This window comes from Pseudonocardia humida (assembly GCF_023898865.1).
Classification (GTDB): Bacteria; Actinomycetota; Actinomycetes; order Mycobacteriales; family Pseudonocardiaceae; genus Pseudonocardia; species Pseudonocardia humida.
This window is the reverse complement of the sequence record NZ_JAGSOV010000060.1, coordinates 1-111,935: the sequence shown is the minus strand read 5'-3', so window position 1 is coordinate 111,935 and position 111,935 is coordinate 1. Positions and strand designations below refer to the sequence as shown.

Here is a 111,935-nt window from a genome sequence, read left to right as displayed (position 1 = left end):
AGCTTGCCCAGCCGGACGAACTTGGCCACCTGCTCGGTGGCCTCCAGCACCCGCATGTCGCGGGGCAGGTCGACCAGCTCCTGGCTGAGCTCGGCGAGCTGCACGGTACTGCCGCGCACCAGCCGCCCGCCGTCCAGCGGGCGCTCCCCGGTGAGCGTGCGCAGCAGCGTGGTCTTGCCCGAGCCGTTCACGCCGACGACGCCGACCCGGTCGCCCGGGCCCAGCCGCCAGGTGACGTGGTCGAGCAGGGTGCGCCCGGCGATGGTGGCGGTGGCGTCCTCCAGCTCCAGCACGGTCTTGCCGAGCCGGTTGGTGGCGAAGCCGAGCAGCTCGACGGTGTTGCGCGGGGGCGGCACGTCGGCGATCAGCGCCTCGGCCGCCTCGATCCGGAACCGGGGCTTGGACGTGCGCGCCGGCGCGCCGCGGCGCAGCCAGGCCAGCTCCTTGCGGGCCAGGTTCTGCCGGCGGGCCTCGGCGGCGTCGGCCTGGCGGGAGCGCTCGGCGCGGGCGTAGACCCAGTCGGCGTAGCCGCCGACATAGCTCTCGACCCGCCCGTTCGCGACCTCCCAGGTGCGGGTGCAGACGGCGTCGAGGAACCACCGGTCGTGCGTGACGACCACGACCGCGCACCGCCGCGACAGCAGGTGCTCGGCGAGCCAGCCGATGCCCTCGACGTCGAGGTGGTTGGTCGGCTCGTCGAGCACGACCAGGTCGGGGTCGGCGACGAGCGCGGCGGCCAGCGAGATCCGGCGCTTCTCGCCGCCGGACAGGCCCGCGACGGGACGGTCGAGGTCTTCGATGCCCAGGCCGTCGAGCACCTCGCGGACCTTCGCGTCGGCGGCCCACTCGTGCTCGGCGGCGTCCTCGTACGCGGCCAGCACGACGTCGCGGACGCGGACGCCGGCGGGCAGGGCGTCGCCCTGGACGAGGTGGGTCATCCGCAGGTCGCCGACCCGGCTGACCCGGCCGCCGTCGGGTGCCCGGACCCCGGTCACGATGTCGAGCAGGGTGGTCTTGCCGCCGCCGTTGAGCCCGACCACGCCGATCCGCTCGCCGCGCTCGACCCCCAGCGAGACCGCGTCCAGCAGCACCCGGGAGGCGTCGCCGGGCACGTGCGCGGTGACGGACTCCAGGTTGACGAGGTTGCTCCCCCGCGGCGGCATCAGGCGTGCCCCAGCGGTCGCAGGGGCGGTGGTCCGGGTGGTGGGTCGGCCGGGTCGACGACGCGGGCGCCGGGCACGGGCCCGTGCGCCACCCGGACGGTGCGGCACACCCCGAGCCCGGCCAGCTCGGTCGCCACGTCGACGGCGCGGTCGCGGTCGGCGCAGAGGAACGCGCAGGTCGGCCCGGAGCCGGAGACGAGCCCGGCCAGCGCGCCCGCGTCGACCCCGGCGCGCAGGGTGCGGCGCAGCTCGGGGGCCATGCTGACGGCGGCGGGCTGCAGGTCGTTGCCGAGGCTGAGGGCCAGCTGGCGGGGGTCGCCGCCGGCGATGGCCTCCAGCACGGGCTCGACCGGCCGGGGCTCGGCGTCCGAGCCGGAGCGGAGCCGGTCGAGCTCGCCGAAGACCTCTGGCGTGGACAGCCCGCCGCGGTGCAGCGCGATCACCCAGTGCTGGGCGTGGCGGGCCAGCACCGGGACGATCCGCTCGCCGCGGCCGGTGCCCATGGCGGTGCCCCCGTAGAGCGCGAACGCCACGTCGCTGCCCAGCTCGGCGGCCAGCTCGGAGAGCTCGTCGCGGGTGAGCTCCAGCTTCCACAGCGAGGACAGCCCGACCAGTGCGGCGGCCGCGTCGGCGCTGCCGCCTGCCATCCCGCCCGCGACGGGGATGCCCTTGCGCAGCACCACCGAGACGTCCGGGTCGCGGTCGGCGTGCTCGGCGAGCAGCAGCACCGCGCGCAGGGCGAGGTTGGTCTCGTCGGTGGGGACCTCGGCGGCCCCCTCGCCGTGCACCTCGATGCTCGGGCCCTCGCCCTCGGCCACCGAGACCTCGTCGTAGAGGCTCACGGCGTGGAAGACGGTGACCAGCTCGTGGTACCCGTCGGGACGCACCGGGCCCACCGCGAGATGTAAGTTGATCTTGGCGGGCACGCGCACGGTGACCGGGGACGGGACGGCGGCGAGCACCCGACAACAGTACGTGCGTGCCGCGTCAGGCCGCCGAGCGCACGGCCTGCGGCGCCCGCTTCGCGGCGAGGTGGCGCGGTGTGGCGAAGGCCAGCGCGGCCACCAGCCCCACGAGCAGCACCACCGCAGGCAGGACCAGCGACTGCCCCATCGCGGTGCTGAAGCCCTCGTGCAGGGCCTCCGGCAGCTGCGAGACGCCGGTCTCCGCGCTGCCCGCCCCGCCGGGCGCGGCGGGCAGCGTCGCGGTCAGCCGGGCCTGGATGAGCACGGCGATCCCGGCGCTGCCCAGCACCGCCCCGACCTGGCGGGTGGTGTTGTAGATCCCGGCCCCCGCGCCGGCGTACTCCATCGGCAGGTTGCGGGTGGCGGTGGTGGACAGCGGCGCCCAGACGAACCCGTTGGCCACGCCCAGCAGCGCGATCGGCAGCAGCAGCTCCCAGATCGGCACGCCCGGGGCCATCACCGCGCCGAGCCAGAACAGCGAGACCGCGAAGCAGAGCAGCCCGAACCCGGCCACCCAGCGCGGGTGCGCCCGGTCGGCGAGCTTGCCGACGAACGGGGCCAGCCCGCCGGACACGACTGCCATCGGGACCAGCAGCAGCGCCGACCCGGTCGGGGTCAGGCCGAGCACCCCCTGCGCGAAGAAGATCAGCGGGAACGACATCGAGGTCACCCCGAAGCCGACGGTGGCGATGGCCAGCGCGGCCAGGCTGAAGTTGCGGTCGCGGAACAGCCGCAGCGGGACCAGCGGCTCGGCCTTGTTGCGGGCCTGCCAGAGCACGAACAACCCGAGCACGACCACCCCGGCGACGATCAGCGACCAGACCGAGATCGGACCGGCGATCGTGCCCCAGTCGTAGGTCTGACCCTCCTGGATCCCGAAGACCAGCAGGAACATCCCGACCGCGCTGAGCGCCACGCCGAGCCAGTCGAAGCGCCGCACACTGGTGGGCAGCTCGGGCACCAGCCGGGCGGCGAGCACCAGGCCGAGCACGCCGACCGGCACGTTGATGAAGAAGATCCACTCCCAGCCGAACCCGTCGACCAGCACGCCGCCCAGGATCGGCCCGACGAGCGTCGCGACGCCCGCGGTGGCCCCCCACAGGCTCATCGCCTGGCCGCGCGAGTTCGCCGGGAACGTCCGGGTGATCACGGCCATGGTCTGCGGGGTCATCAGCGCCGCGCCCAGTCCCTGCACCACACGAGCGGTGACCAGCCAACCGATGCCGTCGGTCAGCCCGCACCACAGCGAGGCCAGGGTGAAGACCGCCAGCCCGGTCAGGTAGACCTTGCGCGGGCCGAAGCGGTCGCCCAGCCTGCCGGTGATCAGCAGCGGCACGGCGTAGGCCAGCAGGTAGGCGCTGGTCACCCAGACGACGCCGTCGACGTCGGTGCCCAGGTCGGCCATGATCGCCGGCGTGGCCACCGACACGATCGTCGTGTCGACGAGGATCATGAAGAACCCCAGCACCAGCGCCCACAGCGCGGGCCACGGGCTGCGTTCGGGGGGCGCCTGCGCGGCGGTCGGGTTCACGGCCTGCTCGGCCATTCCAGCTCCTTGTTCTCGATGCGTGCGACCAGCTCGCGCAGCCACTCCAGCTCGGCGGCGGTCATGTCGACCACGAAGTGGTGGTCGAGGAGGTAGGCCTCCTCGACGCCCTCGGCCGCGGCGGCGTCCAGCGACGGACGTCTCTCGTCCACCCGGGCCTGCAGCGCGGCGATCCGCATCGTCAGCAGCTCCAGCACCTCGGCCCGTGGGAGGTTGTGCGCCTCGCCGAGGGCGACGGGGAAGCTCGGGTACTCGTTCACCGGCTGCGCCAGCAGTCCCCGCACCCGCTCCTGCATCAGCCGGACGCCCTTCGGCGTGATCCGGTAGGTGGTCCGCTCCGGGCGGCCGCCCTCCCGGTCGGTGCCCACGGCCTCGATCAGCTCGGCGTCGGCCATCCGGGCCATCGCGTGGTACAGCGTGCCCGGCTTGACCTTGACGACCTCGTGCTCGTACCGGTCGATCATCAGCCGGTACATCTCGTACGGGTGCATCGGCCGCTCGACGAGCATCGCCAGCGCGCTCATCGCCAGCGGGGTCAACGCCGAGGCGGGCACCCGATCACCTCCGCGTGGGTTGTTCCACGCGGAATAATAGGCCCGGACGAGCCCGGGCCGCCACGGGACGGCCGTCACGCCCGGACCGACCGACCCGTCGTCAGCTGGTGGCGCTGCCCACGCGCGCGGCCGCGAGCCGGGCGAAGTCGTCGATGCCCAGGGTCTCCGCGCGGGCCAGCGGGGAGATCCCCGCTGCGACGAGCGCCTCCTCGGCCGCCGCAGGCGAGCCCGCCCACCCGCCCAGCGCCGAGCGCAGCGCCTTGCGGCGCTGCGCGAACGCGGCGTCGACCAGGGCGAAGACGTCCTTGCGGTCGCCTGCGGGCGGCTCGTGGCGGTCGAACGCCAGCAGCCCGGAGTCGACGTTGGGCACCGGCCAGAACACGGTGCGGGGCACCGGCCCCGCCCGGCGCGCGGCGGCGAACCAGGCCAGCTTGGCGCTCGGCACCCCGTACGCCCGGCTCCCCGGGCCCGCCGCCAGCCGCTCGGCCACCTCGGCCTGCACCATGACCAGCCCTCGCCGGATCCCCGGCAGCTCGGTGAGCAGGTGCAGCACGACGGGCACCCCGACGTTGTAGGGCAGGTTGGCCACCAGCGCGGTCGGCGCGGGGCTGCCCAGGTCGGCCGCCCGGACGCGCAGGGCGTCGGCGGTGTGGACGGTGAGCCGCCCGGCCAGCTCGGGCGCCCGCTGGGCCGCGGTGGCGGGCAGCCGGGCGGCCAGCACGGGGTCGATCTCCACGGCGTGCACCGCCGCGACGGCGGGCAGCAGACCCAGCGTCAACGACCCGAGCCCGGGCCCCACCTCGACGACCACGTCGTCGGGCGCGAGCTCGGCGGCCCGCACGATCCGGCGCACGGTGTTGGGGTCGTGCACGAAGTTCTGCCCGAGCCGCTTGGTCGGCCGCACCCCCAGCTCCCCGGCGAGCGCCCGCACCTCGGCCGGCCCCAACAACCGCGCCTCGTGATCGGTCACCGGCCAAGCGTGCCCCCTCCGCCACCACCCCCGCCCACCGCCCCACCCCCGCCCCCAGACCCCGGCTTCCTGACGTCGATGGGGCGGGGCGGGGCGGCCGGCCGGGCGGGGCCGCGCGGCCCGCCGACGTTCAGGAAGGCCACGAGCGTCGACGGTACGCCCGCGCCCACACAATGAGAATCGTCTCCCGCATCATGAGACCCCTCGGTCCGCGCACACCTCTTGGTCACCGCGCACATGTCCTGACGTGTGCGCGGTGGCCACACGGTGCGCGCGGTGCCCGGGACCCCGGCCGGGCCCCGCCATCGCCATCTCCCCGGAGAAGTGCCCCCTGCGGGGCGGGACGACGAACCGGGGGCGGGCGCCGAGAGCGCTAGCGGGGTAGGCCGAGCTTGCGGGCGCAGGCGGGCCAGGAGCCGTATCCGCCGCGGTCGTCGACGACCTTGCCGGCCACCGCCATCTGTTCCTCCGGGCTGGCCTGGTGCGGCAGCGGGGCGTAGGCGTCGCCGCCGTAGGCCTTCCAGGTGCGCGCGTCGAACTGCAGCCCGCCGTAGTAGCCGTTGCCGGTGTTGATGGCCCAGTTGCCGGTGGCCTCGCACTGGACCAACCGCTCCCAGGTGGCCCGGTCGGACACGGCGGGGGCGTCGCCGTTCGCGGCGGCCTCCTCCTCGGCGGTCGGCTCCTTGGTGCCGACCCGGATCACCCGGGGCTCCGGCGCGGTCGTGCCGCCCGCGCGGATCTGCTCGCGGCGGACCTCCTGGCCGTTCTGCACGTGCACGCGCATCACGGCCGTCCGCTCGCCGGGCTTGCCCTCCTCGACGACCTCCTTCTCGCCGCGGGTCATCTCCGGGTCCTCGACGACCTGCTCGGGCGGCGGGATCTGCCTGGTCTCGACGACCTCGCCGATGCCGTTGCGGACCACCTGGACCGAGGTGCCCTCGACGAGCGGGGTGTCGCCCGACGGGACGGAGACGTCGTCGGGGCCGAGCTCGATGCCGTTCTCGGCGAGCAGGCCCCCGACGGTGCCCGCGGTGGTGGTGATCGGCAGCGGGGCGGCGGTGCCGTCGGCGAGGGTGACCGCGCGCGGGATGCGCAGCTCCAGCGACATGCCGGCGAGCGGGATGACCGAGCCCGGGTCGGCGGACATCTGGATCGGCTGGACCTCGACGCCCAGCCCGCGCAGTGCCTCGTCGACCGAGTCGGCGGTGGTCCACACCTGCCGCTCGGACGTGCCCTCGACCAGGGTGAGCGGTCGGCCGCGTTCGACGATGATCTCGTCGCCGTCGACCAGCTCGGTGGGCGGCGCGGGCGAGATGCGGTCCTGCGGGGTCGGCACCATGCCGGCCGAGGCGAGTGCGGTGCCGACGTCGGAGGCGAACGTGTGCAGGGTGCGCTCGCTGCCGTCGACGATCAGCGTGATCGTCTTGTCCATCGCCACGGCGGTGGCGCCGCCGCCGACCATGGCGACCAGGACGGTGAGCACGCAGGCGCGGGCCAGCGCGCCCGACGAGGGGCGCGCGGGCTCGGGGGCGCGGCGACGGCCGCCCGCGGCGGGGGCGGGGCGCTCGGCGAGGGCAGTGCCGGTGCGGGCGGAGGCGGGCTCGACGGCGGGGAACCGGTTGGTGTCGGCGTCGTCGAAGGCCGGGGCGCGGTGGGTGCCGGTGGCCGGGCCCACGAGGGAGTGCGTGCCGGTGGCGGACGCGCGGTAGGTGCCCGTGGGGTGGGCGCCGGGGCCGACGATCGTGACGGGGCCGGTCGGCGGCTCGAGCTCGGTCTCGGTGGCGGGCTCCGCGGGGCGGGTCCCGAAGCGACCGGTGGGACCGTCCAGCGCCGCGGACGACGTGGTGAAGGCGTCGGGGGCGGGTGCGTCGGTGGTCGCGGGCGCGGGGTCCGACCCGCCGAACCAGGCGTCCAGCTCGTCCGGGGTGGCGTCGCCGGCGGCCCGGGCCCGGGCCCGCTGCGCGATCTGGACGCGCGCGGCGTGACGTCGCGCGCGAGCAGAAACGTCGACCACTGGAATCCAGACGTCCGTCGGTCCGGGCAGGGGAGGAATCAGAGGTCACGGTGGCCCGAGGGCGATGGTTCAGGAGGGGAGCGCCCCGGGCCACCGTGACCGCTGTGCTGGGGAGCGTTTACCCCACCCCGGCTTTCGCGATCACGGAACCGTAACGGGGAGTGAGCGCCGCCGCCGAGGTGCAACGCGGTGTGAGCGCCGAACGGGCCCGCTGATACGCCGAACGAGCCCCTCAGGAGCCCGGCGTCACCGAAGATCGAGGTTGCGTCAGCTCGTCGAGCCGGAACACCCGCTCGGCGTTGCGCCTGGCGCTCGTCGCCAACCGCTCGTCGTCGACCCCGCGCAGGTCGGCCAGGCCGCGGACGGTCCAGGGGAGGCAGTACGGCTCGTTGGCCCGTCCGCGGTGCGGGTGCGGGGTGAGGAACGGCGCGTCGGTCTCGACCAGGATCTGGTCCTCGGGGACGAGCGCGGCGGCCTCCCGCAGCGACCGGGCGTTGCGGAACGTCACCGGCCCGGCGAACGACAGGACGTAGCCGGCGTCGGCGCACTCGCGGGCCATCGCGGCGTCCCCGGAGAAGCAGTGGAACACCACGGTCTCCGGCGGGCCCTCCTCGCGCAGGACGCGCAGGACGTCGTCGTGGGCGTCGCGGTCGTGGATCATCAACGGCTTGCCGAGGCGCTTGGCCAGGTCGATGTGCCAGCGGAAGGCGGGCTGCTGGCGCTCGGGCGGCGAGTAGTCCCAGTAGTAGTCCAGGCCGCTCTCCCCGACCGCGACCACCCGCGGGTCGGCGGCGAGCCGCTCGATCTCGGCGTAGTCGTCGTCGGTGAGGTCGGCGGTGCGGGTCGGGTGCAGGGCGACGGCGGCGCTCACCCGGGCGTCCCAGTGCGCCGCCTGGACGACCCACCGCGCCGACGGCAGGTCGTCGGCGACGGTCACGGCCCGCGCCACCCCCACCGCCTCGGCCCGGTCCATCGCCGCCACCACGTCAGCGGCCGTCTCGCACCCGCACGCGTCCAGGTGCGTGTGCGCGTCCACGGTGGCCGCGCCGAGCGGCTCCGGAGCCGGCGGCCGCTCCCCCCGCCCGCTCACCGCCGCCCACCCCGGGGTTCAGGAAAGCCACGATGCTGCCCGCAGGGTTCCGGAACGTGGCTTTCCCGAACTGCGGGACCGGGGTGCGCGGCGGGGGACGCGGGCACGGTCAGGGCTGGTCGGGGTGCTGGATGGGGGCCCACTCGGGGCCCGTCTCGCCGAGCTTCGGGTCGAGCTTGGTGAAGATCGGCGTGGGCTTGGCCAGCGGGCGGCCGATCTCCACCGGCGTGGACGCCCACGTCGCCTGCTCGCCGGCGTAATCGCCGGTGAGAACCGGGTAGGCGGGGCCGTCGCCGAGGTCGTCGACCTCGCGGACCTCCGGCTGGGCCGCCCACACCCCGCTGCCGCCCATCGCCTCGTGCACCTGCTGCGCCGCGTGCGGCAGGAACGGCGTGAGCAGCGTGTTCGCGTCCTGCACGACCTGCAGGGCGGTGTGCAGGATCGTGTCGCGGCGGTCGGGGTCGTCCTTGCGCTTCCAGGGCTCCTGGTCGGACAGGTAGCGGTTGGCCGCGGTGACCACCCGCATCGCCTCGCCCACCGCCTGCTTGAACTTGCTGCGCGCGAGCAGCCCGCCGACGGTGTCGAACGCGGCCCGGGACGTGGCCAGCAGTTCGGCGTCGGCCTGGGCGGGTGCCACCGGCTTCGGGATCGACCCGACGTTCTTGTGGGCCATCGAGATCGACCGGTTGACCAGGTTGCCCCACTCGTTGGCCAGCTCGAAGTTGGTGCGCCGGACGAACTCGTCCCAGGTGAAGTCGGTGTCCTGGTTCTCCGGGCCGGCGGTCGCGATGAAGTAGCGCAGCGCGTCGGGCCCGAACTCGCGCAGGAAGTCGGTGACGTAGATGACCGTGCCGCGGCTGGTGGAGAACTTCGAGCCGCTCATGGTCAGGAACTCCGAGGACACGATCTCGCTCGGCAGGTTGAGCTTCCCGAACGCGCCGGGCGTGCCGCCGTGGTCGCCCTCGCCGTTCTGGCCCAGCAGCAGCGCGGGCCAGATCACGGAGTGGAAGACGATGTTGTCCTTGCCCATGAAGTAGTAGCCGCGGGCGTCGGGGTCGGTCCAGAACTGCTTCCAGGCGTCCGGGTCGGGGCCGCGCCGGGCCCACTCCACCGACGCCGACAGGTAGCCGATCACCGCGTCGAACCACACGTAGAGCCGCTTCATCGGCTGGTCGCGCCAGCCGTCGAGGGGTACCGGGACGCCCCAGTCGAGGTCGCGGGTGATGGCCCGCGGCTTGAGGTCCTCGACGAGGTTGGTGGCGAAGCGCAGCACGTTGGGCCGCCAGTCGGTGCGCTTGGACAGCCACGACCCCAGCGACTCGGCGAACGCCGGCAGGTCGAGGAAGAAGTGCTCGGTCTCGACGAACTCCGGCTTCTCCCCGTTGATCTTGGATCGCGGGTTGAGCAGGTCGGCCGGGTCGAGCTGGTTGCCGCAGTTGTCGCACTGGTCGCCGCGGGCGGCCTCGTAGCCGCAGATCGGGCAGGTGCCCTCGACGTAGCGGTCGGGCAGGGTGCGCCCGGTCGACGGACTGATCGCGCCCATCTGGGTGCGCGGCACGACGTAGCCGTTCTTGTGCAGCGCCAGGAACAGCTGCTGGGTGACCTCGTAGTGGTTCGAGGTGGTGGTGCGGGTGAACAGGTCGTAGCCCAGCCCCAGGCCGTGCAGGTCCTCGACGATCACGCGGTTGTACTTGTCCGCGGTCTGCCGCGGGGTCAGCCCCTCGTTGTCGGCCTGCACCAGGATCGGGGTGCCGTGCTCGTCGGTGCCGCTGACCATGAGGACCCGGTCGCCCGCCATCCGCCGGTAGCGCGAGAAGACGTCGGAGGGCACACCGAAGCCGGAGACGTGGCCGATGTGCCGGGGGCCGTTGGCGTAGGGCCAGGCCACGGCGGTCAGGACGGACGAACTCATGCAATCAAGCGTAGGCCCGTCCGCTACCGGGTTCCCGGCGGCCACCACTGCCCGCCCCAGCGGGCCGCCCCCCGGCGAGGGTGGCCCCACCGGGACCACCCCGCGCCCGGTCTGGTTGCGGCCCCCGATCCGGTCGAGCGTGGGGGCGTGGACGACAACAGCAAGCTCGTGATCGTGATCGGCAGCGTGCGGGAGGGGCGGTTCGGACCGGCGGTCGCCTCCTGGTTCGCCGAGCAGGCCGCGGCGCACGGCGGCTTCGACGTCGAGGTCGTGGACCTCGCCGACGTCGAGCTCCCGCTGGCCCTGCCCGCGGCGCCGCCGAAGTACGCCGGCGACTCCTACCCCCGCCCGGCCGGCATGGCCGCGCTGACCGCGCAGCTCACCGCGGCCGACGCCTTCGTGCTGGTGACCCCCGAGTACAACCACAGCTACCCGGCCTCGCTCAAGGCCGCGATCGACTGGCACTTCGCGCAGTGGACCGCCAAGCCGGTGGCGTTCGTCAGCTACGGCGGCGCGGCCGGCGGCCGGCACGCGGTGCTGCACCTGGAGAACGTCCTGACCGAGCTGCACGCGGTGACCGTGCAGAGCGGCCTCGCGTTCCCGAACTACTTCCTCAACTGGGCGGACGGCCGCCCGAACGACGCGGAGGCCACGGGGAACGCCAAGGCGGTGCTCGACCAGCTGTCCTGGTGGGCCGGGGCGCTGCGGAAGGCGCGGGCCGAGGTGCCCTACCCGGCGTAGCCCGGTGGACGGGAGTGGTGCTACTCGGCGGCGCCGCGGAGCTCGTTGAGGGCGCGCTCCACGTCCGCCCGCGACGGGGCCTCCCCCGCGCTCACCGCGGCGTGGTAGTCGTCCAGCTCGCGGGCGGCGCCCGCGACGAGCTCGCGGCCCTCGACGGGGGCGTCGCGGCCGGCGAGGTCGAGGCGCAGCACCCAGCCGTCGACCTCGAGCCTGCCGGCGTGCGCGTAGACCACGTCGTCGACGCTGGCCTCGCCCGCGGCCGCCATCGCCATGTCGGCGAGGCCGCGGTCGAGGCCGGTCGTGTACGCCGCCCAGGTGCGCTCGTCGACCTCGTCGCAGAACTCGTGCACCCGCCGCAGCCGCTCGTTCAGCTCGGCGAGACCGGCCCGGACGTCGGCCGCCGCGTCCGGGCGGGCCTGCGAGATCTGCTCGGCGGCGCCGTCGAGGCGCCGGCGCAGCTCTTCCAGACGCAGCTCCTCCGGGCGCAGCTGCGCAGGTCCGTCCAGCCCATCGGTCACGGTGGGAGGCTAGGCGGTCGCCGGGCGGCCAACCAGCGTGGCCCCACCCACCGGCGTGTCCGGAACGCCCACCGGCTCGTCTACCGTGGCGGGCGTGAACGTGGAGGTCACCCCGCTACCCGGGATCGGGGTCAGGAAGGACTTCGCGCTGCGCGGCGGCCGCCGGATCGGCGTCGTCACCCACCGCGACGGGAGGATCGAACTGATCATCTCCAAACCCGACGACCCGGACGCCTGCCTGGCCGAACTGCCGCTGACCGTCGACGAGGCCGCGGCGCTGTCCAACCTGCTCGGCGCGCCGCAGCTGGTCGCCCAGCTCAACGCCGAGCACCAGGACCTGCCGGGCATCCACACCCGCCAGATCCCGGTCGGGCCGCCGTTCGAGGGCCGCACCCTGGGCGACACCGCCCTGCGCACCCGCACCGGGGTCTCCGTCGTCGCCGTGATGCGGGCCGGCCAGGTGCACCCCAGCCCCACCCCCGACTTCCACCTGACGGCGGGCGACCTGATGGTCACCGTGGGCACGACCGAGGGGCTCGACAACGCCGTCAAGATCCTCAAGCGGGGCTGACCCGGCGTGGACCACACCGCGCTGGAGCTCATCGAGCTGGGTGCCGTCTTCTTCGGGCTCGGCCTGCTGGGCAGGCTGGCCGGTCGGATCGGTCTCTCGCCCATCCCGCTCTACCTGATCGGTGGGGTCTTCTTCGGGACCGGCGGGGTCATCCCGCTCAGCGGCATCGAGGGCTTCACCGCACTGGCCGGTGAGGTGGGCGTCGTCCTGCTGCTGCTCCTGCTGGGCCTGGAGTACTCGGCGTCGGAGCTGGTGACCGGGCTCAAGCGGTCGTGGGCGGCGGGGCTGCTCGACATCGTGCTGAACGCGGCGCCGGGCGCGATCGTGGCGCTGGTGCTGGGCTGGGGGCCGGTCGGCGCGTTCGTGATGGCCGGGGTCACCTACATCTCCTCGTCCGGCATCGTGGCCAAGGTCCTGGGCGACCTGGGCCGGCTGGGCAACCGGGAGACCCCGGTGATCCTGTCGATCCTGGTGATCGAGGACCTGGTGATGGCCCTCTACCTGCCGATCCTGACCGCGGTGCTGGTCGGCGTCGGGCTGGTCGGCGGGCTCACCGCGGTCGCCGTGTCGCTGGCGGTGCTGGCCGTCGTGCTGGTGGTGGCGCTGCGCTACGGGCACTACGTCTCGAAGGTCGTCGACTCCCCCGACCGCGAGGTCTTCCTGCTCAAGGTGCTCGGGCTGGCGCTGCTGGTGGCCGGCTTCGCCTCGGCCATGCAGGTCTCGGCCGCGGTCGGGGCGTTCCTGCTGGGCATCGCGATCAGCGGGTCGACCGCGGAGAACGCGACGAAGCTGCTGGAGCCGCTGCGCGACCTGTTCGCCGCGGTGTTCTTCGTGGTGTTCGGGCTCAACACCGACCCGAGGGCGATCCCGCCGGTGCTGGGCTGGGCGGTGGTGCTGGCCGTGATCACCACCCTGACGAAGCTCGCCACCGGGTGGTGGGCGGCCCGCCGGGCCGGCATCGGCCCGCTCGGTCGGGCCCGGACCGGGGCGGCGCTGGTGGCCCGCGGCGAGTTCTCGATCGTCATCGCCGGGCTGGCCGTGACCTTCCCCGGCGTGCCCCCCGAGCTGGCCGCGCTGGCCACGGCGTACGTGCTGCTGATGGCGGTGCTGGGGCCGGTGGCGGCGCGGGTCGTCGAGCCCGTCGCCCACTGGGCCCGCGCCCGCCTCCCCTCCCGGCGCCAGGCCCCCGCCCCCAGCGCAGGCTCCTGACCCCCGTCGAGAACGAAGTTGTCGTCGTTCTGGGCCGGTCCAAACGACAACAGGTTCGTTCTCGACGGTCAGGGGCGGGCGAGGGCGGCGTTGTAGAGGTCGCGCTTCGGGACGCCCGCCGCCGCCGCGACGGTGCTGACGGCGTCCTTGAGGCGCTCGCCGTCGGCCACGCGCTCGTGCACGGCGGCGACCAGGCTCTCCACGCTCGGCGCGGCGCTCGGCGCGGCGCCGCCGAGCACGACGGTGATCTCGCCGCGCACCGGACCCTCCTCGGCCCAGGCCGCCAGCTCGGCCAGCGGGCCGCGCAGCACCTCCTCGTGGGTCTTGGTCAGCTCCCGGCACACCGCGGCGGGCCGGTCGGCGCCGAGCACGTCGACCGCGGTGGCCAGGGTGGCCGCGAGCCGGTGCGGCGACTCGAAGAACACGACCGCGCGCGCCTCGGTCCGCAACGGCTCCAGCCACCGCCGCCGGTCGCCGTCGCGGCGGGGGGCGAAGCCCTCGAAGCAGAACCGCTCGCTGGGCAGGCCGGACAGCACCAGCGCCGTCGTCACCGCGGACGGCCCGGGCAGGCAGGTCACCGGCAGCCCGGCGGCCGCCGCGGCGGCGACGATCCGGTAGCCGGGGTCGGACACCGCGGGCATCCCGGCGTCGGTGACGACGAGGACGGTGCGCCCGGCGCGGATGTCGTCGAGCAGGCCCGGCAGCCGCGCCGTCTCGACGGCGTCGTAGTGGCTCACGACGCGGCCGGTGACCGCCACCCCGAGCGCCGCGGCCAGCGAGCGCATCCGGCGGGTGTCCTCGGCCGCGATGACGTCGGCGGTGGCCAGGGCGTCGAGCAGCCGGGCGGAGGCGTCGCGGGCCTGGCCGAGCGGCGTCGCGGCCAGCACGAGCCTGCCGGGCCGACCGTCGACGCCGGCCCCGTTCGGGGAACCGGCACTGTCCGCTGACTCGGGGGGCACACGACGCAGCCTACGATCGGGCGCGTGGCCCTCCGCACCGTCGACCCCGCGGGGCCGCCTGCGCGTCCGGCGGCGGACGACCCGCCACGGGGCAGCGAGCCGCTGGGCGGCGGTCCGCCGCGGCGCCCGCGCCCCACCGATCCGCTGGCCAGGCTGGGCCCGCCACCCCCGGGCGACCGGCTGCGCGGCTGGCTGGTCACGGCCGCGCTGGCGGTGGTGGCGGCGCTGGTCCGGTTCCCCGGGCTCGGCCGGCCGACCGACCGCGGCACCCCGATCTTCGACGAGAAGCACTACGTGCCGCAGGCCTGGCAGATCCTGCGCAACGGCGGTGTCGAGGACAACGCCGGCTACGAGCTGGTGGTGCACCCGCCGCTGGGCAAGCAGCTCATCGCGCTGGGCGAGCTGGTGTTCGGCTACGACCCCGTGGGCTGGCGGGCGGCGGCCGCGCTGTTCGGGGTGGTCTCCGTCGTGCTGGTCGTGCGGGTTGCCCGCCGGCTCACCGGCTCCACCCTGCTCGGCGGGGTGGCCGGGGTGCTGCTGATCTGCGACGGGCTCTCGCACGTGCAGTCGCGGGTCGGCATGCTCGACGCGTTCGCCGCCACGTTCGTGCTGGCCGCGTTCGCCACCCTGCTCCGCGACCGGGCCGACGTCCGGGCGCGGCTCGCCGCGGCGGTGGCGGCCGGGCGCGTCGCCGACTCGCCCTACGGGCCGTGGATGGGCGTGCGCTGGTGGCGGCTGGCCACCGGGGTGCTGCTCGGGCTGGGCTGCGCGGTGAAGTGGTCGACGGCGTGGTGGGTCGCCGCGTTCGGCGTGCTGATGGTCTTCTGGGACGTGCGGGCGCGCCGGGCCGCCGGTGTGCCGCGGCCGTGGCGCGGTGGCCTGCTCCGCGACGCCGGGCCCGGTCTGTGGGCGCTCGCACTGGTGCCGGTGCTGACCTACGTGGCCTCGTACTGGGCGTGGTTCCGCAGCGAGACCGCGATCGACCGGTTCGTCGTCGGGACGAAGGTCGGGACCGACGGCCCGTGGTCGTTCCTGCCCGACGCCCTGCGCTCGCTGTGGTACTACCACGGCAAGGTCCTGGAGTTCCATTCCGCGCTGACCACCGCCAGCTCGTCCACCGGTCCGCACCCGTGGGAGTCCAAGCCGTGGAGCTGGCCGATGGGCCTGCGGCCGATGCTCTACCACTACGCGGGCGACCTCGGCGGCTGCGGCGATGGCCGGTCCGACTGCGTGAGCGCGGTGATGCTGGTCGGCACCCCGGCGCTGTGGTGGCCCGCGCTGGCGGTGCTGGCGCTGGCGCTGTGGCGGCTGTGCACCCGGTTCGACTGGCGCTACGGGGCCGTCCTGGTGGCCTACGGGGCCGGGATCGTGCCGTGGTTCATCGCCTACGAGCGCCAGATGTACTACTTCTACATGGCCCCGGTGGCCCCGTTCCTGGTGCTGGCCACGGTGCTGGTGATGGGTGAGGTGCTCGGTCGCGCCGGCGCCTCCGACGAGCGCCGCCAGACCGGGCTGCTGGTCGTCGGGCTGTGGGTGGGGGCGGTGGTGGCCAACTTCGTCTGGCTGTGGCCGATCCTCAACGGCACCCCGATCACCCCGGACATGTGGAACGCCCAGCTCTGGCTGCCCTCCTGGCGGGGCTGATCAGCCGGACGGTCCGGGGATGAGCTGCGCCTGGTGGGCCAGCACGGCGGCCTGCACCCGGTTGCGCACCCCGAGCCCACCCAGCACGGCGCTGACGTGGACCTTGACGGTGCCCTCGACGAGGTGCAGCCGGGCGGCGATCTCGGCGTTGGAGAGCCCGGCCCCGAGCAGCCCGAGCACCTCGCGCTCGCGGTCGGTGAGGGCGGCCACCCGTGCGCGGGCGGCCCCGTCGCGGCGGGTCGTGGGCACGCCGTCCAGGACCCGCCGGGTGATCAGCGGCGACAGGTAGGCGGCGCCGGCCGCGACGGCCCGCACCCCGGCGATGATCTCCTGCGGGTCGCCGGTCTTGAGCACGAACCCGGACGCCCCCTCGCCGAGGGCCCGGGTGACGTGGGCGTCCTCGCCGAACGTCGTCAGCACCAGCACCGCCGTGGGGCTGCCGGCCCGCCGCAGCTCGGCGGCCGCGTCCAGGCCGTCCAGCACGGGCATGCGGATGTCGAGCACCACGACGTCGGGCCGGTGGGCGAGGGCCAGGTCGACGGCCTCGCGCCCGTCCGCGGCCTCGGCGACCACCTCGACGTCGGCCGCCGCCGCCAGCACCGCCGCCACCCCGATGCGGACGACGGCCTCGTCGTCGGCGAGGACGACCCGGATCGGGCGGCGCAGCGGCCCGCTCATCGGCCGGGGTCGGTGTCGGCGGAGCGCACGAGGACATCCTTGCCGACCAGGATCCCGTCGACGAAGCAGAGGCGGAACAGGTCGGCGCGGCGGGCGTCGAACGGGTCGGCGTGGGTGCTGTAGTGCTCGCAGACCGCCCCGGCCGGGGCGGGGACCCCGGTCGTCGGGTCGTCGGTGCGGGTGCGCGCCGGGAGCACCGCCGCGACGGCCGACCGCGGCTGGCCCACCGCCAGCCGGGCGAAGTCGGCCGGGTCGAGCACCGAGGTCGCCGCGTCGACGACCATGTACCCGGCGACGAGGGCGGTGCCGGCCGCGCCGACGCCCGCCGCGACGAGCACCGCCCGCCACCCCGACCGCTGCACCGTCTCCCGCGCGCGCCGGTGGCGGAGCTCGGTGTCCGACACCGGCGCCGGGGGTCCCGGCGCCGCCGGCAGCTCGGCGGTCAGGGTCCACCCGCCGTCGGGGGCGGGCCCGGCGGCGAACCGGCCGCCGACCAGTCGCACCCGCTCCGCCAGCCCGGTCAGCCCGCTGCCCGAGCCCGGCGGGGACCCGGGCGTCGCCGGCGGGGCGCCGGTGCGCACGCTCAGCCGCAGACCGTCGACGTCGGCATCGACGCCGACGCGCACAGGGGCGCCGGGCGCGTGCTTCATGGCGTTGGTCAGCGCCTCGGACAGCACCCGGCGCACGGTCGCGGCGATGACCGGCTCCTGCGGTTCGGCCGGGTCACCGACGACCGCGACGTCCAGGCCCGCCTGCCGGGCCCGCTCGACGACCTCGGCGACCGGGCCGTCGTCGGCGAGGGCGGCGTCGGTGCGCAGCATCCGCACCACGTCGGCCAGCCGCTCGGCGGCGGCGGTGACGCCCTGGCGCGCTCGCCCGGCCGCGGCCCGGCGCCCGGCGTCCAGACCGGGGTCGACCTCCAGCGCGCCGACCCCGAGGGCCACCCGCGCGAGCTCGTGGCCGATCAGGTCGTGCATCTCCCCGGCCAGCCGGTCGCGCTCCCGCCCGCGGGCCACCTCGACCGCCCGTTCGGCCTCGCGCTCCCACAGCCGCGCCCGTTCCCAGCCGGCGCGGACCAGCTCGTCGTGGCGGGCCAGGTGCCGGCCGGCGGTCCACGGCACCACCGACAGCACCGACACGCCGACGGCCGCGGCGAGGGCGGTGTCGATGCCGCCGGTGGCGCCGAGCGCGGTCGCGGCCGCCGCGCACGGGCCCAGCACCAGCACCGCGGGGTCGCGCCGGCCGGCGAGCGGGTAGCGGCCCGCCAGCAGGGCCAGCACCGCCAGCCCGCCCGCGAACGCCGCGGCCCCCAGCAGGCTGTCGTCCTCGGCGCGCGGCACGAAGACCGCGATCCAGGCGGCCGCGGCGGCCGCGAGCACGGCGGTCGGTCGCCGCGCCGCCGCCGGCACCCCGACGACCAGCAGCGCCGGCAAGAGCACCGCCTCGACCGCGGCCAGCCGCCCCGGCCGCGCGGCCAGCGCCGCCCAGCACACCGGGACGGCCGCGAGGACGCCCAGCGCGGCGGCGCCCGGCCTCATCCGCGGCCGCTCCCGACCAGCGCTGCCCCGATCGACCGTGCGCGACACCCCGCCACCATGGGCCGGACCGCCCGCGCGATCAAGGGCGTGGCCGCGGCCGCCACGACCGCACCGACCAGCAGCCCGGCCAGGACGTCGTGCGGGAAGTGCAGGCCCACGACCACCCGCAGGGCCGCCGCACACAGGGCCGCGAGCGCGGCCACGGCGCCGGGCAGCCGCGCGCCCGACCAGCAGATGGCGACCGCCGCGGCGCCCGCGACCGCCGCGTGGTTGCTGGGGAACGACCAGTCCCCCGGCTCCGGGCAGGGCGCGACCGTCGCGACGTCGAGCAGCCGGCAGGGCCGGTCGACCCGTTTGACGTGCTTCGCCGCCTCGCTCACGAGGTAGCCGAGCACGGTCGCGACCGGCGCGGCCAGCGCGAGCGCCATCGCCGCCACCGGGCCGCGGCGGGCGCGCCACCAGAGCAGCAGCACCACGGCCGCGAACACCAGCAGCACGCCCTCCGCCGCGAACTCGGCCGCGGCGCGCAGCGCACCCGGCCAGCCCGCCACCACCGCGACGATCCGGAGGTACCAGTCGGCACTCAGGTCGGGGACGTCCGGCACCGCGGGCACCACGGGGATCGACATGGCCGCAGCCTGCGGCGCGGCGGACCACCGGCACCTCTGTCGAAGGGCAGGACCCCGCTCTGCCGGTCGGCGCGGTCCGCAGGCTCAGCGCAGGTGCGGGACCGGCACCGCGAACTCCCGCTCCGGGCTGTGGCGCGGTGTGCCGTCCGGCGCGTCACCCAGGTAGAACCGGGTCGCCATCGTGGTGCGCTCCAGGTCGAACACCGTGCGCCACAGCGTGCGCAAGGGGTAGGGGGTGTCCGTCGTCGAGTCGACCTGGACCGCGTCGAGCGCCTCGCGCATCCGCTCCCCCGACAGGTCGGTGCCCTGCGAACGCTCGGAGATGGTGCGGTAGCGCTGGTAGGTCAGGGCGGTCTCCGGGTTGTCGGCGGGCAGGTCCGCCGGGTCGCGGTGGCGGCGCAGCGGGTGGTTGGTCACGCAGAGCGCGCCGCCGTCGGACCGGACGACGTGCTCGTCCCCGCCGGGACCGCGCTCCCAGACGAAGGCGTCGCCGGAGCGGTCGGCCACGAGGTAGTGCAGCGGAGCGCCCAGGTCGTACTGCTTCGCGCCCAGCAGCGCGTCCACGGCCTGCGCGGCGCTCGCGCAGGTGTCCAGCAGGAAGCGCGGCAGCTGCGTGCTGGACAGCCCGACCTGCGGGCCCGCGACGTCCGGGGCGGAGGTCGACTCGACGTCGGCCAGCAGCAGCGCCACCGCGAGCCCGTGCTCGTTGATCCCCTCCATGCAGCCGTCCAGCTCGTTCATGGTGATCAGGGTCGTGGCCGGGCCGTCGTCCGGCGCGCAGGTGAGCACGTGCGGCCGCGAGGACATCGGCGGCTCGTCCCCGTCGGGCGCGGGCGAGCCGGACACCAGGGCGAACAGCGCGGTCGCGCTCGTGGTGAAGAAGTCGTAGTTGCGGCCGAGGAACGGGCGCCCGTCGAGCGTGGTGGCGGGCGGGTAGTAGCCCGCCGAACAAGCCGATCCGGTCGGGACGCCGGTGAGGCCGTCCAGGTGCACCTCGTCGGCCTCGATGTCCACGCCGAGCGCCCGCCCCGCACCGCGCATGCGCTCCAGGTGCTGGGGCCAGTGCCGGGCGAACCACGCGCGCCGGGCACGGGCCGTGGCCCGGTCCGCGGGTGCGGGGGTCCAGCCGTAGGCGAGCCGGGCCCGCAGGGCGAGCGCCCTGCCGATGTCGGCCTGGCTCCCGGACGCCGTGACGTGGTGCACGGTCATGAAGTCGGTGCCCCAGCCGGCGATCGTCTCGGTGGTGACGGACATGCTCGCTCCAGGTCTTCTCGGTCGGGGTCAGGGACGGGGCTCGCGCCACATGGGCCACAGCGGCGGGCCGTCGGGCAGGGTGATCGGGTCGCCGGCGTCCCGGAACCCGTGGCGCTCGTAGAGCTGCCGGCTGCGGGCCGAGCTCGCCTCGAGGTACGCCGGCACCCCTTCGGCGTCGGCGCGGGAGAGGCGCCGGCGCAGCAGCGCCCCACCCAGCCCGCGGCCCTGCGCGTCGGGCGCCACGCCGAGGAAGACGAGGTGGAGGTGCTCGCGGTCACGCGGGTGCCGCTGCCCGATGAGGGCCAGGAAGGTGCGCAACCTGGGCGGGAGCTCCGCCGGGAGCTCGCCGACGCCGTGGGCCGGTCCGGGAGCGCGCGGCAGCCAGACGGCGACCGCCGACCCGTCGGCGGAGGCGGCGAGCTCGTCGTGCGCGGCGGACTCCCGCACGACCGGGCGGAACACCGCCTCGGCCGCGGCGGCCGCACCGCCGGGCAGGAGCCAACGGGCCAGCGGGTCCTCGGCGAACGCCGCCGCCAGTACTCGGGCCGCGGCCTCGCTGTCGATCGTCGTCGATGCCATGCGTACACCGTATTCGGATCGGTGAGCAGTGGGCGAGCGACGAAGTGCACTTCCGGATGTGCACCAGGAATACACGTGGTCCGAGAGCGGGGGCGAGTGCTCCCGGCAGAACCGCACTAGTACAGTCCCAGGGTGTCGTCGAACGAGGAGGGCGAGCGGCCGTACCAGCGGGTCGCCGCGGCCATCCGCCACCGGATCACCACGGGCGCGCTCCGCCCCGGCGACCGCGTGCCGTCCACGCGGCAGCTCGTCCGCGACTTCGCCGTGGCGATGGCCACGGCCACCAGGGCTCTCGCGGTGCTGCGTGACGAGGGCCTGGTGGTGACACGACCGGGATCGGGCACGGTCGTGCGCGCACCGGACCCACCGGCACGACGCGCCGGGCGGACCCCGGACCGCGCGCTCACCACCGCGCGGATCGTGGACACCGCCTTGGCGATCGCCGATGCGGAGGGCCTGGACGCCGCGTCGATGCGCAGGCTCGCCGCAGAGCTCGGCGTCGGCCCGATGTCGCTGTACCGGCACCTGTCCGGGCGCGAGGAGCTGGAGCACCTGCTCGTGCGGGCCGTGTTCCGGGCGCATCCGCTGCCCGACCCGGGGCCGCCGGGCTGGCGCGCGCGACTGGAGCTGGTGTGCCGGCTGGAGTGGGCGGCGTTCCGCAGGCACCCGTGGTTGCCCGAACTGGTCTCGCTCACCAGACCGCTGCTCGTCCCCGAGGTGATGGCCCACACCGAGTGGATGCTGCAAGCGCTGGACGGGCTCGCGCTGACCTCCACCGAGAAGGCGCGCGAAGTCCTCGCCCTGCCCGCGCTCGTCCGCGGCATCGCCCTCAGCGCAGCCGCGGAGGTGCGCGCCGAGCGGGAGACCGGGGTCGCCAACGACGAGTGGTGGACCGTCCTCGACGACGAGGTGCAGGCCCGCATGTCCTCCGGCCGCTTCCCGCGGCTGGCCGCCCTGCCCATGGAGCCGGCGCAGGACTTCGACCGCCTGCTGGAGCACTCCCTGACCCGCCACCTGGACGGCCTGGCCGCGCGGCTCGGTCGCGGCCGGGCAGGGCCGTAGCCCGGCCGGCACGGCGCCGGCGCCGGTGCCGCTCGCCCTGCGGCACTATGGACGGCATGCAGTCGTCGCAGGACGTGGCCGCCGCCGTCGGCCGCAACGTCCGCGCACTGCGCCGCCAGTACCGGATGACGGTGGACTCGCTCGCCGCGGCCGCGGGGGTCAGCCGCGACACCGTCATCCAGATCGAGATGGCGCACGGGAACCCCAGCATCGCCACCCTGTGCGGGCTGGCCGCGGCCCTGCGGGTCGGGGTCGACTCGCTGGTCGACGGCGACGCGCAGCCGCAGGTGCTGCTGCGCCGCGACGGCGACGCGCCGCGGCTGTGGAGCACCCCGGCGGGCAGCAGCGCGATCTTCCGGATCGGCACCGACCCGCCCGACGCCGTCGAGCTGTGGGACTGGACGCTGCAACCCGGCGACTCCTTCGACGGGGAGGCCCACTCGATGGGCACCCGCGAGGTCCTGTCGGTGCTGTCCGGGCGGCTGGGGCTGCGCATCGGCCGCACCGCCCAGCAGCTCGGGGCGGGCGACTCGGTGGTGTTCCAGGCGCACGCCCCGCACCGCTGCACCGCGGAGGGCGACGTGCCGGTCCGGTTCGTGATGGCCGTGCTGCACTCCGGCGACGCGGCGCTCGCCGGGCCGGTCGGCATCGCCGAGGCGGAGGTCCCCCTCGACGACCCGGCGCCCTGACCCGTCAGCCCCGCGGGCGCGGCGCGGACCAGAAGAACTCCAGCTGGATGCCGTCGGGGTCGCGGAAGGTCAGCATGGCGTTGGCGGTGTAGGCGGCCCGCACCGCAAGACGCCGGCGAGGAGGACCGGGTGGCTCAGCAGGTGTCGAGCCGGAAGGGCCGGTGGACCGGCGAGACCGCGAGGGTGACCGCCTCGATGTCGGAGCGGTAGGTGCAGCCGGTCGGCGTGGTGACCTCGACGCTGTCCGGGTCGACGAACCGCGCCGCGGGCGCCGGGGCGCCCTCCAGGCCCTGGTAGACCAGGCTCTCCTGGGCGAACGGGCCGCTGCCGGAGCGCACCACCACCGCGTAGGCCGGGTCGATGATGACCCTGGCCTCCAGGACCACCAACCGGCGGTCGTCCGCGGCGGTCTCGGAGACCTCGGTGCTGTCGTTGACGAGCTGGGAGGCCAGCCAGACCAGCCCGACCCAGCCGACCACCGCCACGGCGCCCACGACCACCACCAGCCCCCGCAGGAGCCCGCGCCGGGCGACGACCGCGAACGCCACCGTGACCAGCACGATCGCCAGCAGGACGGCCCCGGAGGTGTACCAGCGGGCGTGGCGCAGGTGGAACGGGTCCATCACGGAGAGCCCACCCAGGCCCACCGCGACCAGGGCCAGCGCCATCAGGATCACGGCGCTGCGCAGTCTCGGCATGCCCCGAATCCTGCCGGTGCCCGCCGACGGGCGGGCACCGGGATCAGGCGGGCGTGGCGTAGACGATGTAGTTGTCGACGTAGCTGCGCTTGACCTCGTCGAACTCGCCACCGCAGGTGATCAGGACGAGCTTGCGCGCACCCTTGGTGTCGAACACGTCGTCGGGCAGCGCGGACTTGACGCTCTGCTTGGTCTCGCTGACTTCGAAGGTCCACTTCTCGCCCAGGCCGTCGACGACGGTGATCGGGTCGCCCTTCTCGAGCTCGGTGAGCTTCGCGAAGTAGCCGAGCCCGGCCGTGGCCGAGTCGACGTGCCCGGCGATGAGCGTGGTGCCCTCGTCGGCGCCCATCGGCTTGCTGCCGACCCACCAGCCGAGCGCGTCGATGTCCTTGGGGATGTTCAGCGACCCGTCATCGGCCACGTTGACCAGGCCGACCGGGGCCGGGCCGGCCCCGGCGATCTCCACCGAGGCCGGGGTGACGTTGGCCGGGCCCGAGTCGTCGTCGGAGTCCGGCTGAGCCGGCGCGGACGGGGCAGGCGCCGCCTGCCCCGCCGGCGCCGACCCAGCCGGGAGGGGAGCTCCGGCGGTCCCGCCCGGCGTCCCACACGCCGTCAGGAACAGCGCCAGGAGCAGCCCCGAAGCGGCCGCACGGCCGGCGACGCGCCCGCCCATCAGGCGTTGTCGGTGCCGGAACGGCGGCGGAAGGCGATGGCACCACCGGCGGCGGAGGCGATCAGCAGCGCGCCCGCGGCCACGGCGCCGGAGTTCGGCCCGGCCTGCGAGGCGGCGAACTGGCCACCGTCACCGGTGTCGATGATGTCGGGCTTCTCCTCCTTCTCCGCGGACTTCAGCTGGGCGCGGGCGACGCCCGACGGCGGCTGGAAGCTCTCGGAGTGGGTGTTGATGTACCAGTTCTCCGGGTTCTCGATGATCCGCTTGGCGAGGTCGGGCTCGAGCTCGACCTCGGCGGCCTTGCCCTCGTCCACGGCCTCGGCGTCGAGCTCGACGACCACGTCGCCGTTCTCGCCCTCCTTGCCCTTGTGGATGTGGGCCGCGCTGATCGTCTCCGAGTTGCCGCTGACGGTGATCGTGTAGGTCATGTCGCCGTCCTCGGTCAGCGAGATGCTGGCCGTCAGGTCGGTGCCTTCCTCGCCGCTGCCCTCGGGGACCTCCTCGTCGCCGCTGCCCGAGGCGCTGAGGGTGAACCACTCCTTCTTGCCACCGTCGTCCTCCTGAGCGGAGGCCAGGCCGGTGATGCCCAGCAGCGAGGCGGCGGTCAGCGCGCCAACCGCTGAAGCGGCACCGATCAGACGTCGCACAGTCATCGAGAACTCCTTCGGTGGAATGGGTGAGCCGGTGCTCCGCAGCCCCGACAACCGACGACACGGGGGGGCCACCGCCGGTAGTTCACACGAGTTCCCCCCGGACCGCGGGGAGGCGGCGAACGGCGGCCGGCGCACGGCCACCGGTCGAATCCGGCCACACGGGACAGATCCGACGTCCCGCCACCGAGGCCGAGGCACGCTCACCGCGCCGACGGCTCCGTCGGCCGGAATGCCACGATCGGCCCGACACGAGTCGATCTTCCGCGCGTGGGTTCCTGCTCAGTCCGCGCCGGACCCGCGGTGGGGTGTCGGGGACGGGGGACCCGAAGGCGGCGCACAGCGCCCGGACGTCGGCGACGTCCTCGGCGGCGGGCGGGTAGGAGGTCTTGAACCGACTCGGCGGCGCCGGGCAGCCGGCGGTAGCCGTCAGAGCGCCGCGCGGCGCGCGCGCTGGGCCAGCGTGCCGGCGCCCAGGCCGCCGACGGCGAGCCCGCCGATCACGAACGCGATGACCGCGGCACCCCCGCCGTCGCCGGTGGCGCGCTCGTTGGAGGTGGCGGGCTCACCGAGCCTGCTCTGGCAGGCGAAGCCGTCGTGGTTGGGGTCGAGGCGGTCGGCGTCGACGATGTGCGCGTCGAGGGCGGCCTGCGCGTCGGAGCGGGTGGCGAAGTCGGGGCACGACTGCGGCAGCGGCGACGCCGCGGCGGCGACGCCGGACGGCAGCAGCGTCGCCACGACCGCGATGCCCACGGCGGCCAGTGCGGTGCGGAGTCTCATGCGTGTCCCCCCGGGTCGGCGATGACCGCGCCGCGCAACGGCGCACGTCGAATTCTCGCACTCGACGGATTTTCGTTACCTGCCGTGCACCTTCCTCTCGGATGCATAACGACTGGTCAGAGCGCGCAACCGAAGCCGGGGTGAGACGTCGTGGCGATCAGTGGGACCGGGCTGGGCGCGGCTCGACCGGGGTGGCGACGACGAACGAGCTCGTGGTCTGGCCGAACAGCTGGAAGGCGTCGAGGATGTCCTCCAGGTCGGCCACGGCCGGGATGTGGACCTTGAGCAGGAAGCAGTCCTCCCCCGAGATCCGGTGGCACTCGCTCACCTGCGGCGTCCGCTGGGCCAGTTCGGCGATCCGGGGCAGTTGGCGCGGGCCGGGGCGGATGCGCACCCACGCCGTCACCGGGAGGCCGACGGCGGCCGGGTCGATGTCGAGCCGGTAGCCGCGGATGACGCCCGTGTCGTGCAGCCGGTTGACCCGCTCGCGGACCGCGGGGGCGGACATCCCGACCGCCTTGGCCAGCTCGGGCACGGAGGCGCGCGGGTCGTCGGTGAGCAGGTCGAGGAGGCGGCGGTTGACCTCGTCCAGGGCGGGCTTGCCGTTCGCGAGGTGAGCAGCCGCGGAAGACTTCGGTGTCGTCGTCATCTGCTCCGACTTCTTTCCGGATGCCTTGGGCGCACTTCTTCCAGTTTTGATGCTAGTGCGCCGCACCAACGGTTTCCGACGGTTCCGAGCGACGGCGAATCGATTCCGCCACGGGCGTACTCGGGGGTCAGCGCCCGCGTTCCAGCACCTCGGTCGGTCCCGCCGGGAGCGGCTACCAGTTCGCCGCCGCCGACTCGACCGCCGAGGCGACCGCGGCGACGGCGGCGGAGGGCCGGCGCCGGTGGTCGGTGAGCAGCGAGAGCGGGACGTCCGGGCGCGGCACACCGGCCACCCGGCGCAGCGACCCGTCGGCCAGCCCGGCCGCCACCGCCACGCGCGGCAGCACGGCCAGCCCGAGGCCGGCCGCCACGCACGAGCGCACCGCCTCGATGCTGCCGAACCGGGTGATCCGCGGGTGCGCGGGCGCCCCGGCGGCCAGCTCGCGCACGAACCGGTCGGTGTAGGAGCAGCCCTCCTCCAGCAGGAACCACGGCTGCTCGGCCAGCTGCGCCCACGACCGCGGGCCGTCGGTCGCGGGGTGCCCGGCCGCGCCGACCACCTCGATCGGCTCGCGCCCGATCCGGCGCGCGGGCAGGTCGCCGGGCAGGTCGTCGTCGAGGAGGAGGGCGATGTCGAGCCTGCCGTCCGGGCCGGTCAGCGCGCCGAGGGCCGCCGCGGTGCCGGCCGGGGTCAGGTGCACCCGCACCCCGGGCTGCCGGGCGGCCAGCGCGGCGATCACCGGGGGCAGCCGGTAGGCGCACACCGACTCGGTGGCCCCGATCGTCACCTCACCCGCCGGGGCGCCGCCCGCACCGGCCGCGTCGAGCAGCCGCTGCTGGTCGTCGAGCAGGTCGCGCGCGGGGCCCGCGACGCGGCGCCCGGCGTCGGTCAGCCGCGCCCCGCCGGGCAGCCGGTCGAACAGCCGCGTCCCGAGCCGCCGCTCCAGCGCCTGCACGTGCCCGGTGACCGTGGACTGGACGACGTGCAGCTCGGCCGCGGTGGCGGTGAAGCTGCCGGTGCGGGCCAGCACGAGGAACGTCCGCAGCAGGCGCGTGTCCACGCCGCATGGTATCGCGTTTCCCGATGAGGTCGACCGCGATTCATCGTTGGACTCGATGGGCACCGCCCGGCACGCTGGGGTCATGACCGAGGTCCTGCGCTACGCCGCCTTCACCACCGATCCCGCCGGCGGCAACCCGGCGGGCGTCGTGCTCGACGCCGACGCCCTCGACGACGCCGCGATGCAGCGGATCGCCGCCGAGGTCGGCTACTCCGAGACCGCCTTCCTCACCCCGATCGACGGCGAGCGCCGGTTCCGGGTCCGCTACTTCAGCCCGCTCGCCGAGGTCGCGTTCTGCGGGCACGCCACGATCGCGAGCGCCGTCGCGCTGGCCGAGCGCGACGGCGTCGGCGACCTGGTCTTCGAGACGGGCGCCGGCACCGTGCCGGTCGCGACCAGCAAGCCGGACGCCGTGCGCGCGAGCCTGGTCAGCGTGCCCACCCGGTCGCGCCCCGCGAGCGACGACGAGGTCGCGCGGGCGCTGGCCGCGCTGGGCTGGTCGGCCGACGACCTGCACCCGCAGTGGCCCGCGCACGTCGCCTTCGGCGGCGTCGAGCACCTGGTGCTCGCCGTCCGCACGCGCGAGCGCCTCGCCGACCTCGACTACGACTTCACCGCGCTGGGCGAGCTGATGCGCGAGTGCGGCTGGACGACCGTGCAGCTGTTCTGGCCGCGCGACGAGCGGACCGTGCACGCGCGCAACCCGTTCCCGCCCGGCGGGGTGGTCGAGGACCCGGCGACCGGCGCGGCCGCCGCGGCGCTCGGCGGCTACCTGCGCGCCGTCGGCCGGGTCGACCGGCCGTCGCGGATCACCGTGCACCAGGGCGAGGACATGGGGCGGCCCAGCGAGCTGATGGTCGACGTGCGCCCCGACGACCCGCGGGTGACCGTCACCGGCAGCGCCACGGCCATCCCGGCCTGAGCGGGGATCGGGGAAGTCCCGGAGGGCGGTCGGGGGCGCGACCGGATCCGGTGCGGCGCCGCGGCCCGGACCATCGCAGGTGCCCGGCCACCCCGAGAGGACTCCCATGACCGCTCCCACCCGCCCGAGCTGGCTGCTGCCGACCGGGCTGATCCTGCTCAGCGCCATCCCGGTGCTGGGGGGCGCCGTCCGGATGGGTGCGCTCACCGGCGGCGTGGCCGCGACCGCGGCCGACAGCCGGTTCACCGACTCCCCGGTGCCGATCGTCGTGCACGTCGTCGGCGCGACCGTGTACTGCCTGCTGGGCGCGTTCCAGTTCGTCCCCCGGTTCCGCCGCCGCCGACCCGGATGGCACCGGGCCGCCGGGCGGTACGTGCTGGTGCCGTGCGGGCTGGCCGCGGCGCTGTCCGGGATCTGGATGACCGTGGCGTACCCGGTGCCGCCGGGTGACGAGGGCCTGCTGTTCGCGCTGCGCCTGGTGTTCGGCGCCGCGATGGCCGCGGCGCTGGTCCTGGGCGTCCTCGCCGCCCGGCGCCGCGATGTCGCCGCCCACCGGGCCTGGATGACGCGCGGCTACGCCATCGGCGTCGGTGCCGGCACCCAGGCGCTGGTCCACCTGCCCTTCGCCCTGGTCGGCCCGACACCCATCGGGACCGACCGGGCCCTGCTGCTGGGCCTGGGCTGGTTGATCAACGTGGCGGTGGCGGAGTGGGTGATCCGCCGCCGCGCCGGCACCCTGCGCCCGGCCGCGGTGGCGGCGTGAGCGCGGATCGTCAGCGCAGCGCCCGGAAGAACCCCCGCACGTCGTCGACCCACAGCTCCGGCTGCTCCATCGCCAGGAAGTGCCCGCCGCGGTCGAGCTCGGTCCAGCGCACGACGTGGTGGTCGCGCTCGGCCCAGCGGCGGATGGTCACGTCGTGGGTGGAGACGAGCACCCCCGTCGGTACGGACGGGCCGGGCGCGTCCCACCCGCCCCCGTCGTCCCAGGACTTCGCGGAGATCTCCTCGTAGTAGACCTGGGCGGCCGAGCCCGCGGTGCCGGTGAACCAGTACAGCGCGACGTCGGTCAGGAACCGGTCGCGGGCGATGCTGTCCTCGGGCAGCCCGTCGGCCGGGTCGGTCAGCTCCTTGAACTTCTCCACGATCCAGGCGAGCTGGCCGACCGGCGAATCGTGCAGCCCGTAGGCGACCGTCTGCGGGCGCTTGGCGTTGCACTGCAGGTAGCCGTCGTTGAAGTCCTGCATCGCCTGCCAGCGCCGCTGCTCGACCTCGGTCAGCCCGTCCATCTCGCCCTCCGCCCCGATCGGGAACGTCAGCAGGGCGTTGACGTGCACGCCGACCACCCGGTCGGGGTGCTGACTGCCCAGCTCCGGGGCCACCCACGCCCCGGTGTCGTAGCCCTGCACCCCGAAGCGCTCGCAGCCCAGCCGGGTGAGCAGCGTGCCGATGGTCGAGGCCATGCGCGCCGCCCCCATCCCCGGCCCGGCCAGCGGGGTGGAGAAGCCGAAGCCCGGCAGCGAGGGCACGACGACGTCGAACGCGTCGGCCGGGTCGCCGCCGTGCGCCCGCGGGTCGGTCAGCGGCCCGACGACGTCGCGGAAGTCGGTGAACCCGCCCGGCCAGCCGTGCAGCAGCACCAGCGGCAGCGCCCCCGGCTCGGCCGAGCGCACGTGCGCGAAGTGCACGTTCTGCCCGTCCACGTCGGTGGTGAACTGCGGCAGCGCGTTGAGCTCCGCCTCGGTGGCCCGCCAGTCGAAGCAGGTGCGCCAGTGCTCGGCGAGCTCGCGCAGGTACCCGACGGGGACCCCGCGGCTCCAGCCGACGCCGGGCAGCTCGTCGGGCCAGCGCGTGGCGGCGAGCCGGGCGGCGAGGTCGTCGAGCCGGTCCTGCGGGACGTCGATGCGGAACGGGTGGATGTCGGGAGCGGTCGTCGTCATGGCGGCGACGCTAGGGAGCCGAGCGGCCACTTCCCGTCCGCAATGCCCCGGTCTTCGACGAGGAGCGACGGCGTCGACACCTGCTGGTGATGCTCGGGATCCCGTTCCTACGCTGACGAGCCCGCGCGCCGGCCCGCTGCGCCTACGTCCACGGCCGCAGCTTCTCCGGGTTGCGCACCGCCCAGATCCGCGTGATCCGGTCCCCGGCCACGTCGAACGCCATCACCGCGCCGACGGCGTCGCCGTCGCGGATCACCAGGCCGGGCTGGCCGTTCACCGCGCGTTCGAGCAGGGTGATGCCCGGCGCCCGGTCGGCCAGCTCGACGAAGAAGCGGGCGACCTCCTCGCCGCCCGTCACCGGGTGGAGCTCGGCGCTGACCAGCCCGCCGCCGTCGCCGATCGCCGTGACGCCGGGATCGAGCAGGCCGATGAGGGCGGGGATGTCCTTGGCCTCCCACGCCCGCTTGAAGTCCCGGACGATGCCGGCGCGCCGGTCCGGCGCGACGGGCGGGTTCTGCGACGCGCGCAGGCGGCGGCGGGCCGAGGACGCCAGCTGGCGGCAGGCGGCCGGGGTGCGGCCGACGATCCCGGCGACGTCGGTGAAGGGGTAGCCGAACACGTCGTGCAGGACGAACGCGACGCGCTCGGCCGCGGTCATCGACTCCAGGACGACGAGGAAGGCCATGGCGACCGACTCGTCGAGGGTGACCCGCTCCGCCGGATCGGCGGGTCCCGACCGACCGCCCACCCACTCCGCGCGATCGGGCAGCGGCTCCGGGAGCCACTCGCCCACGTAGCGCTCCCGCCGGGCCCGCGCCGAGCCGAGCAGGTCGAGGCAGATGCGCCCGGCCACCGTCGTCATCCAGGCGGCGGGCGAGGCGATGGCCTCCCGCTCCCGGGGCGACAGCGCCCACCAGCGGGCGTGGGTCTCCTGGACGACGTCCTCGGCGTCGGCCAGCGAACCGAGCAGCCGGTAGGACAGGTTGAGCAGCCGGCGCCGCTCCGCGGCGACCGGGTCCGCCGGGGTCGACATGGCCCGCCTCCTCGTCCGCAGCCGTCCTCACCGCTATGACGACGCAGCGCCCCCGACTGTGAGGGCGAGACCGTGAGAGAGCATCACAACCGGTCTGGGTGGCCGGGGCCGCGACGGTGCGCACCGGCCGAGGAAACGACAGCGGCGGCACCACCGGTCCGGTGGTGCCGCCGCTGTCGGCGTATCAGGTGATCCGCGTCAGATGGGGCGGACCCCGGTGGCCTGGGGGCCCTTGGCGCCCTGGCCGACCTCGAACTCCACGCGCTGACCCTCGTCGAGGCTCCGGAAGCCGGAGGCGTCGATCTCGGAGTAGTGCACGAAGACGTCAGCGCCGCCGCCGTCCTGAGCGATGAAGCCGAAGCCCTTCTCGCCGTTGAACCACTTCACAGTTCCCTGCGCCATGCGATGTGCTCCTAGCAGCCGTTGGAACGGACACCGTGCCCGTTCCGGCCGATCCGCGTGGCAGGAGCACCGCGACGAGCGCTATGCACCTGCCCAACGTGTTCCCGCGGGCGTGCATCACACGAGCACCGAAACCGAACGACCGACACCTAGTGAACCACGTTCCGGCACCGAGCGGTGATCCACCCCCCGGTCTTCGGCGCGTCCGCACCCCCGACGGACCCGTCCCGCCACCGCACCGGAGGCCGTTGGCCGCGGGCCGCGCAGCGGACTAAGCTCCTAGCTAAGGAGGACCCATGTCCAGCGACGCCGCCTCGCAGTTCAACATCCATGATGCCAAGACCAACCTCTCCCGCATCATCGACCGCGTCGAGCACGGTGAGGAGATCATCATCAGTCGGGCGGGCACTCCGGTGGCGAAGGTCGTCCCCCTGACCCGTCGCGTCACCCGGACCGGCCGGGGCTCGCTGGCCGGCACCCTGGTCGCGACCGAGGACTGGGACAGTGACGAGGTCAACGACCTGATCGCCGACGATTTCCATCCCGCGCTGTGAGCGTGCTGCTGGACACCCATGTCGTGCTCTGGTGGCTGACCGACGATCCGACCCTGTCGGACGACGTCAAGAGCCTGCTCGACCACGATCCCGACGTCTTCCTCAGCCCGGTCACGCTGTGGGAGGTCACCGTCAAGCAGGCGATCGGCAAGCTCCAGGAGCCGACCGATCTGCCCGAACGGGTCCGCGACAGCGGGTTCCGAGAACTGCCCGTCACCTTCGAGCACGCCATCGTCGCCGGTCGGCTCCCCCTCATCCACCGTGACCCGTTCGACCGCATGCTCATCGCGCAGGCGCGGTGCGAGAACCTCACCTTGGCCACGAGGGACACCGCCATCCAGAAGTACGACGTCGCGGTCCTCGTCGCCTGACGGGCCACGGCGGTCCGAACGACGACGGCGCCACCCGATGGGTGGCGCCGCCGATGCTCGTGGGGTGGAGCTGAGGGGAATCGAACCCCTGACCTACTCGATGCGAACGAGTCGCGCTACCAACTGCGCCACAGCCCCGGATCCCGCCGTCACCGGCGGTGTGGCAGAACCTTATCAGCCCCTCACTCACCGACCGCACGCCGGTAGTCGGGCCGGTGCGGGCACTCCTCGAGGTCGTGCAGCTCGGGGTCGTCCAGGTCGGTGTCGACCAGTGACGTGCCCGCGGGCAGCGGTGGGGTGGGGACCGGCTCCCGGCGCGGCAGCGCGGACTCGACCTCCATCATCTCCAGGCCGGGGCCCGGACCGCGCCAGAGCGGGGCGCCGGTGCCTGCGACGCGCTCCGGCTCCTCGCGGGCCAGCTCGTCGGGCTCGGAGTCGGTGTGCGCGTCGCCTTCCGGGGCGTCGGCCTCGTCGTCGTAGCGGTCGTCGTAGCGGTCGTCGTAGCGGTCGTCGTAATCGTCGGGATGGTCGTCGGTGTGGCGGTCGTCGCGCCCGTCGGCCGCCTCGGCACGGGCGGCGCGGCGGACGGCGTCGGCGACGGTCTCCCGGCCGTTGCGGGCCGGGCCCGAGGCCGCGCGGCCGCGCTCGGCCCACTCGTCGAGATCCGGGTCCTCGGCGGCCGACGTGCGACGGGTGCCTGCCATGCGGGCGGCGCGCCGGTGGCGGATGGACTCCTCCAGCCGCACCTGGCGACGCAGGTAGGCGAGGTAGGCCACGAGCGCGACGTCGACCGCGCCGTGCACCCACCACACCCACGCGACGGCGAGGCCGGCGACCAGGGCGGTGGCCACCACCAGGACCAGCATCACCAGCACCACCCGCTGGCGGAACGCGTAACGCGCGCGGGCGGCCAGCGCCGCGGCCTCGGGGTCGAACCCGCCCCGGCCGCGGCGGTACCTCGGCGGGGGGCGCTCCCACGCCCGGTCGTCCTCTGCAGGCGGTGGCCGCTCGTCGTCGGCCACGGCCACGGACCGCTGCTGCTCGTCGTGCTCGGTCACGTCCACCTCCTGTTCGCGTGCCCCGACCGGCGCGCGGGTGTCGCGACCACGGTCCCGGTCGCGCCCGCGACGGGGCCGGTCGAGCACCCGCCCGGAGAGCGCGGCCGTGCTCGGCCGTGCCACCTCCTGCCGGTGTCGCGCGACCGCGGGGACGAGGATGAGCAGCCAGACCACGACCAGCCCCAGAAAGATCATCGAGCTGGGCACGGCTGCCTCCTCCCCCCACGGCACAGCGGGCCACGACCCCGGCCCCCCCGGGCCAAGATCGCGTCCGGCCTTCAACGGTAGTGATCGGAGGGGGGCGGACCAGGCAGCGACGCGCCGTCACCGGCGATGTTCACCCGCGAGTCGTCCACCGGCCGGTGTGGCGGATGTGGCTCGTGTGACTCAGGTGAAGTGTTACTACGCCCATTCAGCCCTGCCGCTGGCGACCAGCCGGCCCACCACGCCGCTCGGGCCGGGCTCGTCGGCGGTGAGCGCGAAGACCAGGTGGTCGCGCCATCCGCCGTCGACGTCGAGGTAGCGCTGGAACAGGCCCTCCTCGCGGAACCCCAGCTTGGCCAGCACCCGCAGGCTGGCCCCGTTCTCCGGGCGGACCGTGGCCTCCAGGCGGTGCAGCCCGACCGGGCCGAAGCAGTGGTCGACGACCATGGCGACGGCCGCGGTGATCACCCCGCCGTTCGCGACGGCCGCGTCGACCCAGTAGCCCACGTAGGCCGACAGCAGCGGTTCGCGCACCACGTTGCCGACCATCACGTGCCCGACGAACCCGCCGTCGAGGGTGACCGCGAACGGCAGCGCCGCCCCGCGGCGGGCCGCCACGCGCAGCTGGTACCAGCGCGGTGGCCACTCGCCCGCCGCGTGGCGCTGCTCCCACGTGCCCGGCATGGTCGGCTCCCACGGGGCCAGGTGCCGCTCGTCGCGGATGCGCACCTGCGACCAGGCCGACCCGTCGCGCAGCCGCACGGGCCGCAGCTCGACCTCGCCCGCCCGCACGCGCAGCGGGCCGAGGCGCGCGGGCCAGCCCGGGTGCCGCCCTTCGACCTGGGGATGCGTGGAGACCACCGCTCAGGGCACCGGGTCAGGAGGGGGCGGGGAGGAAGACGACGTCCACGGGCTCGTCCACGGTGGCTTCGGTGACCGGTTCGGGAACCACGATGATGCCGTTCGCGTCGGTCAGCGTCGACAGCAGGTGGGTGCCCGAGGTGCCGATCGGCTGCACAAGGTACTCCCGGGTGACCTGGTCGCGCAGCAGCCTGCCGCGCAGGAAGCCGCGCCGCCCCGCCGCGGAGCTGACCGGCGAGGTGAGCCGGGCGGAGATCGTGCGCCGGTGCGGGTCGGAGCGCCCCAGCGCGGTGCGCAGCAGCGGGCGCACCAGCACCTCGAACAGCAGCAGCGCGGTGGCGGGCGAGGACGGGAACAGGAAGGTGGGCACCCCGTCCGGGCCCAGCCGGCCGAAGCCCTGGCTGGAACCGGGGTGCATGGCGACGCGGGTGGTGTCCAGCTCGCCGAGGCCGGCCAGCGCGGCCTGCACCTCGGCGCCCGCGTTGCCGCCCACCGCCCCGCAGACCACGATGACGTCGCTGAACGGCAGCCGGTCCTGCATCGCCGCGCCGACGTCGCGCGCGTCGCCGCGGACCAGGCTCGCCCGCGCCGTCTCCGCGCCCGCCTCCCGGGCGGCGGCGGTCAGCGCGTGCGAGCAGACGTCGGCGACCTGACCCGCGCCCGGCGTGCGGGCCAGGTCGACCAGCTCGTCGCCGACCGAGATCACCGACACCCGCGGTCGGGGGTGCACGAGCACCTTGTCGCGCCCGGCCGCGGCGAGCAGCGCCACGTGCGGCGCGCCGATCACCGCGTCGCGCCGGACGGCGACGTCGCCGGGCTGGACGTCCTCGCCGACCCGGCGGACGAACGACGCCGAGGGCACGCCCCTGCGGACCTGCAACCGCGCGGCCCCCGCGTCGGTGAACGCGACCGGCACGACGGCGTCGGCCAGGGTCGGCAGCGGGGCGCCCGCCGCCACCCGGACCGCCTGCCCGGGCTGCAGCCGCAGCGGCTGGCGCGAACCGGCCGGGATCTCCCCGACGACGGGCAGCATGACCGGGTGCGCCGGGCCGGCCCCGGCGAGGTCGACGCTGCGCACGGCGTAGCCGTCGATGGCGGCCTGGTCGAACCCGGGCAACGGGCGCGCCGTGACCACCTCCTCGGCGCAGCGCAGGCCGTGCGCCTCCGAGATCGCGACCCGCACCGGAGCGGGCCGGACCGCGGCGGCCAGCACCCGCCGCAGCTGCTCGTCAACCGACCGCACGGTCGGGTCAGCCGTTCAGCCGTGCGGCCAGCCATTCGCGCAGGTCGGGCCCGTACTGCGGGTCCTGCAGCGCGAAGTCGACGAAGGCGCGGACGTAGCCGCCCGGGTTGCCCAGGTCGTGGCGGCCGCCGCGGTGCACGACGACGTGGACGGGGTGGCCCTCCTCGATCAGCAGCGCGACGGCGTCGGTGAGCTGCAGCTCGCCGCCCGCACCGGGGGTGATCCGGTCGAGTGCGTCGAAGATCGCGACGTCGAGCAGGTAGCGGCCGGCGGCGGCGAACGTGGACGGCGCCTCGTCGGCGGCGGGCTTCTCCACCATGCCGTGCACGCGCTTGACGTCGTCGTCGTCGGTGTCGGTGACGTCGAAGACCCCGTAGGCGGAGATCTCCTCGCGGGGCACGTCGAAGGCGCACAGCACGCTGCCGCCCTTCTGCGCGCGGACCTCGGCCATCTTCGACAGCACCCCGGTGGGCAGGACGATGTCGTCGGGCAGCAGGACGGCGAACGCCCCGTCGGCCGGGTCGATGGCCTCGCGGGCGCAGCCGACGGCGTGCCCGAGGCCCTTGGCCTCGAACTGGGTGACGGTGCGCACGCTGATCAGCTCGTGGGCCCGGCGGACCTTCGCCACCAGCTTGCCCTTGCCGCGCTCCTGCAGCTCCTTCTCCAGCTCCGAGGAGTCGGCGAAGTGCGCGGCGACGGCGTCCTTGCCCGGTGAGGTGACGATCAGCAGCTGCTCGGCGCCTGCCTCGGCGGCCTCCGCGGCGACGATCTCGATCCCCGGTGTGTCGACGACCGGGAGGAGTTCCTTGGGCACGGTCTTGGTGGTGGGCAGGAAACGCGTACCCAGGCCGGCGGCCGGAACCACGGCGGAGCGGAACGGCGGTGCGGTGTTCATCGGACGACCTCCCCCGACGGTTCGATGGCGGGCTCGTACATGGTGGGCGAGCCTATCGGCGCCGGTAGCGTGCCTGCCTGACGGCACGCGCAGAGCGGGATCCCGATCAGGGACCGGTGCGGACGAGGACGTGCCGCGGGGCGCCCGACCGGCCGGTGACCGCGGCGCTGCTGCCCTTCGGCGGGTTGCGTCAGCTCGGGAACAACGGATGATCCCCCCGGGTTATGCTGGCACTCTCTGCGTTCGAGTGCCAGATTTCCGAGTGAGGGACTTGTGCCTACCTACCAGTACGCCTGCACCGCCTGTGACCACCGGTTCGAGGCCGTGCAGTCCTTCTCCGACCCCTCCTTGACGGAGTGCCCGAACTGCGCGGGCAAGCTGCGCAAGGTCTTCTCCTCGGTGGGGATCGTCTTCAAGGGCAGCGGCTTCTACCGCACCGACAGCCGCTCCGGGGCGGCCAGCGGCACGGCCCCGGCCAAGAGCGAGGCGGGCTCCGCCACGAAGAGCGAATCGAGCACGTCGTCGGATTCGGGGTCGAGCACGAGCTCGACGAACGGGTCGTCCGGCTCCAGCAGCAAGGACAGCGGGTCGAGCGCACCGGCCGCCGCCGCATCCTGACACGACCCCCCGACGGCGACCGGCCTCGACCGGTCGCCGTCGGGTGAGTCGTCCACAACCGGCGAGTTGTCCACAGCCGGGGAGGTTTCCCGGTCGTCGGGGGTCGCAGCGACCTAGCGTCGAGCCATGACCGACGCACCCGCCTCCTCCGCTCCCACCACCGCAGCCGCCCCGGGCGATCCGCGGCGGCGCCCGCCCGGGCGCCGGCCGGCGTGGCTGCGCCGCGGCGGGCCGCCGGGCCGGCTCGGCTGGCGGCGCGCCCTGCTGCTGCGCCGGGTGCTCGCGGCCGCGTTGGCCGCCACCGCGCTCGTGCTGGCCCTCTCCCCCGCCGAGCGCGTCGCGGTGGTGCCCGTGGTCGTGGCGGCCGCCGACGTCCCGGCGGGCGCCCGGCTCACCGCCGCAGACCTCGTCGTGCGCGAGTGGCCTGCTGAGCTGGCCCCGGCCGGGGTCGCGCACGAGGTCCCGGCCCTCGACGGCCGGTCGCTGGTCGCCGCCGCCCGCGCAGGCGAGCCCATCACCGACGCCCGGCTGGCCGGCGCCGCCCCGGCCACCGACCCGGGCACCGCGGTCGTCCCGGTCCGGCTGGCCGACCCCGCCGTGGCGGCCGTGCTCGCCCCGGGCAGCCGGGTCGACGTGGTGGCCGCGGGCGAGCGCCCCGACGAGCCCGTCGTGCTCACCTCCGGCGCCACGGTCCAGGCCGTGCTCGACCCCGCCGCGGCCGCCCGCGCCGGTCCGGGCTCCGGCGAGCTGCTGGTGCTGATCTCCATGCCGAGATCGGCCGCCGAACGGGTGGCCGCCATGTCGCTAAGCGGGGCGCTCGCCGTTACCCTCCGCTGACATGATCAAAGGGTTCAAGGACTTCCTGCTCCGCGGCAACGTCATCGACCTTGCCGTGGCGGTGGTCATCGGCACCGCGTTCACGGCGATCGTGACCGTGTTCACCGGCAGCATCGTCGAGCCCCTGATCAACGCGATCACGCCACCGGAGAGCCCGGGCCTGGGGTTCAGCATCATCTCCGGCAAGGACACCACCTACGTCGACTTCGCCGCGGTGATCACGGCCGCGATCAACTTCCTGATCGTGGCCGCGGTGGTCTACTTCGTGATCGTGCTGCCGATGAACCTGATCAAGGAGCGGCGCAAGCGCGGTGAGGAGGCCGGGCCGCCGGAGCCCACCGAGATCGAGCTGCTGGTGCAGATCCGCGACCTGCTGGCCCAAGGCGAGCCGACGGCCAAGCCGGAGCAGCACCGCTGACGCGGTCGTCGTCCCGCTCCACCTCGACCGGCGCCGGCCTCAGCGCTCGCGGTCGTGGTGGGGCGGACGGTCGGCCAGCAGGTCCTCGTCGGCCCTGCGCTCCGCGATCGGGTCGCGGTCGTCGCGCTCGTCGGCGGTGGTGGCCGGCAGGACGTCGCCGAACACCTCGGCGAGCCGCCTGCGCTGCTCCTCGGTCAACGGCGGGCGCGCGGTCGGCCCGGTCGACCCGGATGACTCGGCCGGCACCGGCTAGTCCAGCCCGGACAGCTCGCTGATCACGTGCGCGACGAGCGGGGTCAGGGTCGCCATGCCGTCGCGGATGGCCGCGCGGGAGGGGGCGAGGTTGACCACCAGCGTGCTACCGGAGACGCCGACCAGGCCGCGGGACAGGCCGGCGTCGACGGCGCCCGCGGCCAGCCCGGAGGCGCGGATCGCCTCGGCGATGCCGGGGATGGGGCGGTCGAGCACGCCCGCGGTGGCGTCGGCGGTGACGTCGCGCGGGGAGACCCCGGTGCCGCCGACCGTCACCACCAGGTCGACACCGCCGATCACCGCGGTGTTGAGGGCGTTGCGGATGGCCACCGGGTCCCCGGGCACGACGACGACCGCGTCCACGACGAGCCGGGCCTCCTCGAGCAGCTCGCGGACCAACGGGCCGATGGTGTCGACGTGCTCGCCATGGCTCACCCGGTCGTCCACGACCACCACGAGGGCACGACCGATCTGGGGTGGGGCCATCTCCATGCGTGCACCGTAGCGGGGACGCTGCGGGGTGATCCGCCCCGCCCGGGCGCGGGCGCCGCCGCCCCGGCGACCCGCCTCCCACCAGGGGGTTCAGTCGCCGGTGGGCGCGGCCAGCGGCAGGCGCACCTCGAAGCGGCAGCCGGGGCCGGTGTTGCGCACCCGGATCCGCCCGTCGTGGGCCTCCACCAGGCCGCGGGCGATGGCCAGCCCGAGCCCGCCGCGCGACGCGTCGTCCGGGGTGCGCGCGGTGGCGCCGCGGAAGGCCACGTCGAAGACGCGGTCGATGTCCTCGGCCGGGATGCCGCCGCAGCCGTCGTCGACCCACAGCCAGGCGTGGGCGTCGCCGCCCTCGTCGCGCCCGGTCCCGGCCGCGACGACGACCGAGCCGAGCGGGGGCGTGTGCCGGATCGCGTTGGAGAGGAGGTTGCGCACCACCCGGGTCAGCTCCGGGTCGCTGCCGCGCACCACCGGCCACTGCGCGCTCTCCGCCGCCCGCACGTGCACCTGCCGGCGGGCCGCCACCGCGTGCTCGGCGGCGACCGCGTCGCTGACCACCTCGTGCAGCGGCACGTCGGACAGCGTCAGCCGCAGCGCGCCGGAGGTGATGCGGGAGAGCTGGAACAGGTCCTCGACCATCGCGGTCATCCGCTCGGTCTCGGTCCGGATGCGCAGCGCGTACTCGGCCACCTCCGCCGGCCGGTCGACGACGCCGTCGGCCAGCGCCTCGCTCATCGCCCGGATGCCGGCCAGCGGCGTGCGCAGGTCGTGGCTCATCCAGGCGACCAGCTCGCGGCGCGACTGCTCGGCGGCCAGCTCGGCCTGCCGCGCCTCGTGCAGCCACATGACGTCGCGGGCGATCCCCCGGCCGAGCAGCAGCGCCGCAGGCACGGTCACCGCGGCGACCACCGTCCCCACCCCGACGACGGCCAGCAGCGCCGGGGTGAACATGAACCCGCTGGTGCCGACCACCCCGGCCAGCGTGGCCACCACGGGCACCAGGACCAGCACGGTGGTCGCGGCGGTGATCGAGCGCCGGCGCATCCGGTGCAGCAGCCACGCCCCGAGCAGCGCCACCGGCAGCGACGCGGCCAGCGCCACCGGGACGGCGGCCAGCAGCTGGTCCATCAGCGGGTCCGGGGCACGGGGCTCAGCCCGCCGCGGCGGGCGTCGCCCCGCAGGCGCCGTCGTAGCGGTAGCCCACGCCCCACACGGTCGCGATGCGCCGCGGCGCCGTCGGGTCCGGCTCGACCTTCTCGCGCAGCCGCCGGACGTGCACGGTGACCGTGGACCGGTCGCCGAAGTCCCAGCCCCACACCCGCTCCAGCAGCTCCGCCCGGCTGAACACCTGCCCCGGCCTGCGGACCAGGAAGGCCAGCAGGTCGAACTCGCGGGTGGTGAGCTGCAGGGCGCGGCCGTCCCGGTAGGCCCGGCGCCCGGGGACGTCGACGGTGAGGTCGCCGTCGACGACGGGCTCGTGGTCGACGTCGCGGGCCGGCAGCTCGCGCGAGCGGCGCAGCACCGAGGCCACCCGCAGGACCAGCTCGCGGGGGCTGAAGGGCTTGGTGACGTAGTCGTCGGCGCCGAGCTCGAGGCCCAGCACCCGGTCCTCCTCCTCGCCCAGCGCGGTCAGCACCACGATCGGCACGCGCTGTGCGTCGCGGCGCAGCCGCCGGCAGACCTCCAGGCCGCCGAGGCGGGGCAGCATGAGGTCGAGGACGACGACGTCGGGGGCCTTCTCGGCCACGCAGCGCAGCGCCTGCTCGCCGTCGCCGGCGACCAGCACCCGGTAGCCCGCCCGGTCGAGGTAGCGGTGCACGACGTCGCGGACGGTCACGTCGTCGTCCACGACCAGCGCCAGCGGGCGGTCGGTCATCGGGCATCCACGCGGTGAGGCTAGTGCCGCCTGGAGGGTGCGGCGGCGCGGTGGCGCGCCTCGTCACCGTTCGGTAAGACCTGCGGCTCCGGCGCCCGTGCTCACGCAACGCAACCGTTCGTGGCACGAACAAAGACAGGGCCGCGCCGACGTCGGGGAGGGGTCCTTCGTCGGCGCGGCCACCTTGTCTCCCGGCAGAGGGGCACCACGGCCGGGACAACACCACGACACCAGACGATTACCCACCGCGTCAACCTCGGCGGGCATCAACAACACGAATACCCCCGGCGCCGCGCGTCGACACGCCGCAGGTCCGCCCGCCTCGGACGTCCGCGCCGACCACGGCATCCTATCCAACCCGTCCAGGTCAGCCCAGGACACGACGGTGTGTCGCGCGATCGTGTGACGCTCCGGGACCGGACACAGCACTACACGGCGCCCGGAGCCGTCCCGACCAAGATCATTGGCGTGAGTCCTCGCATAGACCGTTCAGACTCACCAACACAGGGCTGTAAGGCCCTACCCACGGCCGACCGGATCGGGGTGGCGGTCGGCAGTGTCGCATGGCAGGCGGGCGCGGCCCGCCTCTCACCCTCAGTGACGGTCGTACTCCGCGGGTCGACGTCCCGGGAGGCGCATCACCAGCAGCGCGCCGCCCTCCGGCGCCCGGTCGGCCCAGACGGCCCCGCCGTGGCGCACCGCCACCTGCCGCACGATGGCCAGCCCCAGCCCCGACCCCGGCATGGTGCGGGACGTGTCGGCCCGGTAGAAGCGGTCGAACACGTGCGGCATGTCGGCCTCCGCGATGCCCGGGCCGGAGTCGGCCACTTCCAGCACCATCGACCAGTCGTCGAGCTGGCGCATCCGCACCCGCACGCGACCCTGCGGGGGGCTCCACTTGGCCGCGTTGTCGAGCAGGTTGAGCACCGCCCGTTCCAGGGCGGTCGAGTCGCCCATCAGGGCCCACGGCACGAGCTCGGGGACGAACTCGACGTCCCCGGCCCGGCGCCGGGCCCGCTCCAGCGCCCGCATGACCACGTCGGTGAGCTCGACGGGTTCGTGCACCCGCTGCGGGGCGTCCTCGCGGGCCAGCTCGACCAGGTCGCCCACCAGCGTGGACAGCTCGGCCACCTGGGCCTGCACGTCGTCGAGGATCTCGGCGCGGTCGGAGTCGGGCAGCGCGGGCGCCCCCGGCCTGCTCGCCGAGGCCAGCAGCTCCAGGTTGGTGCGCATCGAGGTCAGCGGCGTGCGCAGCTCGTGGCCCGCGTCGGCGACGAGGCGGCGCTGCTGGTCCTGGGACGCGGCCAGCGCGCCGAGCATCTCGTTGAAGCTGCGGGTCAGCCGGGCCAGCTCGTCGGAGCCGTCCACCGGGATGGGGCGCAGGTCGCCGGTGACCGCGACCCGCTCGGCGGCCGCGGTCAACCGGTCGACCGGGCGCAGCCCGGCGCGGGCGACGGCCGTGCCGGCCAGTGCGGCCAGCACCACGCCGATCGCGCCCACCACCGGCAGCGCCACGCCGAGGGTGGTCAGCAGCTGCTGGGTCGGCCCCAGCTTCTGGGCGATCACCAGCGCCTGACCGCGCCCGGCGCCCACGGCGACCACCCGGTACTGCACCCCGTCGAGCTCGGCGGTGCGCACCGAGGACGGCTCCAGCCCGACCGCCACCGCCAGCTCCTGCTGGTCCATCGGGGGTGCGGAGACCTGCCGCTCGGCCGAGCTGGCCCGGCCGTCGGCCAGCAGCAGGGCGAGCCGGATGTCGCCCGCGCCCAGCACCTCGGTCGGGATCCTCGCCAGCAGGGCGGGGTCGGCCAGCTCGCTCTGCGCGGCCGCCTGGGCCCGCTGCAGCAGGTTGGCGTCCAGGCTCTGGAAGATGTTCAGCCGCACCGTGATGAAGGCCGCCACCGACACCAGGACGACGACCAGCGCGGCCACCAGCGCGGCCAGGATCGCGATCCGCGAGCGCAGCGAGAAGTGGTCGAGCACCTCGATCCGGGCGACCGAACCGTCCGCACGGCGACGGGGCAGGGCGACCGGCTCGGTCGGCCGGTCCGCCGCCGCGGGGCCGGGCCTCACGGCGGGGTGTCGCGCAGCACGTAGCCGACGCCGCGGACGGTGTGGATCAGCCGCGGCTCGCCGTCGGCCTCGGTCTTGCGACGCAGGTACCCGATGTAGACCTCGAGCGCGTTGCCGGTGGTCGGGAAGTCGTACCCCCACACCTGCTCGAGGATCTGGGCGCGGGAGAGCACCCGGCGCGGGTTGGTCAGCAGCAGCTCGAGCAGGGAGAACTCGGTGCGGGTGAGGCTGATCCAGCGCTCGCCCCTGCGCACCTCGCGGGTGTCGGGGTCGAGGCTGAGGTCGCCGAACTCCAGCGTGCGGGGCTGCCCGGCCGCGGCGGCGATGTCGTCGGGGGTGCGCCTGCGCAGCAGCGCCCGCAGCCGGGCCAGCAGCTCCTCCAGGGCGAACGGCTTGGGCAGGTAGTCGTCGGCCCCGGCGTCCAGGCCGGCGACCCGGTCGGACACCGCGTCGCGCGCGGTGAGCACCAGGATGGGCAGGTCGTCGCCGCCGCCGCGCAGGCGCCGGCACACCTCCAGGCCGTCGAGCCGGGGCATCATCACGTCGAGGACCATGGCGTCCGGGCGCTGGGTGCCGATCGCGTCGAGCGCGGCGAACCCGTCGTTGGCGAGCTCGACCTGGTAGCCGTTGAAGGCCAGGGAGCGGCGCAACGAGTCGCGGACGGCCCGGTCGTCGTCGACCACGAGTATGCGCATGTGGCCAGTGTGAACCCGACGTCTGAGACAGTCCTGAGAGGCTGCTGTGCGGGGTCCGTCGATCATCGGCTCGCGGCACCGGGCGGCCCGGGAACACCGTGCCAGCCGCCGTGTCGCCGATGATGGCGGGCGTGTCCTCCCCCACCGACGGCATCGCGCGGACCTACCGGCGGTTCGCGGCCGCGGAGGCCGCCGGGCGCTCCCCCGTCTACGCCGAGCTGGCCCGGCGGATCAGCGGCGACGAGCGCTGCCTCGCCTTCCTGGCCGCGCTCCCCGCGGAGAAGCGCCAGCCCAACCTGCTGTTCGGCGCCGTGCGGCTGGTCGGCGGTCCGATCACCGGGTGGCGGGACTTCGCCGCGACGCTCGTCGGGCGGGCCGCGGAGATCGCCCGGGTGATGCTGTCGCGGCGCACCCAGACGAACATCCCGGCGCGCTGCGCGCCGCTGCTGCCGGCGCTGGCCGCCCTGCCGCCCCCGCTCGCGCTGGTCGAGGTGGGCGCCTCGGCCGGCTTGTGCCTCTACCCGGACCGCTACGGCTACGACTACGACGGCCACGTCGTGCCGCCCGTCGACGGGACCGGGCCGGTGTTCCGGTGCGCGGCGGGCCCGGGCGTCCCGCTGCCCGACCGGCCTGTGGAGGTCGCCTGGCGGGCCGGGCTGGACCTCGCCCCGCTCGACGTGACCGACCCGGACGACGTCGCCTGGCTGGACGCGCTGGTCTGGCCCGGCGAGGAGCACCTCGGCGCGCAACTGCACGCCGCGATCGAGGTCCTGCGGGCCGACCCGCCGCGGCTGGTGGCCGGTGACCTGCGTACCGGCCTGCCCGCCCTGCTGGCCGGGGTGCCCGCCGGCGCCACGCCGGTCGTCTTCCACACCGCGGTGCTGGCCTACCTGCCCGACCCGGCCGACCGGCAGCGCTTCGCCGAGACCGTGCTGGGCTCCGGCGCGACGTGGCTGGCCGCCGAGGCCCCCGGGCTGGTCCCCGGCCCGGCCGCCGCGGCGGCGGCCGGACGGGTCCGGCCCGGGGAGTTCCTGCTGTGCCGCGACGGCGATCCGGTCGCCGCGACCGACCCGCACGGCGCGGCCGTGCGCCTGCTGTGACCGGTCAGCGGCGGGAGCGCCGGACGTAGGCGCCGGTGGCGAAGGCGTAGCCGACCACGAGCAGCCCACCGCACCAGGCCAGCGCGATCCACCCGGCGTCGCCGATGGGCGTGCCGGTGAGCAGCCCCCGCACCGTCTCGATCACCGGCGTGATCGGCTGGTTCTCCCCGATGGCCCGCAGCACCGCCGGCATGCTGTGCGTGGGGACGAACGCGCTGCTCAGGTAGGGCAGGAACAGCATGAAGAAGCCGAACAGGCTGGCCGACTCCACGCTGCGCGCGAGCACGCCGATCCCGGCCGCCAGCCACGACATCCCGAGGATGTAGAGCAGCAGCAGCCCGCCGGCCGGCAGCCACTCGCCGAGCGAGGCGTTCGGCCGGAAACCCACGGCCACCGCGACCAGGATCACGATGGCCGTGGTCACGGCGTTGCGCGCGACGCTGGCCACCACGTGCCCGGTCAGCACGGCCGAGCTGCGGATCGGCAGCGAGCGCAACCGGTCGATCATGCCGCTGGTCATGTCGCCGGTCACCGCCATCGCGGTGTTCGATGCGCCGTAGCCGGTGCACAGCAGCACGATGCCGGGCACCACGTAGTTGACGTAGTCGATGCCGGTCTCGATGGCGCCGCCGAACACGAAGACGAACAGCAGCATGATCATCACCGGCAGCACGATGGAGACCAGCAGGGTGTCCAGGTTCCGCCGGCTCAGCCGGATGCTGCGGTCGATCATCGTCAGGGCGTCGGACAGGCCGGCGGCGATCCCGCCGTGCGCGGTCGGGGCGGTCAGCGCGGACGCGGGCGCTGCGGTCGAGGTGGTCATCGGAGGACTCCTGGGTCAGGCCGGCACGCCGGCGCGGGCGGACGGCGAGGCGGCGGTGACGGCGCGGAAGACGTCGTCGAGGGTCGGGCGGTGGCCGTCGGCGCGGGCCACGTCGACGCCGGCGTCGGCGAGGTCGTCGAGCACCCGGCGCAGGTGGGCGGCGCTGCCGTCGGAGGCGACGCCGAGGACCAGCCGCTCGACGTCGACGACCCCGGGGAGCAGCGCCGCGGCCCGGTCGAGCTCGGAGCGCCGGTCGAAGTGCAGGTCGAGCCGCGACCCGCCGACCTGGGCCTTGAGCGAGTCGGCCGTGCCCGACGCGGCGACGCGGCCGCCGTCGAGGAGCACGATCCGGTCGGCCAACCGGTCGGCCTCCTCCAGGTACTGGGTGGTCAGCAGGATGGTGGTGCCCCCGCGGACCAGCTCGGAGACGGCGTCCCACATCGTCTCGCGGCTGGTCGGGTCCAGGCCGGTGGTCGGCTCGTCGAGGAAGATCACCCGTGGGGTGGCGACGAGGCTCATGCCCAGGTCGAGCCGGCGGCGCATGCCGCCCGAGTAGGTCCGCACGCGTCGGTCGGCGGCGTCGGTCAGGTCGAAGCGCTCCAGCAGCTCGCCCGCCCGGCGCCGGGCCGCGGCCCGGCCCAGGTGCATCAGCCGCCCGACCATCACCAGGTTCTCCCGGCCGGTCTGCTCCTCGTCGACCGCGGCGTACTGGCCGGTCAGGCTGATCACCCCGCGCACCGCGGCGGGCTCGCGTCGCACGTCGTGGCCGGCGACGCGGATCTCGCCCGCGTCGGCGCGGATCAGCGTGCTGAGGATCCGCACCATGGTGGTCTTGCCGGCGCCGTTCGGGCCGAGCAGCGCGCACACCGTGCCTTCGCGCACCGCCAGGTCGACCCCGTCCAGGACCGTGGTCGCGCCGTAGGCCTTCTCGACGCCCGTCGCTTCGATGATCACAGCTACCCCCTTCACTGCGTATGTCGTACGCTAGTCAGCGTATCAGCTACGCAGTTTCGTGCGGAAGGGGCTCCTAGACTGTGCCCATGCCCGACTCCGTCCCCCTGCCCGACGAGGTCGCCCTGCTTTGGGGCCGTCGGGAGGCGCCCCGGCGCGGGCCCAAGGCCACCCTGACGATCGACGAGATCGTGCGGGCCGCCGTGGGCGTCGCCGACGCCGACGGGCTGGCCGCGGTGTCGATGGCCAAGGTCGCCGCCGAGCTGGGCAGGTCGACGATGGCGCTCTACCGGCACGTCCGCAGCAAGGACGAGCTGCTGATGCTGATGGGCGACGCCGCCGTCGCGACCCCGCCCGACCTGTCCGGCGCCGACTGGCGCACCGGCCTCACCACGTGGGCGCTCTCGATCGTGGAGACGCTGCGGGAGCACAGCTGGTTCACCCAGCTGCCGCTGAGCGGGCCACCGGTCGGCCCGAACAACCTGGCCTGGTTCGAGAGCGCCCTGCGCGCGCTGACCGACACCCCGCTCGCCGAGCTGGAGAAGGTCGGCGTCGTGCAGAACCTGATCACCTTGGTGCACGGCGAGGTGCGGCTGGGCCGCGAGCTGCAGCGCAGCTTCGACGAGGACCCCGCCAAGTTCGGACGCTACGGCGAGGTGCTGGCCGAGCTGATCGACCCGGTCCGCTTCCCGGCGCTGAGCCGGGTGGTGTCCAGCGGCGCGTTCAGCGAGCCGGAGATGATCAACCAGGACCTGGCCGAGGACTTCCGGTTCGGGCTCTCGCTGTTCCTCGACGGCGTCGAGGCCTACATGCAGCGGCGCGCGGGTTAGCGGTCGCGGTCGGAGGTTCGTCTGGGGTATCGGGGGATCCAGCTTCTCGCTGGCCGTGCCGGCGGGCAGCCCTCATACCCGGCGTACTCGGGTTGTCCGCCGGTGCGTCCAGCGTGGAGCCGGGCCGCCGAGACCCCGGGCGAACCCCCGACCGGGCCACTAGCTCAGCGCCCAGCTCACCAGCACGTCCTGGGCGTCGCCGACGACGCGGGCGTGGAAGGCCGGGTCGAGCTCGCCGTCGGGGTGCAGGTCGATGTTGACGCAGAGCGCGCCGGCCTGGCGCGCCGCGGGGGCCAGCCAGGCCGCCGGGGCCACCCGTCCCGAGGTGCCGATGGCCAGGAACAGGTCGCAGCTCGCGGCCAGCGCGTGCGCGGCCGTCAGGTTGCCGGTGTCGAGGTTCTCCCCGAACAGCACGACCGCCGGGCGGGCCGGGCCGCCGCACGACGGGCAGGCGGGCGGGTCGAGCTCGCGGGCCTGCGCGGCCGGGCCGCGCCAGCCGCAGAACGGGTCGAGGCAGCTCGCCCGGCCCGCCGAGCCGTGCAGCTCGACGACGCCCGGCGAGCCGGCCGCCTGGTGCAGCCCGTCGATGTTCTGGGTGATCACCGCGGCGCCCGCCGCGGCCAGCGCGCGGTGCGCGGGCGTGGGACCGGACCGCTCGGCCGTGTCGCGCATGCCACCCCACACCGCCCACAGGGCGTCGACGTTGCCGGGCAGCAGCTCGGCGTGCATCGCCCGCTCCACGTCGGGCGCGATCGTCCACAGCCCGTCGGGACCCCGGAACGTGCCCAACCCCGCCGCCACGCTGATCCCGGCCCCGGTCAACGCGCACACGCGGAGGTATCGCCCGCGCGGCGCGACCTCCGCCAACTCCGCCACGTCACCCATCACCCCCCGCCCCCCCCGCCCCCCCGCCTCCACGTCGGTGGGGGTCGGGGTGAGCGCTCACAATCGACGACAACCTCGTTCTCGACGGGACAGGCGCGCGGCCGTGAGCCGCAGGCCACGCGCGTCGACGGGAGCCGGCAGCAGGGACAGGGCGGCCGCGACGATCGCGTCGACGGCCGCCGTGGGTTCTGGCAGCACCACTACCCCGACCCGGGCGCCACGGGTGTCGGCCAGCTCCAGGCGCCGGCAGGCCAGCCCCTCGGCGGTCAGCCGCTCGGCCACCGTGGCGGCCAACCGCCGCAGTTCCGCCGCGTGCCGCGCGGGAGGCACCGGCACGCGCTGGGCGCTGACGCTGCGCCGCGGTCCCGGCACCCGCACGGTGGCGTCGTCGGTGCCGGTGACGACGGCGTGCAAGCGCCGCCCCATCGCCGTGCCGACCATGGCGCAGAGCTCGTCGGGCGAGTAGCGGGCCAGGTCGGCGACGGTCGTGACGTCGTGGGGCCGCAGGCGGTCGAGGGTGCGCGCCCCGACCCCCCACAGCCGATCGACCCGCAGCGCCGGGCGCAGCCGCGCCTCGGTGGCCGGATCGACGACGCGCAGCCCGTCGGGCTTGGCCGCCCGGCTCGCCAGCTTTGCGATCAGCTTCGTCCGGCCCACGCCCACGCTGACCGGCAGGCCGAGCTCGTCGCGCACGCGCGCCCGCAGCGCCGTCCCGAGGTCGGCGGCGTCGGACCAGGCCAGGCCGGGGACGTCGAGGAACGCCTCCTCCATCGAGCCCGGCTCCACCGTGGCCGCGACCTCGCCGAGCAGCGCGAACAGCTCGCGGCTCACCCGCTCGTAGACCTGCGGGCGGGGCCGGACGGTGACCAGCTGCGGGCAGTCCAGCAGCGCCATGCGGGTGGGCACTCCGGCGCGCACGCCGAGCAGGCGGGCCGGGTAGCTCGCGCACATCACCACGACGTCGGCCACGGCCATCGGCAGCCCGCGCAGGGACGGGTCGTCGCGCAGCTCGACGGAGGCGAAGAAGGCGTCGGCGTCGACGTGCAGCAGGGGTGGTCCGCCCGGGACGGTCACGGCCCGAGCCGCACACCGGCCCGCGCCGCCCCGGCCAGCACGGTCGCGACCCCCTGGGCGATCTGCGTGACCAGCGCCTCCGTCGACCCGGCCAGTGGCGTCGCGCGCCCGTCGAGCGGGCCGTCGACCCACAGCGACGCCAGCCCGTGCGCGAGCGCCCAGAGCGCGGTGACCAGCGCGCCGGGGTCGCCTGCGGGCACGTCACCGGCGAGCTGGCAGTCGGCGACGACGTCGCAGAGGACCTGGAAGGAGCGTTCCGCGGCCTGCTTCGCGGCGGCGTCCTTGTCCGGGCGGGCCAGCTCCGGGCGGAACATGAGGTGGAAGTAGGCGGGCTGCTCGTGGGCGAACCGCACGTAGGCCTCGGTCATGGCGGTCAGGGCCGCGGCCGGCGACGCCGCTGCGGCGCGGGCCCCGACCAGCCGCTCCTCCAGCATCCCGAAACCCTCCCCCGCGATGGCCGTCAGCAGGGCGGCGCGGTCCGGGAAGTGGTGGTAGGGCGCGCCCGGGCTGACGCCGGCCTCGCGGGCGACCCGCCGCAGGCTGACCGCCCCGATCCCCTCGGCGCGGATCAGCTCCAGGCTGGCCCGCACCAGGGTCTCCCGCAGGGACCCGTGGTGGTAGCTGGCGCGCGTGCGACTGTCGGACACCCCGCGAGCGTAGGTTCCGCCGGCTTGACCGGTCATCCCCGAACGTCTATACAATGATTAGATTCTGAGCACTGATCAGATGCTGGAGGGCCCGCCATGACCGACTCCCGACCCGAGCTCGTCCTGGTCACCGGGGCGACCGGCTTCATCGCCGGGCACTGCATCGCCGAGCTGATCGCGCACGGGTACGCCGTGCGCGGCACCGTCCGCAGCCTCAGCTCCGCGAAGGCCGAGCACCTGCACCGCCTCGGCGGCTCGCTGGAACTGGTCGAGGCCCGCCTCGACGCCGACGACGGCTGGGCCGCGGCCGCGGCCGGCTGCACGGCCGTGCTGCACGTCGCCTCCCCCTTCCCACCCGAAGCGCCGAAGGACGAGGACGAGCTGATCCGCCCCGCCGTCGACGGCACCCTGCGCGTGCTGCGCGCGGCCGCCGCCGGCGGCACGGTGCGCCGGGTGGTGCTGACCTCCTCGGTCGCCGCCGTGACCGCGGGCAACACCAGCGACCCCGCCCACCCCCTCACCGAGGCCGACTGGTCCACGCCGGAGGAGGCCACCCCCTACGCCAAGAGCAAGACCCTCGCCGAACGCGCGGCGTGGCGGTTCGCGGCGGAGGACGGCGGCGTCGAACTCGTCTCGATCAACCCCGGCATGGTGCTCGGCCCCCTGCAGCACCCCGGGCTGAACACGTCGCTGGAGGCGATCCAGCGCCTGCTGTCCGGCGGCATGCCCGCCGTCCCGATGCTCGGGTTCGCCCCCGTCGACGTCCGCGACCTCGCGACCGCCCACCGGCTGGCGCTGGAGAGCCCCAAGGCCCCCGGCAACCGCTACATCTGCGCCGGCCCCCACACCTGGCTGCTCGACATGGCCCGCACCCTCGCCGCCGACCTCACCCCGCACGGCCACCGCGTCCCCACCCGACGCCTGCCGAACTGGGCGTTCCGGCTCGCTGCCCGCTTCGACCCCACCCTCCGCCTCGCCCTCGCGTTCGTCGGCCGGGAGGAGCACCTGTCGTCGGCGAAAGCGGCCGACGAACTGGGATGGACGATGCGCCCGACCGCGGAGACCGTGGTGGACACGGGACGGAGCCTCGTCGAGCACGGGCTGGCCCGGGGGCGCCGGTAGCGGCGGCTACGATGCTGACGCGCCCTCGTAGCTCAGGGGATAGAGCATCGGTTTCCTAAACCGTGCGTCGCAGGTTCGAATCCTGCCGGGGGCACCAAGGTCAGAGCCTTGATCGGCTCGGCCGCTTCTTCTTCGTGGAGCCATCCGTGGAGTGAAACCGCTGGTAGCCTGCCTGCATGCCGCCTTCGGGCTCCACGCGGCGCCAGCGCCAGCGCGGCGAGATCGAGACGCTCCCCAGCGGTTCGCTGCGGGTGCGCGTGTACGCCGGCGTCGATCCGATCTCCGGCAAGCGCCACCACCTGACCGAGGTCATCCCGGCCGGCAAGGACGCGGCCAAGCTCGCCGAGAAGGCCCGGACCCGCATGCAGGCCGAGGTCGACGAGCGGCGCAACCCGCGGACGAGGGCCACCGTCGCGCAGCTGATGGAGCGCTACCTCGACGTCCTGCAGATCGAGGACACCACCCGCGCCGGCTACGAGCGCCTCGTCCGCCTGCACATCGGCCCGCTGCTCGGGCGCCTGGCCGTCGGCCGGATCGACGGCGAGACACTGGACTCCTTCTACCGCGAGCTGCGCCGCTGCCGGACGCACTGCGGCGGCCGCCCAGTCGACGAGCACCACACCGACGGCGAGCACACCTGTGACAAGCGCTGCGGGCCGCACCGCTGCCGCCCGCTCAGCACCTCCTCGGTCCGGCAGACGCACAATCTCCTCAACGGCGCGTTCACGCGGGCCGTGCGGTGGCGGTGGGTGGGCAGCAACCCCGTCCGGCAGGCCGAACCGCCGGCGCTCCCGAAGGCTGACCCGCAGCCCCCGACGCCGGCACAGGCCGCGCGGATCGTCACGACCGCGCTCACCGACCCAGACTGGGGCATGCTCGTCTGGCTGGCCATGACGACCGGCGCTCGCCGCGGCGAGCTGTGCGCGCTGCGCTGGCGCGACGTCGACTTCGCCCAGTGCGTCGTCCGGATCGGGTCGAGCCTCGGCCAGCTCGGCTCGCGGGTGTGGGAGAAGGACACCAAGACCCACCAGCGCCGGCGGATCGTGCTGGACGCCCAGACCCTCGCGCTCCTACGGTCCTACCTCCACCGCCGAGCTGAGCTGGCGACCGCGCTCGGCACCGAGCTGGCGGCTGACGGCTTCGTGTTCTCCAGCTCGCTCGACGGCTCAACCCCGGTCCGGCCCGACACCGTGACTCAGCGGTACCGGCGGATGTGCGCGCGGCTCGGCTGGGACATGCACATTCACCAGCTGCGCCACTTCTCTGCGACCGAGCTGATCGCGGCCGGGGTGGACGTACGGACTGTCGCCGGCCGCCTGGGGCACAGCGGCGGTGGAACCACCACCCTCCGGGTGTACGCAGCATGGGTCGCGGAGGCGGACCAACGGGCCGCCGAGACGCTCGCCGCGCGGCTACCCGACATCCTCCAGACGACCGAGCCGGCTGCCGCTCTCCCGGCCGGCAGTGGGTCAAGTTCGCACGATCCTCCGCCCCATGAGCTGATCGCCACTGACCTGCGCGGAGCGATCCGGTGCGGAGCGCTCACCTCCGGTGACCAGCTGCCGACGTGCAAGGAACTCGGCACCCGGTACGGGGTTGCCATCAGCACAGCACAGCGTGCCGTCGCGACGCTGCGCGACGAGGGCCGCGTCCGGGTCGCGCGGGGACGGCGCGCCACAGTCGCTTAGCGGATCTTCTGCTGATGGCCGGTGAAGTCGACGTTGGTGGTGATCGGGCGGCGCCGTCTGGGCATTGCGGTCGGTGCGCTTGGCGGCCAGCCGCTCGCGCGGTTGCCTGCGCACCGGCGCTTGGTCCACATAGCGGCGCCGAGCTCGTCCTTGGCGCGTTCGCGGGACGACGCAGGCGTTGACGGGGTTGACCAGCCACAGTTCGCGGGGCGGCCGACCGCGCAGCGGTCGATCGGATGTCGATCCGGGCGTCTTCGACGGTCGATGATCGCCTTGCACTGGCCCGGGAGCGACCGAGGTTCCTCGCGAGTCTGGACAATATCTGGAACTCACCGGTACTGTCTGGGGTATGACGGAAGTGTCAGGGCTGCTTGAGCAGATCACGACGGCGCAGGCCGCGGCCCAGACGGCGTTGGAGAGCGGCGACGTCGACGCCTGGATGGAGGTGACGCGACGGCTGCGGCGCCTTGAGCGGGAACGGGACCGTGCGTGGGAACGCGCGGCGGCGAAGACCGGAGCCGTGGCGCCGCTGCCGCCTCGGAGCAGCCGCGACCAGGCACGAGCGGTGCTGACCGAGCTTGGAGTACCGGCCTCCTTGAACCAGATCGGCGCCTGGCACTACGCGCAGTACGGGGAGGAGGTGCCGTACAAGGCGCTGTCGTCTCTGCGCCACGACGAGCGCTCGTCGTACCGACGCACGCCCGGAGGCCGGCCGTGGTACGTCGTACCGGCGCTCGCGGCTGACACGCTCGCGCCCGTGCGCGGACTGCTCGCGCTAAGCGACTGGCCCCCGACTGACCGCGTCGTCGGGCCCTTGACGCACCGCACAGCGCACCTGCGGATCACAATCGTGGCCGCCGATGCAGTGCTCGCCCACGGCCAGGAGGTGCCGGTCGCGCTCGATCGCCTCCTGTGGAGATTCGCGGCCTCGCTGCCAGGGGCCCACCGAGATCATCTCGACCCGCAGACGGCTCGCGACTCGGCGCAGGCCGAGCTCGAACAGATCGAGCCCACCGACCGCAAGGAGCGGGAGCAGGCGGCTGGGCGGCTGGATCAGCTTGTTGGCGAGCAGGCGTTGTTCGGCGCGCAGCTGAAGGTTATCGATGGCGGGAAGTCGCGGGCCGGGAGGCGAGGCTGAGATGACAGCCGTCGACGGCATCGACGCGCGGCTGGCCGCGCTGCGCGGGTCGCTGAAGACCAAGCGGCCGAACGCACGCAGCGTCGCCGCGAGCCTGGATTCCCCCGGCTGCCGCCGACGCGCCGTGCTTGACGCGGCCCAGGTCGACAAGGGCCAGCTTGCCCGGCTGCTGGGACACCCGTTCCGGGATGAGCAGAGTCCATTCGCACTCCGCCGCGGGAACCTGTTCGAGGACATCGTGACCCGTGACGGGTGCGCGCACCTGCTGGCGCAGCTGCGGGAGCGGCTCGGCCTTGAGGTTCCGCACGCCCGGTTCAAGGACCTGTCGATCAGCACGGCTGCAACCTCGGGCGAGAAGGAGATGCGCCTGCGGGCAGCGGAGACGCGGGCGGCGCTCCGACGGCTCGCGGACGGCGACGACAGTGCCTACAACGTGCTCCGACACGCCGTCACGACGTTGCGGATCGGCGACAGCACCGTGTTCCTCGAGCAGGATGCCCTCGCGTTCCTCGTTGGCGGGAAGCTGCACGTCGTCGAGATCAAGGGCTTCCCCGTGATCGCCGGCGTCCCGGTCGACCAGGCGCACCTAGAGCAGGCTGCCCGGCAGACGGCGGTGTACGTACTGAGCCTGGTAGAAACCCTCACGGACATCGGGCTGCCGGCGGAACTGGTGAGCACCGATGTGCTGCTGGTCTGCGCGAAGAACTACGGGCTCACTCCAACCAGCGCCATCCTCGACGTCAGGCGGGAGATCCGGTCGCTGGCGCGCCAGCTCTCCCGGCGTACGCGTATCAAGGATCTTCTCGACGAGCTCGACCCGACGCTCACGTTCCCGGCTGGCATGACCGCGGAGGACGCGGAGGAGTCGCTCGAGGCGCTGCCGAACGAGTATCTGCCGTCGTGCCTTAGCGGATGCGAACTCGCGTACTACTGCCGGTTGCGCGCAGTCGCGGCTGGCGCTGCTGGCGCGCTGGGCATCGGCACCCGCAACGCGCTTGGCGGCCTCGACGACGTCCCGGCCGCTGCCGCCGCGGCGGCTACAGGCATCCCACCGCGCCCGGAGGACGTAGACGTCGTGGCGGCACTTGCCGCCGGGCGCCGTGCCTTCCTCGCCGCGGGGGGTGCAGCGTGAGCGGCAACCTCGACACCTATCTGCACGTGACGGCGGCCGCAACCGGCAACGCGATGCCACGCGCGGCCCGCTGCCACCTGCGCCTGTTACGCCAGCCAATGGCCGTCGCGATCTACAAGCTCGCTGGCGATGCCGCCAGCCCGCTCGCCGTGATGTACGGCAATGACCCGGCTGCGCCGAAGCTGCTCGTGGCGCCGGAGCCGCGCAGCCGCGAGATCCGGTTCAAGCTGCTCAACGAGTTCATGCTGGACATGCTTACGTGGGCGCGCTCGGCGCCGGAGGGGGAAGCGCCGCAGTTGCTCGTCGCCAACCCGGCGACGGCGAAGTTCCTCGGCGTGCTTGGGCGCAGCTTGCGCCACCCGCCGACGGGCAGCGCTGTCCCGCCCGCAACCGTGCTCGGCGCGCGGCACCTCGCGTGGCTCACGGAACGTGCCGAGCATCCCGGCAGCGCCGTAGTCGTTCCCCTCACCGGTGCTCTTGCACAGCACTGGCGGACCGGACAGAGCGATATCGAGGACACCCAACTGCCGGCGACGCTCGCCTGGATCGACCCGCCTGCAGCTTGGTCCGGCCGGGACGCCGCCGTGGCCGCCGAGGCCGAGCGCCGCAGCACACCCGCCGGTCCGACCAGCGACCCGGGCTGGGACGAGGAGCTGGCGCGGCTGGTAGGCGACTTCAACGACGCCCGAGGACGCAGCGTCGACCCAGACGTCGTCGCCTCGCTTGCCGGCCCCATCGTCGACCTCTGCCAGGAGGCACTTGCACTGACGTGGCAGGACCTGTGGCACGGCAGGGCGCTGCTGCTGCGGCTGCCCACCGCAACGGGAGCCGCCGCTCGGTTCGCAGAGGACGCGGCGAAGTGGTCTGACTGGCGGACCTACGGGGAAGCTCCGGACGCGCGCATCGCGAACGTCGACAGCGCGCGCAGGGCGACGTGGATGCTCGATGAGCGCGAGCGCGCGCAGAGCGCGTTGGAGGCGCAGCAGGTGCTGGACGATCCGCTGCGATTTGCCGCGCTTGAGGCGGACGGGAAGGCGTTGCGAGGAACTGTCCGAGCCGCCGATTACGCGCGCCGGCTGGTGCCCCCCGGCGGCCAAAGGAATGTGATACGGCCGCTACTGACGATCGACCTTCCGGCGACACCGCCGGTGCGACCCGGCAGCGACGTATGGAGCGTGGATGACCCCCGCGTCCGCGGGTGCGTCATCGCGAGGCGGGAGGACCCACCCCAGGTTGACGTTGAGCTACGCGGAGGGCTTCGGCCGCGCACCGGACCCCCGGCGTTGCTACCGGGGGTGGGTGAGACAGCGCGGCTGATGTGCCTGTCGCCCGAGCCGCAGCAGCCGACGCCGCTTCACGAACTCAGGGACGCGTGGACGCACCAGATCCCGCAGCCGCCCGCCGCGAACCCGGCGATCGACACCGACGCGCCCGCGTGACATCAACTCCTGATCGCTAAAGGACGCCTTCATGCCCGACCCGAACGCCGCCGCCGCCGCGCGCGCCGCAGCCGAGGCGGTGCTCGCCGCGCTCCGCTCCGCCGACTGGGGCCGCGCCCTCGTCGTCGACAGTCCGCCAGGCGCGGGCAAGAGCACCCTCGTCGTCAGCGCCTCTCGAGCGCTCGTCCGTGACCTCGGGGCAGGCACCGTCCCGGTCGTCGTCCAGACGAACAACCAGGCCGACGACCTCGTGCACCGCCTCGGTGCCGCCGGGCTGAGCGTCGGGCGGCTGGTGAGCAGCAGCCATGAGGTCCCACCCGCGGTACTGGCGTCCGGGCAGGTCGTGACCAGCGGCCGGTGGCGCGACCTGGCCCACTGCGAGGTCATCGTTAGCACCGCGAAGAAGTGGGCTTGGTGCAACGACCGGCGTGCCGCACCTGCACCACATTTCCCACTTGGGATCATCGACGAGGCGTACCAAATGCGCTCCGACGCCCTGTACGCGGTGGCGAACCTGTTCGACCGAGCGCTTGCGGTCGGCGACCCCGGCCAGCTCGACCCGTTCACCACCGTCGATGACAGCAGGTGGGCCGGACAGGCACTCGGGCCACTCGCGACCGCCGCCGGCGTGCTGCTACAGAGCCACCCGCACGAGCCGTTGCGCCTCCCCGTGAGCTGGCGGCTGCCCCACTCGGCCGCGCCGGTGGTATCCAACGCCTTCTACGACCGCCCGTTCAACGCTGGCACGCTGCCCAACGAGCGGACGCTGAACCTGGATCGGGTCGACGTGGGCAGACCCTCCGACCGCGTCCTTGACATGGCGGCGGCGTCCGGCTGGGGGTATTGGGAGCTGCCTTCGAGATACACCGGCCGTATCGACGCCGAGATCGTCGACGCGCTCGTCGATCTCGCAATCCGGCTCTTCCAGCGGAACCCGCAGACAGCCTGCGAAGAAGCCCCATCGGGGCGCCGCCTCACCGGCGATCGAGTCGCAGTCGCAACCGCACATCGAGACCAGGCCGAGGCCGTGCGCGTCGCGATGCGCGACGCTGCCACGCGGGACCAACCCGAGCTCGCCCAGGTCGTCGTCGACACTGCGAACCGCCTCCAGGGGCGGGAGTACGACGTCATGCTCGCTTGGCACCCCCTCGCCGGTCGTCGGGACGCGACCGAATTTCATCTTGAGAGCGGACGGCTCTGCGTGATGATCTCGCGGCATCGGCATGCATGCGTCGTGGTCGGTCGCGCCGGCACGGCCGAGCTGCTCGACGCCCACCCGCTCGCGGCGCCGGTATACCTCGATCTGCCGGCGAAGCTCCCTGACGGGTGGGAGGCGAACCAGACGGTGCTGGCCCACCTACTGCTCCACCGCCCTGCCTGAAGCGCCACACTAGTTCCCGAGCGAACGTAGAGCCGCATGCGACAACGGGCAGTTCTCTCACCCAATCCTTGAGGCTAAGCGAGGCCCGGGAAAGTCACGTCGTAGAGGTGGGCGGCACGTCGAATCATCGCCTCGTAGCTGAAGCTGCTGCCTGGGGGTGGCGCGGGGGGAGAGGTGACGAGCTTGACTTCTCTTCCGTCATTTGTCATATCGATCAGCATGATGCCGAGTGCATCGAAACCTTGCTGAGGACTACCCGGACCGGCTCGGCGCCGTACTTCCTTGAGCATCGCGACGGTTCGTTCGGTTGCGTGTGGCTGCACGTGGCGATTCACGACCGGCGGATTATCTACAGTGATGAGTTGTGCATTTCTACCTGGGCTCCAGAATTGATCTGCGGTATTGACCATCACGAAGCCGATAGAGAGCGCGTTTGGCGTGTCCCCATGGACGGTCCCGTGGCTCGATGTAAGCTCGTCGTGCAGTCGTGGAAGCGCTTTGATGTGCTCGGTCATGCACGCCTTCGCCTCCAGCGCGGCAAGGACAGTCGCTCCGGGGATGCCGACTGGCGCTGGCGGCAGATTGAGATCGGCAAGGACCTGACGATCCTGTATGGAAAGTTGAATGTCGTAGCGTTTGGCAAGATCGTTTAGATCGAAAGCGAGGGGCTTCGACTTGCCTATGGTCGGCGCTGCCCCGGCTGGGTCCTTGCCGGGTGCTCGGGCGATGACGAGATCGAGGTCCTTCTTCTTGCCGGTCTCGAAGTCGTTGAGCTGGCGATTGATGCCGAAGGTCACGACGCCTGCGGCGATGTGATCACGCAGGAGCTTGCTCTCGGCCAGGAGATCGAAGGCGATCGCCCAGCAGGCGACCTTGGAGTGGTGATCAGATCGTGACCGGTACTGCCAGCGGTTGCCTGCAGGGTCGGGCCTCGTCGTCAACGAGAGGGTTCGCGTGATGATCTCGGGCCCGCGCACCCCCTGAGGTTGCCAGCCCCTCCGCTGCAGGTCGTGGGCGGGTCACTGCTTACACGTCGCTGCGAAGCTCGCTGGCCATCTACCTCCTCGGACGTCTCTCTCGACGCTCCTAACTCCGGCAGCGAAGTCTCGCGCTGACCTCGCGACTGAGTCGCGGCGCCGTGTCTGCGGCTGATGCGTCGTACCTGCCCGCTACCGTGGGGATCGTGGACGCCACCTTCACAGTCGCTGGTCTGTTCGCGGGGATCGGCGGCCTGGAGCTCGGCCTCCAACGAGCCGGCGGACATACCGAGCTCCTCTGCGAGTGCTGGGCTCCGGCCCAGCTCGTACTTGCCGAGCAGTGGCCAGAGACCGAGCTCCACTCCGATGTGCGGACCCTCGCCGCTCTGCCCTCGGTGGACGTCGTCACCGCCGGTTTCCCATGCCAGGACCTGTCCCAGGCCGGCCGAACGGCCGGCATCACAGGAGCGAACTCCAGCCTGGTGAGCCACGTGTTCCGGCTTCTCAAGCAGGCTCAACCGCGCTGGCTCGTGCTCGAGAACGTGCGCAACATGCTGGTCCTCGACAAGGGCCGCGCCATGCGCTACCTGATCGATGAGCTGGAAGGCCTGGGGTATCGCTGGGCCTACCGGCTCGTCGACTCGCGCAGCAGCGGCGTCCCCCAGCGTCGACAGCGCGTGCTGCTGGTCGCATCCCGCACCGAAGACCCTCGCTCGGTCCTCATGGCCGACGAGGCCGGTGAGCTCAACCCTGCCACTTTCGCCGACACAGCCCATGGCTTCTACTGGACCGAAGGCCTAACCGGCGTTGGGTGGGCAAAAGACGCGCTGCCGACCCTGAAGGGTGGCAGCTCGGTCGGCATCCCCAGCCCTCCAGCGGCCTGGGTCCCCTCCCTCCCGGTGGGCCGCCAGATCATCACCCCCATCATCGAGGACGCCGAGGCGCTGCAGGGTTTCCCTCGTGGTTGGACAGCCCCCGCGCAGGTCGACGGCAAGCGGAACGGCCCGCGCTGGAAGCTGGTCGGTAACGCGGTGACGGTGGGCGTCTCAGCGTGGCTGGGTCGTCGACTCAGCGAGCCGGGTGAGCCGATCACCACAGGGACACCATTCGACAAGAGCCGTTGGCCCACCGCGGCGTGGGGAGGAGCCGGTAGAGCCTGGGCATCACCGTTGTCCATGTGGCCGGTCCAGGAGCCCTACTCGCATCTCGTCGACGTCCTCGATCTTGAGCAGGCAGTGCCGCTGAGTCACCGCGCCACAGCGGGGTTTGTGTCCCGGGCGGAGCGCAGCACGCTTCGCTTCGACGCAGACTTTCTGGTGGCGCTCAAGGACCACCTGCGGATTAAAGCGGCCGAGCTCGGTGCGGCCTGACCTCGCATGACCGGGGCGCGGGTACCACCGCGCGATCGGGCCACGTCACGGCGACTTGGACAGCAACGGCGCAGCGGAACACGGCCGGAACTCGAACTGAGACAAGCGCTGTGGAAGCTCGGCCTCCGCTATCGGGTCGACGCCCCGCTCGCCCTACCCAAGGTTCGCCGCCGCGCGGACGTGCTATTTCTCGGCGCCCGCATAGCGGTCTTCGTCGACGGATGCTTCTGGCACGCTTGCCCTCAACACGGAACGCGACCGAAGTCGAACGCAGAGTGGTGGACGGACAAGCTCGACCGCAACGTGCAGCGCGATCGAGATACTGATCGACTACTGCGAGAGGCAGGATGGGTGTCGGTTCGCGTCTGGGAGCACGAGGACATGGGCTGTGCCGCGACGGTAATCGCAGCCAAGGTACGGGAGCGCCGACCCTGATTCTCACGCCGGCTGCACCGCTGTAACCTCCACGATCGTGGACGCAGGCAGCGATACAGCACTTGCGAAGATCAACACAGCGCTCGCCAGTGTCGATCTTGCGGCGCCCAATCCAGCTCATCACCGCGAGTTCGAGCGTGTCATAGCCGAGCTCACCGGCTTCGACCCCCGCCAAATATACGCGTCCACTATCAGCAAGGCCGGAAACTTCACCGTTCGAGCGGTACAGTCGAAACGTGCCCAAGAGGCCGTCTTGTTCGTCGGCATTGTGCCCGAGCGCCGTCATCTGGGCGCAACTCAGCGCTCCGCGTTTGGATTCGTCAAGAACGGCCGCACCACTGCCGTTCTCCTCATCGTTCGCGACAAGGGCTACTGGCGACCGGAATGGGGAGCGGAAGGCAGCCCGTCTGCCTCGACACCCCTGCGAATCCTCTCGAAGCTCGTACCGATCAGTATCGACGAGGTAACGCCGGATACTCCTCACATCGTTGATCTCAGGCGAGCATACGAGTCGGACCCAGAACGCTTCCGCCAATTGATCGAAGGCGATCCAGCGGCCAACGACGTTGTCGCTATCGCTCATCGAAACAAGGTGGTCGAGCGGTTTCGCCTCCTCTTGGAGGACGACGCCGAATTCGAGGCGGCTGCGCATGCAGCGGGTGGCCCTGAGGCTGTTTGGCAGCAGTTCCTGGAGGCAAGTCCCTGGGTTTTGGGCGTTAGCCTCACTGGCCAACTCCTGACGTCATGGGACGCGACACGACTCGAACAGGTCGTGGCCGGCTTCTCGATCGCCGGCAGCGGAAAGCGTACGGACGCACTTCTGCGCACGAGCGGGAGCATACGCTCCTTGGTTTTCGCGGAGATCAAGCATCACAAGACCCCCTTGCTCAGTGGAACCCCCTACCGTCCTGGCTGCTGGGCACCCTCGTCGCATCTAGCGGGAGCAATCGCTCAGGTGCAGCAGACCGTTGCAGCTGCATCGCGCGATATGAAGGACGCACTTCCCGACATCGATACAGAAGGCGCGGACACCGGCGAGACCACCTTCCTCATACGGCCACGGTCGTTTCTGATTCTGGGACATCTCGATCAGTTACGTGGCGATCGTGGCGTTCATCGACCGCAGCTACGTTCGTTCGAGCTCTTCCGACGAAACCTTTACGAGCCCGAAATCATTACATTCGACGAACTGCTTGCTCGCGCTGAATGGCACGTCGCCCTTGCCGAAACCAGCTCAAGTCACTGAGCCACCAGCCATTTTCGCCCGTCCTGCTCACCTCTTTACTATCGCGCCCACAGGCAGCTAGTGGCTCGTCACGCAGGCTTGACGAGTAATCGGTCTAGGTCCGGTGTTGGCCTTCGGGCGCCTGTTTATGGAACTGCGTGATCACTTGCCGTGCTGAGGGCTAGCTCTCCAGCCGGGGCGCCTGTTCGCGGACGCAGTCAGCCAGCTCGGGGAGGTCCAGCGTCGTGGTCTGCGCGTTCGTCATCGCTATCACCTGCTTGATCGCGGGGACCACGAGAGGGTCTGTCGGCCCGTCCCTCGGGCGGCGGGTGCTTGTCCCGCCGCGCTTCTCAGCGCCCTCACGGCCTCGGAGGCTCGCGGTCAAGGGCAGCCCGAAGGGCTGTCGCGCAGCGACGCGCAGCGCAGCGGAGCGCCCTTTACCGGGAGGGAGGCCGTGGTAAGCCGAGGGCCGACAGGCCCCCGCCGCAGGCGGTCGATCAGGGCAGTTCGCTAGGCCGCGCGCGGCCTTGAGCGCGAACGTGACCACCACACTGGCCGGCGGCCCGGCCGGGGCACCCATGCGGCTTCCCGGCCGGCGGGCGAGGCTCGTGACAAACGGCAAGAACCTGGAGCGCTCTCGCCGCTGGATCAAGCGGCTTTGCCTGGATGGACGTCGTTTCCGTCGCCTGGTGCTGTCACCCTGGCCTGCGTGGAGGTGACCGACCGGCACGTCGCCCGCATCCCGCCGGGCAACCTGCGCGTGCCTCGCGCGGAGTTCGTCGCGGTGTGGCGAGCCGCCGAGCAGCTCAACCAGGAGAGCGGCGCGCGCGGCGAGCCGGACTGGTACGCCGGCGCCGTCGCGGTGACCTGCCGGTGGTTGGCCGCGACGACGGTACGCCGCTACAACGGGCGGATTCACATTGCCGCAGCGCCAGTGACGCGCCGCGAGGTGCGCGCCTACGAGGAGCTGATCGAGGCCGAGGCACTGGCGGCGGACAACCTCGCGTTGCGCACGCCGCGCCTGCTGACCTCTCGCCCGGGCTGGTGCGAAGGAATCCGCGCCACCCTGGCCTGGGCCTGGCGGCACGAGGGACCGCCTCCCCTGCCGGTGACGGTCACGTCGGCGCACTCCTCCCCGACCTGATTAGCCAGCATCGGCGCGATCCAGGACGGCCGCGTCGCCTGCGCCGTCGGCGGCGTCGCGCTCCTGGCCGTCCACGTCGTCGGCGGCATGCCAGCGCGCCAGCTGGGCGTTGCGCTCGGCCTCCTCCATGCGGGCGTCCTCGGCAGCGCGGGAGTTGACCTCGTCGAGCACGCGCTTGGCCCAGGCCACGTTCGCGTCGGTCTCGTCGGAGGAGGGCACCCGGACCGCGTCTTCGTTGACCGGGGCCGGCCTGCTGGCGGCGACGTCTCGGAGGTCCGGGCGGGCAGCGTCGACGTAGCCGACCGCGTCGGCGTCCATCTGCTCGATGGTCGTCGGCTCGGTTCGGGTGTGGGTGTCGTGGTCGGTGAACTCGACCTCGTCGACGATCGGCCGGTGCCGATCCTCGACGGTCTGGTCGGCGCGGTGAGCGTCGAGCCATTCCTGTGCGGTGACGGCCGGCTCGGGGTCCTCGTCGACGTGGCGGGCGGCAAGCTCTGCGGCGGCTCGCTCGCCGTTGACGCGCGTGGTGGCGGTGGTTGCGAGCCATTCGCCACGGGCGTCGTCGACCTGCTGCAGCTGCTCGGCCTGCGCGTCGAGCATCGCTGCCACAGCGACGGCGTCGGCGGCCTCCTGGTGCAGGCGGGTCTGCTCGGCGGCATCGGCCGTGGCGGCGGCCTCGGCGGTTCGGAGCGCGGCGCGCTGACGGTGGGTGTCGGCGGCCTGCCGGGTGCCGGCCAGCTCGTTGGCCACGTACCTCGGCGCGCACGCCGCCTCCCGCGCCGCGGCGCGCATCCGCACCCGCAGCTGGCCATCGGTCAGCTCCAACTCGTCGCGGTCGGCCTCCGGCCGGCCGACCGCGCGCCACGCAGCGCGGAACGCCGCGTATGCCTCGATCTGCCCGGCCGCCGGCGCCCGGCCGAGGGCCTCGGTCGGGTCCTCCACGCCGCGCAGCTCGCGGTAGGCCGCCACTCGCCCGGCGTCGGCCTCCCACTCCTCGCGGGCGTCGGCGTCTGTGGGCGGCGGACCGAACGCTTCGACCGCCCACTCCGGCGCTTCCGCGGCAATCTCCTCGCCGAGCTGGGCCGCGCGCTCGTCCGCGGCCCGCGCGAGGGCGTCGAGGTAGTTCTGCCACTCCGGGTCGTCGACGCGCGGGGTCCAGTCCGCCCAGGACTCGCCGACCGGGTCGAACCGGCCTTGGTCCTTGATCCGGGTGTAGAGCACGTTCGTCGGCGAGTGCGCGTCGTCCAGCGGACGCTGACCGACCGCCGACGCCAACACCGCGTAGGCGTCGCGGCCGGCCAGCTCGACACGACGCAGAACTCGAGTCAGGGTCGCGGCACCGTCCTCGGCGGCCAGCTTCGACCGCTCCCGCAGCGTCAGAGCGCCCTCGGCGGTCAGGCGGTCGAGCCAGCCGACGGTGCGGGCGGTGGCGGCGAGCTGGGAGGCGTCGGCGAGCAGCTCGGCAGCGGTGCGCACGGACCCGGCTTCAGTGGCCGACTCCGCGGCGGTCGCCAGCGCGGACCGGTTCTCAGCGAGGTCGGCGGTGTCAAGGACGGCCTCGCAGACCGCGCGTGGGTTGCGGTGCTGGCTGTGCTGATGCCCGCCTTGCGCGGCGTCGTCGACCTCGGCCGTGGTGGCGACGTGCGCGACGTTGGCCGCCCGCCCGCGGCTCATCCCGACGTACAACGCCGCGGGGCTCGTGCCCGCGGTGACCACGCTGTGGCTGGTGTCGACCGTCAGCCCCTGCGCGGCGTGCACCGTCGACGCGTAGCCCAGCGCCAGGTGCTCGACGACGTAGTGACCGGGCAACGCCATGAGCTCCTCGTCGGAGGCATCGGCCAGTCCTCGGACGGGCGCGACCTGGAGGCCGCCGTCGTCGCGGACGGCCACGACCCGGTAGGTCTCCCGGTTGACCGGGCCGCGGCGGTTGCCCTCGTAGCCGGCCAGGTCCCAGCCGTTGAGGCGAGCTTGGACCAGGTCGCCGACGCCGGCGTAGGTGCCCTGCAGCCCTAGCGGCACGCCGTGCTCTTCGACCCGGCCCAGCCGGACGAGTTCGGCGCGTAGCTGGGCGGACAGGTGTGCGGCCTGCTCGTTGGTGTCCACCAGCAGGATCGAGCGGCGGCCGGCGAGGGTGTCGCCGAGCCATGCTTGGGCGGCGGATTGCTCGGCCTGCTCCCGCGTGCTGGCATCGACGAGCCGGCCCTGCTGGTGGTAGACGCCGAGCACCGACGCGTCCCCGGAACGCAGGCGCAGGGAGGCGTCGCGCTCCCACGGCGCGGTGAACCGGCGGGCCTCGGCCAGCTCGTAGCGGGTGCCTTCGGCTGCCGCGAGGTCCATCGCGCCGCCGGCCCCGACGGCGGCGAGTTGGCGGTGGTCGCCGACCAGCAGCAACTTGGCGTCGGCGGCCTCGACGTGCCGGTGGATGGCGGCCAGGGCGGCGGTCTCGGTCATCGCCGACTCGTCGACCACCACGAGATCGCCGGCACGCAGCCGCCAGGCCGCGTCGGTGTCGACCGGCTGCGGTCCGCCAGAGCCAGCGCCGGCGCTGAGACGGTCCTGGGTGGCCAGCCAGCGGGCGACATTCCGGGCGGTCAGCCCTTCGCCGGTGAGCACGTCGGTGGCGATCTGGCTGGTGGCCAGCCCGAAGACCCGTCGCGGGGTGCCGCCGGTCAGCTCAGGGCTACTCCAGGCGCGGGCGAGCGCGCCGACCACGAACGACTTCCCGGTCCCGGCCGGACCGACCAGCGACTCGATCTGGGCACCGGAGGTGAGCACGCCGCGCACCGCGGCGGCCTGGTCCACGCCGAGTTCGATCCCGGACTCGGCCAGCTCCTCCACGAACCGGTCCGCGACATGGCGGGGCAGCGCCGCGGCGTCCCCGTGCGCGGTCGCCGCGACCAGGGCGCGTTCGGTGCGCAGCTGGTCCGGGGTGACGTAGAGCTGCGCCCCGGGGGCCCGGTACGCGGACTCGCCGTTTGCCAGACGCAGCTCGCCGGGCAGCTGGTCGTCGCCCGGTCGGGCCGCGTCGACCGGGACGGCCAGGCGCAGGGCCTCGTCGGTGAGCCGCTCCAGGAACTCGGCGACCTGCGCGCCGGCGGTGAGTCCGAGGTGGTCCGGCAAGGCGTCGTTGAGCGCGGCGGTCAGATCCGCGCGCGTCCAGGCCGATCGCTTCGCCTGCACGTCGGCGAGCGCGGTCTCGATAACCGCGGTCGGCTCCCACGCCTGTCCGGCGCGTGCGGCCGCGCCCCGTCCGGCGAGCACGGTGTGCGCGACCCCGGCGAGGCCGCCGTCGACCTCGCGTCGCACTGTGGCGTCGACGCGGTCGAGGACCTCGTCGCGGGACTTCCCGGTGGAGGACTTCCGGGCGCGGGTCAGCAAGGTCGCCTGCTGGGTGAGGCGCTCGCGCTCCAGGCTCGTCGGCGCGCGGCCGTAGCGGGTCTCGAACGCGGCGACCAACTCGGCGGCCTTCGCCGTGAGCGTGCGACGCCGATTGGAGATCAGCGCCATCGCCGCGGGGTCGATCCCGACCACCTCGCGGGCCTTACCGTCCGGCCGCATCGCCAGCTGCACGCCGAGGGCGTCGGTGAGCCGCTCCGCGGTCACCCGCTCCGCAACCGCCGCCGCGGCGGAACGCCACTTGTAGAGCGCACGCGAGTCGAGGGTGCGGAACTTCCCGTCCGCGCCCTCGACGCGGTTGAGGACGGCGTTGTGGATGTGCAGGTGCGGGTCGTGGTCGCGGGAGTCGTGCTGGAAGAAGCTCGCGACGGTCCAGTCGTGGGCGTCGATGAACCGCCCGGCGGCGCCGCCGTGATGTCCGATCCGCGAGTAGCCGGCCCGCTCGGCAAGGTAGGCCAGGGCGGCGTTGTTGCCGGCCCAGATCGAGTCCTCGACGGCCTGCCGGAACTCACCCCACGCGGCAGCGGTCTCGTGCTGGCCGTGGTGACGGGCGGCGACCTCCTGGGCTTCGAAGGCGGTGTGCAGGAGGGTCACCGACTTCTGCACGTTGAACGTCACGTCGAAGAACGCGACGTTGCGGCGGGCCTCCCGGCCAGCCTGCGTCCGAAGCTCTGTCCGACGTTCGGCAGGCGCGTCCGGTTCCTTGGACAGCAACTGGGCGTACACCTCGTCCTCGGACAGGTATTGCCGTCCGGTGTGTCCGAGGGTGGACACCTCGGCCCACTTGGACGGGGTGCGGAAGTTGGGGTCGCGAGGGTCGAGGAAGCGTTCGTAGACCGCGCGCATGTCCTGCGCGTCGACCAAACCCGTGAGGCCGAGGCTCTCGGCGCCGGCGCCCCACCACCGGCCCGGCGGCTCACCCTCGGCGACGGCCTTCGTGTAGTAGTTCTCGCGCCCGGTGGCGACCTCACGCAGGAGGTAGTCCGGGCTGTAGCCGCTGGAGATCCTCAGCACCATGCCGGCCACCTCCGCTCGGCAACTAGAACGATCTTGCAGAGATCAACTATGGGACCGCCGCGGCCGACGGCCGCAACCTGCCGGCCGGAGGCCGGCACCACCCCTCGGATCGTGATGCCATGGTGTGCGGCTTTGATCTTTCTGCTGTTGTCGTGGCGGTTGAAGTAGTGAGTGGGGCGAATGGAGTAGTGCTGTAGCTGGGTGCTGATTGCTGGATGGGGAGCTGCTGAAGGCATGGCGGTGGCGTTTTTCGTGGAGTTCGTGATCACGGCTGGGTGTGCCGGGTAGGGGTGGCGGCGTCCGCGTTGGTGATCAGGTGCAGGGGCCTGGTGGTCGCGCGCAGGGTCGTGAGAGCGTCCGCGGCCGTGCCGCGGGAGACCTCGGCCAACCGGGTCAGCTCCCGGACCGAGGGCAGCGCCCCGGTCTGCTGGTGGTGGGCCAGCGCCGCCGCGCGGGCGCGATCCCGCGCCGGAGAGGCGGAGACGGTCGCCGGACGCTCGGACACCGGGGCGCGGCCCACCGCACCAGACACCTCGGAGCTGGACGACGGAGGGGACACCACCTCGCTCACCCCGCCGGACACCGAGCCGGCCTGCTCGCCGGACGAGACAGGCACCGACACGGCCGGCCGCGGCGACGGACGGTGCGTCCGGTCGGCCGTCGACGTGTCCTGCTCACGAGTCGTGTCTGCCGGGTTGGCCGACTGCGGCACCGGGTCCGAGTGCCGGACACCGTTCGCAGCCGCCGGCGCGGCCGGGTGGTCGACGGCCAGGAGGAACAGCAGGTGGGCCACGATCGCCGCGGCGACGGCCGGCCAGGCCCCGACTCCGAAGCGCAGCGCCGGCGCCGCCTCGAACCCCGCTGAGCCGCTCGTACCGGTCTGTTCCCCCACCGGCGGCATGTCGACCGCGGTGGGCTCAGCGGCACCGGCGAGGTAGGCCGCCTGGGCGAGCCCGGACAGCCCGGCGGCGAGGGCGACGACGAGCCAGGCGTAGCGGCGGGCCGATCCGGTGAGCCGTGCCGTGGCGGTGTAGGCGACCAGGGCGAGGCCGTCGGTGATCAGCGGGTAGAGCCAGGCGATCGGACCGGGCACACCCGCAGCGACGGCGACCTCGTAGAGGCCGTGCACGGTGGCGACCGCCGCACCGACCGCGACGGCCAAGCCCGGAAGCCAGACCGTGAGCCGTCCTGCCAGGCTCGACCCGGCACTCATGGCTGCACCGCCCGGTTACCGCTTCGAGGCATCACGTGGCCGGCCGCCGGGCTGGTGGTGTTGGCGAGTTCGAGCAACACGTCGGCGTGGCACGAGGCGTCGAGCCGGCACCAGCACGCCAGGTCACGTCCGGCCAGCTCGGCGCGGACCACGGCCAGCCGGGCAGAGTCGGCGAGTAACCAAGCCCGGTAGCGGGCCACTGCCTCAGCGGCACCGTGCTCAGCGACAGACCACGGGTTGCCCCGCCGCGACGGCCGCCCGACGTAGACGGCGCCGGGGGGCATTCGCCACCCGCTAGTTCGACACCGCTGCACCCGTACCGGAGGGCGCGGTGTGTGGGGCTTGCGGGTAATCATCGCGAGCCTCCGTCCGTGTCGTCGTCCGTGGTGCCCGCGCCCTCGTCGACTGCCAGGCGAAGGAGCTGGTCGAGCTGGGCGGTGGCCTGCTCGGCGGCGACCACCGACGTCCGCGCGACGTCGATCGGGTCCGTCGCCCCCAGCACGTCGTCGAGCCGCGCGCCGCAGGAGTGCTGGGCTGCGCCGGCGTTGGGGTCGGCGCCGTCGAGCTGGCGGTGCACCGCCGCGGCGCGGGCCTGGTCGCGGGCCGCCGCCGGCCCACCGGTCAGTGCGTCGTCGTGGGGGTGGTAGCCGTCGGCCGAGGCCAAATGCTCGACCGCGCCGAGGTACTGGTTCAGAAGCCGTGTCTGATCCGCCGCCGGCGCATCCGGGGCAGCTTCGGCGATGAACCAGTGCTGGCTCATCGGCTCGGTGTCGCCAGCCCGCGCGCGGCCGAGGGCATCGCGGGTCGCGGTGATGTCTGTGGCGTAAGCGCAGGCCAGTCGGGCGCCGAGGCGGTCGAGGTAGGCCGCCGACACCGGCCCGCGCGGTGAGCTCACCACGTTCCCACCCCCGTGGCCGTCTGGGCGGGCTCTGGTGCGGGCTGGTCGCGGTCCAGGCCCCACCATCCGGCGATGGCGTCGAGCGCGTCGAGGGCCGGCACGGTCGGTGCGGCGGTGGATGTGGTGGTCCAGCCGTGGCGGGTCTGGTGGTTCTCCAGCGAGCAGCTGCCGGCGCCCTGTCGGATGCGCCGGACGACGCCGGGGCGCTGGCGGTCGTGCCAGTCGCCGACCAGCTGCACCGAGGCGTGCTTGCCCTGGTAGGCGGCCAGCCAGGCGTGCATGAGCCAGACCAGTTCCTCGACGACGTCGGGGTGCCAGCACCAGCACTCGGGCAGGGCCTCGGCGGCGTCCGGGTAGCGGAGGAACACCCGCGCCATCCACTCCGTCAGGGCGTCGAGCAGCTCCCGTGCGGCGCCCGGGTCGTCCGGCAGCATCAGCCACGACGGCGGCGGGGCGACGTCGGCCCGCGCAGCCAGGTTGGTGACGGTGTCGGCGAGCTGGGCGATCAGCCGGGCGATTGCGTCGACCCGGGCCGGGAGCTCGGTGAGCGGGTCGACACGCTTCCGGAGTTCCTCGACCTCCCGGGCGAGACCGGCGACTGCGTCCGGCGCTGGCTCGGTAGGCGGACGCCTCCTGCTCGGGTCGTCCGGGATCGGCGGCATTCCGGCAGTAGTCATCGCTGCCACCCCTCCTCGTCTGCATCGCTGTCCACGTTTTCGTCGGCAGGCTCGTGAGCGGCGGTGGAAGCGCCGGCGTGGTGTGCGTGGTCTGCCTCGGCGACCGCGGCGCGCGCCTGGTCGAGGGCGTCCGGGCGGTCGCCGGCGCCGGCTACCTCGTGGCCGTTATCGGTGAGGATCGCGGCGAGGTCGTGGGCGTCCAGGCCCCACTGGTGCACCGAGACGCCGACCTGGTCAGAGACCTCGTCGAGGTAGCGGCCCACCATCGCCTCGGCCTGCTGCCGGCTGCATCCCACGTGCTCGGCGATCTGGCGGGCCGCCGACACCGCCGTGCACGGCTCCAGCGCGTGGATGTCGACCACGTGCAGATCCGGGCGGCCGGCCGCGAACTCGGGGACGCTCATCCCTCACACCCCGCAGCCGCCTCGTCGGCCTGGTCGTCGACGCCGGCCTGGTCCTGCTCGGCCGTCTCGCCGACCGCGGCCTGCGCGACGGCGACGCGGTCGCGGGCGTCGTCGAGTGGGTCCAGTGCCGTCCCGCCGTCGGCGCTCGCGTCGGCGCGGTGGTCCGGGTTCCACCAGGTGGCGCGCAGCGCATCGAGCCGGTCGTGGTCGCCAGCGGCGGTGGCCTGCTCGATCTCGGCCCGCGCCTGCGGCGGGGTGTCGGCGTGCAGCTCGTCGGTCCACTGCCCAGCCGCCGCCCGGCGGGCGTCGGTGTCCCTGTCGGAGAGGTAGCCGTAGCGGTGCTGGCTCTCGACGGTGTCGAGGAACTCCCGCCGCGCCCGGTCGGGGCCGGCGTGGGTCGCCTTCCCGATCTGGCCCCACGTGGCCCCGTCCTCCCGGGCCGCGCGGACGGTCTGCCACTCCCACAGGTTCAACAGCGAGGACAGCTCGTGCTGCGCGGTCAACGCCTCCAACGGCCCGACCTCGGGCTCGCCATCGACGACGCCGCGCAGGATGGCGGCTTGCTCATCGTTGCCCTCCCGCTCGGCCTTCTCCGCCAGCCGGGTGAACATGCTGCGCGTCGACCATGCCTGCCACGTCGCCAACAGCCCGTCCAACGACCGGTCTCGGCTGGCCATCAGGCACCTCCGACCGACGTGCGAGCGGCGGGCACCTTGGGCGCGTCGAGCCCGGCCGGGTCGTCGCCGGACTCGCAGGCCCGGCAGATGACCGTGCCCGTCGCCCGCCCCGCGACCTCGTCTGCCTCGACCAGCTGACCGCAGAACGAGCACCGCTCCCGCGTCCCCCGCCCGCTGTCGAGGGCGAGCGGCGTCTCCCACGCGGTGAGGTCCTGGCGCTCCCAGTGGTGCCGGTCCAGCCAACCGCGGACCGCGGCGACAACCCGGGCGACAACGGCGTGCAGCCAAGCGAGCCACCGGCGCCGGGCGACCTGCCGCTCGGACCACGACAGCCGCCCAGCGGCAAGGCGTCGGCGACGGTCGAGGTCGCGGACGTCGCGGCGGCGCCACGCCATCTCCGCCCGACCCACAATCGGCGCAAGCCCACGGCGGATCACCACGACCTGCCCCGTCGGCAGGTTCGCAATCTGCGCCGGCGCCAGCACCGGCACCTTGCGCACCGACCGCGACGCCACCCGGCCGTGCAGATCGGTGGTCAGGACCGGCTCGTCGCGCTCGCCGGCCAGGGTGGACCAGAACTCCAGGTCGCCGCGGTCGCGGGTGCCACCGAAGACCATGACGGCACCGGTGTTGTTCAGGACCGTGGCGGCGTCGTGCTCGCCGTAGCGGGCCAGCAACTGCGCGCGGGACTGGAAATTCGCCACGATCGTCACCCCGCGCCCACCCATGTCTGCCGTCCAGCTTTCGAGCGGAACGGGGCAGATCAGCGCGGCCTCGTCGAGGTAGAGCCCCAACGGCGGATCGAGCCGACCGCCCGGCTGGAACGCGGCCAAGCGGCGGGCCTCCCGGGCGATGTGCCCGGTCAACGCGGTCACCAGCGGCGCGGCCTGGGTCTCCTCCGCACCGAGCAGGTAGATCGTCGCCCGGGTGCGCAGCAGCTCGCGGATGTCGAGCGAGCGCCCGGGCGAGGCCGCGGCGGAGGCGGCGGGACTGGTCAGCCAGCCGAGCGCAGGCATGATCGTCGAGGTGATGGAGGTGCGGGTGCGGTCGTTCGTGGTGACGAACTGCGTCACGTCCTGCTCGAACGCCGGCTCCGACGACTTCCGCAGCAGCGCCGCGACCTCGCGCTGCGCCCGCGTCGGGTCCGCGACCCAGCCGAGGACGTCGCGCATGTGCTTGTCGCCGAGCGCGGCGGCGTGCAGCAGGGCGGCCAGCACCCGGCGGGCCTGGGCCTCCCAGTACTCGCGGTCCCCGCTGGCGCCGGCGTGGCTGCCGGCGGCGAGCAGATCGGTGGCGCGCTCGGCGGCGGTCACCGGGTCGACGCACCCGGTCAGCGGGTCGAACGTCACCGTCGAGGGCAGCCCGGCCAGGCCGACGGCGTTGAACACGAACACCGGCCCCCGCTGCGCGCACAGCTCGGCGGTGCGCTCGTAGAGGTCGGTGCGGGTCGAGGTCACCAACACGGCGCCGGGGGCGTCGATGACCCGCCCGGCCAGCCAGCCGGTCTTCCCGGTCCGAGGACCGCCGAACGCTAGGGTCACGTCCTCGACCGACGACCACACCCGCAGCCATCCCGTGCGGCACAGCTCGATCCCGACCTGCGCGGCCGGCAGCCGCCACCGCTCCCACCGCGACAGCCCCGACAGCGACGGGCGCACCGTCCCGGCCCGCGACCGCATCGCCGCCGAACTCGCCCCGCGCAGCACGTCGGCCGGGGACGCAACGCCGGCCTTGCGGCGGGAACGGGCGCCCCAACGGGTGACCGTGGCAGCGGTACGACCGGACCGCAGCCACACGGCCAAGGCGACGACCACGAGCGCAAGCACGATGCCCGGCCAGGGCAGCCGCTGCACCAGCACGTACCCGGGCAGCAGCGCCAGCCCGGCGAACAGCACCGCGAGCCCGCGCCCACCGCGGCGCCACAGCACGACCGCCGCCACGAGCAGGGCAGCCAGAACCACCAGCGTTGACATCATGATCCGTCCCCCTCCTTGTCGGCCGCCCCGCTCTCGACGGCGTCCTGGTCGCCGGTGTCGGTGAGGCGGTACTCGATGCCGATGTGGCCGATCTGCGACCAGAACCTGTTCACCGCCCGCTCGGCGCAGTCGACGGCCTGCCGGGCCATCTCCAACTCGGCTCCGGCGTCGGCCAGCCGCTCGGCCGGATCGGCGCCGGCGTCGTCGCGCAAAGTCCGGCCCTGGCCGTAGCCGGCGATCTGCCGGCCGAGCACGTCGGCCATGCCCGAGAGCGAGCGCAGCGTGTCGACCACCTCGGCGGTCACGGCGTAGAACTCGGAGTGGTCCGGCTCCGCGGCCAGCTGGGCGTGCACGGCCTCGCGCCATGCCGCCGAACCGGTCTCCGACGCTGCGACAGCCGCGGAAGGCGACAGGTCGTCGTCGGTCACGACCGCCACCCACCCGAGCCGAGGCGGTAGCTACCGGTGCGGCATGCGCCGCAGTGCTGGCCCAGCGCGCAGGTCATGCACTCGCACGAGCACACGAACGCCCCACCCAGCAGCAGTCCGAACACCACCAGAGCCATTCCCCCGGCTCGCACCGACCGGCAGGCGGCGGCCCAGCGCTGCGCGGTGCGCATACTCACCTCGCACCGGCGCGCCACCTCCCTCAGCGGACGCCCCGCCGCGACCAGCGCCCGACCTGCCGAGGTCACCTCCGCCGGCCGCCCGACCCGCACGACCTCCTCGACGTCCACCTCGACCACTACCGGGACTACCGCCGCGCCGCGGCGAGACCGGCCCCGCTGCCCGGCCAGGCGCCGGCGCTCGTGCTCGGTCAGCCCGCCTGCAATCCCGTAGGGAATCCGGGCCAGGGCCTCGGCCAGGCACTCGTCGACCACCTGGCACCGCGCGCACACCGCCTTCGCCGCCGCGACCTGCTCGCGGTAGGCCGTCCCGGACTCGGCGCTCGGGAAGAACAGCTCCGGGTCCTCACCCCGGCATGCCGCACGCTCCCGCCAGGACCGCGTCGGCATGTCCGTGTTCATCCCGGCGCTCATCCGACGGCCCTCGAACCCTCGGCCGGCTGGTCGGTCAGCGCCGGGCTCGTCGCGTCGTTCACGGCGGTCAGGAACTCCGAGACTGCCTGCGGCAGGCCCGCACCCGCCGGCGTGGCGATGAACAGCACGATCGCCACCAGCGAGAACACCACCGCACCCGCCGGCACCCGCGCCTTCGCGCAGATGACCGCGCCCACCACCGCGAAGAAGATCAGCACCCCGACGCTGCCGCTCATGCGACACCGCCGGGCAGCTCGACGTCCCGCGCGGTGATCTGGGCGAGGGCGGCCACCTGCTCGTGCCGCCACTGCCGCGTCCAGTCACCTAGGTTGACGCAGCGGCCGGTCGCGAGGACGTCGGCGACGATCCGCTCGATCACCGCACCGGGCACCACGTACCGCCCACCGATCTTGACGCCCGGGAACGAGCCGCTGCGCAGGTGCCGGTAGAGCGTCGACTCGTCGAGTCGGAGGATCTCGGCCGTCTCCGCGGCCGTGTAGAACGACGGCCGGTCGACCGCCGGCCTCTGCCTGTCGTGGTCTGTCTGCACTTCTGCCTCCCCTGGTCGTGCCTGTGGCGAGTTCTGTCGCCTCTCCATCCGTCCACCCCTCTGATGCAACTTCACGCTCAGATTGAGCGTAGATTGATAGTTTGTCAACAGCGATCCGCGCTCGAAGCGCACGCGGGATCGCGCTCTAGCTACGCTCGGCGCACCACGGGACCCCGGGAGTGCGTGTGAACCAGGACTGGACGGCCGTCGGCTCTGCACTGCGCGATCGCCTCGACGAGCGCGGCATGACGATGACCGAGCTGGCCGCCCGCTCCGGCGTCTCGCTGACGACGGTGCGCGAGCTGGTGCACGTGCTGAACACCCGCCGCCGCCAGCCTCGGACGCTGGCCTCGCTGTCCACCGCGCTCGGCTGGCCGGCCGAGCACCTCGGGACCGTGCTGCGCGGCCAGGCCGCGTCCGAGCCCGAGCCCGGCGGGCTGGCGACGGTTCAGCGCGAACTTCGCGATCTCCGTCGCCGCGTGGAGGCGCTCGAACGCGGTTCCGGCAATAGCAGCTGACCTCGGCATTCGGCACCTCCTCCCTGCTTCCGTCGCCCTGTCGGGCCGTACAGGAACCAGAGTGGATTTCCGGAACCGCCCACGACAGGGCGCACTCGGGGGCACACTTGGACACTCCGGCGCGCGCATCGGGGGTGGTCAGGGTCGTGCTGACGAACGAGCGCCTCGCGGCGCTGATGACCGAGGCCGGATTTCTTGATCGTGCGGGAACAGTCGGCCGCAAGAGCTTCGCCCGTGCGGTGACGAACTCAGCGACGGCCCGCGCAGCCGGCCGGAGCTATTCGCACACCTACGTCAGCCGGTGGATCGATGGCACGGTTCCGCGCGATCAAGACACCCGCAACGCCATCCGGGAGGCCCTCGGCGACCGGCTCGGCCGCGTGGTCGCGCTCGACGAACTCGGCTTCCCGACCGCGGGCGCGATCTCACCGGATGCCGGGCTGGCATACCCCGACGAACCGTCCGAGAGCGCCGGCACGGTCGCCCAGCTGTTCGACGCGGACCTGACCGGTGTGGCGCAGCTGGTGCAAGCGCCTCCGAACCTGGCGGCTGGCACCGACGCCGCGATGGCGTGGCTGGTCGGGGCACAGCGTCCGCTCGCCGAGCCAGCGTCACGGACCCGCATCGGCGTCGCGGACGTCGAGCGGTTGCGCACGATGCGCGAGTCCTTCGACCGGCTCGACAGCACCTTCGGCGGCGGCCACGCCCGCACCGCTCTCGTGCAGTACCTGCGCACCGAGCTGCCGGGTCTGCTCCGCGCGGGCGGGTCCGCCGACGTCCGTCGAGCGCTGTACGCGGGAGCCAGCGAATCGACGCAGCTCGCCGCATGGATGGCCTACGACGCCGGACTGCACGGCCTGGCTCAGCGCTACTTCATCCAGGCCCTCGGCCTAGCCGACGCCGCCGAGGACCGGCTGTTGGCCGCGAGCATCCTCGACGCGATGAGCCATCAAGCCGCGTTCCTCGGCCGCTACCGGGATGCCGCGAATCTGGCTCGCGCGGCGCAGCTTGGCACCAAAGCTGCCGGGGTCTCAATCCTCACCGCGCACTTCCACGTCATGGAGGCCCGCGCCCTGGCGCGTACCGGCGACAGCGCGGAGTGCGACCGGGCGATGGCAGCGGCCGTCGAGCACTTCGAGCGCCACACGCCTGGCGACGGCCCCGGCTGGATCAGCTACTTCGACGCTGCCGAACTCGCCGCCGAGCTGGGGCACTGCCACCGTGACCTCGGCCGGTCGGACCGGGCGATCGCCTACGCGACCAAGGCGCTCGCCTCGGCCTCCGGCGACTACGCGCGCAGCGACTTCTTCGTGGCGATGGTGCTCGCCGACGCTCACCTCGACGAGGGCGACGTCGAGGAAGGCTGTCGCGTGGCCGGCAAGGCCATCGAGGTCGGCGAGAGCCTGTCCTCGGCGCGCTGCCGCAGCTACGTCGACGAGTTCAAGCAGCGGCTGCGCAAGCACAAGGCGAGCTCGTCCGTGCGCGAGTTTGTCGGCGGCGTCCGGGAGTCCCGTCTCTGGGCTCCGGTCGGTCAGTAGGCGCCCCAGTCGCGCCGGCTCCCACCCGACCGCATGGCCGCGATCCGCTTGTGCGCCTCCCCCGCCGCGGCCTCGTCGGTGGCGGCCTTCTTGCTGATCCACGCGGTCATCGCGACCTCACGCATGTCGGCCAGCGCCTCGTAGCCTTCCCACTCGGTGATGTCGTAGCCGTAGACCTCGACGAAGGTCTGGTACTCCTCCGCGGTGTGCCAGCCGAAGCGGTCCGCGAACAACGCGGTCTGGATCAGGTCCCACTCGCGCGGACCGATGGAGAAGCTATCGAGGTCGATCAGGACGGGGTTGCCGTCGCCGTCGACCAGGACGTTGCCGACGTTAGCGTCTCCGTGGATCACGCCAGCGCCGAGCGGGAAGGTCGCCGCGGCGAACTGCTCCCGTGCGCCGGCGTACCGGTCACGGAGGTAGCCAGCGTCAGCCGGATCTAAGCCCTCGAACGTCGGCAGAGGGACGTCAAACTGCCCGAACGGGTGCAGCGTGGGCAGCTGCACAGATGGCGGGGGCGGGGGCAGCTCGTGCAGCCTTCGAATCAGCACAGCGACTTGACGGATCGGTGCGTAGGTGGTCTCGGGCGCGATCGACTCCCAAAAGGTAACCACGCGACCGTCGGCCTCAATCGGCTGCGCGATGCGGCTCGCTCGCGTTACCGGATAGCCCACTGCATCTAACCACCGCGAAACCGCGATCTGCTTGACAGCGTTAGGGAGTGCGGTGACGTCAGGAGCTACCCGTGCGATGATTGTCGGATCGAGCCGGAACACAGCGTTCGATCCCAACCGGATGAGCTTGGCGTTGTCAGCGGGTAAGCCGGCAATCAATGCGGCTCGCTCCAAGGAGCGCCGCGCAGAGTGCTCACTGAGAGAGTCGGTCGCCAGTTCCGTCATAGTGGCTATGCGCCTGCCTTGGGGTCGTCATCACACACTGCCGATGCTGATTTACGCATCGCCCGACATCGATTTCATCGGCTCCGCCTGGCGACTCAACGGCTAGAATACACCCCCGCACGGAGACCAGGCGGTCAGCCACGGGTAGGCGACGACCCAAGTTCCTAGTCGCGCAACTAGCATTCGCTATCAACCTGGTCTCGAACGGTCACCATAGCAAGTTGCCGAACAATAGCCCATACCGGACCCCTTTTGCCGCTGCACGAACCCGGCCTATGAGGAGGGCGGCGGGAGCACTTCGTACCGGGTCGTATAAGTTCGAAGATTATCAAAGCGCCGGCGATAGGTTGCAATCTCGCCTCTATTCATGGTGACGTAGCCCCTCGCAGTGCCATCCTGAGAGTGCTCGTCAACTAGAACAACTCGGCGGTCAAAAGCAATGAGGCCATCCCCCAGGTCAGATAAAAGTTGAGGATCGACTGCCCGAAGGCGCTCGCGCGTTACGTATCGAATATCTGCGCGCGGACCGGCGGCGATCTGCTGAGCAACTGGATGTAACGCGCGAACCGTTTCTATCTCGGCTTGAGGCACCACAAATGTGCGAGCAAGGGTTACGCCTCGCTGAACCGCGGCGACGTTGAGGTCCAGAAATTCGCGCTCTTCCGGGGTGTCATCCCACTCGCACTCGAGCATCATCGAAACTGCCCAAATTTCTCCCCCTGATGGCTGGTCGCGAAGCATCGGAAGAAGCCAACGATAGTACTCGCCCGTTACCAGGGTGTTCGATCGCTTAAGACGCGCGAGGCGCTCGAGGTCGTTCTGGGCATCAGTGAGTATCTGCTCCTTCACTCTGGCGAAGTCTGGTTCGACTATCTCGTAGTAGAGGGACTGCAACTGACGAAGCTGAGCAGAATCCGTCGACCTGCTCAAGTCCACGAACTGCGTCATCCGATCGATGGTGTCGAGCCGTTCTTCAACATACGCCCGAGTTTGCTTAACCTCCTCGCGAATATTCTTGAGGAGCAGATAACGACCTAATATCTGAAATGCTCCGATGATCCAAGTTATCTGCGCCAATTCCTGAACATCGAGAAGATACAGGAGCAGGCCGAGCCCGCCAACGGTAGCGATCTCCGCAAACAGCACGCGCAACTCGGCGGCAGTTGACTGTGAGGGCACGTCTCGGCGAACCTTCTACTACAAGGTATCTGGGCCTGCGTCTACTTGCCAGGATACTCGGATTGAAACTCGAACTTCGCGATCGTGTCTACGCCGGAGTACCCACCATCGGCCACAATGGTAGAGCCATTAACAAATTGCGCGTCTCGTGAAGCGAGGAAGGCAACGACACCCGCCACCTCCGCGGCATCCCCCAATCGCGCGAGAGGCGTGATGCGACGAGACATATTAAAGACCTCGTCAGTGTCCATCACACCGCCGATCCATCCAGCCGCAACAGCATTTGCACGAATAGATCCAGAGGCGATGTTGGCGATTGACTTGACGAGGTTGTGCACTCCTGCCTTCGTTGCGGCGTAGGCGTGGGCCCCGAAAGATCCAATGAACCCCTCAGTGCTCGTGACAATAGTCAGGAACCCGCCATTAATTACCTTGGATCGAGCCGAGTGATAGACCACCTTGGGGAGCGTTAGGTTAATTGCAAGGCTCTTGTTCCAGACGTCCAGCTTGAAGTCGTCGGGGTCTTCCATTGCAAAGTAGAACTCAGCCACAACGATGCCCGAAAGCTCCTCGGGCAACTCGTTGATGTAACTGGTAACCACGGTGAGGTCCGAGTGATCCAACTGCTTCAGCTTTAGACGGCTGTCCGTTTCGCCAAATGAGAACTGCTCCACCTCCTTGGCGTATTCATTGTCGATGGTCCCGTAGACCTCGAACCCATCCTCAAGAAATCGCTTAGTGACGGCTTGCCCAATTCCGGGTCGGCCAGCTCCAAGTACGAGTACTGCAGGCATCGTGCTGCTCCCAACGAGGTTCGAGCGGTTCCATTACCTACTCTACTGCATCTACATGTGGCGGAACAAGTGGGTGGTCAGATCGGGTGGTCGACTGCTTTCGGGGCAACTAGGTGTGTAAAAGTTCATTGCTACTGCCACTCGCGTAGCACCGCGTCTGCGAAGCGGGCGAACGTAATGCGGATTCCTGCGCGCATCGAAAAAGATGAGACAGCCGGACGTTGGGTAAATGACAGACGCGTTAGAATCTATTCCTACCGTTCCGACGGCGTGGACATCTTGTGCAACAACCAGCTCGCCACCATCGCCTGGAGGATGATCCGTTACATAAAGCATCCCTTGTAGTGGGTTAGTATCGACATGCGCTTCATACCGCATCTTGATACCAGTCTGAACATTCAAATTCGCCGCAATCTTCGGGTCGCCCGCGGGAGACAAGGTCTCCTGCACCACGGTCTGTCCCAAATCGCGGAATGGCCCGCGGTATAGGTCGAGCAGCCAAGGCGCTTCTCGGCTCAGTACAATGCCGTCCACTGTGGCAGTAGGCACCTCAGTCACGTCCGACACTTCCCGCGAAGTAGGGGAATCAGGAATGAGTGTAATCTGCTGGGCGTGATGCTCTGCTATGGACAACAACTGGGAGGCCCAATCCTGGGGAAGAATTGAACGTACATTGAAGGTGTGCCACCGGAAAATTTCTAATCCGTTGTCATCCATCCGTTCCTGCGACTCCGTTTCGCCGTTTTCCCCACGATTGCCCAACCTGACCCTCACCAACTCACTTCACAGACGCCAAGTCCGCGTCTGCTGCCTCTTCTCGCTCTGTGAAGCCAGTGTGTTACGTCAGGTGATGCGCCGTGTCGATACCTCGGTGATCGTCCGCCCGTTAGCGAGCTCAGGGGGTGCGCCCCGGCTGAGGTCTCTGACGCAGGTCACGGGGAGACCCGGTACTCGACGAGCACCTCCGCAGGCGTCAGCGGTGCCAAGCCGTATCAGCCCCTCAGCTGGCCATCGATCTGCTCCCCCGAACGCCGCTCGGCGCGGAGTCGTTGACAGCTACGCTCCCATCGCGGCGGCGGGGCCTTCGTGATGGCTTCCCAGATGCAGTCTCGGCCCTGAGCAATCGACCTGCTTCAGCTGGGGCTCATGGAGCTACACGTGGGGCGAACCACTGCTGACAGATGCGCAGCATGCCAACCGCACCAAGAAGGTCAGCAGCGAACCTGCATGTCACCCACTATGCCCGGCCAGTGCGACCGATTCCTAAACCGTGTGTCGCAGGTTCGAATCCTGCCGGGGGCACCCCTCTCTGACCTCACGAAACCGGCCCTCCACCTGCTGAAACAGGAGGGGGGCCGATCTTGTTCTGTCCGGCTCTGTCCGGCCGTGAGCGAGGCGTGGCGACTGTCCGTGCCCGTACTGTGCCCGCGCCGCGCCCGCGCCGCGCCCGCGACGCAGGGAGGGCGGGACTCGCGCGACGTCGTCACCGACACAGTGAATGACGCCGATGGTGTTCGCGACGATCTGCGCGCCTATGCCGTGGAGCATCTCGGCGAGCCGGGCGCGGTGTTGATCGTCGACGAGACCGGGTTCTTGAAGAAGGGCCTCAAGTCCGCCGGGGTGCAGCGCCAGTACTCCGGCACCGCGGGCCGGATCGAGAACTGCCAACTCGGTGTCTTCCTCGCCTACGCCACGCCCAAGGGCCGGACGTTGATCGACCGGGAGCTCTACCTCCCGAAGTCCTGGATCGCCGACACCGCTCGACGGCGAGAGGCGGCGGTGCCCGAACAGGCGGAGTTCGCCACCAAGGCGGTGTTGGCCCAGCGGATGCTGGCCCGAGCGCTGGACGCCGGTGTGCCCGCGGGGTGGGTGGCCGCGGACGAGGCCTACGGGCAGGACTACAAGTTCCGCACCTGGTGCGAACACAACAAGATCGGCTACGTCGTCGCCGTCCCGCGCAGCCAGTCGGTCCCGCTACCGCTGGACGCCGGGTTCTCCCTCGGTTCCCGCCGCGCCGATGACCTGGTGGCCCAGGCACCCGCGCAGGCGTGGAAGCGCCGCTCCGCCGGCCCGGGAGCGAAGGGTGAACGGCTCTACGACTGGGCCGTGGCCTCGCTCTACCCGTCCGAGCACACCCCGCCCGGCTGGGGGCGCTGGCTGCTGGCGCGCCGCCAGATCCTCACCACCGAGCAGGTCGAGCAGGGCAAGACCCGGAGATCGCCTACCACCTGTGCGCCGGCCCGCCCGGCACCCTCGATGAGGACCTGATCCGGGTCGCCGGGGCGCGGTGGGCGATCGAGGAGTGCTTCCAGACCGCGAAGACCGAGGTCGGGCTCGACCAGTACCAGGTCCGCCGCTACGACGCCTGGTATCGCCACATCACCCTGGCCCTGCTCGCCCACACCTACCTCGCCGTCACCGCCGCCATCGCCCCAAAAGACCTGATAGCGGCCTCATCCCGCTCACCCTCGGCGAGATCCGCCGTCTCCTGGCACACCTGACACCCACACCCGTCGACACCGCTCTCGTCTGGGCCTTGTCCCGCTGGCGACGCCGCCACCAACACCGCGCCCGCACCAGCCACTACCGACGACGAACCGGCATCCCGTAACAATCTGCGGCTGGAGTGCTAGTGCGGGCGGTGCCGGGCGCGATGGCCTGCCTCGGGGCGTCGCTCGCCCGTCCTCGTGTTCCCATCACGAGAAGCAGAGCGGCCGGCGCCGGGTCGGCGGCGATCCAGCAGCCAGTCCGTGAGTAGGAGCAGGAGAAGGGGACTGAGCCAGACGCCGATGCTCACGGCGCTGTACTGCATCAGTTCGGCGCTGCCGAGGAAGGTCGTGTCCACCTGGGGCGTGAGCACGATGGTGGCCGCGATGTTGATCACCCGGCTCAGCACGATCGACATCGTGAGTGCGAAGCTGCGTGCCATCCACCTGCGGTGATCGGCGTAGCGGCGCTGCCGGGCAGCTCGCAGCCCGTAGACCGTGACGACGAGCCAAAGCGCCGAGCCCACCAGGTTGGCCACTTGAACGGAGGGTCCGGCCGAGGTGTGCCAGCCGATGTAGAGCCCGAGCAGCCCAGCGGGCAGCACGCCCGCGAAGGCGTAGACCCGGCCGGTGATCCGGTGCCCGCGGCGGTGGCTGTTGCGGAACGCGGGCCAGATCTGGAAGCAGGCCGTTGTCATGGCCACCGTGCCGAAGACGACGTGCGCGACCAGCAACGGGTAGTAGAGGTCGTTGCCGGCCGGCGGTTCCAGGCGGGAGAGAGCCGGGTCGAAGGTCAGGTAGGGCGGTACGGAGAAGGCCAGGAACGCCGCCACCACCAGCAGCAGCGGAACGATCCAGGGTCGTCGCCACCAGGGCTGCGCCAGCGGCGGCGCAGGGGTGGTCCGAGGTGCGTTCGTCGTCGAGGTCATGACGGTCCGTTCACGGGTCGGCCGGCCAGAAACTACGTACAGCATACATATCTCTGTATGACGTACATAGTTTTAGACTGGGGCCACGACGACGGATGGCGGACGGTGGCACGAGACAACAAGGGACCGGATCTCCGACGCAGCATCACGCTCCTGTGGTCGGGGCGCGCCCCGGGCAGGCGCGGGCCTCGGCCGCAGCTCAGCGTGGAGCGGATCGCGCAGGCCGCGGCCCGGATCGCCGATGCGAACGGGCTGGACGCGGTGTCCATGCAGCGGGTGGCCACCGAGCTGGGCTACTCGACGATGTCGCTCTACAACCACGTCCCGAGCAAGGACCTCCTGCTGGAGGTGACGGCCGACGTCGCGGCCGGGCAGCCACCCGAACTCGACGAGGTGGGAGACCCCCGGCGCGCCGTCCGGCAGTGGGTCGGCGCCTTGTGGGCCGGATTCCAGACTCGCCCCTGGTTGTTGGGGGTGCCACTCGGCCACGCACCGGTGGGACCCAACCAGCTCGCCTGGCTCGATCGCCTGCTGCGGCCGCTGCTGGCGGCCGGGCTGGTCGGCGGCGAGGCGCGGGCGGCGGCCCTGCACCTCACCGCGATCGTGCGCGGCCTGGCCCAGATAAGCCTGGACATGACCGGGCACCAGGGCGATGGCGGGTCCCCCCACGGGGAAGCCGAACTGGCACGAGCGATCGCCGATCTGCTCGACCCGCAGAGCTACCCCGCACTGGCCGCCGTCCACGCCGCCGAAGCCGCCGAAGCCGCCGGCCGGTACGCGGGGGTCGACGAGGACGGGCTGGTTCCCGAGCTCGCCTTCGGCGTGGACCGATTCCTCGATGGCGTCGAGGCCTGGATCGCCCGATCCCGTAAGGTCTGACCCCGGGCGCAGACGCGCGCCGACCTGCCGACAGACCAGGGAGACCCCGCGTCGACGAGCCGGCCGACGCCCGGGTGCGGCCGATCGAGCCGTTCGGTCAGGACCCACGGTTCTGGCCGTGGGCGCCAGGCGTCACGCTGCTCGGCGATGCCGCACACCTGATGGTGCCGGTGGGGCAGCTCGCCGACATGGCGCTGCTCGCCGGCCCCCGCCGGGATCCGACCGCACCTCCGCTGGGTGACGGTCCGAGTGCTCAGCCCGTCGGCTGAGCCGGCTCGGTCGCCTCGTCGGTCGATCCGGCCTGCCCGCCGCAGAACACCTCCTCGACGAGCCTCTGCATCGCCTTCTGGAACGCGCCGGCCAGGGACATCGCGGCGTCGTCCACGTAGTTCAGCGAGGCGGTCAGGGTCTTGCTGCCGTCGGGTGTGCTGTACATCAGGGCCGCGTGGCCGGCGATGCCGCCGTTGTGGGTGATGACGGTGCCGCCGCAGGCCGTGTCCTGCACGAACACCCCCAGGCCGTAGCCGGCCTTGGGATGCGGTGTGCACATCTCGGCCAGCAGTGGGGCCGGCAGGAGGGTTCCGCCCATGAGCGCGGAGATGAACGTGTGGAGGTCCTGGGTGGTCGAGATCATGTCTCCGCCGCTGGAGATCCAGGAGGGGTTCTGGCGGGTGACGTCGACCGTCTTCTGCTGGTCGGCGTCGTCATAGCGGTAGTAGGCGTGGGTGTGCGGCTCGGGGATCTCCGGCTGGGTGTCCGGCACCACGGTGCCCGACAACCCGAGTGGCCCCAGGATCAGCCGCTGCATCTCCTCGGCGAGTGAGTGGCCGGTGACCTTCTCGATCAGCAGCCTGGCCAGCACGTAGTTGGTGTTGGAGTAGCTCCAGTCCGTCCCCGGCTCGAACCGCGCCGGCTTGGACAACGCCAGCCGTACCAGCTCCTCCGGCCGGTAGGTCGTGAACCGGTTGTCCACCCACTCCTGGCCCTGCCAGGGGATCCCCGGTACGACCGTCCCGTCGTCGTAGTACTCGCCGGTGAAGTTGAACACCCCGCTGGTGTGCTGCAGCAGCATCCGCACCGTGATCGACCGGTCCAGCCCGAACTCGGGCAGGTAGTCATCCGCCGGGCTGTCCAGTCCGATCTTGCCCTCGGCCACCAGTTGCAGCACCAGGGTCGCGGTGAAGGTCTTGGTGTTGCTGCCGATGCGGACGTGCCCGTCGACCGGCGGCTTCGCGGTCCCACCCAGCTCGGCCACCCCGGCGCTGCCGACCCACCCGCCCCGCTCGTCGTGCACGCGCACCTGCACCCCGACGAATCCGGAGTCGACGACCTCCCGGATGGTCCTCCGCAGCTCCGGGCGGTCCGGCCCGGTCCGCGCGGCGAGCTCGTCCTGGTTGGTAACGGTGATGGACATGGTTTGTGTACTCCTCGGAGAGTTGCGGGTCAGAGGCTGCGGGCGGTGATGTCGCCGTAGGCGGTGGTGGCGCGGACGTCGAGTTCGGCGGTGCCGTCGTTCTTGAAGGCGTTGCTGACGCGGCCGTGGCCGGTGCCGGCGTCCAGGGCGGCCGACACGCCGTCGGCGGCGACGACCGAGATGTCGCCGGATCGGGTGCGGAGTACGACCGTGCCGTGCACGGCCTCGGTGATCCGGATGTCGCCCCTCTCGGTGCTGATCTCCGCGGGACCGTTGAGCCGACCGACCTCGACATCGCCGTCGATCGCGGTGAGGCGGACGCTCGCGGCCTCGTCGATGCTGATCTGGCGGTAGGCGCCCGCGAAGGCGATGTCGCCGAGGCGGCCGACACCGCGGAGCTCGGCGCCGGCTGCCCTGCCCTCGACGCGGGAGCCGGCAGGCAGCTCGACGGTGATCTCCAGGGACCCGGAGGGCCCGGAGATCCGGTTCGCGGGCTCGGGGGTGTGGATCCGCAGGACTGCGTCGGCGTAGGCGACGGCGGTCTGCTCAGCGGTCCGGGCGTCGCGGCTCCTGGCCGGGTCGGCGGGCAGGACCTCGACGGTGGTGTCGGCGCGGTCGGTGGCGACGAACCGGATGCGTCCGGCAGGGACGTTCACAACGGCGGTGATGGGGGCAGGGGTGTCGAACTTCTGCATCGTGCTCTCGTCGTCCTGGTCGGTGACGGTGATGGACGTGACGGGGATGGACATGGTGTGCGCTCCTTCGAATCCGTTTCTCGGGTTCGGTTCGGGCGTGGTCGATGCCGTGGCGGTCGCCGTCGCGGCACGGGGAGTGCGCGTGTTCGGTGGCGGGTGATGTCGAGGGCGACGTCGTCGCGTCCCTGGTGCTGCACTACCTGGAGGACTGGACGGCACCGCTGGCCGAACTGCGGCGCGTGCTGAGGCCCGCTGGGCGGCTGATCGCGTCCGTCGAGGCCCCTTTTCGTCGTCCAGATGCTGGCCGAGCCCGGTGCCGACTACTTCGCGACACGTGAGTACTCCTACGAACTCACCGTCAACGGGTAGACCGCCGTGCTGAGCCTCTGGTACCGGCCGCTGCACGCCATGGCCGACGCCTTCACCGGAGGGGGTTCCGGATCACTGCCAATCAGCGACCCGCCGCCCGCACCGAGCGCCCGTGAACTGTTGCCCGACGTCTTCGAGAAGCGGGCATCGGGAGCCTTCCCGTGCTTCCTGTTCTTCGTTCTCCAGGCCGACTGACGCCGTGTCCGGCGCCACCCGGCGTTCAGGCGAACAGCTCGGCCAGCGACTCGGGGTTGATGGGGATGGGGGCGGGGCGGTGGGCGGGTGGCTGCGTGCCCATGAGCTCGCGCACCAGGAAGTCCCAGGCGCACTTGCGGACGTGGTGCAGGTGGTCGATGAACACGTGCTCGGCCCCGGGCACGATGAGCAGCTCGAAGTCCTTGCCGGCGGCGACGAGCCGGTCGGCCAGGCGCAGCGTGTGGGCGGGATGGACCTGGTCGTCCATCTCGCCGTGGACGAGCAGCAGCCTGCCGGCCAACCGGTCCGCGATGTCCACGTTGGAGGCGCGGGCCCAGGCCTCGGGGTTGTCCGCGCCGTCGTAGGACTCCACGAAACCCGGGTTGAAGAAGCGGGCGTCGTGCGAGCCGGAGAGGGCGACCCCGGCCTTGTACACGTCGGGGAAGTCCAGCATCGCCCGCACCGTGGCGAACCCGCCGCCGGAGTGGCCGAACGCGCCCACCCGGTCCAGGTCCATCCATGGTCGGGTCTCGGCCAGCCGGCGCAGCGCCGCGACGTGGTCGGCCAGGCAGCCCGCGTCGGCCACGTGGCCGTAGGAGGCGTCGTGGAAGGCCTTGCTCCGCCCCGGGGTGCCCCGCCCGTCCACCGCCACCACGACGAAGCCCAGCGCCGCGAGGGGTTCCGCGTCGAGGCCCATCCCGCCGGGGTCGAAGCCCGGCTCGACGCGGTTGGTCTGCGGACCGGGGTAGACGCTGTCCACCACGGCGTAGCGCTTCCGGGGGTCGAACCCCCGCGGCCGGTACAGCACCCCGTAGATGTCCGTCACCCCGTCGGCCGCCGTGACCCGAAACCGCTCCGGCGGCGTCCAGCCGGTGGCGGTGAGCTTGGTGATGTCGGCCCGCTCGAGCTCGACCAGCACCCGCCCGGTCCAGTCGCGCACCGCCGTCACCGGCGGGATGTCGACGGTGGACGCGGAGTCGATGAAGTAGTCCTGGCCGTCCGGCACCGTGACGACGTGGTCCAGCTCGTCGTCGGTGACCGTGGCGAAGCCGGAACCGTCCAGCCCGACCCGGCACACCGTGCGCCGGTAGGGGTCCTCCTTGACCAGCCCGGAGGCGGTGAAGTACACCACCCGCTCGGTCTCGTCCACGCGCAGGATCCGCCGCACCGCCCACTGCCCGGAGGTGACCTGCCCGAGCAGCGCGCCGGTGCGCAGGTCGTACCGGTACAGGTGGCCCCAGCCGTCCCGCTGCGAGTACCACAACACCTCCTCGGCCAGCACCCGCACGATCGGCGGCTCGAACGCGCACTGGTTGGGTTCGACGCGGGTGGCTCCGGTCTCGCTGAGCACGGTGGTGACCTCGCCGGTGGCCGGGTCCAGCCGGTGCAGGGTGAGAGAGTGCAGGTCACGGGGCTGACGGAGGTAGTACACCGCCGAGCCGTCCTCCGCCCACCACACCCACCTGGTCGTGATCGGCGACGACTGCGGCATGAGCAGCGGCTCGGCCTGCGCCCGGACCACGGTGCCCTCCGTGACGTCCAGCACGACCAACTCGGCCTGCGGCAGGTGCTCGTCCCCGGCGTAGGCGTACCGCTGGGTGCGCAGGACGGGCGCGCCGCCGTCGGCGGGCCCGGCCTCGACCAGGTGGGTCTGCCGGACGCGGCGCTCGTCGGTGCGGTGGGCCAGCACCTTCGTCGAGTCGGGCGACCAGGCCACCGCGGGCGGCAGGTGCGGCAGGCCGAACTTCCGCAGCAGGGTGGCGTTGCCCGTGCTGTCCGGGCCGGGGCCGTACTCGTGGGCGGGCCCTCCGTCGGTGGTCAGCGCCCACTCGCGGCCGTCGACCAGGGAACGCGCCCACAGGTCGGGCCCCCGTCGGGACACCGCGACCGTGCCGTCCGGTGACGGCACCTCCAGCGGGTTGCCCGGCGGCTTGAACCCGGCCCGCTCGCAGGTGTAGCCATCGAGCCGGCAGCGCCAGTACTCGCCGAACGCGACGAACGCGACGGCGTTCCCGGCCGGCTCGATGGCCGCGAACGGCAACGCCTCGGGGTCGACCCGCTGCCCGGACGCCTCGGCCAGCGCGGCGGCGAGCCGGGTGTGGTCGAAGGCCGGCTCCCGGGTGCCCGCCGCCGGGTCGACCAGCACGAACCGCTTCCCGGTCCCGGTGCTCACGCCGTACCAGAAGCGGGCTCCTCCGTCGATCCAGTGCGGCCTGATCTTGTCGCCGACGACGAGTTCGCCGGGACGGGCGGGTCGGCGCAGGAGCTGTTCCGCGGCCACGTAATGGCTGGTGGTGGTCATTGGTCGGGTCCTCTCGGGTTCGGTTCCGGGCATGGCCGGCGCCGCGGTGGTTGCCGTCACGGCAGGGGGAGGGCGCACGTCAGTGCGCAGGTGCGGTGGCGGGGACGGCGTGCTCGGCGGCCCGGCTGACCTGCTCCCAGCCGGCCCAGGTGTCCATCCGTCGGCGGGAGATGTCGAAGGCCAGGTCGTAGACCATGCTGCCGAGCAGGAGCCGCAGTGGCGGGTCGTTGCTGTCGACCAGGTGCAGCAGTGCCCGGGCGGCCAGCCGGGGCTCGCTGTCGATGGAGCCCTCAGCCCACTGGCGCTCCAGTTCGGTGCGCAGGGGTGCGTAGGCCGCCATCGGGGTGGTGGTGGTCATGGCGGTGTAGAGGTCGGTCCAGTACCCGCCGGGTTGCACGATGCTGACCTTGACGTCGAAGGCCGCCGCCTCCATCGCCAGTGCCTCGCTCATGCCTTCGAGGGCGAACTTGCTCGCGCTGTACATGCCGGTGCCGGGGAAGCCGCCGAGGGCGCCGATGCTGGAGATCTGCACGATGTGCCCGGAGCGTTGGGCGCGCAGGTGGGGCAGTGCGGCTTGGGTGACCCAGAGCGCGCCGAAGAGGTTGACCTCGAGCTGGGCTCGCGCCTGGGTCTCGGTGAACTCCTCGACCATGCCCATGGACATGGTGCCGGCGTTGTTGACGACGACGTCGAGGGATCCGAAGTGCTCGACCGCGGTGTCCACGGCGGTGCTGACCGCTGCCCGGTCGGTGACGTCGAGGGGCAGGGCGAGCAGCCGATCGTGGTGCTGTTCGTCGAAGGTGTTGTGGTCGATGGTCCGGGCCGCGGCGGCGACCTGGTCGCCGCGGTCGAGTACGGCTTCGGCGAAGGCGCGGCCCAGGCCGCGGCTGGCGCCGGTGATGAACCAGGAGCGGGGGGTGGGGCCGGATGGGGTGCGCATGGAGGGAACTCCGCTTCGTTTGTAAGACGAGACGGTTCGTCTCGTTGCATGGCGGGAACGGTAGGCGCCTTCGTCGCACCGGTCAAGACGAGACGGTCCGTCTTGTCTCTGATAGGGTGCCCAGCCATGACGCCGAACACGGCCCGCCGGAGCGAGGCCTCGCGCCGGGCTGTCCTCACTGCGGCGTTGGACCTGGTGCAGGAGGCCGACTACGCGAAGCTGAGCATCGAGGGCATCGCCGCGCGGGCGGGTGTGGGGAAGCAGACGATCTACCGGTGGTGGCCGTCCAAGGGTGCGGTGCTGTTCGACGCCTTCCTGATGCTCAGTGAGGGCGCCGGGGGCGAAGCGCCGGTGTTGCCCGACACCGGTGACCTGGAAGCCGATCTGATCCTGGTGCTGCGGGCCACGGTGGAGGAGCTGAACGATCCGCGGTTCGGGCCGCCGATGCGGGCGCTGTCCATCGAGATCGCGCACGACCCCGAACTGGCGGCGGCGTATGTCGAGCGGTTGGACGGGCCGCTCCGGGAGGCCAAGCGGCAGCGGCTGCGCCGCGCCCAGCAGGTGGGCCAGCTGGCCGAGGGGCTGGATCTGGACGTGGCGGTGGACATGATCTGGGGACCGGTGCTCAACCGGTGGCTCCAGCGCACCGGGCCGTTGACCACCGCGTACACCGACCTCGTGGTCACCACCGCCCTCACCGGACTGCGCCCCCGGGGATCCAGCTCGTGATCTCAGCCGACGGCGGCGCCGAACCATCGGGGCAGGTGCCCGAGCAGGTCCTGCTGGTCCTCACCGACCCACGCCACGTGACCGTCGGGCCGCAGCAGTGCCGCGGGCACGTCCAGTTCCTCGCTGACGTCGACGACGTGGTCGACCCGGTCCGCCCAGCCCGCCGCCGAGAGCCGGCCGGTCTGGTCGAGCAGCAGGCCGCGGCCGCTGTGCATCAGGTCGTAGAGACGCCGCCGCTTCAGTCCCACGTCCCGCAGCCGCCGACCGAGCAGGTCATGACCCTCGCCGAAGTCGTAGCGGACCCCGATCGCGACGATCTTCTCGATCAGGTGCCGCCGGACGTCCTCGAAGTCCATCAGTTCCGACACCAGCCGGCGCACCGCCTGGGACCCCGGCTCGGCGGACATCAGGTGCACCTGTGCGCGGGTGTTGTCCAGCACGTCGGCGGCCACCGGGTGCCGTTCGGTGTGGTAGCTGTCCAGCAGCCCGTCCGGTGCCCAGCCCGCGATCTCCGCGGCCAGTTTCCAGCCGAGGTTGAACGCGTCCTGGAGGCCGAGGTTGAGTCCCTGCCCGCCGGTCGGCGGGTGGATGTGCGCCGCATCACCGGCCAGCAGCACCCGCCCGACCCGGTAGCGCTCGACCAGCCGGGTGGCGTCGCCGAAGCGGGAGAGCCCGCGCGGGGAGTGCACGCCGAAATCGGTGCCGGCGTAGGCCCGCAACTGCTGCTTGACCTCCTCGAGGGTCGGCGCGATCGAGCGGTCCTCGGTCACCCCGTCGGCGGGCACCACGACGCGGTACACCCCGTCGGAGAAGGGCGTGACGCCGAACCGCTTGTGGGTCTTGCGGACCTCGGCGACCACGGCCGCCACCGTCTCCGGCGACGCGGTCAGCTCCATATGGCCCAGCAGCGTCTCGATCCTGGCGGGTTCACCGGGGAAGCCGACGCCGAGCAGCCTGCGCACCGTGCTGCGGGCGCCGTCGCAGCCGACGAGCCAGCGCGAGCGCAGCCGCGTGCCGCCGGCCAGCTCGACGGTCACCCCGTCCTCGTCCTGGCTCAGCCCGACCAGCTCGCAGCCACGCCGGATCTCGGCGCCGAGCTCGGTGGCGCGCTCGGCCAGCAGGCGATCGATGGTGGGCTGCGGGATGCCGAGGATGTACGCGTGCGCGGTGTCCAGCACCTCCGGGGCAGGCTTGGGAATGCCTGCAAAGAGACCGCCAAGGGGGTACTGCCGGCCGAGCGCGAGGAACCGCTCCAGGAGACCGCGCTGGGCCAGCACCTCGATGCTGCGCACGTGCAGACCGAGCGCACGAACCTGTCCGGTCGGTTCGGCATCCTTCTCCAGCACGAGCGGCTGTACGCCGTGCAGTCGCAACTCGCTGGCCAGCAGCAAGCCGGTCGGCCCGCCGCCGGCGAGGATGACATCGAGCATGCGCCCCCCATTCGTCGGAGTTCGTGTCCCGTCTCAGCGGCGATCTCGCCGTGCCGGAACAGCGTCCGCCACGCTCGGGTCCTGGATCAACGACGAACCCGGCAACGCACTGTTCAGCCACGGTTGACAATCGGCCGGGCGGGGTCACCGGGCAGCACGACAGCTATCTCGTGAACGGGACACAGGGTGGAGCTACGCGATATCGAGACCTTTCTGGCGCTCGCCGAGGAGCTGCATTTCGGTCGGACCGCGCAGCGGCTGCACGTCACCACGGCCCGGGTCAGCCAGGTGATCAAGCAACAGGAACGCCGCATCGGCGGGCAGCTGTTCGATCGCTCCACCCGCACGGTCCGGCTCACCCCCCTCGGTGCGCAGCTGCGCGACGACCTCGGCCCCGTCTACGCGGGCCTGCTGGAGAGCCTGGAACGCGCACGGCAGGCCAGCCGAGGCATCACGGGCACGCTGCGCGTGGGCATGATTCCGTTCAACACCTACGATCTGCGCCCGTTCTGGACCACGTTCCGCATCCGGCACCCGCAGTGGGCGCTGCAGATCCGCCGGGCTTCGTTCGTCGACCCGTTCGCCGCGCTGCGCACCGGAGAACAGGACATCCTCGTCGCCTGGCTGCCCGTCGACGAACCCGACCTCACGGTTGGGCCGGTCCTGTTCAGTGACCGGCGGATCCTGGCGGTGTCGGCCGATCACGAACTCGCCGAACGAGCATCAGTCTCGGTGGAGATGCTGGCGGACTTCCCGAACGGATCGGGTGAGGGCCTACCGGACTACTGGGAAGATGCGTACCTGCCGTTCCAGAGCCCGCGCGGCCTCGTCATCGAGCGTAGAGCGCTCCTCGCCAACGGCGACGATCTCATCCATCTGGTCTCCCTCGGCGAAACGGTTCAGGTCTTCCCCGTCCACGTGACCGACTACTGGGCCATGCCGGACGTACGGTGGCTGCCCATCACCGACTTGACCCGGCTGCGCTATGCCCTGGTGTGGCGCACCGAAACCGAGATGGTCCGGGCGATGGCCCGGGTCGTCAGTGACCTCGGCGCGTTGCTGCGCTAGGCCGGAAGCTCCACCGGATCAGCCCATCTCCCGGCTGAGAGCCGTCCTTCGACCGAGGATGTCGGGAACCGGCCCGTCACTAGTGCCGTAGGGAACCGAAGAGCCGTGCTGTTCTCATCCTTGCGGTGCCCCCGGGGAGGTTCGGACAGCATCTCAAACGAGCGCCTGCCATCTGAGCTGCAAATCTCGGCACGAGCGAGCGTTCTACGGCGGCGAGGACGCCGCCCGTGGCTACCGCGGGAGGTGCTCGGTGTCATCCCGGCGGCCTGACCCTGCCCGGCCGCCGGTCAGTGAGATGCTCCTGACCCTTGTCAGTAGCGGGAAGCCGAGTCGACGACACGCCGAGATCCGGTAGATGACCAGGACAGACATAGGACCCCGGTAGGCAGACGGTCCTTCCACAGATCAACTGCCACCGAAGTCCTGCGTGTCTGATCCTGTCACCTACACCGCCGTGCTCCCGATCGGGAGTCGCGTGTCGCCCGGCTTGCTGACCTGCTCGATCAAGAACGCCGGCACCGCCGAACCCGGGCCGGCCGGCGGGTCCTGTCGGTCCGGGCGCAGGCGGTGCTGGTGCTGCGGTGGTTCCTCGACGCCACCCGAGTCTGCCAACTCGCCCTCGACAACCAGCTCAGTTCCTCGACCGCCTACCGCTACCTGCACGAAGGCATCGACGTGCTCGCAGCGCAAGCACCCGGCCTGCACGGGGCGCTGCTGGCTGCCCGGCTGGCCGGGCACACCCATGTCGGGCTCGACGGCACCCTGGTGCGCACCGACCGCAGCAAGGCTGCTGGCCCGACCCGGGCCAGCGCGGCGAGCCGCCGGCAGGTGGTGGACCTGTGGTGGTCAGGCAAGCACCATCACCATGGCGGGAACGTGCAGGTCATCACCGCCCCGGACGGCTGGCCGCTGTGGGTGTCGGACGTGCGGCCGGGCCGCCAGCACGACGTGACCTGCGCCCGCGCCGATCCCGAGGTGTTCACCGCGGTCGCGGCGTTCACCGACGACACGCATCCAGTGCTGGCCGATCTGGGCTACGAAGGCGAGAACACCCGGCTGACCTGCCCGATCAAGAAGCCCGCCAGGCTGGCCTCGCTCACCGCCGACCAGCGCACCGTCAACATGCTCCACTCGGCTACCCGAGCGCCCGCCGAGCGTGGGAATTCGCTGCTCAAGACCACTTTCAAGGCGCTGCGTCGGGTCAGTCTCTGTCCGTGGAGGATCGGCGCGATCACCGCGGCCGCGCTCGCGTTGCTCCACATTGAGCACAACCGCTCGACATGATCAACTCGCTAGCGAGAAAGGTTCAACGTCTTCCCGGCCGTCACGGCCGGGCTCCGTAGCGGGTCACTCCGCGTTGCTCGGTGCGTGGTGGGTGTTCTGCCGAGCTGGGTGAAGTTGTGTCGCAGTGGTCGTCGCCCGGTGCGCTTACCGGGTCGCTTGCGGTCCGTCGAGTTCGGACGGTCACTTCACTGCCTACCTCATTTCCGCAGCTCACAGCACCGCGGGTGATCGGCAGTCACTCGCGTAGACAGCCTCTCGTGTAGACAACGCGGCACGAATGGTCGCCGCCGAGGCCGGCACCCGCGGCAGCATGGCCGACGCGAGCAGCGGCGTCATGCCCGGCACCTGGGCGCTACCTGCAGTCAATGTGAAGCGAGGAGACCTTGTTGTCCATCCCGTTGTTCGTCAGATCGGCATCCCGGGACTTAGCCTGCGCGTTGTAGACATCGCCGCCCCGATTATAGGAGTCATGGAGCCATGCATGGCAAAGCGTGGTATTAGTCATCGAACTGGCGCCGTTGTTTACCGCGCGACTGGTACCCGTCCAGTAGTTGTTGGACAGGTTGTTGTCCGTCTTCCAGCCGTGGTACGCAGGGCTTGCGACGCACCACTTCCCGCCCTTGAAGTCGTCATGCTCATAGAGGCAGAGAGACCCGCTGAGGGCTTCCGCCTCATCGCTCTGGGCAGCGGATACACCCGGAGAGCAGATCAGGATCAGCGGAACGAGGAGTGTGATCAAACTCAGCTTTCGCACGGTTCCCCTTCTACGGCAGCAGTGGTCGTGCGGACCGGTTCACACTATCAGCGTCCGATTCGGACAGTCCACCACACTTCCCTTAGCGCGGACTTAAGAATGCGGGCCCTGCGGTTGACCGCGCACCGGGCATGTAGCCAATGGCGCACCGAGACCATCTACGCGATCACTAATCCACCGTTCGGATCAGGATAATTGCTCGCGAATGAGCCTACTCGGCGTTGAGGAAGTGCTGCACGATCGCCGGCACCGGGCGACGAGCCCGAAGAGGTGCGTGGCCCCTGGGAGCACCGCCAACTGCGAAGCCGGACCGTGCCCCTCGAACCGGTCACGCAGCCTGTTCGCGCAGTCACCCACGGAGCGACTGGCTGATCCGTGCGGCCTGCCGGGCGAGGTGGTGGCGTTCGGCGAGCTTGGGGGCGGACCGGGCGGCGTCGGCGTACAGCCGCGCCGCGGTCGGGAGGTCGCCCGCCTTCTCGTGCAGGTAAGCCGAAACGGCGGCGCGGCGGGGCAGGTCGGGTTCCACGTCGGCGCGGCTGCTCCACACGGCGGCCAGCACGCTGCTCTAGCCCGGCTGGGACAGGAGCGGATCTTGCGCAGGATCCGCCAGTTCTTCAGCTCAGCGTTGACCCGCTCACCCGCCCGCGCTGGCGGCCGTGCGCGGTGTTGGCCTCTTTCTGGTTGCGCGACGGTCGGAGCGCCGATAGTGCTGACGCACAACACGATCACCACGTTGGACGGCGGACCGCACCAGGACGTGACCGGCCTCGGGGACCTCTGGGACACCATCAACACCGTCCTGCTGGTGCTGAGCGCCGCGGTGCTGCCGGTGGTGGGACTGGTGCTATGGCGCTCCCCCCGATGGGCGGCACGCCGGCGCACCAGCCCCGGCTGGGCGGTCGCGCTGCGTCTGCTCCCGCTCGCGGTACTGGCGGTGCTCGGTGCCCTGCTGCCGGTGTTGACCAGCGCCATGCTCGGCGGCGGCGTCACGATCGCCGCCGTCAACCGCCGCGTGTGTGGGCTCCCGATGGTCGCCGTGCTCGGGCTGGTGGCCTTCCTGGGCTTCGGCAGCGCGCTGGCCGGCAGGCTCGTGCGGCTCCGGCAGACCCGGCGCACCGGGTGAACACCGAGCGGGAACCGCACGTCGTCCGGGACGCGTGACCGGCAAGATCCCCGGGTATACCGACCGGCCCAGCCCGCCTTGCCGCATACCGAACGCCTGGTAGTCGTCGTGGTACTTGGCCTCCAGCACGGCACGCTCAGAGGTCGGTGAGCTGGCGCAGCGGGTCGGTATGGCGGCCTTCCCTCACTGTGCCGGTCGATGCTTGCTGTGCCAGCGATACCGATCCGACCGGAAGCCGAGCCGTGCATCGGTCAGATCGACACCGGCTCAGCGGGCTGGACCGAGGGTGAGCAGTTCGGACACGGTGGTGAAGCGGTAGCCCTGCGCCCGGAGGCGGTCGATGATGGGGCCCACCGCCTTGCGGGTCTCCTCATGGTCCGGGTACATGCCGTGCAGCAGGATGATCGAGCCTGGCCGGACGCGCGCGACGGTGTGATCGGTGATGGCCTCGGCGCTGCGGTCGACCTCGGGGAACGAGTTCGGCTCCACGTCCCACATGACCGTCTTGCGGTCGTGGGCGGAGAGGTAGTGCGGAAGCACGAGCAGTTTCTTGCCGTTCGGCGGGCGGAAAGTGATGTCGCCGGTGTAGCCGGTATCGCGGATTAGGCGGTCGGTGCGCTCTACCTCCTCGGCGGCGAAGCCGGGGCTGATGAACACCATCCGCTCGTGCGAGTACGTGTGGTTGCCGATCTCGTGGCCCGCCGACGCGATGTCGCGGGCCAGGCTCGGGTTCTCCTCGATGTCCCGGCCGATCAGGTAGAACGTGGCGCTCACGCGGCGTTCGGCGAGCACAGCGAGCAGCTCCGCGGCGCCGGCCGGGTCCGGGCCGTCGTCGAAGGTGAGCGCGACGACCTTCTCGTCCGTTGCGACGGCCCTCGTCAGGCCGCCGAAGAACTGGAAGCTGCGCGCGCTCGCGACCTGCCATACGCCGAACGCCGCGAGCGGCAACGCCATCACGACTACTGCGACGACGATCGTCCACCGACGGACCCGGAAACCCCGCACGATCGATGATCATGCCCCATCGGATGAACGGTCCCGCCCGCCACCACGACCGACACGCGCCACACCCGCGGCGGGAGCAGCTCGCCCGACTCAGCCCCACTCGGGACAGGGCCGCCGTGACCGGCTGTGCCACGCTCGCCGCGGTCACCACGCCCCCGGCACGACGGGGGCCGGCATGCGCACCACCGCGGTGACGCGCTCCCCGATCTTCACCTGCTGATAGCGCAGCGGGCCGAACAGCACGTCCCGCGGGTCGATGCGCACGCTGCCGCGCATCCGCTTCGGGTCCGAGTGGTCCCAGCCGTCCCGGCGGGCCCACACCGTCCAGGACAGCCGGCCGTCGTGCACAGACACCCCTGTCACCCGGGACTCGAAGCCGCGGGGTTGAGCCGGCGCTGCACCCAGGTGCCGTGCCGCTCGGTGTGCACGCTGCACCACAGCACCGGCTGAGGTGCACGGTGCCGCCATGCCCAACCGGTCCTGGTCCACCACCCACCGCGGCCCGCTGGTCGTGCACGTCGGCCACGCATGGGCACCCCGACGGTGCCGCGCTGGCCACTGAGCTTGACCCTTGGGACCGGACACCTCACCTGAGGTGGCCGCGGCCACCGGCTGGAGCGGCGAGGCCTACCGGCGCGTGGCCGACAGCATCCGCGGCAGCCTCGCGGCCAACGACCTCTCGCAACCCCAGTGGTGGATCCTCAACCGGCTCGCCGATACCTCCCGCTCCTGGAGGCGGGCCGGTCTGGTTGAGGAACTCACCCCCTACAGCGACAATGAGGAGGGCCGCGATTCGTCGACGAGCTCGACCGGTTAATCGCTGCGGGCCGGGCCGTCGCCGACGGTGAGTCGGTCGCGATCACCGCGACCGGGACGGAGCGGCTGGCGGCGGCTCGTGACAGCAACGGCCGGACGCATCGCGACATGCTCAGCGGCATCAGCGACGACGAGTACGCCACCACGATCGACGTGCTTCGGCGAATCGTCGGCAACCTGGGTGGGGACCCCCGCCTGCCTTGAACTTCGGCTACTGGAACCTGTGGTACGGGCTCGTACGGGACGCGGCGGAGACGGTGTGGTGCTGCGGCTCGGCTGGTCACCTCCACCGTGCCGGCTTCGGTGGCAAGCCGAGCGTGGAGCTCAGCCGTGATCCGGCTCGCCACCGAGAACGTGCTCGCCCGCGGAGGAGGCAGGGTCGAGCCCGATGCAGCAGCGCGGCCCGGATCGAGATGATCCTTGCACGGCGCCCAGGTCGTCCGGGATCACCCCGCTACCCGCGCCGGATCGGGCAGCTCAGGCTTGCGACAGCCGTCGAGAGAGGGAGGTCGCCATGACATCCGCCGGAACCCCGTTGAACCCGCAACCCGAGCCGCCCGGAGTTGTGTGATCCGGGCGGGTGTCTCGTCGTCCCCGCCGGGCGCCGATCCCCCGCCCACGCGTCATCCAGATGACGCCGTCCAGCTCGTCCGCCCGATCACCAGCGGGTGCTGCTCCCATCCGGGGCCCGCGCCCCCTGCCGGCTACCACATCGCCCAGTCAGATGTTGACCAGCTCGGCCCGGTGGGCGCCGTCGAACAGCACTCGCACGACCGCCGTGTCTCGCCGCACCGCGTGGCAGCTTGTCAAGGCAACGCCCCTGGAACTGCCGGAGGAACCTGACGGCGACGTCGCGGTACCCCGATCCGTCCGGTCGCAATCAACATCCCCCGAGCGTGGTCCGTCGCAGAACCTGTCCGAACCTCCCCGGGGGCACCCAGGTCAGGCGGCTGGTCCAAGCAGGTGGACCTGCTCGCATGGGCCATACGTGGTGCGCGTCGTCCTAGCCTCGGTCAGCGGGTCGTCGTTGCGGGCGGCCAACACGAACGGGATCTCCCGCGCGCTCAGCCAGTCGCGGAAGGCGGGGTTCTGGCCGTAGGCCTCGTCCACGGTCACCCACGAACTGCTGGTCAGGGCTCGGGCCTGGTAGGCGCGGTTGAGCATCGCCACCCCGAGCTCGGGCTCGGTCGCGAACCCGCCCTCGGCGGCACACGCACTCGCAACGAACAAATGCGCGCACCTACCAGCCGCGTTCCCGGGCGGGTTCAGCCTCACTGAACGTTCTCAAGCACGAACCCACCGCGGTTCGCGGCTTCAGATTCGAGAGTGGGTGCGGTTCCGGCAAACTCCGGCAAGACAGCAGCCCGGACGGCCGAGGATCGAGCCCGGTTGACCACGCCCCCGGGTGGGCGGGCGATGCTCGTGCTGTCGATCTCGCTACCGTGGGTGGCCGTGCTCGTCGCCGACCGCCTGCCGAAGAAGACCGAGAAGGCCAACCGCTACCGGCCCGACCGGCGCGAGATCGAGCAGCGCGAGCAACCCGTCATCGACGGCTGACCAGCACACTTCAACGGGCGTTCAAGCATCCGGCGGTTAAGTTCGATCCCGTGACGGGAGAGACGGACCTCGCACGGATCGGGTCGCTGCTCGCCGACCGGACGCGCGTCGCGATGCTGCTGGCGCTGCTCGGCGGGCGTCCGATGTCGGCGTCGACGCTCGCCGACGTCGCCGGGGTGTCCGCATCGCTGGCCAGCTCGCACCTGCGCAAGCTCGTCGAGGGCGGGCTGCTCGTCGTCGAGGCGGCCGGCCGGCAGCGGTTGTTCCGGCTGGCGAACGCCGTCGCGGACGCCATCGAAGGGCTGCTGCTGCTCGCACCGCCCGAACGGGTGACCTCGCTGCGGGCGGCCGTGCGCGGGCAGAACCTGCGGCGGGCGCGGATGTGCTACGACCACCTGGCGGGCACCGTCGGCGTCGCGATCACGGAGGCGCTGGCCGACCGCGGGGTGCTCGTCGCGGAGGCCCGCGGCTACGCCGTGACCGCCGCGGCGCCAGCCGTGCTGGCGCAGATCGGCGTCCGGATCGAGCAGCTCGAACGCCTGCGCCGCCCGCTGGCCCGCCGCTGCATGGACTGGAGCGAGCGACGCAACCACCTTGCGGGCAGCCTCGGCGCCGCCGTGACGAGCCGGTTGATCGAGCTGGACTGGGTGCGCCTGTCCGAGGCGAGCCGCGTCGTGCGGCTGACCGCAACAGGGCGGCGCGGGCTCGGTGACTGGTTACAGGTCGACTTGAGCCGGGGCGCATCGTGAGGGCCACGCTGCGCGCCGGCCTCCACGGCGCCTTGGCCTACCGGGTTCCCCCGGAGCGAACGGTCCCGCACCTGCTCCCGGAGTCGGACGACTTCCGGGAGATGCCCGAGGTGCTCGCCACCGGCTACCTCGTCGGCATCGTCGAGTGGACATGCATGCGCGCGCTGGCCGAGCACCTCGACGCGGGCGAGCAGACCGTGGGCGTCCACGTGGACCTCTCGCACGAGGCCCCAACGCCGCCCGGCGCCACCGTCCACGTGTCGGCCACGCTGACGCACCTCGACGGTCGCCGGCTCTGCTTCGCCGTCGAGGCGCGCGACGACGCCGGCGTGGTCTGCCGCGGCACGCACGACCGCGCGGTGATCGACCGGAAGCGCTTCGACCGTGGGCTGACCGGCCGCGCGTCCGCCGCGGAGGCGCGATCATGACCGGACTGTCCGACGGAGTCGAGGTGCTGGCCTTCGACGTCTTCGGCACGTGCGTCGACTGGTGGACCGGGATCACCCGGCAGGTCGTCGAGATCACCGCGGCGCGTGGGATCGACGTCGATGCCGAGGCGCTGACCGGTGCCTGGCGCGACCGGTACCTCCCGTCGATGGCCGAGGTACGTAGCGACGGACGTCGGTGGACCCCGCTCGACACGCTCCACCGCGAGTCGCTCGACGACGTCCTGGAGCGGTTCGGCGTGGCCGATCGCTGCGACGAGTCCATCCGGCGGCAGCTGGTGCGTTGCCGGTACCGCCTTCCCGCATGGGACGACGTCGCCGACGCCGTGGCCCGGCTGCGCCGCCGCTACCTGGTCGTTGCGCTATCCAATGGCGGGTTCGCGCTGCTCACGCACCTCGTCAAGGGTGCGGGCCTGCGTTTCGACGCCATCGTGTCGTCCGAGCTCGCCCGGACCTACAAACCCGATCCGGCGGTCTACCGGACGGCGGCCTGCCTGCTCGACGTGCCTCCCGGCCGGATGCTGATGGTCGCCTGCCACGCGTGGGACATCGAGGGGGCGCGGGACGCCGGGCTGCGCACCGCGTTCCTCGAACGCCCGGGCGAGAAGGGCCCGCACCGAGCCGCCGACCGTGCGGCGCACACGCCGGCCGACCTCGCCGTGCGCGATGCCGGCGAGCTGGCCACGGTCCTGGGCTGCTGACGGCCCCGCCCTCGCGAACCGCAGCATGGTGGCCATACTCCGGTTGAACCGGCGCAAAGCCACCATGCTGCGGCTCAGCTCGGCCGCGCGCCCAGGCGGCCCACCGCCGCCGCCGCGGCGGCGCAGCCCGCTTCCAGGGCGGCCGCCGGGCCGGACCCGGTAAGTCACGCCACGAGCGCCCCTGCGTCGAAGGCGTCGCCCGCGCCGGTCGGGTCCACCACGTGCGCGGGCGGCGGTTCGGCGGTGGAGTCGGGCGAGGTGGTCGCGCCGCGCTGTTGTGGTTGCGCCGGCGCCGCCACCCGCCGCGTGGTGCCGACCCCACCGCTGCGGCTTGGCATCGCGTGCGACGTGTCGAGTTCCTCCGGCAACCGACTCGAACGGAGACAGCATCAGCTCGTCACGAGCGGCAGATCCGATCATTCCGGTAGGACATCGCGTCGCTGGAGCAAGGCTATGCCTGCTGCGATCAGCGCCCCTGCGATGATGACGAGCCCGATGTAGACCAGTGGCGTCGGTCGGTAGTAGGCGCTGACGTGCGAGAACGGGGAGACGGCGCGGTAGACGGCCTCGGGCAGTACTCCAGCCTTGACGGCGATCTCGGCGCCGATGCCGATGCCGATGGCCAGCCAGCCGAGGACCGGGGCGGTCCGGGACACGGCCCCGAATGCGGCCACGGTCACCCCGACGAGCACCCAGACGGCCGGGACCAGCGGGAGCGCGAGCCCGAGGCCTCGGGTGAGTTCACCAGCGAGATCACCGGTAGCCGCCCCGGCCCCGACACCGAGTCCGACACCGAGCGAGGTCTGCAGCAGCACCGGCGCCAGGAGCGCCACCCCGAGGTGCCCGGCGGCCCAGCGGGCTCGGCTGGTCGGCGTGGCGAGCAGGCTCTCCGCGAGGCCGGACGCCTCGTCGGTCCGCAGTCGCAGGGTGAGGAACACCGCGTGCCCTGCGGTGACGAAGACGAACACGAACACGACGTAGACGAAGAACGCGTCGGCGGGATCGGACAGCCGCAATGCCGATGCGTAGTCGGCGACCCAGGCCAGATCGGCGTAGTCGGCCACCGCCGCGGAACCGGCCGCGCCCATGGCCGAGCCGATCGCGGCGAGACCGAGCGACCACGCGAGGATGCTGCCGCGGTGCAGGTGCCACGCCAGCCGCAGCGGGTCGCGCAGCGCGGGGACTGCGGTCGCGGGTCCGCGACGGGGCGCGACGAGGGCCGCTCCGAGGTCGCGTCGTGCGGAGAGCGCGCCTGCACCGGCGACGAGCGCAGCGGTGAGGGCGGCGACGAGCGCCAGCGGCCACCAGCGCTCGTCGGCGAACGGGCGCACCTGCTCCAGCCAGCCGTTGGGGATCAACCAGCCCAGCCATGCGAGGCGGTCGCCGCCCAGGTGGACGAGCCCGCGCAGGTAGTGCAGCACGACGAACGTGCCGAGGGCGCCGATCGCGGCCAGCGCCGGCCGGGTGGTGAGCTGCGCGGCGACCGCGCCCATCCCCGCGCCGATCCACGCCGCGCCGCAGGCCACTGTCCCGAGGGCGACGGCACCGGTAGCGGGCAGCCCGGACGAGATCAACGCGGCGCTGCCGAGAACCCCGATCAGGACACCCGCGGCGAGCGTCACCGCCAGGATCGCGGCCAGCGGCGCCTGCCGCCCGACCACGGTGGACCCGAGCAGCTCACGGCGCCCCGACTCCTCCTCGCCACGGGTGTGCCGCACGACCAGCAGTGCCGCCCCGAGGGCCGCGAGGATCGTCGTCCCGCCGAACGCCTGCTGCGCGGCCAGTGCGCCGACGCCGTCGTCGAAGGCCCGGCTCTGGAACACCAGGAAGGTCGGCACGGCCAGGATCTGGTCGTAGCGGTCGGCGCGGGCCTGCGGGCTGGGATAGGTGGACGCCGTGCTCGCCGCAGCGCCGGCCAGCAGCCCGACCGTCGCGAGCACCCAGAGCCCCAGCACCGCCCGATCACGGCGCGCGATCAGCCGCACCAGGCCAGAAACCCCGGTCAGGGCCTCGGTCACCACGCTGGGGCGGCCAGGCGAGCGGTGATCAGCTATCACGGTGGTCATCGGCTCGCCTGGAGATCGGAGTGGTCGTAGTGGCGCAGGAACAGCTCTTCGAGGGTGGGTGGGGCGACGACGAGCCCGCGGGTCCCGATGTGCGCGAGGCGGGCCAGCAGCGGGTCGAGCCGGTCGGTGTCGACCTCGCAGCGGATCCGCGCGCCGTCTCTGTGCAGCGCGTGGACGCCGGGCAGGTCGGTGAGGGCGCCCGACTCGCCGGCGAGCTCGGCGGTGACCGAGGTGCGGCCGAGATGTCGCAGCGCGGCGAGCGAGCCACTCTCCACGACCCGACCGCGACGGACGATCGTGACGTGCTCGCACAAGGCTTCGACCTCGGCGAGGACGTGGCTCGACAGCAGCACGGTGCGCCCCGCCGCTGCGGCCTCGCCGATGCAGTCTTGGAACACCGCTTCCATGAGCGGGTCGAGTCCGGAGGTGGGCTCGTCGAGGACGAGCAGTTCCACGTCGGCGGCGAGGGCGGCGATGAGGGCGACCTTCTGCCGGTTGCCGGTGGAGTAGGTCCGGGACCGGCGGGTCGGGTCGAGGTCGAACCGCTCGACGAGTTCCGCGCGGCGTCGTGGGTCCGCGCCGCCGCGCATCCGCGTGAGCAGGTCGAACACCTCGCCGCCGGTCAGTCCCGGCCACAGCGTGACGTCGCCGGGTACGTAGGCCAGGCGCCGGTGCAGCGTCGTCGCGTCTGTCCATGGGTCGCCCCCGAGCAGGTCGACGCGGCCCGCATCGGCCCGCACCAGACCCAACAGGATGCGCAGGGTGGTGGACTTGCCGGCGCCGTTGGGGCCGAGGAACCCGTGCACGTGACCCGCGGTCACCGTGAGGTCGAGGCCGTCGAGCGCGCGTGCCCGGCCGAAGACCTTGACCAGCCCACGGATCTCGATCGGCTCACTCATCCCGGTCACCTTCGGCGGCAGGCGTCATGCGGAGCGCCGCAGCGTCCGGGGTGGCGAGGAACTCGGCCATCGCCCCGTAGACGTCGAAGATCCCGGCGCTCACCAGCGTGGTGTGTTCCCGGTCGAGTACGTCCGCGCCGGCCCGGCGCGACAGGTGTGTGTGCAGGACGAGTGTCCCCAGGTGCATCGCGCCCATCACTGCCGCAGCGTTGCGAACCCGCCCCGATCCGGCCGGGAAGCGGTCCGGGCACAACGACGACAGCCACTTCTCCGCGAGTTCGGCCCCGGAGTCGAACAGCTCCGCCGCGGCGGGTGATCCATCGACCAGTGCCCGGGCGAGGTATCGCACCGAGGCCTCGCTGGCCGGGTACATCTGCGCGGTGAATCCCGGCTGCTGCGCATCGCCGGCCGCGGCACGTCGGGCCTGGTCCAGCACGGCGCCGATGGCGAAGTCGTCGCACGCCTGCACCAACCCGGCCTTCGACCCGAAGTGGTGCTGCACCAGCCCGGTCGATACTCCAGCCGCGTCGGCCACTCCTCGAATTGACGTTGCAGCGACCCCGTGCTCCGCAAGGAGCGCCAGCGCGACGTCTCGGATGCGGGCTCGCGCAGTCTGATCATCGATTGCCCTCGTTGGACCCATGACGGAACAATACGACCGTGCGGTAAACCGCACAAGTGTATCGTGGAGGGATTCGACCGGACGTCGACTGCCAGATCCACAGCAGCGGGGCAACCGCGCGTTCGGATCGAGTGGCGCCGTGGGACGTGCGCCAGATGCGACGGAGGTGGGCTCGGCGTCGGTGCCCTCGTCGGTCCCGGTCGTCCGGTTGGGCGCCATGCTCGGTGAGTCACCGCGCCCGTCGGTGCCGGGCGATGCAGTGGTCACGTCGTCCGTCGGAGCGGTCTCGTCGGGATCGCCGCTGCTTCCCGTGTCGGTGATCGTGTCGCCGCCGGGGCCGTCCGTGACGTCGGCAGCGGGGTCCGTAGGACCGCTGGTGGTCGCTGGCGTGTCGTCGGTGTTGTCGGAACGTCGCTAACCGATGTGCGACCGGATCAGAAAGTTGCTCGGCGCCCACCGCACGCGTTCCCGACGAACTCCCCGATGCGCTCCAGGGCCGGGCCTCACGGGCCGGGTGTCGTGGCCCCCGCTGAAGAGGCGACACCGAGGACCGGGGATCCAGTCGGCGGCGGTGACACTGACACGCACCGCTCCACAGGGCAGCGTCGGAGGTGCGGGCACACCTCCCGAGCTGCGCCGATCCGCCTGGACGGCGCCGATGGCGAGACGACGTGCTCGGGTATATTGTTAGCGATACAGTGTCGTTAACAAAAGGACGGACGATGACCGATGACCCGATGACTGATGTGCTGGTGGTTGGTGCCGGGCCTACCGGCCTGGCAGTTGCGTGTGGCCTGCGGCTGCACGGGATCTCGGTGCGCGTGGTGGACTCGGCACCCGGTCCGGCGACGAGCTCACGAGCGAACTTCGTACACGCTCGTGGCTCGGAGGTGTTGGATCGCCTGGGCGCCCTCGGCGATCTCCCCGGCCAGTCGTTGCGAGCCATGAAGATCACGACGTATCTGGGCGACAAGCCGATCATGAACCTGAGATTCGGCGACCCCGGAATGAGGACCGCCGCACCGCCGATGGTGATCTCTCAGGCCAAAGTGGAGGCGGAGCTTCGGCGCCGGCTCGCCGAGCTCGACTGCACACCGGAGTGGAACGCCGGCCTCGTGGACGCCACTGCGGACGACGCCGGCGTGACCGCCGAGCTGAGTGACGGCCAGGTCGTACGCGCGCAGTGGCTGGTCGGCTGCGACGGTACGGGGAGTGCGACGCGCAAGCTTGCCGGCGTCGGATTCCCCGGCGTGAAGTTGAGCGAGCGTTTCCTGCTCGCCGACCTGCACCTCGATTGGAACCTCGACCGTACCGGCACAACCGGCTGGATCCATCCCACTGGAATGCTCGGCGCCATGCCGATGCCCGATCCCGATGGCCGGTCAGATCTCTGGCGGCTGATCGCATACGACCCGGGCCATGATGAGAAGCCAAGCGATCAAGAGATTTTGGACCGTTTTCACGATATACTGCCCGAGCGGACCGACGACCCGGATGTACGCATCCTCGATGCTGTGTGGCTTTCGCTGTTCAGCGTGCACCGACGGCTCGCGGACACCTATCGACAAGGACGAATCTTACTTGCGGGCGACGCGGCGCACACGCACGCGCCTTTCGGTGGGCAGGGTATGCTGACCGGGCTTGGCGATGCGGAAAATCTCGCGTGGAAGCTCGCCCTGGTGGTCCGGGGACGCGCCGGCGAGGCATTGATGGACACATACCAGGCGGAGCGTCGGCCGCTCGCGATGGAGGTATTGCGCGGCACCTCGGCGGTGACTCGCATCAATGTCGCACAAAGCAGGGTTGGTCGCTTCTTGCGTGATCGCGTGATTGCACAGCTGTTCAACCAGCCCTGGATCCAACGATGGGCGACCTACACGACATCACAGCTGTGGGTGAGCTACCGAAAGGGGCCGTTGGGTTCACGATTTGGACGCAAACCGCGTCCAGGTGACCGAGTGGATGACCTGAAATGCGTACGCGCGGACGGGATGCAATCACGACTGCATGCCGAACTCGGTGGCCACTGGGCGATGCTCCTGCCGAAGGATGGCGCGGAAGCGTGTGCCGCAACGGTTCGTCACGCGTTGGGAACCTACGTAGTACTGCTTCGTCAAGTGGATGATTCATTTCCTGACGAGGTGTTGCTCGTCCGTCCGGATGCGCACATCGCCTGGCGCGGCCGAGACGACGCCGCGGCCCTACTTCGATGGTTGGACAGCGCGTTGCACGGCGGGCGAGCGAAGCGATGACCCCACAAGACAGGACAGTTGGCGCGACCCGCGGCCGGGGCCGACCAAAGGATCCCGAGGCGGGTAGAGCCATCCTGCGTGCCGGCCTTGAACTGTTCGTCGAACGCGGATTCGAAGGCACGAGCATGGAACAAATCGCGAAACGTGCCGGAGTGGGGAAGCTGACCGTCTACCGGCGCTGGTCCTCGAAGGAGGAACTGCTCTCCAGGGCGATCGAGATGATGGTCGAGGAGCCTGGTTGGCCGTCGAATGATGAGATCAGGGTCGCATCGCCACACGAGATCCTCGAACGAATCCTCCCGGCGTCAGCTGAAATGGCTGTCGATCCAAGGTTTCGGGCGCTGGTGGCGCGCATCCTGGGTTCCAGCGTCAGCCACCCCTCGCTGATGGCGACGTACTGGAAGCACTACGTCGCACCGCGACGCGCGGCGACCAGCGCACTGCTGGAGAACGCCAGGCGAGATCGCAAGGTGCCGGTTGACGCCGACGTCGATGTCCTGATGGACATGATGGCCGGCGCCGTGCTGTATCGCGTTCTCCAGCCCAACCCGCCCGACGCAAGAGAAATGGAGCGCTACCTTCGCGAGGTCTACCGAGTGGCCGGTCTCCTCCCGTAGCCGGTTCGTCGGTACGAATCGCCCCTGCGAGGTGATCCCAAGCTGCGCGGAACAGAGTCCGGAGTATCCGATCACTGCCGGGCGGTTGCGCGCTACCAGCGGTCCACGGCGCGCGTCCTGATGTGCGGCCCGCCACGACATGGGCGCGGCCGCGAGCACGGCCTCCTCGACGCCCCGCGCGACGCGCAGGTGCGGGTGATCGCGGACAACGGCCACCGCGGCGCGGGGTTCACCGTTCCGCAACGGCGTCGGCCCACCGACCCCGACACAGGGCAACGTCGCCGGCTCTCGCGCAACCAGAATGCCGTGTACTCCGCCCACGCCCGCCGGCGCGGCCGCGCGGCGCGGGCGACCGGCCGGTGCAGCACCGCGACACCGGCGCTGGCCAGGTGCGTGGTCCCGGTCAGGTCGACGTCCAGCGACCCGGTCCCGACGGCGGCCGCGCGCATCAGTTCCTGATCGAGCGCGGGTGCGCCCTCGGATCGGGACCCGTCGACGGTCCAACTGTTGCGATCGAGGGCCTGGGCGGTCCTCCTGTTCATGAGTCGCCGGCCGCGTCCCAGCTGACGGCGATCGCTCCGCCGATCCGGACCCCAGTCGCCAGCAGCCGGTGGGTGAGCCCGGGCAGCACCTGCCACTCACCCCAATCATCCATCACCATAGGGTTGGCGTAGCGGTCTGTGACCACGATGTGCAGCCATCCCGGAAGGTGCAACCACGACGATGACCGGCGAGCAGACCGAACCCACCAGCGACAACGATGTCGACCTCAGCGTCCCGCAGTCGGCCCGGATCTGGAACTACTGGCTCGGCGGCAAGGACAACTTCGCGGCTGACCGAGCCGCCGGCGACGCCGTGCTGGCCAAGATCCCCGCCATCGCCGACGGGGCACGCGCCGAACGCGCGTTCCTCATGCGCGCCGTGCGCTACCTCGTCGAGCACACCGGGATCCGGCAGTTCCTCGACATCGGCACCGGGCTGCCCACCCTGAACAACACCCACGAGGTGGCCCAGACGCTCGACCCTGCCTGCCGGGTGGTCTACGTCGACAACGATCCATTGGTGATGGCACACGCCAGAGCGTTGCTGACCAGCACCCCCGAGGGCGCCACCAACTACCTGGAGGCCGACCTGCGCGATCCAGACGTGATCCTGCGCGAGGCCGCCACGACACTGGACTTCGACCAGCCGATCGGCCTGATGCTGCTCGGCGTGATCAACCACGTCATGGATGACGACATCGCCTACCGGGTCGTCGCCCGGCTCGCCTCGGAGCTGGTCCCGGGCAGCCACCTGGTACTGACCCACTCCACCGCGGAGATCCACGGCGAGCCGATGCTCGAGGTGATGCGAGAGACCACCGAGCGCGGCGGCACCCCGATCCGCGCTCGGACCAGTGCCGAGATCGCCCGCTTCTTCGACGGGATGCACCTGCTGGATCCGGGCGTGGTGACCTGCTCCCGGTGGCGACCAGAGCCCAGCGAGATCGGCGTACCGCCGGCGGTCTACCTGTTCGGCGGCGTAGGCAGGATCGGCTGACCCACCAGCAGTCCCCGCGCTCCGACGATCCGACGGCAGCCGCGGACAGCGCCGCGCCGAACAGCCGAATCCACTACCCGTGCCGCCCGGGGTCGTGCCCGGATCCTGCGCTGGTCAACGATCCGGGCTCGTCCGGGCCGCTGCGGGTCGGTCGTCACTCGATCAGTACTGCAACGGCACTCGGTTCATGTCCGCAGGTAGTGACCGCGGCGACGGCAGTGGCAGGCCCGGGGCGCTGAAGGGCCTGAACCTCGACGACGCCTTCGTCGCCACGTTCGCCGCGGCCCACGGCATCCGCAGGCTCGCACTCCAGGGCTGGGCCCGCGCACCGACTTCCACGCTGACAGCGGCATCGACCTCCTCGTCGAGTTCCGACCCGGACGCACCCCGTGCCTCCTCCACCGAGGGCGGATGGAGTTCGAACTCGAAGACGCCCTTGGCCGTGAGGTCGAACTCCGCACACCCGAGGGCCTCCGCCCCTACTTCCACGACGCAGTTCCCACGACAGCCCGACCGCTCCATGCAGCCTGAGTACGCCGACCGCCTCCGGCACCTCGCAGAGGCTGCACCAAGGCGGTCGCCCACAGCAGCGGCGAGCAGCGAGCGACCTGGGCGACGACGAACTCCTCCGGCTCGCCTCGACCAGGCTGGTTGAGATCGTCGGTGAAGCCGTCGAGCACGTCAGCCCCGAGACCCGTGCCGCCACCACCACTTCGATATCAACCTCGGTGTCCTGTGGCAGCGACGATCTGCTTTCCGCTGCTGAGCCGACGACGGCCAGGGCACCGGTGGGCCGTTGATCCGCCGCCACCCCGGGCGATCGCGACGCTCACCCACGCCCTGCTCGCCGCCCTCGCCGCCACAACCCGCCCCACACACCCGACGCCACCCGGCTGATCCCGCTGACCTGCCACGAGATCGCCCGGCTGGTCAACCGGCTGATCGCCCCACCGGTCCGCTCCCTGGCCGAGGTACTGCGCTGCAGCATCCGGCGACGTCGACACCGGTAGCGAGCACGACGAGGTCACCACCAGCGCCGAGCGCGGACATGATCACGATCTACGGCGGGAGTACCGGGTGGCGCTGGAACGGCCGGTCCTGGCCTGACCGGCGCGACCGCCACATCGCCTGCTATTGAGGACCGATATTGTCCGCAATGCGCCCTACCGTGGTGGCGACCGATCCGACCCCACCCGAGATCGGTAATCCACCGAGAGGGACCTCGATGCGCCGAGCCGTCACCCAGGCCCCGCCGATCTCGGCCCGAGGACTCACCGCGTCGTCGATTCCGGCGATCGCCTGAGCACCCCGAGAAGAAGAGGAAGGGATGCAGTGTTCAATCCAACCGCTTTTCCCGAGCCAACCCGTGTTCCCGTCAACGGTGTGGAACTCGAAGTCTTCGAAGCTGGCCGACGAAATGTCGGAGAACCCATTGTACTCTGTCACGGCTGGCCGGAGCATGCCTTTTCTTGGCGCCATCAGGTGCCCGCCCTTGCCGCAGCGGGCTACCATGTCATCGTCCCCAACCAGCGGGGTTACGGCAACTCATCCCGTCCGACCGAGGTGACAGACTACGACATCGAACACTTGTCGGGTGATCTCGTCGCACTCCTCGATCACTACGGATACGCCGATGCCACCTTCGTCGGTCACGATTGGGGTGCACATGTCGTGTGGGGGTTGACCTTGTTGCACCCGAACCGTGTGAACAAGGTGATCAACCTGAGCCTGCCGTACCTCGAGCGCGGAGATGTCCCCTGGATCGAGTTCATGGAAGGCGTACTCGGCGGCGACTTCTACTTCGTCCACTTCAATCGACAGCCAGGCGTCGCGGACGCCGTATTCGAAGAGAACACATCTCAGTTCCTTCGTAACATGTACCGGAAGAACGTGCCCGCCACAGAGCCTCAGCCAGGTATGGCGTTGATCAACCTCGCCAGAGCGGAAACACCACTCGGTGAGCCGATAATGAGCGACGGCGAACTGGCCGTCTTCGTCTCCGCTTTTGAATCATCGGGTTTCACGAGCAGCATAAACTGGTACAGGAACGTTGACCGCAACTGGCGCCTGCTGGCGGACGTGAACCCGATCATCCAACAGCCCACCCTCATGGTCTACGGCGACCGGGATGCGGTCGCGAGGTCGGAGAACCTGGCAGAGTTCGTGCCCAACGTGGAAGTGGTCACTCTGGATTGCGGTCATTGGATCCAGCAAGAAAAGCCTGAAGAAACAACCCAGGCGATTGTGAAGTGGCTGGAACAGCAGGGTACCGACTAGTACTCCAGCCGTAGGTCGTGATCTTGCTGGCGTGGCGGTCCCGGACGTGAGGCGGCCACCGCGTGATCCTCGTCCGTTGTGTCGACATCAGATGATCACGCGATGGCCGTGGGCCACAGCGTA

112 protein-coding genes, 2 tRNA genes and 3 pseudogenes (1 of these 117 running past the window's edge) are annotated in these 111,935 nt (G+C 72.2%); 45 read left to right on the top strand and 72 right to left on the bottom strand.

All coding sequences use genetic code 11. From position 1 onward, the window contains the following. The 8 genes from KDL28_RS28455 to metG form a co-directional block, all read right to left on the bottom strand. Positions 1-1,163, bottom strand: the 5' portion of a protein-coding gene (locus tag KDL28_RS28455; protein ID WP_252443472.1) for an ABC-F family ATP-binding cassette domain-containing protein. It extends 634 nt beyond the left edge of the window; the window shows 1,163 of its 1,797 coding nt (coding positions 1-1,163); it begins with the start codon at positions 1,161-1,163; its stop codon lies off the left edge, out of view. Then, positions 1,163-2,125, bottom strand: coding sequence for a 4-(cytidine 5'-diphospho)-2-C-methyl-D-erythritol kinase (locus KDL28_RS28450; RefSeq protein WP_252443470.1), 963 nt, complete (start codon positions 2,123-2,125; stop codon positions 1,163-1,165). The genes KDL28_RS28455 and KDL28_RS28450 overlap by 1 nt, the downstream gene beginning before the upstream one ends. 25 nt (positions 2,126-2,150) lie before the next feature. Continuing rightward, positions 2,151-3,674, bottom strand: coding sequence for a DHA2 family efflux MFS transporter permease subunit (locus KDL28_RS28445; protein ID WP_252443468.1), 1,524 nt, complete (start codon positions 3,672-3,674; stop codon positions 2,151-2,153). Further along, positions 3,656-4,228, bottom strand: coding sequence for a PadR family transcriptional regulator (locus KDL28_RS28440; protein WP_252443466.1), 573 nt, complete (start codon positions 4,226-4,228; stop codon positions 3,656-3,658). The genes KDL28_RS28445 and KDL28_RS28440 overlap by 19 nt, the downstream gene beginning before the upstream one ends. A 100-nt stretch (positions 4,229-4,328) precedes the next feature. Further along, positions 4,329-5,198 (bottom strand): 16S rRNA (adenine(1518)-N(6)/adenine(1519)-N(6))-dimethyltransferase RsmA, encoded by an 870-nt coding sequence (rsmA, locus tag KDL28_RS28435; protein WP_252443464.1) that lies wholly within the window; start codon positions 5,196-5,198, stop codon positions 4,329-4,331. Between the two features lie 373 nt (positions 5,199-5,571). After that, positions 5,572-7,212, bottom strand: a complete 1,641-nt coding sequence (locus tag KDL28_RS41725; RefSeq protein WP_252443462.1) for a resuscitation-promoting factor — start codon at positions 7,210-7,212, stop codon at positions 5,572-5,574. A gap of 232 nt (positions 7,213-7,444) precedes the next feature. After that, entirely contained in the window at positions 7,445-8,302 is an 858-nt protein-coding gene (locus KDL28_RS28425; protein WP_252443460.1) for a TatD family hydrolase, read from the bottom strand. A 109-nt stretch (positions 8,303-8,411) separates the two neighbouring features. Then, positions 8,412-10,214, bottom strand: coding sequence for a methionine--tRNA ligase (gene metG / locus KDL28_RS28420; RefSeq protein ID WP_252443458.1), 1,803 nt, complete (start codon positions 10,212-10,214; stop codon positions 8,412-8,414). Between the two features lie 147 nt (positions 10,215-10,361). Here metG and KDL28_RS28415 point away from each other — a divergent pair, with 147 nt between their 5' ends. Next, positions 10,362-10,955 (top strand): NADPH-dependent FMN reductase, encoded by a 594-nt coding sequence (locus KDL28_RS28415; RefSeq protein ID WP_252443456.1) that lies wholly within the window; start codon positions 10,362-10,364, stop codon positions 10,953-10,955. Between the two features lie 20 nt (positions 10,956-10,975). On the opposite strand, the gene KDL28_RS28410 is transcribed toward KDL28_RS28415, so the two are convergent. Then, positions 10,976-11,473: a hypothetical protein gene (locus tag KDL28_RS28410; RefSeq protein ID WP_252443454.1), complete on the bottom strand. Its 498-nt coding sequence runs from the start codon at positions 11,471-11,473 to the stop codon at positions 10,976-10,978. Positions 11,474-11,567: 94 nt separating this feature from the next. Here KDL28_RS28410 and KDL28_RS28405 point away from each other — a divergent pair, with 94 nt between their 5' ends. After that, positions 11,568-12,044, top strand: coding sequence for a cation:proton antiporter regulatory subunit (locus tag KDL28_RS28405; protein WP_252443452.1), 477 nt, complete (start codon positions 11,568-11,570; stop codon positions 12,042-12,044). Between the two features lie 6 nt (positions 12,045-12,050). Continuing rightward, positions 12,051-13,253 (top strand): cation:proton antiporter, encoded by a 1,203-nt coding sequence (locus KDL28_RS28400; protein ID WP_252443450.1) that lies wholly within the window; start codon positions 12,051-12,053, stop codon positions 13,251-13,253. Positions 13,254-13,321: 68 nt separating this feature from the next. On the opposite strand, the gene rsmI is transcribed toward KDL28_RS28400, so the two are convergent. Continuing rightward, positions 13,322-14,140: a 16S rRNA (cytidine(1402)-2'-O)-methyltransferase gene (rsmI, locus tag KDL28_RS28395; RefSeq protein WP_252443506.1), complete on the bottom strand. Its 819-nt coding sequence runs from the start codon at positions 14,138-14,140 to the stop codon at positions 13,322-13,324. Positions 14,141-14,236: 96 nt separating this feature from the next. Between rsmI and KDL28_RS28390 the strand changes: the two genes are divergently transcribed. Next, the gene (locus KDL28_RS28390; RefSeq protein ID WP_372497096.1) at positions 14,237-15,856 is read left to right on the top strand and encodes a dolichyl-phosphate-mannose--protein mannosyltransferase; all 1,620 of its coding nucleotides are present in this window, start codon (positions 14,237-14,239) and stop codon (positions 15,854-15,856) included. Here KDL28_RS28390 and KDL28_RS28385 read toward each other — a convergent pair whose 3' ends face one another. The 5 genes from KDL28_RS28385 to KDL28_RS28365 form a co-directional block, all read right to left on the bottom strand. Beyond that, positions 15,857-16,534: a response regulator gene (locus tag KDL28_RS28385; RefSeq protein WP_252443448.1), complete on the bottom strand. Its 678-nt coding sequence runs from the start codon at positions 16,532-16,534 to the stop codon at positions 15,857-15,859. Next, complete coding sequence (locus KDL28_RS28380; protein ID WP_252443446.1) at positions 16,531-18,072, bottom strand: sensor histidine kinase; 1,542 nt, start codon at positions 18,070-18,072, stop codon at positions 16,531-16,533. The genes KDL28_RS28385 and KDL28_RS28380 overlap by 4 nt, the downstream gene beginning before the upstream one ends. Then, on the bottom strand, positions 18,069-18,701 hold the full coding sequence (locus KDL28_RS28375) for a phosphatase PAP2 family protein (RefSeq protein ID WP_252443444.1): 633 nt from the start codon (positions 18,699-18,701) through the stop codon (positions 18,069-18,071). The genes KDL28_RS28380 and KDL28_RS28375 overlap by 4 nt, the downstream gene beginning before the upstream one ends. Before the next feature lie 84 nt (positions 18,702-18,785). Further along, entirely contained in the window at positions 18,786-19,955 is a 1,170-nt protein-coding gene (locus KDL28_RS28370) for a C45 family peptidase (protein WP_252443442.1), read from the bottom strand. A 27-nt stretch (positions 19,956-19,982) separates the two neighbouring features. Next, complete coding sequence (locus KDL28_RS28365; protein ID WP_252443440.1) at positions 19,983-20,534, bottom strand: GNAT family N-acetyltransferase; 552 nt, start codon at positions 20,532-20,534, stop codon at positions 19,983-19,985. Positions 20,535-20,666: 132 nt separating this feature from the next. Here KDL28_RS28365 and KDL28_RS41720 point away from each other — a divergent pair, with 132 nt between their 5' ends. Both KDL28_RS41720 and KDL28_RS28355 read left to right on the top strand, forming a co-directional pair. Next, positions 20,667-21,596: a GntR family transcriptional regulator gene (locus KDL28_RS41720; protein WP_252443438.1), complete on the top strand. Its 930-nt coding sequence runs from the start codon at positions 20,667-20,669 to the stop codon at positions 21,594-21,596. Between the two features lie 56 nt (positions 21,597-21,652). Then, a complete protein-coding gene (locus tag KDL28_RS28355; protein WP_252443436.1) occupies positions 21,653-22,285 on the top strand; it encodes a helix-turn-helix domain-containing protein in 633 nt (210 codons plus the stop codon). A gap of 134 nt (positions 22,286-22,419) precedes the next feature. Here KDL28_RS28355 and KDL28_RS28350 read toward each other — a convergent pair whose 3' ends face one another. From KDL28_RS28350 to KDL28_RS28325, 6 genes are all read right to left on the bottom strand, one after another. Beyond that, a complete protein-coding gene (locus KDL28_RS28350) occupies positions 22,420-22,983 on the bottom strand; it encodes a hypothetical protein (RefSeq protein WP_252443434.1) in 564 nt (187 codons plus the stop codon). Between the two features lie 43 nt (positions 22,984-23,026). Further along, positions 23,027-23,449 carry a class F sortase gene (locus tag KDL28_RS28345; protein WP_252443432.1) on the bottom strand — a complete coding sequence of 141 codons (423 nt, stop codon included), beginning with the start codon at positions 23,447-23,449 and terminating at the stop codon, positions 23,027-23,029. Positions 23,450-23,655: 206 nt separating this feature from the next. Continuing rightward, complete coding sequence (locus KDL28_RS28340) at positions 23,656-24,309, bottom strand: CHRD domain-containing protein (protein WP_252443430.1); 654 nt, start codon at positions 24,307-24,309, stop codon at positions 23,656-23,658. A 426-nt stretch (positions 24,310-24,735) separates the two neighbouring features. After that, positions 24,736-25,086, bottom strand: coding sequence for a hypothetical protein (locus KDL28_RS28335; RefSeq protein ID WP_252443428.1), 351 nt, complete (start codon positions 25,084-25,086; stop codon positions 24,736-24,738). Positions 25,087-25,243: 157 nt separating this feature from the next. Next, on the bottom strand, positions 25,244-25,735 hold the full coding sequence (locus tag KDL28_RS28330; protein WP_252443426.1) for an Lrp/AsnC family transcriptional regulator: 492 nt from the start codon (positions 25,733-25,735) through the stop codon (positions 25,244-25,246). Positions 25,736-25,907: 172 nt separating this feature from the next. After that, a complete protein-coding gene (locus tag KDL28_RS28325; RefSeq protein ID WP_252443424.1) occupies positions 25,908-26,795 on the bottom strand; it encodes a LysR family transcriptional regulator in 888 nt (295 codons plus the stop codon). A gap of 82 nt (positions 26,796-26,877) precedes the next feature. Between KDL28_RS28325 and KDL28_RS28320 the strand changes: the two genes are divergently transcribed. Both KDL28_RS28320 and KDL28_RS28315 read left to right on the top strand, forming a co-directional pair. Further along, positions 26,878-27,717 carry a PhzF family phenazine biosynthesis isomerase gene (locus KDL28_RS28320; protein ID WP_252443422.1) on the top strand — a complete coding sequence of 280 codons (840 nt, stop codon included), beginning with the start codon at positions 26,878-26,880 and terminating at the stop codon, positions 27,715-27,717. Positions 27,718-27,823: 106 nt separating this feature from the next. Then, positions 27,824-28,480, top strand: coding sequence for a DUF2306 domain-containing protein (locus tag KDL28_RS28315; RefSeq protein WP_252443420.1), 657 nt, complete (start codon positions 27,824-27,826; stop codon positions 28,478-28,480). Between the two features lie 10 nt (positions 28,481-28,490). Here the strand turns inward: KDL28_RS28315 and KDL28_RS28310 are convergent, their stop codons facing one another. The 3 genes from KDL28_RS28310 to KDL28_RS28300 all read right to left on the bottom strand — a co-directional run bounded on the left by KDL28_RS28310 (position 28,491) and on the right by KDL28_RS28300 (position 31,089). After that, positions 28,491-29,654, bottom strand: coding sequence for an epoxide hydrolase family protein (locus KDL28_RS28310; protein WP_252443418.1), 1,164 nt, complete (start codon positions 29,652-29,654; stop codon positions 28,491-28,493). A 142-nt stretch (positions 29,655-29,796) separates the two neighbouring features. Beyond that, positions 29,797-30,687, bottom strand: a complete 891-nt coding sequence (sigJ, locus tag KDL28_RS28305) for an RNA polymerase sigma factor SigJ (protein ID WP_252443416.1) — start codon at positions 30,685-30,687, stop codon at positions 29,797-29,799. 198 nt (positions 30,688-30,885) lie between these two features. Further along, positions 30,886-31,089 carry a cold-shock protein gene (locus KDL28_RS28300; protein WP_252443414.1) on the bottom strand — a complete coding sequence of 68 codons (204 nt, stop codon included), beginning with the start codon at positions 31,087-31,089 and terminating at the stop codon, positions 30,886-30,888. Positions 31,090-31,385: 296 nt separating this feature from the next. Between KDL28_RS28300 and KDL28_RS28295 the strand changes: the two genes are divergently transcribed. Together KDL28_RS28295 and KDL28_RS28290 are read left to right on the top strand one after the other, a co-directional pair. Next, entirely contained in the window at positions 31,386-31,643 is a 258-nt protein-coding gene (locus KDL28_RS28295; protein ID WP_252443412.1) for a type II toxin-antitoxin system Phd/YefM family antitoxin, read from the top strand. Further along, the gene (locus KDL28_RS28290; protein ID WP_252443411.1) at positions 31,640-32,014 is read left to right on the top strand and encodes a type II toxin-antitoxin system VapC family toxin; all 375 of its coding nucleotides are present in this window, start codon (positions 31,640-31,642) and stop codon (positions 32,012-32,014) included. The genes KDL28_RS28295 and KDL28_RS28290 overlap by 4 nt, the downstream gene beginning before the upstream one ends. 65 nt (positions 32,015-32,079) lie before the next feature. Here KDL28_RS28290 and KDL28_RS28285 read toward each other — a convergent pair. From KDL28_RS28285 to KDL28_RS28265, 5 genes are all read right to left on the bottom strand, one after another. Then, a tRNA-Ala gene (locus tag KDL28_RS28285) sits at positions 32,080-32,152 on the bottom strand. 44 nt (positions 32,153-32,196) lie between these two features. Next, on the bottom strand, positions 32,197-33,279 hold the full coding sequence (sepX, locus tag KDL28_RS28280; protein WP_252443409.1) for a divisome protein SepX/GlpR: 1,083 nt from the start codon (positions 33,277-33,279) through the stop codon (positions 32,197-32,199). Between the two features lie 195 nt (positions 33,280-33,474). Continuing rightward, positions 33,475-34,137, bottom strand: coding sequence for a GNAT family N-acetyltransferase (locus KDL28_RS28275; RefSeq protein WP_252443407.1), 663 nt, complete (start codon positions 34,135-34,137; stop codon positions 33,475-33,477). A gap of 16 nt (positions 34,138-34,153) precedes the next feature. Beyond that, positions 34,154-35,380: a molybdotransferase-like divisome protein Glp gene (gene glp, locus KDL28_RS28270; RefSeq protein ID WP_252443406.1), complete on the bottom strand. Its 1,227-nt coding sequence runs from the start codon at positions 35,378-35,380 to the stop codon at positions 34,154-34,156. Positions 35,381-35,387: 7 nt separating this feature from the next. Beyond that, positions 35,388-36,275, bottom strand: a complete 888-nt coding sequence (locus KDL28_RS28265; protein ID WP_252443404.1) for a UTP--glucose-1-phosphate uridylyltransferase — start codon at positions 36,273-36,275, stop codon at positions 35,388-35,390. Between the two features lie 273 nt (positions 36,276-36,548). Between KDL28_RS28265 and KDL28_RS28260 the strand changes: the two genes are divergently transcribed. The 3 genes from KDL28_RS28260 (at position 36,549) to mscL (ending at position 38,148) form a co-directional block, all read left to right on the top strand. Next, positions 36,549-36,893 (top strand): FmdB family zinc ribbon protein, encoded by a 345-nt coding sequence (locus tag KDL28_RS28260; RefSeq protein WP_252443402.1) that lies wholly within the window; start codon positions 36,549-36,551, stop codon positions 36,891-36,893. 126 nt (positions 36,894-37,019) lie between these two features. Next, positions 37,020-37,730: an SAF domain-containing protein gene (locus tag KDL28_RS28255; RefSeq protein ID WP_252443400.1), complete on the top strand. Its 711-nt coding sequence runs from the start codon at positions 37,020-37,022 to the stop codon at positions 37,728-37,730. A gap of 1 nt (position 37,731) precedes the next feature. Further along, on the top strand, positions 37,732-38,148 hold the full coding sequence (gene mscL, locus KDL28_RS28250) for a large conductance mechanosensitive channel protein MscL (RefSeq protein ID WP_252443399.1): 417 nt from the start codon (positions 37,732-37,734) through the stop codon (positions 38,146-38,148). 39 nt (positions 38,149-38,187) lie between these two features. Here mscL and KDL28_RS28245 read toward each other — a convergent pair whose 3' ends face one another. The 6 genes from KDL28_RS28245 to KDL28_RS28220 all read right to left on the bottom strand — a co-directional run bounded on the left by KDL28_RS28245 (position 38,188) and on the right by KDL28_RS28220 (position 43,533). Next, entirely contained in the window at positions 38,188-38,394 is a 207-nt protein-coding gene (locus tag KDL28_RS28245) for a hypothetical protein (RefSeq protein ID WP_252443397.1), read from the bottom strand. A 3-nt stretch (positions 38,395-38,397) separates the two neighbouring features. Further along, the gene (locus KDL28_RS28240; protein ID WP_372497097.1) at positions 38,398-38,886 is read right to left on the bottom strand and encodes a MogA/MoaB family molybdenum cofactor biosynthesis protein; all 489 of its coding nucleotides are present in this window, start codon (positions 38,884-38,886) and stop codon (positions 38,398-38,400) included. A gap of 96 nt (positions 38,887-38,982) precedes the next feature. Continuing rightward, a complete protein-coding gene (locus KDL28_RS28235) occupies positions 38,983-40,017 on the bottom strand; it encodes a sensor histidine kinase (protein ID WP_252443393.1) in 1,035 nt (344 codons plus the stop codon). 22 nt (positions 40,018-40,039) lie between these two features. Further along, entirely contained in the window at positions 40,040-40,765 is a 726-nt protein-coding gene (locus KDL28_RS28230) for a response regulator transcription factor (protein ID WP_252443391.1), read from the bottom strand. A gap of 594 nt (positions 40,766-41,359) precedes the next feature. Further along, positions 41,360-42,790, bottom strand: a complete 1,431-nt coding sequence (locus tag KDL28_RS28225; RefSeq protein WP_252443502.1) for a sensor histidine kinase — start codon at positions 42,788-42,790, stop codon at positions 41,360-41,362. A 44-nt stretch (positions 42,791-42,834) separates the two neighbouring features. Continuing rightward, positions 42,835-43,533: a response regulator transcription factor gene (locus KDL28_RS28220; protein WP_252443389.1), complete on the bottom strand. Its 699-nt coding sequence runs from the start codon at positions 43,531-43,533 to the stop codon at positions 42,835-42,837. A 131-nt stretch (positions 43,534-43,664) separates the two neighbouring features. Between KDL28_RS28220 and KDL28_RS28215 the strand changes: the two genes are divergently transcribed. Beyond that, a complete protein-coding gene (locus KDL28_RS28215; protein WP_252443387.1) occupies positions 43,665-44,633 on the top strand; it encodes a DUF2332 domain-containing protein in 969 nt (322 codons plus the stop codon). Between the two features lie 4 nt (positions 44,634-44,637). Here the strand turns inward: KDL28_RS28215 and KDL28_RS28210 are convergent, their stop codons facing one another. Together KDL28_RS28210 and KDL28_RS28205 are read right to left on the bottom strand one after the other, a co-directional pair. Continuing rightward, on the bottom strand, positions 44,638-45,456 hold the full coding sequence (locus KDL28_RS28210) for an ABC transporter permease (RefSeq protein WP_252443385.1): 819 nt from the start codon (positions 45,454-45,456) through the stop codon (positions 44,638-44,640). Positions 45,457-45,471: 15 nt separating this feature from the next. Further along, positions 45,472-46,410 (bottom strand): ATP-binding cassette domain-containing protein, encoded by a 939-nt coding sequence (locus KDL28_RS28205; protein ID WP_252443383.1) that lies wholly within the window; start codon positions 46,408-46,410, stop codon positions 45,472-45,474. An 86-nt stretch (positions 46,411-46,496) separates the two neighbouring features. Between KDL28_RS28205 and KDL28_RS28200 the strand changes: the two genes are divergently transcribed. Beyond that, positions 46,497-47,237 (top strand): TetR/AcrR family transcriptional regulator, encoded by a 741-nt coding sequence (locus tag KDL28_RS28200; RefSeq protein ID WP_252443381.1) that lies wholly within the window; start codon positions 46,497-46,499, stop codon positions 47,235-47,237. A 159-nt stretch (positions 47,238-47,396) separates the two neighbouring features. On the opposite strand, the gene KDL28_RS28195 is transcribed toward KDL28_RS28200, so the two are convergent. The 3 genes from KDL28_RS28195 to KDL28_RS28185 form a co-directional block, all read right to left on the bottom strand. Further along, positions 47,397-48,113 carry an SIR2 family NAD-dependent protein deacylase gene (locus KDL28_RS28195; RefSeq protein WP_252443379.1) on the bottom strand — a complete coding sequence of 239 codons (717 nt, stop codon included), beginning with the start codon at positions 48,111-48,113 and terminating at the stop codon, positions 47,397-47,399. Between the two features lie 66 nt (positions 48,114-48,179). Then, positions 48,180-49,196, bottom strand: a complete 1,017-nt coding sequence (locus KDL28_RS28190) for a Y-family DNA polymerase (protein ID WP_252443377.1) — start codon at positions 49,194-49,196, stop codon at positions 48,180-48,182. Next, on the bottom strand, positions 49,193-49,843 hold the full coding sequence (locus KDL28_RS28185) for a TetR/AcrR family transcriptional regulator (RefSeq protein ID WP_252443375.1): 651 nt from the start codon (positions 49,841-49,843) through the stop codon (positions 49,193-49,195). The genes KDL28_RS28190 and KDL28_RS28185 overlap by 4 nt, the downstream gene beginning before the upstream one ends. Positions 49,844-49,939: 96 nt before the next feature. Between KDL28_RS28185 and KDL28_RS28180 the strand changes: the two genes are divergently transcribed. The 7 genes from KDL28_RS28180 (at position 49,940) to KDL28_RS28150 (ending at position 57,743) form a co-directional block, all read left to right on the top strand. Next, on the top strand, positions 49,940-50,965 hold the full coding sequence (locus tag KDL28_RS28180) for an SDR family oxidoreductase (protein ID WP_252443373.1): 1,026 nt from the start codon (positions 49,940-49,942) through the stop codon (positions 50,963-50,965). 21 nt (positions 50,966-50,986) lie between these two features. After that, positions 50,987-51,062, top strand: a tRNA-Arg gene (locus tag KDL28_RS28175). A gap of 79 nt (positions 51,063-51,141) precedes the next feature. Continuing rightward, positions 51,142-52,653, top strand: a complete 1,512-nt coding sequence (locus KDL28_RS28170) for a site-specific integrase (RefSeq protein ID WP_252443371.1) — start codon at positions 51,142-51,144, stop codon at positions 52,651-52,653. 349 nt (positions 52,654-53,002) lie between these two features. Continuing rightward, complete coding sequence (locus KDL28_RS28165) at positions 53,003-53,791, top strand: hypothetical protein (RefSeq protein WP_252443369.1); 789 nt, start codon at positions 53,003-53,005, stop codon at positions 53,789-53,791. A 1-nt stretch (position 53,792) separates the two neighbouring features. Continuing rightward, positions 53,793-54,923, top strand: a complete 1,131-nt coding sequence (locus tag KDL28_RS28160) for a hypothetical protein (protein WP_252443367.1) — start codon at positions 53,793-53,795, stop codon at positions 54,921-54,923. After that, positions 54,920-56,362 (top strand): hypothetical protein, encoded by a 1,443-nt coding sequence (locus KDL28_RS28155; RefSeq protein ID WP_252443365.1) that lies wholly within the window; start codon positions 54,920-54,922, stop codon positions 56,360-56,362. The genes KDL28_RS28160 and KDL28_RS28155 overlap by 4 nt, the downstream gene beginning before the upstream one ends. 31 nt (positions 56,363-56,393) lie before the next feature. Further along, positions 56,394-57,743 (top strand): AAA domain-containing protein, encoded by a 1,350-nt coding sequence (locus KDL28_RS28150; RefSeq protein ID WP_252443363.1) that lies wholly within the window; start codon positions 56,394-56,396, stop codon positions 57,741-57,743. A 74-nt stretch (positions 57,744-57,817) separates the two neighbouring features. Here KDL28_RS28150 and KDL28_RS28145 read toward each other — a convergent pair whose 3' ends face one another. Next, positions 57,818-58,720 (bottom strand): hypothetical protein, encoded by a 903-nt coding sequence (locus KDL28_RS28145; protein ID WP_252443361.1) that lies wholly within the window; start codon positions 58,718-58,720, stop codon positions 57,818-57,820. 206 nt (positions 58,721-58,926) lie between these two features. Between KDL28_RS28145 and KDL28_RS28140 the strand changes: the two genes are divergently transcribed. From KDL28_RS28140 to KDL28_RS28125, 4 genes are all read left to right on the top strand, one after another. Then, complete coding sequence (locus KDL28_RS28140; RefSeq protein WP_252443359.1) at positions 58,927-60,090, top strand: DNA cytosine methyltransferase; 1,164 nt, start codon at positions 58,927-58,929, stop codon at positions 60,088-60,090. Positions 60,091-60,096: 6 nt separating this feature from the next. Beyond that, positions 60,097-60,525, top strand: a complete 429-nt coding sequence (locus tag KDL28_RS28135; protein ID WP_252443357.1) for a very short patch repair endonuclease — start codon at positions 60,097-60,099, stop codon at positions 60,523-60,525. Positions 60,526-60,562: 37 nt separating this feature from the next. Beyond that, complete coding sequence (locus KDL28_RS41715) at positions 60,563-61,771, top strand: Shedu immune nuclease family protein (protein WP_252443355.1); 1,209 nt, start codon at positions 60,563-60,565, stop codon at positions 61,769-61,771. Between the two features lie 688 nt (positions 61,772-62,459). Next, positions 62,460-62,894 carry a hypothetical protein gene (locus tag KDL28_RS28125; protein ID WP_252443353.1) on the top strand — a complete coding sequence of 145 codons (435 nt, stop codon included), beginning with the start codon at positions 62,460-62,462 and terminating at the stop codon, positions 62,892-62,894. Here the strand turns inward: KDL28_RS28125 and mobF are convergent, their stop codons facing one another. The 12 genes and pseudogenes from mobF to KDL28_RS28065 form a co-directional block, all read right to left on the bottom strand. Then, on the bottom strand, positions 62,895-67,307 hold the full coding sequence (mobF, locus tag KDL28_RS28120) for a MobF family relaxase (RefSeq protein ID WP_252443351.1): 4,413 nt from the start codon (positions 67,305-67,307) through the stop codon (positions 62,895-62,897). It lies immediately after the preceding gene. Between the two features lie 265 nt (positions 67,308-67,572). Next, on the bottom strand, positions 67,573-68,469 hold the full coding sequence (locus KDL28_RS28115) for a DUF2637 domain-containing protein (protein WP_252443349.1): 897 nt from the start codon (positions 68,467-68,469) through the stop codon (positions 67,573-67,575). 47 nt (positions 68,470-68,516) lie between these two features. After that, positions 68,517-68,804, bottom strand: coding sequence for a DUF4326 domain-containing protein (locus KDL28_RS28110; protein WP_252443347.1), 288 nt, complete (start codon positions 68,802-68,804; stop codon positions 68,517-68,519). Positions 68,805-68,872: 68 nt separating this feature from the next. Beyond that, positions 68,873-69,415: a hypothetical protein gene (locus tag KDL28_RS28105; protein ID WP_252443345.1), complete on the bottom strand. Its 543-nt coding sequence runs from the start codon at positions 69,413-69,415 to the stop codon at positions 68,873-68,875. Next, positions 69,412-70,095, bottom strand: a complete 684-nt coding sequence (locus tag KDL28_RS28100; RefSeq protein WP_252443343.1) for a hypothetical protein — start codon at positions 70,093-70,095, stop codon at positions 69,412-69,414. Before KDL28_RS28100 ends, KDL28_RS28105 begins: the two co-directional genes overlap by 4 nt. Beyond that, complete coding sequence (locus tag KDL28_RS28095) at positions 70,092-70,499, bottom strand: hypothetical protein (protein ID WP_252443341.1); 408 nt, start codon at positions 70,497-70,499, stop codon at positions 70,092-70,094. Before KDL28_RS28095 ends, KDL28_RS28100 begins: the two co-directional genes overlap by 4 nt. After that, entirely contained in the window at positions 70,496-71,176 is a 681-nt protein-coding gene (locus tag KDL28_RS28090; protein WP_252443339.1) for a hypothetical protein, read from the bottom strand. The genes KDL28_RS28095 and KDL28_RS28090 overlap by 4 nt, the downstream gene beginning before the upstream one ends. Further along, complete coding sequence (locus KDL28_RS28085; protein ID WP_252443337.1) at positions 71,176-73,137, bottom strand: type IV secretory system conjugative DNA transfer family protein; 1,962 nt, start codon at positions 73,135-73,137, stop codon at positions 71,176-71,178. The genes KDL28_RS28090 and KDL28_RS28085 overlap by 1 nt, the downstream gene beginning before the upstream one ends. 11 nt (positions 73,138-73,148) lie before the next feature. Further along, positions 73,149-73,580 (bottom strand): hypothetical protein, encoded by a 432-nt coding sequence (locus KDL28_RS28080; RefSeq protein WP_252443335.1) that lies wholly within the window; start codon positions 73,578-73,580, stop codon positions 73,149-73,151. A gap of 347 nt (positions 73,581-73,927) precedes the next feature. Next, positions 73,928-74,167: pseudogene (locus tag KDL28_RS28075) on the bottom strand (WhiB family transcriptional regulator); the annotation flags it as partial. A gap of 20 nt (positions 74,168-74,187) precedes the next feature. Further along, a complete protein-coding gene (locus tag KDL28_RS28070; protein WP_252443333.1) occupies positions 74,188-74,427 on the bottom strand; it encodes a hypothetical protein in 240 nt (79 codons plus the stop codon). After that, positions 74,424-74,741 carry a helix-turn-helix domain-containing protein gene (locus KDL28_RS28065; RefSeq protein WP_252443331.1) on the bottom strand — a complete coding sequence of 106 codons (318 nt, stop codon included), beginning with the start codon at positions 74,739-74,741 and terminating at the stop codon, positions 74,424-74,426. The genes KDL28_RS28070 and KDL28_RS28065 overlap by 4 nt, the downstream gene beginning before the upstream one ends. Before the next feature lie 179 nt (positions 74,742-74,920). Here KDL28_RS28065 and KDL28_RS28060 point away from each other — a divergent pair, with 179 nt between their 5' ends. Beyond that, a complete protein-coding gene (locus KDL28_RS28060; RefSeq protein WP_504967686.1) occupies positions 74,921-75,259 on the top strand; it encodes a helix-turn-helix domain-containing protein in 339 nt (112 codons plus the stop codon). A 146-nt stretch (positions 75,260-75,405) separates the two neighbouring features. Next, complete coding sequence (locus KDL28_RS28055) at positions 75,406-76,797, top strand: NsdA family TPR-like regulatory protein (protein ID WP_252443327.1); 1,392 nt, start codon at positions 75,406-75,408, stop codon at positions 76,795-76,797. Here the strand turns inward: KDL28_RS28055 and KDL28_RS28050 are convergent. The 4 genes from KDL28_RS28050 to KDL28_RS28035 all read right to left on the bottom strand — a co-directional run bounded on the left by KDL28_RS28050 (position 76,791) and on the right by KDL28_RS28035 (position 80,386). Further along, positions 76,791-77,696: a phosphotransferase family protein gene (locus tag KDL28_RS28050; RefSeq protein ID WP_252443325.1), complete on the bottom strand. Its 906-nt coding sequence runs from the start codon at positions 77,694-77,696 to the stop codon at positions 76,791-76,793. The two genes, KDL28_RS28055 and KDL28_RS28050, sit on opposite strands and share 7 nt — an antisense overlap. A 273-nt stretch (positions 77,697-77,969) precedes the next feature. Further along, entirely contained in the window at positions 77,970-78,875 is a 906-nt protein-coding gene (locus KDL28_RS28045) for a hypothetical protein (RefSeq protein ID WP_252443323.1), read from the bottom strand. 41 nt (positions 78,876-78,916) lie between these two features. Next, entirely contained in the window at positions 78,917-79,669 is a 753-nt protein-coding gene (locus KDL28_RS28040) for an SDR family NAD(P)-dependent oxidoreductase (RefSeq protein ID WP_252443321.1), read from the bottom strand. A gap of 51 nt (positions 79,670-79,720) precedes the next feature. Then, on the bottom strand, positions 79,721-80,386 hold the full coding sequence (locus KDL28_RS28035) for a 2OG-Fe(II) oxygenase (protein ID WP_252443319.1): 666 nt from the start codon (positions 80,384-80,386) through the stop codon (positions 79,721-79,723). Between the two features lie 783 nt (positions 80,387-81,169). Here KDL28_RS28035 and KDL28_RS28030 point away from each other — a divergent pair. After that, positions 81,170-82,170: pseudogene (locus tag KDL28_RS28030) on the top strand (IS701 family transposase); the annotation flags it as partial. A gap of 128 nt (positions 82,171-82,298) precedes the next feature. Here the strand turns inward: KDL28_RS28030 and KDL28_RS28025 are convergent. Continuing rightward, positions 82,299-83,084, bottom strand: a complete 786-nt coding sequence (locus tag KDL28_RS28025) for a DUF2306 domain-containing protein (protein WP_252443317.1) — start codon at positions 83,082-83,084, stop codon at positions 82,299-82,301. A gap of 204 nt (positions 83,085-83,288) precedes the next feature. On the opposite strand from KDL28_RS28025, the gene KDL28_RS28020 reads away from it, so the two are divergent. Continuing rightward, positions 83,289-83,963 (top strand): TetR/AcrR family transcriptional regulator, encoded by a 675-nt coding sequence (locus tag KDL28_RS28020; protein ID WP_252443315.1) that lies wholly within the window; start codon positions 83,289-83,291, stop codon positions 83,961-83,963. A gap of 253 nt (positions 83,964-84,216) precedes the next feature. Here the strand turns inward: KDL28_RS28020 and KDL28_RS28010 are convergent, their stop codons facing one another. Beyond that, on the bottom strand, positions 84,217-85,377 hold the full coding sequence (locus tag KDL28_RS28010) for a serine hydrolase domain-containing protein (RefSeq protein ID WP_252443313.1): 1,161 nt from the start codon (positions 85,375-85,377) through the stop codon (positions 84,217-84,219). Positions 85,378-85,406: 29 nt separating this feature from the next. After that, positions 85,407-86,072, bottom strand: coding sequence for a DUF4097 family beta strand repeat-containing protein (locus KDL28_RS28005; RefSeq protein WP_252443498.1), 666 nt, complete (start codon positions 86,070-86,072; stop codon positions 85,407-85,409). 104 nt (positions 86,073-86,176) lie between these two features. On the opposite strand from KDL28_RS28005, the gene KDL28_RS42225 reads away from it, so the two are divergent. Continuing rightward, positions 86,177-86,410, top strand: coding sequence for a class I SAM-dependent methyltransferase (locus tag KDL28_RS42225; protein WP_372497093.1), 234 nt, complete (start codon positions 86,177-86,179; stop codon positions 86,408-86,410). 37 nt (positions 86,411-86,447) lie between these two features. Next, positions 86,448-86,636, top strand: a complete 189-nt coding sequence (locus KDL28_RS28000) for a hypothetical protein (RefSeq protein ID WP_252443311.1) — start codon at positions 86,448-86,450, stop codon at positions 86,634-86,636. 25 nt (positions 86,637-86,661) lie between these two features. Here the strand turns inward: KDL28_RS28000 and KDL28_RS27995 are convergent, their stop codons facing one another. Next, entirely contained in the window at positions 86,662-88,938 is a 2,277-nt protein-coding gene (locus KDL28_RS27995) for a S9 family peptidase (RefSeq protein ID WP_252443310.1), read from the bottom strand. Between the two features lie 79 nt (positions 88,939-89,017). Further along, positions 89,018-89,878 carry an SDR family oxidoreductase gene (locus tag KDL28_RS27990; RefSeq protein ID WP_252443308.1) on the bottom strand — a complete coding sequence of 287 codons (861 nt, stop codon included), beginning with the start codon at positions 89,876-89,878 and terminating at the stop codon, positions 89,018-89,020. Between the two features lie 126 nt (positions 89,879-90,004). On the opposite strand from KDL28_RS27990, the gene KDL28_RS27985 reads away from it, so the two are divergent. Beyond that, complete coding sequence (locus KDL28_RS27985; protein ID WP_252443306.1) at positions 90,005-90,607, top strand: TetR/AcrR family transcriptional regulator; 603 nt, start codon at positions 90,005-90,007, stop codon at positions 90,605-90,607. Between the two features lie 2 nt (positions 90,608-90,609). Here KDL28_RS27985 and rox read toward each other — a convergent pair whose 3' ends face one another. Further along, on the bottom strand, positions 90,610-92,037 hold the full coding sequence (gene rox / locus KDL28_RS27980) for a rifampin monooxygenase (protein WP_252443304.1): 1,428 nt from the start codon (positions 92,035-92,037) through the stop codon (positions 90,610-90,612). Between the two features lie 186 nt (positions 92,038-92,223). Between rox and KDL28_RS27975 the strand changes: the two genes are divergently transcribed. Beyond that, positions 92,224-93,105 (top strand): LysR family transcriptional regulator, encoded by an 882-nt coding sequence (locus KDL28_RS27975; RefSeq protein WP_252443302.1) that lies wholly within the window; start codon positions 92,224-92,226, stop codon positions 93,103-93,105. A gap of 427 nt (positions 93,106-93,532) precedes the next feature. Continuing rightward, positions 93,533-94,389 (top strand): annotated as a pseudogene (locus KDL28_RS27970) (transposase family protein). A 352-nt stretch (positions 94,390-94,741) separates the two neighbouring features. Here the strand turns inward: KDL28_RS27970 and KDL28_RS27965 are convergent. Together KDL28_RS27965 and KDL28_RS27960 are read right to left on the bottom strand one after the other, a co-directional pair. Beyond that, positions 94,742-95,143, bottom strand: coding sequence for a hypothetical protein (locus KDL28_RS27965; protein WP_252443300.1), 402 nt, complete (start codon positions 95,141-95,143; stop codon positions 94,742-94,744). Positions 95,144-95,492: 349 nt separating this feature from the next. Next, on the bottom strand, positions 95,493-95,702 hold the full coding sequence (locus tag KDL28_RS27960; protein WP_372497092.1) for a hypothetical protein: 210 nt from the start codon (positions 95,700-95,702) through the stop codon (positions 95,493-95,495). Between the two features lie 147 nt (positions 95,703-95,849). Between KDL28_RS27960 and KDL28_RS27950 the strand changes: the two genes are divergently transcribed. After that, positions 95,850-96,266 carry a hypothetical protein gene (locus KDL28_RS27950; protein WP_252443298.1) on the top strand — a complete coding sequence of 139 codons (417 nt, stop codon included), beginning with the start codon at positions 95,850-95,852 and terminating at the stop codon, positions 96,264-96,266. Positions 96,267-96,533: 267 nt separating this feature from the next. Here KDL28_RS27950 and KDL28_RS27945 read toward each other — a convergent pair whose 3' ends face one another. Then, the gene (locus tag KDL28_RS27945) at positions 96,534-97,220 is read right to left on the bottom strand and encodes a polysaccharide deacetylase family protein (protein WP_252443296.1); all 687 of its coding nucleotides are present in this window, start codon (positions 97,218-97,220) and stop codon (positions 96,534-96,536) included. Positions 97,221-97,415: 195 nt separating this feature from the next. Then, positions 97,416-97,625: a hypothetical protein gene (locus KDL28_RS27940; RefSeq protein WP_252443294.1), complete on the bottom strand. Its 210-nt coding sequence runs from the start codon at positions 97,623-97,625 to the stop codon at positions 97,416-97,418. Between the two features lie 241 nt (positions 97,626-97,866). Here KDL28_RS27940 and KDL28_RS27935 point away from each other — a divergent pair, with 241 nt between their 5' ends. Beyond that, positions 97,867-98,088, top strand: a complete 222-nt coding sequence (locus tag KDL28_RS27935) for a hypothetical protein (protein WP_252443292.1) — start codon at positions 97,867-97,869, stop codon at positions 98,086-98,088. Positions 98,089-99,029: 941 nt separating this feature from the next. On the opposite strand, the gene KDL28_RS27930 is transcribed toward KDL28_RS27935, so the two are convergent. Next, positions 99,030-99,317 carry a transposase gene (locus tag KDL28_RS27930; protein WP_252443290.1) on the bottom strand — a complete coding sequence of 96 codons (288 nt, stop codon included), beginning with the start codon at positions 99,315-99,317 and terminating at the stop codon, positions 99,030-99,032. 159 nt (positions 99,318-99,476) lie between these two features. Here KDL28_RS27930 and KDL28_RS27925 point away from each other — a divergent pair, with 159 nt between their 5' ends. Genes KDL28_RS27925 through KDL28_RS27910 form a run of 4 tightly spaced genes read left to right on the top strand, consistent with a single transcriptional unit; the run spans position 99,477 to position 101,540 of the window. Further along, positions 99,477-99,644, top strand: coding sequence for a DUF3099 domain-containing protein (locus tag KDL28_RS27925; RefSeq protein ID WP_252443288.1), 168 nt, complete (start codon positions 99,477-99,479; stop codon positions 99,642-99,644). A 50-nt stretch (positions 99,645-99,694) separates the two neighbouring features. Further along, a complete protein-coding gene (locus KDL28_RS27920; protein ID WP_252443286.1) occupies positions 99,695-100,393 on the top strand; it encodes an ArsR/SmtB family transcription factor in 699 nt (232 codons plus the stop codon). Continuing rightward, positions 100,390-100,821 (top strand): thioesterase family protein, encoded by a 432-nt coding sequence (locus KDL28_RS27915; RefSeq protein WP_252443284.1) that lies wholly within the window; start codon positions 100,390-100,392, stop codon positions 100,819-100,821. Before KDL28_RS27920 ends, KDL28_RS27915 begins: the two co-directional genes overlap by 4 nt. After that, positions 100,818-101,540 carry a haloacid dehalogenase type II gene (locus tag KDL28_RS27910; RefSeq protein WP_252443282.1) on the top strand — a complete coding sequence of 241 codons (723 nt, stop codon included), beginning with the start codon at positions 100,818-100,820 and terminating at the stop codon, positions 101,538-101,540. The genes KDL28_RS27915 and KDL28_RS27910 overlap by 4 nt, the downstream gene beginning before the upstream one ends. Before the next feature lie 164 nt (positions 101,541-101,704). Here KDL28_RS27910 and KDL28_RS27905 read toward each other — a convergent pair whose 3' ends face one another. From KDL28_RS27905 to KDL28_RS27890, 4 genes are read right to left on the bottom strand one after another with little or no spacing between them, the layout of a single operon-like run. Next, entirely contained in the window at positions 101,705-101,908 is a 204-nt protein-coding gene (locus KDL28_RS27905; protein ID WP_252443280.1) for a hypothetical protein, read from the bottom strand. A gap of 48 nt (positions 101,909-101,956) precedes the next feature. After that, positions 101,957-103,558 (bottom strand): ABC transporter permease, encoded by a 1,602-nt coding sequence (locus KDL28_RS27900; RefSeq protein ID WP_252443278.1) that lies wholly within the window; start codon positions 103,556-103,558, stop codon positions 101,957-101,959. 44 nt (positions 103,559-103,602) lie between these two features. Then, entirely contained in the window at positions 103,603-104,505 is a 903-nt protein-coding gene (locus KDL28_RS27895; protein WP_252443276.1) for an ABC transporter ATP-binding protein, read from the bottom strand. Beyond that, positions 104,498-105,148, bottom strand: a complete 651-nt coding sequence (locus tag KDL28_RS27890; RefSeq protein WP_256502900.1) for a TetR/AcrR family transcriptional regulator — start codon at positions 105,146-105,148, stop codon at positions 104,498-104,500. Before KDL28_RS27890 ends, KDL28_RS27895 begins: the two co-directional genes overlap by 8 nt. A gap of 701 nt (positions 105,149-105,849) precedes the next feature. Between KDL28_RS27890 and KDL28_RS27885 the strand changes: the two genes are divergently transcribed. From KDL28_RS27885 to KDL28_RS27870, 4 genes are all read left to right on the top strand, one after another. Further along, entirely contained in the window at positions 105,850-107,379 is a 1,530-nt protein-coding gene (locus KDL28_RS27885; RefSeq protein ID WP_252443272.1) for an FAD-dependent monooxygenase, read from the top strand. Continuing rightward, a complete protein-coding gene (locus KDL28_RS27880) occupies positions 107,376-107,996 on the top strand; it encodes a TetR/AcrR family transcriptional regulator (protein ID WP_252443270.1) in 621 nt (206 codons plus the stop codon). The genes KDL28_RS27885 and KDL28_RS27880 overlap by 4 nt, the downstream gene beginning before the upstream one ends. A gap of 723 nt (positions 107,997-108,719) precedes the next feature. Continuing rightward, the gene (locus KDL28_RS27875; RefSeq protein ID WP_252443268.1) at positions 108,720-109,535 is read left to right on the top strand and encodes an SAM-dependent methyltransferase; all 816 of its coding nucleotides are present in this window, start codon (positions 108,720-108,722) and stop codon (positions 109,533-109,535) included. Positions 109,536-110,918: 1,383 nt separating this feature from the next. After that, the gene (locus KDL28_RS27870; RefSeq protein WP_252443266.1) at positions 110,919-111,812 is read left to right on the top strand and encodes an alpha/beta fold hydrolase; all 894 of its coding nucleotides are present in this window, start codon (positions 110,919-110,921) and stop codon (positions 111,810-111,812) included. The last annotated feature ends 123 nt before the right edge of the window (positions 111,813-111,935 follow it).

What these genes read in the sequence shown, in the direction of transcription:
- KDL28_RS28160 (WP_252443367.1), top strand. Translation starts at nt 53,793, where the DNA reads ATGACAGCCGTCGACGGCATCGACGCGCGGCTGGCCGCGCTGCGCGGG.
- KDL28_RS42225 (WP_372497093.1), top strand. Translation starts at nt 86,177, where the DNA reads ATGCCGTGGCGGTCGCCGTCGCGGCACGGGGAGTGCGCGTGTTCGGTG.
- KDL28_RS28070 (WP_252443333.1), bottom strand. Translation starts at nt 74,427, where the DNA reads ATGAGCGGCAGCGTCGGGGTGCTGATCTTCTTCGCGGTGGTGGGCGCG.
- KDL28_RS28310 (WP_252443418.1), bottom strand. Translation starts at nt 29,654, where the DNA reads ATGACGACGACCGCTCCCGACATCCACCCGTTCCGCATCGACGTCCCG.
- KDL28_RS28010 (WP_252443313.1), bottom strand. Translation starts at nt 85,377, where the DNA reads ATGTCCATCACCGTTACCAACCAGGACGAGCTCGCCGCGCGGACCGGG.
- KDL28_RS28100 (WP_252443343.1), bottom strand. Translation starts at nt 70,095, where the DNA reads ATGACTACTGCCGGAATGCCGCCGATCCCGGACGACCCGAGCAGGAGG.
- KDL28_RS28350 (WP_252443434.1), bottom strand. Translation starts at nt 22,983, where the DNA reads ATGCCGAGACTGCGCAGCGCCGTGATCCTGATGGCGCTGGCCCTGGTC.
- KDL28_RS28180 (WP_252443373.1), top strand. Translation starts at nt 49,940, where the DNA reads ATGACCGACTCCCGACCCGAGCTCGTCCTGGTCACCGGGGCGACCGGC.
- KDL28_RS28165 (WP_252443369.1), top strand. Translation starts at nt 53,003, where the DNA reads ATGACGGAAGTGTCAGGGCTGCTTGAGCAGATCACGACGGCGCAGGCC.
- mscL (WP_252443399.1), top strand. Translation starts at nt 37,732, where the DNA reads ATGATCAAAGGGTTCAAGGACTTCCTGCTCCGCGGCAACGTCATCGAC.
- KDL28_RS27875 (WP_252443268.1), top strand. Translation starts at nt 108,720, where the DNA reads ATGACCGGCGAGCAGACCGAACCCACCAGCGACAACGATGTCGACCTC.
- KDL28_RS28200 (WP_252443381.1), top strand. Translation starts at nt 46,497, where the DNA reads ATGCCCGACTCCGTCCCCCTGCCCGACGAGGTCGCCCTGCTTTGGGGC.
- KDL28_RS28265 (WP_252443404.1), bottom strand. Translation starts at nt 36,275, where the DNA reads ATGAACACCGCACCGCCGTTCCGCTCCGCCGTGGTTCCGGCCGCCGGC.
- mobF (WP_252443351.1), bottom strand. Translation starts at nt 67,307, where the DNA reads ATGGTGCTGAGGATCTCCAGCGGCTACAGCCCGGACTACCTCCTGCGT.
- KDL28_RS28040 (WP_252443321.1), bottom strand. Translation starts at nt 79,669, where the DNA reads ATGCCTGCAGTACTCGTACTTGGAGCTGGCCGACCCGGAATTGGGCAA.
- KDL28_RS27885 (WP_252443272.1), top strand. Translation starts at nt 105,850, where the DNA reads ATGACCGATGACCCGATGACTGATGTGCTGGTGGTTGGTGCCGGGCCT.
- KDL28_RS28385 (WP_252443448.1), bottom strand. Translation starts at nt 16,534, where the DNA reads ATGAGCGGGCCGCTGCGCCGCCCGATCCGGGTCGTCCTCGCCGACGAC.
- rox (WP_252443304.1), bottom strand. Translation starts at nt 92,037, where the DNA reads ATGCTCGATGTCATCCTCGCCGGCGGCGGGCCGACCGGCTTGCTGCTG.
- KDL28_RS28135 (WP_252443357.1), top strand. Translation starts at nt 60,097, where the DNA reads ATGACCGGGGCGCGGGTACCACCGCGCGATCGGGCCACGTCACGGCGA.
- KDL28_RS28110 (WP_252443347.1), bottom strand. Translation starts at nt 68,804, where the DNA reads ATGCCCCCCGGCGCCGTCTACGTCGGGCGGCCGTCGCGGCGGGGCAAC.
- KDL28_RS28300 (WP_252443414.1), bottom strand. Translation starts at nt 31,089, where the DNA reads ATGGCGCAGGGAACTGTGAAGTGGTTCAACGGCGAGAAGGGCTTCGGC.
- KDL28_RS28335 (WP_252443428.1), bottom strand. Translation starts at nt 25,086, where the DNA reads ATGAGACTCCGCACCGCACTGGCCGCCGTGGGCATCGCGGTCGTGGCG.
- KDL28_RS28445 (WP_252443468.1), bottom strand. Translation starts at nt 3,674, where the DNA reads ATGGCCGAGCAGGCCGTGAACCCGACCGCCGCGCAGGCGCCCCCCGAA.
- KDL28_RS28295 (WP_252443412.1), top strand. Translation starts at nt 31,386, where the DNA reads ATGTCCAGCGACGCCGCCTCGCAGTTCAACATCCATGATGCCAAGACC.
- KDL28_RS27990 (WP_252443308.1), bottom strand. Translation starts at nt 89,878, where the DNA reads ATGCGCACCCCATCCGGCCCCACCCCCCGCTCCTGGTTCATCACCGGC.
- KDL28_RS27995 (WP_252443310.1), bottom strand. Translation starts at nt 88,938, where the DNA reads ATGACCACCACCAGCCATTACGTGGCCGCGGAACAGCTCCTGCGCCGA.
- KDL28_RS28320 (WP_252443422.1), top strand. Translation starts at nt 26,878, where the DNA reads ATGACCGAGGTCCTGCGCTACGCCGCCTTCACCACCGATCCCGCCGGC.
- KDL28_RS28340 (WP_252443430.1), bottom strand. Translation starts at nt 24,309, where the DNA reads ATGACTGTGCGACGTCTGATCGGTGCCGCTTCAGCGGTTGGCGCGCTG.
- KDL28_RS27890 (WP_256502900.1), bottom strand. Translation starts at nt 105,148, where the DNA reads ATGGGTCCAACGAGGGCAATCGATGATCAGACTGCGCGAGCCCGCATC.
- KDL28_RS28035 (WP_252443319.1), bottom strand. Translation starts at nt 80,386, where the DNA reads ATGGATGACAACGGATTAGAAATTTTCCGGTGGCACACCTTCAATGTA.
- KDL28_RS28050 (WP_252443325.1), bottom strand. Translation starts at nt 77,696, where the DNA reads ATGACGGAACTGGCGACCGACTCTCTCAGTGAGCACTCTGCGCGGCGC.
- KDL28_RS28255 (WP_252443400.1), top strand. Translation starts at nt 37,020, where the DNA reads ATGACCGACGCACCCGCCTCCTCCGCTCCCACCACCGCAGCCGCCCCG.
- KDL28_RS28380 (WP_252443446.1), bottom strand. Translation starts at nt 18,072, where the DNA reads ATGAGGCCGGGCGCCGCCGCGCTGGGCGTCCTCGCGGCCGTCCCGGTG.
- KDL28_RS28170 (WP_252443371.1), top strand. Translation starts at nt 51,142, where the DNA reads ATGCCGCCTTCGGGCTCCACGCGGCGCCAGCGCCAGCGCGGCGAGATC.
- KDL28_RS28210 (WP_252443385.1), bottom strand. Translation starts at nt 45,456, where the DNA reads ATGACCACCTCGACCGCAGCGCCCGCGTCCGCGCTGACCGCCCCGACC.
- KDL28_RS28235 (WP_252443393.1), bottom strand. Translation starts at nt 40,017, where the DNA reads ATGGACCAGCTGCTGGCCGCCGTCCCGGTGGCGCTGGCCGCGTCGCTG.
- KDL28_RS28230 (WP_252443391.1), bottom strand. Translation starts at nt 40,765, where the DNA reads ATGACCGACCGCCCGCTGGCGCTGGTCGTGGACGACGACGTGACCGTC.
- KDL28_RS27985 (WP_252443306.1), top strand. Translation starts at nt 90,005, where the DNA reads ATGACGCCGAACACGGCCCGCCGGAGCGAGGCCTCGCGCCGGGCTGTC.
- KDL28_RS28220 (WP_252443389.1), bottom strand. Translation starts at nt 43,533, where the DNA reads ATGCGCATACTCGTGGTCGACGACGACCGGGCCGTCCGCGACTCGTTG.
- KDL28_RS28150 (WP_252443363.1), top strand. Translation starts at nt 56,394, where the DNA reads ATGCCCGACCCGAACGCCGCCGCCGCCGCGCGCGCCGCAGCCGAGGCG.
- KDL28_RS28090 (WP_252443339.1), bottom strand. Translation starts at nt 71,176, where the DNA reads ATGGCCAGCCGAGACCGGTCGTTGGACGGGCTGTTGGCGACGTGGCAG.
- KDL28_RS28005 (WP_252443498.1), bottom strand. Translation starts at nt 86,072, where the DNA reads ATGCAGAAGTTCGACACCCCTGCCCCCATCACCGCCGTTGTGAACGTC.
- KDL28_RS28095 (WP_252443341.1), bottom strand. Translation starts at nt 70,499, where the DNA reads ATGAGCGTCCCCGAGTTCGCGGCCGGCCGCCCGGATCTGCACGTGGTC.
- KDL28_RS28370 (WP_252443442.1), bottom strand. Translation starts at nt 19,955, where the DNA reads ATGTCCGTCACCACCGAGACGATCGCCGGCTGGGGCACCGACTTCATG.
- KDL28_RS28355 (WP_252443436.1), top strand. Translation starts at nt 21,653, where the DNA reads ATGCAGTCGTCGCAGGACGTGGCCGCCGCCGTCGGCCGCAACGTCCGC.
- KDL28_RS28025 (WP_252443317.1), bottom strand. Translation starts at nt 83,084, where the DNA reads ATGACCTCGACGACGAACGCACCTCGGACCACCCCTGCGCCGCCGCTG.
- metG (WP_252443458.1), bottom strand. Translation starts at nt 10,214, where the DNA reads ATGAGTTCGTCCGTCCTGACCGCCGTGGCCTGGCCCTACGCCAACGGC.
- KDL28_RS27945 (WP_252443296.1), bottom strand. Translation starts at nt 97,220, where the DNA reads ATGGCGTTGCCGCTCGCGGCGTTCGGCGTATGGCAGGTCGCGAGCGCG.
- KDL28_RS27895 (WP_252443276.1), bottom strand. Translation starts at nt 104,505, where the DNA reads ATGAGTGAGCCGATCGAGATCCGTGGGCTGGTCAAGGTCTTCGGCCGG.
- KDL28_RS27910 (WP_252443282.1), top strand. Translation starts at nt 100,818, where the DNA reads ATGACCGGACTGTCCGACGGAGTCGAGGTGCTGGCCTTCGACGTCTTC.
- KDL28_RS28240 (WP_372497097.1), bottom strand. Translation starts at nt 38,886, where the DNA reads ATGGCCCCACCCCAGATCGGTCGTGCCCTCGTGGTGGTCGTGGACGAC.
- sigJ (WP_252443416.1), bottom strand. Translation starts at nt 30,687, where the DNA reads ATGTCGACCCCGGCGGACCCGGTCGCCGCGGAGCGGCGCCGGCTGCTC.
- KDL28_RS27880 (WP_252443270.1), top strand. Translation starts at nt 107,376, where the DNA reads ATGACCCCACAAGACAGGACAGTTGGCGCGACCCGCGGCCGGGGCCGA.
- KDL28_RS28315 (WP_252443420.1), top strand. Translation starts at nt 27,824, where the DNA reads ATGACCGCTCCCACCCGCCCGAGCTGGCTGCTGCCGACCGGGCTGATC.
- KDL28_RS28365 (WP_252443440.1), bottom strand. Translation starts at nt 20,534, where the DNA reads ATGGCATCGACGACGATCGACAGCGAGGCCGCGGCCCGAGTACTGGCG.
- KDL28_RS28330 (WP_252443426.1), bottom strand. Translation starts at nt 25,735, where the DNA reads ATGACGACGACACCGAAGTCTTCCGCGGCTGCTCACCTCGCGAACGGC.
- KDL28_RS28375 (WP_252443444.1), bottom strand. Translation starts at nt 18,701, where the DNA reads ATGTCGATCCCCGTGGTGCCCGCGGTGCCGGACGTCCCCGACCTGAGT.